Annotated in this window: 94 protein-coding genes and 1 pseudogene (1 of these 95 only partly in view); 39 read left to right on the top strand and 56 right to left on the bottom strand. The window is 73.2% G+C overall.

Annotation, left to right across the window (positions count from 1 at the left end; genetic code table 11):
• The 5 genes and pseudogenes from OHL10_RS14135 to OHL10_RS14115 all read right to left on the bottom strand — a co-directional run.
• Positions 1–127 (bottom strand): annotated as a pseudogene (locus tag OHL10_RS14135) (superoxide dismutase); the annotation flags it as partial.
• Between the two features lie 91 nt (positions 128–218).
• Positions 219–833, bottom strand: a complete 615-nt coding sequence (locus tag OHL10_RS14130) for a putative glycolipid-binding domain-containing protein (RefSeq protein ID WP_265522869.1) — start codon at positions 831–833, stop codon at positions 219–221.
• Between the two features lie 138 nt (positions 834–971).
• Positions 972–1,697, bottom strand: a complete 726-nt coding sequence (locus OHL10_RS14125) for a glycosyltransferase family 2 protein (protein ID WP_265522868.1) — start codon at positions 1,695–1,697, stop codon at positions 972–974.
• Positions 1,694–3,133, bottom strand: coding sequence for a PIG-L family deacetylase (locus tag OHL10_RS14120; protein ID WP_265522867.1), 1,440 nt, complete (start codon positions 3,131–3,133; stop codon positions 1,694–1,696). The genes OHL10_RS14125 and OHL10_RS14120 overlap by 4 nt, the downstream gene beginning before the upstream one ends.
• Entirely contained in the window at positions 3,130–4,227 is a 1,098-nt protein-coding gene (locus tag OHL10_RS14115) for an acyl-CoA dehydrogenase family protein (RefSeq protein WP_265522866.1), read from the bottom strand. Before OHL10_RS14115 ends, OHL10_RS14120 begins: the two co-directional genes overlap by 4 nt.
• 140 nt (positions 4,228–4,367) lie before the next feature.
• On the opposite strand from OHL10_RS14115, the gene OHL10_RS14110 reads away from it, so the two are divergent.
• Entirely contained in the window at positions 4,368–4,934 is a 567-nt protein-coding gene (locus OHL10_RS14110) for a DUF4870 domain-containing protein (RefSeq protein WP_265522865.1), read from the top strand.
• A gap of 113 nt (positions 4,935–5,047) precedes the next feature.
• A complete protein-coding gene (locus tag OHL10_RS14105; RefSeq protein WP_265522864.1) occupies positions 5,048–5,815 on the top strand; it encodes a DUF4097 family beta strand repeat-containing protein in 768 nt (255 codons plus the stop codon).
• A gap of 97 nt (positions 5,816–5,912) precedes the next feature.
• On the opposite strand, the gene OHL10_RS14100 is transcribed toward OHL10_RS14105, so the two are convergent.
• Both OHL10_RS14100 and OHL10_RS14095 read right to left on the bottom strand, forming a co-directional pair.
• Positions 5,913–6,641 carry a hypothetical protein gene (locus OHL10_RS14100; protein ID WP_265522863.1) on the bottom strand — a complete coding sequence of 243 codons (729 nt, stop codon included), beginning with the start codon at positions 6,639–6,641 and terminating at the stop codon, positions 5,913–5,915.
• A complete protein-coding gene (locus OHL10_RS14095; RefSeq protein ID WP_265522862.1) occupies positions 6,638–7,234 on the bottom strand; it encodes a SigE family RNA polymerase sigma factor in 597 nt (198 codons plus the stop codon). The genes OHL10_RS14100 and OHL10_RS14095 overlap by 4 nt, the downstream gene beginning before the upstream one ends.
• A gap of 222 nt (positions 7,235–7,456) precedes the next feature.
• On the opposite strand from OHL10_RS14095, the gene OHL10_RS14090 reads away from it, so the two are divergent.
• The 5 genes from OHL10_RS14090 (at position 7,457) to OHL10_RS14070 (ending at position 10,990) form a co-directional block, all read left to right on the top strand.
• Complete coding sequence (locus tag OHL10_RS14090; RefSeq protein WP_265522861.1) at positions 7,457–8,101, top strand: SRPBCC family protein; 645 nt, start codon at positions 7,457–7,459, stop codon at positions 8,099–8,101.
• Positions 8,102–8,139: 38 nt separating this feature from the next.
• Positions 8,140–8,571 carry a hypothetical protein gene (locus tag OHL10_RS14085; RefSeq protein WP_265522860.1) on the top strand — a complete coding sequence of 144 codons (432 nt, stop codon included), beginning with the start codon at positions 8,140–8,142 and terminating at the stop codon, positions 8,569–8,571.
• 151 nt (positions 8,572–8,722) lie between these two features.
• Positions 8,723–9,544 carry an alpha/beta fold hydrolase gene (locus OHL10_RS14080; RefSeq protein ID WP_265522859.1) on the top strand — a complete coding sequence of 274 codons (822 nt, stop codon included), beginning with the start codon at positions 8,723–8,725 and terminating at the stop codon, positions 9,542–9,544.
• 38 nt (positions 9,545–9,582) lie between these two features.
• Entirely contained in the window at positions 9,583–10,560 is a 978-nt protein-coding gene (locus OHL10_RS14075) for a threonine/serine dehydratase (protein WP_265522858.1), read from the top strand.
• A 19-nt stretch (positions 10,561–10,579) separates the two neighbouring features.
• A complete protein-coding gene (locus tag OHL10_RS14070; protein WP_265522857.1) occupies positions 10,580–10,990 on the top strand; it encodes a DUF6228 family protein in 411 nt (136 codons plus the stop codon).
• A 30-nt stretch (positions 10,991–11,020) separates the two neighbouring features.
• Here OHL10_RS14070 and OHL10_RS14065 read toward each other — a convergent pair whose 3' ends face one another.
• On the bottom strand, positions 11,021–11,833 hold the full coding sequence (locus OHL10_RS14065) for a hypothetical protein (protein ID WP_265522856.1): 813 nt from the start codon (positions 11,831–11,833) through the stop codon (positions 11,021–11,023).
• 43 nt (positions 11,834–11,876) lie between these two features.
• Here OHL10_RS14065 and OHL10_RS14060 point away from each other — a divergent pair, with 43 nt between their 5' ends.
• Positions 11,877–12,335 carry a methyltransferase family protein gene (locus OHL10_RS14060; RefSeq protein ID WP_265522855.1) on the top strand — a complete coding sequence of 153 codons (459 nt, stop codon included), beginning with the start codon at positions 11,877–11,879 and terminating at the stop codon, positions 12,333–12,335.
• A gap of 24 nt (positions 12,336–12,359) precedes the next feature.
• On the opposite strand, the gene OHL10_RS14055 is transcribed toward OHL10_RS14060, so the two are convergent.
• Complete coding sequence (locus OHL10_RS14055) at positions 12,360–13,262, bottom strand: LysR family transcriptional regulator ArgP (protein WP_322645564.1); 903 nt, start codon at positions 13,260–13,262, stop codon at positions 12,360–12,362.
• A 70-nt stretch (positions 13,263–13,332) separates the two neighbouring features.
• On the opposite strand from OHL10_RS14055, the gene OHL10_RS14050 reads away from it, so the two are divergent.
• Positions 13,333–13,941: a LysE/ArgO family amino acid transporter gene (locus OHL10_RS14050; protein WP_265522854.1), complete on the top strand. Its 609-nt coding sequence runs from the start codon at positions 13,333–13,335 to the stop codon at positions 13,939–13,941.
• Here OHL10_RS14050 and OHL10_RS14045 read toward each other — a convergent pair whose 3' ends face one another.
• A complete protein-coding gene (locus OHL10_RS14045; RefSeq protein WP_265522853.1) occupies positions 13,942–15,558 on the bottom strand; it encodes a SpoIIE family protein phosphatase in 1,617 nt (538 codons plus the stop codon).
• 97 nt (positions 15,559–15,655) lie between these two features.
• Here OHL10_RS14045 and OHL10_RS14040 point away from each other — a divergent pair, with 97 nt between their 5' ends.
• The 4 genes from OHL10_RS14040 (at position 15,656) to OHL10_RS14025 (ending at position 20,214) form a co-directional block, all read left to right on the top strand.
• Positions 15,656–16,219 (top strand): TetR/AcrR family transcriptional regulator, encoded by a 564-nt coding sequence (locus OHL10_RS14040; RefSeq protein WP_265522852.1) that lies wholly within the window; start codon positions 15,656–15,658, stop codon positions 16,217–16,219.
• Positions 16,216–16,962: an ABC transporter ATP-binding protein gene (locus OHL10_RS14035; protein ID WP_265522851.1), complete on the top strand. Its 747-nt coding sequence runs from the start codon at positions 16,216–16,218 to the stop codon at positions 16,960–16,962. Before OHL10_RS14040 ends, OHL10_RS14035 begins: the two co-directional genes overlap by 4 nt.
• Positions 16,959–17,729, top strand: a complete 771-nt coding sequence (locus tag OHL10_RS14030; protein ID WP_265522850.1) for an ABC transporter permease — start codon at positions 16,959–16,961, stop codon at positions 17,727–17,729. The genes OHL10_RS14035 and OHL10_RS14030 overlap by 4 nt, the downstream gene beginning before the upstream one ends.
• A gap of 163 nt (positions 17,730–17,892) precedes the next feature.
• Entirely contained in the window at positions 17,893–20,214 is a 2,322-nt protein-coding gene (locus OHL10_RS14025) for a SpoIIE family protein phosphatase (protein WP_265522849.1), read from the top strand.
• 61 nt (positions 20,215–20,275) lie between these two features.
• Here OHL10_RS14025 and OHL10_RS14020 read toward each other — a convergent pair whose 3' ends face one another.
• Together OHL10_RS14020 and OHL10_RS14015 are read right to left on the bottom strand one after the other, a co-directional pair.
• The gene (locus OHL10_RS14020) at positions 20,276–20,740 is read right to left on the bottom strand and encodes an ATP-binding protein (RefSeq protein WP_265522848.1); all 465 of its coding nucleotides are present in this window, start codon (positions 20,738–20,740) and stop codon (positions 20,276–20,278) included.
• Positions 20,737–21,093, bottom strand: coding sequence for an STAS domain-containing protein (locus OHL10_RS14015; RefSeq protein WP_265522847.1), 357 nt, complete (start codon positions 21,091–21,093; stop codon positions 20,737–20,739). The genes OHL10_RS14020 and OHL10_RS14015 overlap by 4 nt, the downstream gene beginning before the upstream one ends.
• A gap of 273 nt (positions 21,094–21,366) precedes the next feature.
• Here OHL10_RS14015 and OHL10_RS14010 point away from each other — a divergent pair, with 273 nt between their 5' ends.
• The 3 genes from OHL10_RS14010 to OHL10_RS14000 all read left to right on the top strand — a co-directional run bounded on the left by OHL10_RS14010 (position 21,367) and on the right by OHL10_RS14000 (position 25,317).
• Entirely contained in the window at positions 21,367–24,204 is a 2,838-nt protein-coding gene (locus OHL10_RS14010) for an eCIS core domain-containing protein (protein WP_265522846.1), read from the top strand.
• A 66-nt stretch (positions 24,205–24,270) separates the two neighbouring features.
• Positions 24,271–24,858 carry a DinB family protein gene (locus OHL10_RS14005; protein ID WP_265522845.1) on the top strand — a complete coding sequence of 196 codons (588 nt, stop codon included), beginning with the start codon at positions 24,271–24,273 and terminating at the stop codon, positions 24,856–24,858.
• Positions 24,859–24,882: 24 nt separating this feature from the next.
• Positions 24,883–25,317, top strand: a complete 435-nt coding sequence (locus OHL10_RS14000) for a VOC family protein (RefSeq protein ID WP_265522844.1) — start codon at positions 24,883–24,885, stop codon at positions 25,315–25,317.
• A 13-nt stretch (positions 25,318–25,330) separates the two neighbouring features.
• Here OHL10_RS14000 and OHL10_RS13995 read toward each other — a convergent pair whose 3' ends face one another.
• From OHL10_RS13995 to OHL10_RS13985, 3 genes are read right to left on the bottom strand one after another with little or no spacing between them, the layout of a single operon-like run.
• Entirely contained in the window at positions 25,331–26,344 is a 1,014-nt protein-coding gene (locus OHL10_RS13995) for an NAD(P)/FAD-dependent oxidoreductase (protein WP_265522843.1), read from the bottom strand.
• Positions 26,341–26,895, bottom strand: coding sequence for an isoprenylcysteine carboxyl methyltransferase family protein (locus OHL10_RS13990; protein WP_265522842.1), 555 nt, complete (start codon positions 26,893–26,895; stop codon positions 26,341–26,343). The genes OHL10_RS13995 and OHL10_RS13990 overlap by 4 nt, the downstream gene beginning before the upstream one ends.
• Positions 26,895–28,004 (bottom strand): type III polyketide synthase, encoded by a 1,110-nt coding sequence (locus OHL10_RS13985; RefSeq protein ID WP_265522841.1) that lies wholly within the window; start codon positions 28,002–28,004, stop codon positions 26,895–26,897. The genes OHL10_RS13990 and OHL10_RS13985 overlap by 1 nt, the downstream gene beginning before the upstream one ends.
• A 124-nt stretch (positions 28,005–28,128) precedes the next feature.
• On the opposite strand from OHL10_RS13985, the gene OHL10_RS13980 reads away from it, so the two are divergent.
• A complete protein-coding gene (locus OHL10_RS13980; protein ID WP_265522840.1) occupies positions 28,129–28,305 on the top strand; it encodes a hypothetical protein in 177 nt (58 codons plus the stop codon).
• A 66-nt stretch (positions 28,306–28,371) separates the two neighbouring features.
• On the opposite strand, the gene OHL10_RS13975 is transcribed toward OHL10_RS13980, so the two are convergent.
• Positions 28,372–28,830 carry a hypothetical protein gene (locus OHL10_RS13975; protein ID WP_265522839.1) on the bottom strand — a complete coding sequence of 153 codons (459 nt, stop codon included), beginning with the start codon at positions 28,828–28,830 and terminating at the stop codon, positions 28,372–28,374.
• A 107-nt stretch (positions 28,831–28,937) separates the two neighbouring features.
• Between OHL10_RS13975 and OHL10_RS13970 the strand changes: the two genes are divergently transcribed.
• Entirely contained in the window at positions 28,938–30,020 is a 1,083-nt protein-coding gene (locus OHL10_RS13970; RefSeq protein ID WP_265522838.1) for a PDDEXK nuclease domain-containing protein, read from the top strand.
• Between the two features lie 21 nt (positions 30,021–30,041).
• On the opposite strand, the gene OHL10_RS13965 is transcribed toward OHL10_RS13970, so the two are convergent.
• Positions 30,042–30,575 (bottom strand): CGNR zinc finger domain-containing protein, encoded by a 534-nt coding sequence (locus OHL10_RS13965; RefSeq protein ID WP_265522837.1) that lies wholly within the window; start codon positions 30,573–30,575, stop codon positions 30,042–30,044.
• A gap of 92 nt (positions 30,576–30,667) precedes the next feature.
• Here OHL10_RS13965 and OHL10_RS13960 point away from each other — a divergent pair, with 92 nt between their 5' ends.
• Both OHL10_RS13960 and OHL10_RS13955 read left to right on the top strand, forming a co-directional pair.
• Positions 30,668–31,570 carry an alpha/beta fold hydrolase gene (locus OHL10_RS13960; protein ID WP_265522836.1) on the top strand — a complete coding sequence of 301 codons (903 nt, stop codon included), beginning with the start codon at positions 30,668–30,670 and terminating at the stop codon, positions 31,568–31,570.
• A gap of 9 nt (positions 31,571–31,579) precedes the next feature.
• Entirely contained in the window at positions 31,580–32,461 is an 882-nt protein-coding gene (locus OHL10_RS13955; RefSeq protein WP_265522835.1) for a UbiA family prenyltransferase, read from the top strand.
• Between the two features lie 25 nt (positions 32,462–32,486).
• On the opposite strand, the gene OHL10_RS13950 is transcribed toward OHL10_RS13955, so the two are convergent.
• The 3 genes from OHL10_RS13950 to OHL10_RS13940 all read right to left on the bottom strand — a co-directional run bounded on the left by OHL10_RS13950 (position 32,487) and on the right by OHL10_RS13940 (position 35,774).
• Entirely contained in the window at positions 32,487–33,131 is a 645-nt protein-coding gene (locus tag OHL10_RS13950; RefSeq protein WP_265522834.1) for a response regulator transcription factor, read from the bottom strand.
• Positions 33,128–34,411: a sensor histidine kinase gene (locus OHL10_RS13945; RefSeq protein ID WP_265522833.1), complete on the bottom strand. Its 1,284-nt coding sequence runs from the start codon at positions 34,409–34,411 to the stop codon at positions 33,128–33,130. The genes OHL10_RS13950 and OHL10_RS13945 overlap by 4 nt, the downstream gene beginning before the upstream one ends.
• A 94-nt stretch (positions 34,412–34,505) precedes the next feature.
• Positions 34,506–35,774, bottom strand: a complete 1,269-nt coding sequence (locus OHL10_RS13940) for an NAD(P)/FAD-dependent oxidoreductase (protein WP_322645563.1) — start codon at positions 35,772–35,774, stop codon at positions 34,506–34,508.
• A 140-nt stretch (positions 35,775–35,914) separates the two neighbouring features.
• Between OHL10_RS13940 and OHL10_RS13935 the strand changes: the two genes are divergently transcribed.
• Positions 35,915–36,376, top strand: coding sequence for an Lrp/AsnC family transcriptional regulator (locus tag OHL10_RS13935; RefSeq protein WP_265522832.1), 462 nt, complete (start codon positions 35,915–35,917; stop codon positions 36,374–36,376).
• A 19-nt stretch (positions 36,377–36,395) separates the two neighbouring features.
• On the opposite strand, the gene OHL10_RS13930 is transcribed toward OHL10_RS13935, so the two are convergent.
• Positions 36,396–37,271, bottom strand: coding sequence for an NAD-dependent epimerase/dehydratase family protein (locus OHL10_RS13930; RefSeq protein WP_265522831.1), 876 nt, complete (start codon positions 37,269–37,271; stop codon positions 36,396–36,398).
• Between the two features lie 176 nt (positions 37,272–37,447).
• Between OHL10_RS13930 and thiD the strand changes: the two genes are divergently transcribed.
• A complete protein-coding gene (gene thiD / locus OHL10_RS13925; RefSeq protein WP_265522830.1) occupies positions 37,448–38,248 on the top strand; it encodes a bifunctional hydroxymethylpyrimidine kinase/phosphomethylpyrimidine kinase in 801 nt (266 codons plus the stop codon).
• A gap of 35 nt (positions 38,249–38,283) precedes the next feature.
• Positions 38,284–38,670, top strand: a complete 387-nt coding sequence (locus OHL10_RS13920) for an ACT domain-containing protein (protein ID WP_265522829.1) — start codon at positions 38,284–38,286, stop codon at positions 38,668–38,670.
• A 4-nt stretch (positions 38,671–38,674) separates the two neighbouring features.
• On the opposite strand, the gene OHL10_RS13915 is transcribed toward OHL10_RS13920, so the two are convergent.
• The 3 genes from OHL10_RS13915 to OHL10_RS13905 form a co-directional block, all read right to left on the bottom strand.
• Entirely contained in the window at positions 38,675–39,457 is a 783-nt protein-coding gene (locus OHL10_RS13915) for a deoxyribonuclease IV (RefSeq protein WP_265522828.1), read from the bottom strand.
• Positions 39,458–39,489: 32 nt separating this feature from the next.
• Complete coding sequence (locus tag OHL10_RS13910) at positions 39,490–39,777, bottom strand: hypothetical protein (RefSeq protein ID WP_265522827.1); 288 nt, start codon at positions 39,775–39,777, stop codon at positions 39,490–39,492.
• A gap of 87 nt (positions 39,778–39,864) precedes the next feature.
• Positions 39,865–40,842, bottom strand: coding sequence for an alpha/beta hydrolase family protein (locus tag OHL10_RS13905; protein WP_265522826.1), 978 nt, complete (start codon positions 40,840–40,842; stop codon positions 39,865–39,867).
• A gap of 120 nt (positions 40,843–40,962) precedes the next feature.
• On the opposite strand from OHL10_RS13905, the gene OHL10_RS13900 reads away from it, so the two are divergent.
• A complete protein-coding gene (locus OHL10_RS13900; protein WP_265522825.1) occupies positions 40,963–41,523 on the top strand; it encodes a TetR/AcrR family transcriptional regulator in 561 nt (186 codons plus the stop codon).
• Here OHL10_RS13900 and OHL10_RS13895 read toward each other — a convergent pair.
• The gene (locus tag OHL10_RS13895; protein ID WP_265522824.1) at positions 41,483–42,592 is read right to left on the bottom strand and encodes an RDD family protein; all 1,110 of its coding nucleotides are present in this window, start codon (positions 42,590–42,592) and stop codon (positions 41,483–41,485) included. The genes OHL10_RS13900 and OHL10_RS13895 overlap by 41 nt on opposite strands.
• Before the next feature lie 61 nt (positions 42,593–42,653).
• On the opposite strand from OHL10_RS13895, the gene OHL10_RS13890 reads away from it, so the two are divergent.
• From OHL10_RS13890 to OHL10_RS13875, 4 genes are all read left to right on the top strand, one after another.
• Positions 42,654–42,998, top strand: coding sequence for a hypothetical protein (locus OHL10_RS13890; RefSeq protein WP_265522823.1), 345 nt, complete (start codon positions 42,654–42,656; stop codon positions 42,996–42,998).
• Complete coding sequence (locus OHL10_RS13885; RefSeq protein WP_265522822.1) at positions 42,958–43,560, top strand: DNA alkylation repair protein; 603 nt, start codon at positions 42,958–42,960, stop codon at positions 43,558–43,560. The genes OHL10_RS13890 and OHL10_RS13885 overlap by 41 nt, the downstream gene beginning before the upstream one ends.
• Positions 43,561–43,655: 95 nt before the next feature.
• A complete protein-coding gene (locus tag OHL10_RS13880) occupies positions 43,656–44,132 on the top strand; it encodes a DUF2975 domain-containing protein (protein WP_265522821.1) in 477 nt (158 codons plus the stop codon).
• Positions 44,132–44,344: a helix-turn-helix domain-containing protein gene (locus OHL10_RS13875; protein WP_265522820.1), complete on the top strand. Its 213-nt coding sequence runs from the start codon at positions 44,132–44,134 to the stop codon at positions 44,342–44,344. Before OHL10_RS13880 ends, OHL10_RS13875 begins: the two co-directional genes overlap by 1 nt.
• Positions 44,345–44,388: 44 nt before the next feature.
• Here OHL10_RS13875 and OHL10_RS13870 read toward each other — a convergent pair whose 3' ends face one another.
• Together OHL10_RS13870 and OHL10_RS13865 are read right to left on the bottom strand one after the other, a co-directional pair.
• Complete coding sequence (locus tag OHL10_RS13870; RefSeq protein ID WP_265522819.1) at positions 44,389–45,474, bottom strand: ATP-binding protein; 1,086 nt, start codon at positions 45,472–45,474, stop codon at positions 44,389–44,391.
• 5 nt (positions 45,475–45,479) lie between these two features.
• Positions 45,480–46,481, bottom strand: a complete 1,002-nt coding sequence (locus OHL10_RS13865) for a 5'-3' exonuclease (protein ID WP_265522818.1) — start codon at positions 46,479–46,481, stop codon at positions 45,480–45,482.
• 149 nt (positions 46,482–46,630) lie between these two features.
• Between OHL10_RS13865 and OHL10_RS13860 the strand changes: the two genes are divergently transcribed.
• Positions 46,631–47,002: a VOC family protein gene (locus OHL10_RS13860; protein ID WP_265522817.1), complete on the top strand. Its 372-nt coding sequence runs from the start codon at positions 46,631–46,633 to the stop codon at positions 47,000–47,002.
• A 6-nt stretch (positions 47,003–47,008) separates the two neighbouring features.
• On the opposite strand, the gene OHL10_RS13855 is transcribed toward OHL10_RS13860, so the two are convergent.
• From OHL10_RS13855 to OHL10_RS13830, 6 genes are all read right to left on the bottom strand, one after another.
• Positions 47,009–47,665 (bottom strand): response regulator, encoded by a 657-nt coding sequence (locus OHL10_RS13855; RefSeq protein WP_265522816.1) that lies wholly within the window; start codon positions 47,663–47,665, stop codon positions 47,009–47,011.
• On the bottom strand, positions 47,662–49,728 hold the full coding sequence (locus OHL10_RS13850) for a sensor histidine kinase (protein ID WP_265522815.1): 2,067 nt from the start codon (positions 49,726–49,728) through the stop codon (positions 47,662–47,664). Before OHL10_RS13850 ends, OHL10_RS13855 begins: the two co-directional genes overlap by 4 nt.
• 74 nt (positions 49,729–49,802) lie before the next feature.
• Positions 49,803–50,534: a hypothetical protein gene (locus tag OHL10_RS13845; RefSeq protein ID WP_265522814.1), complete on the bottom strand. Its 732-nt coding sequence runs from the start codon at positions 50,532–50,534 to the stop codon at positions 49,803–49,805.
• 163 nt (positions 50,535–50,697) lie between these two features.
• Positions 50,698–51,096, bottom strand: coding sequence for a fluoride efflux transporter FluC (locus OHL10_RS13840; RefSeq protein ID WP_265522813.1), 399 nt, complete (start codon positions 51,094–51,096; stop codon positions 50,698–50,700).
• Complete coding sequence (locus tag OHL10_RS13835) at positions 51,093–51,551, bottom strand: fluoride efflux transporter FluC (protein ID WP_265522812.1); 459 nt, start codon at positions 51,549–51,551, stop codon at positions 51,093–51,095. The genes OHL10_RS13840 and OHL10_RS13835 overlap by 4 nt, the downstream gene beginning before the upstream one ends.
• The gene (locus tag OHL10_RS13830; protein ID WP_265522811.1) at positions 51,548–52,036 is read right to left on the bottom strand and encodes a universal stress protein; all 489 of its coding nucleotides are present in this window, start codon (positions 52,034–52,036) and stop codon (positions 51,548–51,550) included. Before OHL10_RS13830 ends, OHL10_RS13835 begins: the two co-directional genes overlap by 4 nt.
• A 163-nt stretch (positions 52,037–52,199) precedes the next feature.
• On the opposite strand from OHL10_RS13830, the gene OHL10_RS13825 reads away from it, so the two are divergent.
• Complete coding sequence (locus OHL10_RS13825; protein ID WP_265522810.1) at positions 52,200–52,991, top strand: tetratricopeptide repeat protein; 792 nt, start codon at positions 52,200–52,202, stop codon at positions 52,989–52,991.
• Positions 52,992–52,998: 7 nt separating this feature from the next.
• Here the strand turns inward: OHL10_RS13825 and OHL10_RS13820 are convergent, their stop codons facing one another.
• The 3 genes from OHL10_RS13820 to OHL10_RS13810 all read right to left on the bottom strand — a co-directional run bounded on the left by OHL10_RS13820 (position 52,999) and on the right by OHL10_RS13810 (position 55,710).
• The gene (locus tag OHL10_RS13820) at positions 52,999–53,601 is read right to left on the bottom strand and encodes a TetR/AcrR family transcriptional regulator (RefSeq protein ID WP_265522809.1); all 603 of its coding nucleotides are present in this window, start codon (positions 53,599–53,601) and stop codon (positions 52,999–53,001) included.
• A gap of 194 nt (positions 53,602–53,795) precedes the next feature.
• Positions 53,796–54,662: an alpha/beta fold hydrolase gene (locus OHL10_RS13815; RefSeq protein ID WP_265522808.1), complete on the bottom strand. Its 867-nt coding sequence runs from the start codon at positions 54,660–54,662 to the stop codon at positions 53,796–53,798.
• A 43-nt stretch (positions 54,663–54,705) separates the two neighbouring features.
• The gene (locus OHL10_RS13810; RefSeq protein ID WP_265522807.1) at positions 54,706–55,710 is read right to left on the bottom strand and encodes an NADP-dependent oxidoreductase; all 1,005 of its coding nucleotides are present in this window, start codon (positions 55,708–55,710) and stop codon (positions 54,706–54,708) included.
• A gap of 444 nt (positions 55,711–56,154) precedes the next feature.
• Here OHL10_RS13810 and OHL10_RS13805 point away from each other — a divergent pair, with 444 nt between their 5' ends.
• Positions 56,155–56,868 carry an SDR family oxidoreductase gene (locus OHL10_RS13805; protein WP_265522806.1) on the top strand — a complete coding sequence of 238 codons (714 nt, stop codon included), beginning with the start codon at positions 56,155–56,157 and terminating at the stop codon, positions 56,866–56,868.
• A 217-nt stretch (positions 56,869–57,085) separates the two neighbouring features.
• On the opposite strand, the gene OHL10_RS13800 is transcribed toward OHL10_RS13805, so the two are convergent.
• From OHL10_RS13800 to OHL10_RS13765, 8 genes are all read right to left on the bottom strand, one after another.
• Complete coding sequence (locus OHL10_RS13800; RefSeq protein ID WP_265522805.1) at positions 57,086–57,709, bottom strand: HEAT repeat domain-containing protein; 624 nt, start codon at positions 57,707–57,709, stop codon at positions 57,086–57,088.
• 50 nt (positions 57,710–57,759) lie between these two features.
• A complete protein-coding gene (locus OHL10_RS13795; protein ID WP_265522804.1) occupies positions 57,760–58,974 on the bottom strand; it encodes an epoxide hydrolase family protein in 1,215 nt (404 codons plus the stop codon).
• A gap of 40 nt (positions 58,975–59,014) precedes the next feature.
• Positions 59,015–60,223, bottom strand: coding sequence for an AI-2E family transporter (locus OHL10_RS13790; protein WP_265522803.1), 1,209 nt, complete (start codon positions 60,221–60,223; stop codon positions 59,015–59,017).
• A 26-nt stretch (positions 60,224–60,249) separates the two neighbouring features.
• Positions 60,250–61,461 carry a cation:proton antiporter gene (locus OHL10_RS13785; protein WP_265522802.1) on the bottom strand — a complete coding sequence of 404 codons (1,212 nt, stop codon included), beginning with the start codon at positions 61,459–61,461 and terminating at the stop codon, positions 60,250–60,252.
• Positions 61,462–61,501: 40 nt separating this feature from the next.
• On the bottom strand, positions 61,502–62,620 hold the full coding sequence (locus tag OHL10_RS13780) for a sigma-70 family RNA polymerase sigma factor (RefSeq protein ID WP_265522801.1): 1,119 nt from the start codon (positions 62,618–62,620) through the stop codon (positions 61,502–61,504).
• Between the two features lie 29 nt (positions 62,621–62,649).
• Entirely contained in the window at positions 62,650–64,920 is a 2,271-nt protein-coding gene (locus OHL10_RS13775) for a SpoIIE family protein phosphatase (protein WP_265522800.1), read from the bottom strand.
• A gap of 105 nt (positions 64,921–65,025) precedes the next feature.
• Positions 65,026–66,777 carry an AMP-binding protein gene (locus OHL10_RS13770; protein ID WP_265522799.1) on the bottom strand — a complete coding sequence of 584 codons (1,752 nt, stop codon included), beginning with the start codon at positions 66,775–66,777 and terminating at the stop codon, positions 65,026–65,028.
• 42 nt (positions 66,778–66,819) lie between these two features.
• The gene (locus tag OHL10_RS13765) at positions 66,820–67,605 is read right to left on the bottom strand and encodes a 2,3-bisphosphoglycerate-dependent phosphoglycerate mutase (RefSeq protein ID WP_265522798.1); all 786 of its coding nucleotides are present in this window, start codon (positions 67,603–67,605) and stop codon (positions 66,820–66,822) included.
• 222 nt (positions 67,606–67,827) lie between these two features.
• Here OHL10_RS13765 and OHL10_RS13760 point away from each other — a divergent pair, with 222 nt between their 5' ends.
• Positions 67,828–68,874, top strand: coding sequence for a LacI family DNA-binding transcriptional regulator (locus OHL10_RS13760; RefSeq protein WP_265522797.1), 1,047 nt, complete (start codon positions 67,828–67,830; stop codon positions 68,872–68,874).
• On the opposite strand, the gene OHL10_RS13755 is transcribed toward OHL10_RS13760, so the two are convergent.
• From OHL10_RS13755 to OHL10_RS13735, 5 genes are read right to left on the bottom strand one after another with little or no spacing between them, the layout of a single operon-like run.
• Complete coding sequence (locus tag OHL10_RS13755) at positions 68,820–69,524, bottom strand: DUF624 domain-containing protein (RefSeq protein WP_265522796.1); 705 nt, start codon at positions 69,522–69,524, stop codon at positions 68,820–68,822. The two genes, OHL10_RS13760 and OHL10_RS13755, sit on opposite strands and share 55 nt — an antisense overlap.
• Positions 69,521–70,879, bottom strand: coding sequence for an arabinan endo-1,5-alpha-L-arabinosidase (locus OHL10_RS13750; protein WP_265522795.1), 1,359 nt, complete (start codon positions 70,877–70,879; stop codon positions 69,521–69,523). Before OHL10_RS13750 ends, OHL10_RS13755 begins: the two co-directional genes overlap by 4 nt.
• Before the next feature lies 1 nt (position 70,880).
• Positions 70,881–71,849, bottom strand: a complete 969-nt coding sequence (locus OHL10_RS13745) for a carbohydrate ABC transporter permease (RefSeq protein ID WP_265522794.1) — start codon at positions 71,847–71,849, stop codon at positions 70,881–70,883.
• A gap of 16 nt (positions 71,850–71,865) precedes the next feature.
• The gene (locus OHL10_RS13740; protein WP_265522793.1) at positions 71,866–72,840 is read right to left on the bottom strand and encodes a carbohydrate ABC transporter permease; all 975 of its coding nucleotides are present in this window, start codon (positions 72,838–72,840) and stop codon (positions 71,866–71,868) included.
• Positions 72,841–72,854: 14 nt separating this feature from the next.
• On the bottom strand, positions 72,855–74,198 hold the full coding sequence (locus OHL10_RS13735) for an ABC transporter substrate-binding protein (protein WP_265522792.1): 1,344 nt from the start codon (positions 74,196–74,198) through the stop codon (positions 72,855–72,857).
• Positions 74,199–74,531: 333 nt separating this feature from the next.
• On the opposite strand from OHL10_RS13735, the gene OHL10_RS13730 reads away from it, so the two are divergent.
• The 3 genes from OHL10_RS13730 (at position 74,532) to OHL10_RS13720 (ending at position 78,534) form a co-directional block, all read left to right on the top strand.
• On the top strand, positions 74,532–75,872 hold the full coding sequence (locus OHL10_RS13730) for a glycoside hydrolase family 27 protein (RefSeq protein WP_265522791.1): 1,341 nt from the start codon (positions 74,532–74,534) through the stop codon (positions 75,870–75,872).
• 95 nt (positions 75,873–75,967) lie between these two features.
• Complete coding sequence (gene arfA / locus OHL10_RS13725) at positions 75,968–77,476, top strand: arabinosylfuranosidase ArfA (RefSeq protein WP_265522790.1); 1,509 nt, start codon at positions 75,968–75,970, stop codon at positions 77,474–77,476.
• Positions 77,473–78,534: an arabinan endo-1,5-alpha-L-arabinosidase gene (locus OHL10_RS13720; RefSeq protein ID WP_265522789.1), complete on the top strand. Its 1,062-nt coding sequence runs from the start codon at positions 77,473–77,475 to the stop codon at positions 78,532–78,534. The genes arfA and OHL10_RS13720 overlap by 4 nt, the downstream gene beginning before the upstream one ends.
• Positions 78,535–78,571: 37 nt before the next feature.
• On the opposite strand, the gene OHL10_RS13715 is transcribed toward OHL10_RS13720, so the two are convergent.
• Together OHL10_RS13715 and bla are read right to left on the bottom strand one after the other, a co-directional pair.
• On the bottom strand, positions 78,572–79,045 hold the full coding sequence (locus OHL10_RS13715; RefSeq protein WP_265522788.1) for a GNAT family N-acetyltransferase: 474 nt from the start codon (positions 79,043–79,045) through the stop codon (positions 78,572–78,574).
• Between the two features lie 68 nt (positions 79,046–79,113).
• Complete coding sequence (gene bla / locus OHL10_RS13710) at positions 79,114–80,082, bottom strand: class A beta-lactamase (protein WP_265522787.1); 969 nt, start codon at positions 80,080–80,082, stop codon at positions 79,114–79,116.
• A gap of 95 nt (positions 80,083–80,177) precedes the next feature.
• Here bla and OHL10_RS13705 point away from each other — a divergent pair, with 95 nt between their 5' ends.
• Complete coding sequence (locus OHL10_RS13705) at positions 80,178–80,717, top strand: AAA family ATPase (protein ID WP_265522786.1); 540 nt, start codon at positions 80,178–80,180, stop codon at positions 80,715–80,717.
• A gap of 32 nt (positions 80,718–80,749) precedes the next feature.
• Here the strand turns inward: OHL10_RS13705 and OHL10_RS13700 are convergent, their stop codons facing one another.
• The 4 genes from OHL10_RS13700 to OHL10_RS13685 form a co-directional block, all read right to left on the bottom strand.
• The gene (locus tag OHL10_RS13700) at positions 80,750–82,030 is read right to left on the bottom strand and encodes an MFS transporter (RefSeq protein ID WP_265522785.1); all 1,281 of its coding nucleotides are present in this window, start codon (positions 82,028–82,030) and stop codon (positions 80,750–80,752) included.
• On the bottom strand, positions 82,027–83,010 hold the full coding sequence (locus OHL10_RS13695; protein ID WP_265522784.1) for a helix-turn-helix domain-containing protein: 984 nt from the start codon (positions 83,008–83,010) through the stop codon (positions 82,027–82,029). Before OHL10_RS13695 ends, OHL10_RS13700 begins: the two co-directional genes overlap by 4 nt.
• A 73-nt stretch (positions 83,011–83,083) precedes the next feature.
• A complete protein-coding gene (locus OHL10_RS13690) occupies positions 83,084–85,996 on the bottom strand; it encodes a helix-turn-helix transcriptional regulator (protein ID WP_265522783.1) in 2,913 nt (970 codons plus the stop codon).
• A 68-nt stretch (positions 85,997–86,064) separates the two neighbouring features.
• Positions 86,065–86,217: a hypothetical protein gene (locus tag OHL10_RS13685; RefSeq protein WP_265522782.1), complete on the bottom strand. Its 153-nt coding sequence runs from the start codon at positions 86,215–86,217 to the stop codon at positions 86,065–86,067.
• A 299-nt stretch (positions 86,218–86,516) separates the two neighbouring features.
• On the opposite strand from OHL10_RS13685, the gene OHL10_RS13680 reads away from it, so the two are divergent.
• From OHL10_RS13680 to OHL10_RS13670, 3 genes are read left to right on the top strand one after another with little or no spacing between them, the layout of a single operon-like run.
• A complete protein-coding gene (locus OHL10_RS13680; protein WP_265522781.1) occupies positions 86,517–87,197 on the top strand; it encodes a hypothetical protein in 681 nt (226 codons plus the stop codon).
• Positions 87,198–87,202: 5 nt separating this feature from the next.
• Entirely contained in the window at positions 87,203–87,553 is a 351-nt protein-coding gene (locus OHL10_RS13675) for a UBP-type zinc finger domain-containing protein (RefSeq protein ID WP_265522780.1), read from the top strand.
• 56 nt (positions 87,554–87,609) lie between these two features.
• Positions 87,610–88,788 carry a serine hydrolase domain-containing protein gene (locus tag OHL10_RS13670; protein WP_265522779.1) on the top strand — a complete coding sequence of 393 codons (1,179 nt, stop codon included), beginning with the start codon at positions 87,610–87,612 and terminating at the stop codon, positions 88,786–88,788.
• Positions 88,789–88,821: 33 nt separating this feature from the next.
• On the opposite strand, the gene OHL10_RS13665 is transcribed toward OHL10_RS13670, so the two are convergent.
• Positions 88,822–88,831, bottom strand: partial view of a hypothetical protein gene (locus OHL10_RS13665; RefSeq protein ID WP_265522778.1) — the end only. It continues 746 nt past the right edge of the window; the window shows 10 of its 756 coding nt (coding positions 747–756); the start codon falls outside the window, past its right edge; it ends in the stop codon at positions 88,822–88,824.

The raw sequence follows: 88,831 nt of genomic DNA, 5'->3' as shown, positions 1-88,831 counted from the left end.
CGGTGTTCGCGCCGGTGACGTAGGCCTGGTGGTGCTTGGAGTGGTGCAGCTCCATGATGCGCCCGGAGATGTGGGGCTCGAGTGCTCCGTAGTCGAACGTCAGGTCGGGAAGCGAGTAGACAGCCATGCGTGGTGGTCCTTCCATCGGGTGTCTGACCACGCTACGACCTCAACGGTGGTTGAGGTCAAGCCGCGGTCGAGGTCGAGTCGCGGGTGGGTCAGTTGCGGCGGGCCAGGCCGGGGTAGTCCACGACGAGCCCGTCGGCGTCGACAGTGAGGTCGGCGATGAAGTCGCGGCTCGCGCTGGAGTACCGCACCACGCCGAGGCCGGTGGCGGGGTCGACCGGCGCGCGCGCGGCGTAGCGCTGGTCGCTGCGCAGGACGCGCAGCGACGGGACCTCGACCCACGCCATGACCAGGGAGTGCTCGCCGCCCTCGGCGTCCCCGGGCAGACCGAGGCGCAGCATCGGCATCGTGTTGGTCACGGGGCACAGGCCGAGATCGCAGTCGACGGCGTCGACGAGCGACGCGGCGTCCTCGATGCCGGCGGGCGGGAGGTCGGCGGAACCTGCGGCCCAGGTCGTGGCGCGCCACCCGTCGTCGGGGTCGCGCAGGAGCGCCAGGCCGCGGGACCAGCCGAACCCGTAGGCGGTCACCTCGAGCCGTTGGGTGCGCCAGCCGGTGTCGGTGACCAGCGACCACGAGGTGGTGTAGTCCGCGGAGCGGGACGTGCCGACCGCGCGGAGCCGGTCGGGTTCGAGCAGGACGGAGGCGGCGTCGATCCGGGCAGGGTCGTCCTCGCCGACCCACTGCACCGTCCGCGTCGTCGTCATCGTGCCTCCTCGTCTCTCCCCGACGGTCTCACGCGCGACGGGGCGGACGGCGCTGCCACGCCTGGAGTCATCCCATCACCGAGGCGATCACCGCCCGCGCAGCTGCGACCGCCACCTGCGACCGGTACCCGCGACCGCTCAGGACGCGCGCTCCTCGACGAGGTCCTCGCGCAGGTGGCGGGCGTACCCGCCGGGTGTGCGCCCGATGCTGCGGCCCGAGGTGAGGACCCAGCAGCCGTCCGTCGCGACGAGCCGGGCGCCGCGGCGTCGGGTGGCGGCGACGAGCTCGACGTCCTCGTGCTCGGGCACCGGCGGGTACCCGCCGGCGTCGAGGTAGACGTCGGCGCGCATCCCCAGGTTGGCGCCGTGCACGTGCCCGTTCGCGACGCCGAGGGTGTGGGTCGCCGCCCAGGCCGCGCGCTGGCGGGGCGTGAGGTCGGCGGGGTCGGGCCGCACGGTGCCGACGACGACGTCCGCGCCCTCGCGCGCCAGGTCGAGCTGGTGGGTGAGCCAGTGGGGCGGCACGGCGGAGTCGGCGTCGGTGCTCGCGACCCACACGCCGCCGGGCTCGACGCCCCGGGCGGCGAGCCGGGCGAGGGCGGCGCGCACTCCCGTGGCGCGTGCGACACCGACGGTGCGGGCGTCGACGGTGACGGGCAGCGTCGCGAACCCGGCGTCCGAGACGATCTGCGCCGACCTGTCGGTGCAGGCGTCGAGGACGAGGACGACCTCGACCACCAGGCCGGGGTCCGCGGCGCGTGCGGTGCGCACGGCGACGTCGAGCGCGGTGAGGCACCGGGGGAGCAGCTCCTCCTCGTCGTGCACCGGGACGACGACGCCGACGGCCCGCGCGACGGCGCTCACACGAGCCCCGTCGCGCGGGCCACGGAGACCGCGGGTGGTCGCACGAGCACGTCGAGGAGGAAGTCCTCCTCCTCGTGCCGGGCGAGGGTGGTGAGGCCGGGGTGGGCCCGCAGCGTGGTGTGCACGTCGTCGCCGCCCGCCGGGTACTGCGCGACGGGGTGCCGCCAGTGGCAGGCGACCACGACGCCGTCGGGCTCGAGGCACCGGAGCACCCGGGCGAGCGTCGCCTCGAGGTCGGCCGGGCCGTAGTAGTAGCCGACCTCGGAGAGCACCACGAGGTCGAAGCGGCCCGGGGGCCACTCGCCCGGGGTCGTGAGCTGCAGGAGCTCGACGGCGCCCCCGTCGGACGCGTCGAGCCGGCGCCGGGCGGCCTCGAGCGGCGCGGCGGCGATGTCCACGCCGACGAGCCGGTCGCAGCGTCGCGCGAGCTCGGCGGTGAGCACACCCGTCGAGCACCCGACCTCCAGGGCGGACCGGAAGCGCGGTCGGGGCAGCGCCGCGAGCGTGAGGGCGCGCTTGCGCTCCTCGTACCACCGGGTCTCGAAGCCCCACGGGTCGTCGCGGCCGGTGTAGAAGTCGTCGAAGAAGTCCCGCGCGAGGCTGTCGGCGCGTGTGTCGGGCGGAGTGCCGGACGCGTCGTCCGGGACGACGAACAGCTCGGCGTCGCGCTCGAAGTGCCGCAGCATCTCGCGGCCGACGACCGGTTCGTCGCCCGGCGCGGGGGACAACGGCTCGTGCTGCGAGCGGTGCGCGGCGACGGCCCGGGCCTTGGCGGCGCGCTCGTCGGCGCCGAGGTCGAGGCGGCGCAGGCGGCTCCACGGGACGTCGTCGCCCGTGGGGTCGCCCCAGTGCCACAGCCACACGGGGTACTCGACGAGGCGTGCACCGCGCCGGTCGGCGACGTCGGCGAGCACCTCGCCCGCGATGCGGTGGTCCCGGTGGCCGTCGCCGCGCCACGGCCCGCACAGGAGCGTCGTGGCCGGGGCGGAGGCCGTGCCGACGGCGGCGGAGACGGCGTCGTGCAGCGCCTCGCGGTGCTCGCGCAGGCCGCCGTCGGGCAGGCCGAGGAACGTCACGGACGCCCGGGGCGCGAGGTGCGCGACGGCGGTCACCAGCTCCGCGCGCCGCACGGCCGCGAGCTGGTCGGGCGAGCGCGTGGCGGAGTGCGGGTGCGAGCCTTCGCCGTCGGTCGCGACGACGACCGTGACCGGCACACCACGGCCCGCCAGGCGGGCGACGAGACCGCCCGCGCCGAGCGTCTCGTCGTCGGGGTGCGCGGCGAGGACCACGAGCCGAGCGACGTCGTCGAGGTCGAGCGACCCCGCCCCGTCGAGCCGTCCCGACTCCTGCCACGCCTCCTCAGGGGTCCCGGCGTCGCGGTGGTCGAACTCCCGGTGCCCGACGGCGTCCCGTGCGTCGGCCCTGTCCGCGCTCACCACGGGCGCTCCCCGCGGGCGAGGAGGTCGCGGCCGAGCGAGGCGTCGTCCCGCTCGGCGTGGTGCTGGCGCACGTAGAGCCCGAGGTCGGCGACGCGTCGGGCGAAGGCCTCGTCCGTGGTGAGGGGCCCGGGTCCGAGCGCGTGCGCGCTGCGCGTGAGCGTCTCCTCGACGGCCTGTGCGACGACGCCGCGCACCCGGCGGGCGAGGATCCCCGGGGGGTCGGGGAGCTCGGTGCGCGACCGGCCGGACGCGGCGTCGACGAGGCGGGCGGCCTCGGCGAGCGCCGTCCGTGCGCCGGTCAGGTGGCGGTCCACCGCGCCGAGGTGCGCGAGGGCGAGCTGGTCGGGCTCACGCCCGGAGGTGTCGAGCGCGCGGTCGACCATCGCGCGCGCCACGCCCACGGCGCCGCCGTACCAGCAGGCCGCGACGCCGATGCCGCCCCACGCGAAGCCCGGCCGGTCCAGGTACCAGCCGGCGCGGCCCACCGGCACCGCCACGGCGCCGTCGAACCGCACGGGCGCGCTGACGACCGAGGTGAGACCGCGCGCGACCCACGGGCCGTCGTCGGGCTGCACACCCGCCGAGCGGAGGTCGACGGCGAAGAGGCGCCGACCGTCGTCGGTCCACGCCGTGACGAGCGCGTGGGACAGGTGCGCGGCGAGCGAGCACCACGGTTTGACGCCCGTGAGGGTCCAGCGCCCGGCATCTTCGGAGGCCTCCAGGCGCAGGCCCGGACCCTCGGCGGCGAACACTCCCCAGGAGCGGTCGTTCGCGGAACCGGTGACGCCGACGGGTTTGAGGTCAGGGGTGGGATCTGCCTGGGCGAGCACGGCCAGGGCGTCCAGGTGCGGCTCGAGCGTGCGGGCGAGCGCGACGTCGTGCGCCGCGGTGGACGCCAGGAGCTCCCAGAGCGCGAGGGTGCGGCCGCTGCCCGGGTGCGGAGCCGACCGTCCGACGTCGACCACCCAGGCGAGCGCGGCGGGCAGGTCGTCGGGAGCCGCGTCGACGGGAGGGCCTGCCGGAGGGACGACGCGCTCCGTGCTCGCGCCGGAGTCGATCCGCACGGGCTGCACGTCGAGCTGCTCCACCATCCGACCTCCGACCCTGCCGCGTCTCCTGGGTGCTGACCGCCTGGCGGGACGTCCGGCCCGGCGTCCCGGGAGCGTATGCGAGCCCTCGGGCGCTCGCACGCGAACCGTCCGCGCCCCTCGCACCGGCTAGCGTGTGCGGCATGACCGGTGAGACGTACGGCCCGCCGCCCGCTGCCGCCTGGCACCTGAGCCCTGCCGAGCGGGCGATGCGCGACCGGCTCCTCGCCGAGGGCTACACGCTCGAGGAGGCCGACGACGCGATCCTCGCCTCGCGCCCGGCGCACGCACTGCACCCGGCCATGACGGCACCGCCCGTCCCGCTGGGGATGCCGTCGGGAGCGCTCGCCTACGGGCTGGGCTTCCTCGCCTACCTGCCGATCCCGTTCTTCAGCCTCGTCATCGCCGGGGTCACCATGGCGGCGGTCTACCCGAGCCAGCGGCGCAAGAGCCCGCTGGCCGCCGAGAACGCACGGCAGGCCGCGAACTGGGGTCTGACGCTCGTCGCCGCCACCGTGGCGATGCTCGTGCTGGTCTTGCTCCTCGTCGTCACCCGACCCGAGGGCAGCACCGGACCCGGCCCGGCCGTCCCGCTGCTGCTGATCTTCCCGCTCGGCGTCGCGCACCTCGTGGTGGTGATCGTCGGCCTCGTGCGGGCGAACCAGGGCACCGTGTTCCGCAACCCCCTCGCGATCCCGTTCCTCCGCTGAGCCGACGCCGCGTGGTCCCCGGCGCGGGCAAGGGTCGGGTCAGGGTGTTCCCTGCCACGGATCCGGGTCCTACCCCATAGGCGGCGTCCACCGCGGTCGGTAGCGTCGAGAGCGTGCCGAGAACAGGTCTCGGCGCACGACAGGACGGGGTGACGATGCGTCGGCAGCTACGCGCGATCGGGGCGGTCGCGGTGGTCGGGGTCATCGCCGGGGGAGCCGGTGCCTGCGGGCTCGCGCCCCGCATGACCTTCACGGACGACGAGGTCCTCACGGGCGAGGTGCGCTCCGTGCAGATCGACAGCGAGAGCGGCGGCGTGACGCTGCGCGGCGGCGACGGCACCACGGACGTGACGGTGGAGCGCAAGGTCGAGCACCGCGGCGACCGACCGGGCGACACGTACCGCCTCGAGGACGGGGTGCTCGTGCTGGAGGGCTGCGGCCGGTACTGCTCGGTGACCTACGTTGTCGACATCCCCGCCGACGTCCCCGTGAGCGGGTCCGTCGATGCCGGTGCGCTGCGGCTGACTCGAGTCGGCGAGGTCGACGTGCGCACGTCGTCGGGCGTCATCGAGGTCGACGGCGTCGCCGGGCGGCTCACCGCGGAGACGAGCAACGGGCGGATCAGCGGTCGTGGGCTCGGCGGGCGGGTGGACGCCGAGTCGTCGAACGGCTCGATCGACCTGGTCCTCGACACCCCGCAGGACGTGCGCGCCCGCACCTCCAACGGCGCGATCCGTGTGACCGTGGCTGACGCGCCCTACCGGGTGTCCGCGAGCACGAGCAACGGCCGCGTCTCGTCAGGTGTTCCCGACGACCCGACCGCCGACCACGAGCTGGACCTCACCACGTCCAACGGCTCCATCACCGTCGAGACCTCCTGACCCACCCACCCCGCGAAGTAGAACCCCAGTCGCCGAGATAGAACCCCAGTCGCGTACTGGGGTTCTATCTCGGCACGAGGTGTGGGGGTGGGTGCGCTCACCAGTTGGGGTCGATGGCGATCTCCTCCAAGACCTCCCCGGTGTCCGTGTCGAGGATGACCACCGTCTCGGGCGGGAGGTGGTCCAGGGCGGGCGGCTCGTAGTCGGGGGTGTACGTGCAGTCGATGCGGTCGTACTGATCGATGACCAGACGTTCCCGGACATAGACCTGGACGGTCCGCGGGTGCTTGCGGACCTCCGCAGGGAACTCCTCGGGTCTCTTCTCCGTCGAGTCCTCGTTCGCCGGTGTGCTGTTCCACCACCCCTCGTAGCCGCCGACCAGGCGCGTCGACCCGTCGTCGTCCGTGATCTCCACCGCGTTCTCCGCCCACGGGTCCTCGCCGCGCATCATGCATGACGGGTAGCGGATACCGCCGTCGTCGACGGGCTCCGACGCGACCGGGGTGGACGCCTCGAGCCCGCCGGCGTTGTCGCCGAGCCCCCGGCCCAGGGGCGACACGTCGTCGTCGGGCAGGATCGCGGAGTTGAACGGCGCGGGTTGCGGCGCCTGGGAGAGCGCGGTCGGCATCACGAGGAGTCCGACGGCGGTGACCGCGCCCGCGGCTCCCGCCCCGATGACCGCGCGTCGCGTGCGCTGCGCCCGGTGCGCCCGGGTCACGACCGCCGTCGGGTCGAGCGGCGACGTGGTGGGTGCGGCGTCGACGCGGTCGCGCAGCAGGGCGGCGAAGGCGTCGAGGTCGTCGGGGTCGGTGTGCGGGTGGCTCATCGGTCCGCTCCCTGCGTGGTGAGGATGTCTCTGAGTCGCGCGAGGCCGCGCGACGAGCTGGCCTTGACGGTCCCGAGGCTCACGCCGAGCTCGTCGGCGACCTGGGCCTCGGGCAGGTCGAGCAGGTGGCGCAGCACGACGACGCGCCGCTGCTTGACCGGCAGGAGCAGCAGCGCGCGCACGACGGCATCGCGCTCCTGCACGCGCCGGGCGTGGTCGTCCACGGACCGCGTCCTGGAGGGGTCGGGGTCGTCGCGCCCGGTGTGGGTGTCGACGTCGTCGGTGAGGATCTCGCGCTGGTGGCGGCGCCACGTGTCGATCCGCAGGTTCGCGAGCACCCGCCGGGCGTAGGCGAGCGGGTCCCCGGCCCGCGCCGCGTCCCAGGACCGCCACACCCGCTCGAACGTGTGCTGCGTCAGCTCCTCCGCCCGGTGCGCGTCGCCGCACAGCAGGTACGCCATCCGGTGCAGCGGGTCCTTCGTGGTCCGCACGAACGCGGTGAACTGCGCCTCGCGCGAGCCGCCCACGACGGCCACGAACGCCACCTCGCTGCCTGGCGCGTCGCGCACCTCGACGTCGTCCTCGATCGCCACGTCTTCCCGTCCCCCGCCGCCGACCTCTGCCCCCACCCCCGCACCCCGGTGGGCCACGAGCCGCACGGCCCATACCTGGTACACGCACGAGCGGCCCGGAAGGTTGAGAGCAGTGTCCGCCATTCTGCTACGACGGCCGGGGCCGGGACCTTCGCCCCTGGACCGTGCCTGACGGCGCTGCGAGGCTCGACGTGACGGCCCACCTTCCGCGAGAGGCACCCCATGCCCAGAGCCATCCGGATCGCCGGACGAGCAGCGCTCGTCGTCGGCCTGCTCCTCGCCGCCCGCCGGCTCGGCGCGACGTGGGGCGCTCGCGGCGACGAGCCCGTCGCGCCGTTGCCGGGTGACGTCCTGGTTCCTGCGCCGGAGGTCGTCGCGACCCGCGCCGTGAGCATCGCCGCCCCGCCCGAGGCGGTGTGGCCGTGGGTCGTCCAGCTGGGGCAGGGGCGTGGCGGCTTCTACAGCTACACGGCCCTCGAGAACCTCGTGGGCTGCGACATCCACAACGCGGCCCGCATCGAGCCCCGGTGGCAGACGCTCGACGTCGGCGACGAGGTGCGGCTGCACCCCGAGGTCGCGCTCCGCGTCGCGCGCGTCGACCCGGGCGCGGCCCTCGTCCTGCAGGGTGCGGTGCCGGTCGGGGAGAAGCCCGCGCCCTACGACTTCACGTGGGCGTTCGTCCTGCGCCCGACGGCGGACGGCGGCACCCGCCTCGTCGTGCGCGAACGCTACGGGTACGCCCGCCGGTGGGCAGCGCTCGTCGTCCAGCCCGTCCAGCTCGTGAGCCTGGTCATGTCGGTGCGGATGCTCCGCGGGATCAAGGACCGCGCCGAGCGCGGGGTGGGCGCCGTGCCAGACGGCGCGTAGCCGGGCTGCCGAGCCGGCGCAGACCCTAGGCTCTGGTCGTGCTCCGACTTCCCGTGGACCTCCTCCTGCCGCGCACGACGATCGAGATCGTCGGACGGCGAGCCGGCGACCGACCGCGCGCCCCGGAGGTCCGGATCCGCGTGCGCGGGACCGAGCTGCTCGCGCGGCGATGGGTGCAGGGCCACTTCGCGACCGGGCACAGCGTCCTGCGCGCGCGGCTCGAGGAGGTGCCCGACGGCGTCCGGGTCCGTGGCGCCGTCGCGCCGAGCGGGCTCGACCTCACGCTCGTCGGGACATGGTTCGTGGCGGCGCTCGGCATCGGGGCGATGGGCGTCGCGCACGCCAACGGGGTGGCGCTGCTGGTCGCGCTCCTGCCCCTCGCGTTCGGCATCTTCTTCGCGGCGGGCTTGCCGCGAGACCTCCGCTCGGGACGCGAGGTCCTGGAGCGAACGCTTCGCGCCGACCTCTAGCTGCAGCGGGCGGGGACGACTGCGCGCGGCGTCCGTCGACGCCGAGCACGATCCACGTCCCCAGGTCGGCGGTGGTTCGGCCGGTCACCGGTCGGGCGCGGACGTGGCAGCTCGACAGGACGCCGACCGCCGTGTCTGCCAGCATCAGGTCATGGACCCCGTGGTCTGGGACGTGCGGGAGATCGACGTCGACGGACGCCGAGTCGTCGTCCGTGTCAGCCCGACGGTCGACGGGTCGGTCCCGATCGTGCACGTCCACGGCTTCGCTGCCTCCGGCACCTACCTGTTGCCGACGGCTTCCCTCCTCGCGCACCGTGCCACGACGGTGGTCCCCGATCTGCCCGGCTACGGCCTCAGCCACGGTCCGGGGCCAGCACTCGGGATCCCTGAGCTGGCCCGGGCGCTCCTCGGGGTCCTCGACCGGCTCGGTCTCGATCGGGTGGTGCTGCTCGGGAACTCGATGGGCGGCCCGGTGAGCCTCGAGGTCGCCCACGTGGTGCCCGATCGTGTCGCAGGCGTCGTCCTCGCTTCTCCGGCCGGTGGTGTGCACAACCAGCCGTTCTCCCGAGCGCTCGTCCAGCTCGCTCGCGACTCTCTCCGGGAGCGACCCGCCATGGCGCGCATCGCCGTACCGGACTACGTCCGGTTCGGTCCTGTCTCGGCGCTCCATCTCTTCAGCGAGCTCGTCCGCTTTCCGTCCTTGGAGCGGATGCTTCGCACCCCGGTCCCGACGCTCGCGGTGCTCGGCACGCGCGACCCGCTCATGCCGTCGCCGCGGCGCGTACGCGAGCTGGCGCGTCTCGCACCCGAGCACCTCACGGTCGTGGTGATCGAGGGGGCCGCGCACGCGATGAACTTCAGCCACCCCGATGAGCTCGCCCACGTCGTCTCGTGCTGGCTCGACGGCTGCGAGGTCATCGACGGCCCGGCCACTCCCGACGCGGCGCGAGTCTTCCAACTACGCGTGCGATAGGCCCGTGCGGTGGCACGGTGCGCCGCTAGGTTGGGGCCATGCACGATCCCACCCTGACCCGCGACGATGTCCTTGCCGCAGCACGTCGCATCGCGGGTGACGTCCGGCCCGTGACTCTCGCCCCGTTCGACATCGGCACTAGCGGCACCGACGGCAGCACGGGTAGCCCCGTGGAGGGCTGGCTCGCGCTGGAGCACCTGCAGCACACGGGCTCGTTCAAGGCGCGGGGGGCGATGAACTTCGTGCGGGCGCTCCTGGAGTCCGGCACGATGCCCGACGCCGGGGTCGTCATCGCGTCCGGTGGCAACGCGGGGTTGGCGTGCGCGTGGGCGGCGGGTCGCCACGGGGTGCGGGCGACGGTGTTCGTGCCCCGGACGGCGCCGGCGGTGAAGGTCGCGCGGCTGCGGACGCTCGGCGCGGACGTCCGCCTCGTCGGCTCCCAGTACGCGGAGGCGCTCGAGGCGTCCCAGGAGCACGTGGCCGCGACGGGCGCGCTCGCCTCCCACGCCTACGACCACCCCCTCGTCGCCGCCGGGGCGGGCACCCTCCTGGAGGAGATCGTCACCGCGGTGCCCGACGTCGGCACGGTCGTCGTGGCCGTCGGCGGCGGTGGGCTCTTCGCGGGGGTGGCGGCGTCGGCCCGTGCGCACGGTGTGCGGGTCGTGGCCGTCGAGCCCGAGGGGTCGAGCGCGCTGCACGCCGCGATCGCCGCGGGCGAGGTGGTCGACGTGCCGGTCGACTCCGTGGCCGCCGACTCGCTCGGTGCCCGCCGGGCGTCGCGCACTGCCCTGGACCTGGCCCGCCACGAGACGGTCACGTCCGTGCTCGTGACGGACGACGCGATCGTCGCGGCGCGCCAGGGATTGTGGGACGACCGCAAGCTCGCCGTCGAGCACGGCGCGGCCACGGCGCTCGCGGCGCTCACCTCCGCCGCGTACGTCCCGGCGCATGGCGAACGTGTCGTCGTGGTCCTCTGCGGGGCGAACACCGACCCCGGTGACCTCGTCGTGCGCTGACGTCTCGTAGGGTCCTGTCATGACGCGCATCGGCACGGAGCACGAGCACCTCGAGCTCGTGCAGGACGAGTCAGGGTCGCTTCGTGCGACGCTCGTGGGAGACGGTGTCTGGGCGCGTCACCGCCTCGACACGGTCGACGAGCTCCGAGACATCGCCGCGTTCTTCGTGGATCTGGAGAGCGACTGGCGTGGGTGGGATGGTGACCGCACCTGGGAGTCGCTCGAGGGCGACATGTCCTTGTCGGGACGTCACACAGGAAGCCGTGTTCGGCTGGAGGTCACGCTCAGGAGCGGCCTCTCCCAGAGCGCCGCGGAATGGTCGGCCACTCTTGTCCTGACCCTCGACGCGGGCGAGGAGCTGTCGCGGGCTGCCGCGGATGTCGCGCTCGCGGTCGTTGACCAGCAGACGCACCGACAGCCCGGCCGCTGAGGAGCGTACGGACGACGAGCGCGCCGTCAGCTACCGGTTCGCCCGCGGGTCCGGGACGGTGAACGTCTCGCGCGGTGCAAGGGTCCTGGCCAGCGCCGCGAGGGGGAGTTCGCGCGCTGTGCGGGCGGTGTCGGCGGTGATGAGGGTGCGCTGCTCCAGCACGGCGATCGCGCGGCGCAGGTCGGCGAGGATCTCCAGCCGTTCGTGCGGGTCGAGTGCCTCGACCGCTCGGTGCAGTCGCCGGAGGTTCACGCGCCCGGTGGTGGCTGCGGCGCCGCCGGGCGCCCGGTAGAAGCGGAGTGCGGCGATGCCCACGGCCAGGTCCCCGACCAGACCGACGACGCCGATCGCGCCGTCCGCCTCGCCCTGCGAGATCGCCAGGAAGGCGATCGGCGTGGCGACGGCGGAGGGCACGACGTGGAGCAGCCCGAGAGCGAGCGCACCGTCGCCGGTCCTGCCGTCCGGCGTCCGTGCGGCGCGGCTCATGCCGAACAGGAGCCACGCGCCGGCGAGCCCCGCGAAGATGCCGGCCCTCCCGACCGGCGCCGTCGGCACGGACTGGAACAGCCAGGTAATCATCTCCCTGGCGGCGAGGAGGGGAAGCACGAGCGTGGCGATGTGGGCGGGGACCATCAGCCAGCCCTTCGCCTTCCGCCCGAGCCGCCCGTTCGTCGTCGGCTCGCTGCGCGCGAGCGCCTTCCAGGCCTTCGGTGGCGCGAAGAACGCGAGAGCGAAGGTGAGATCGGGGTGGCGGGCGACGGCGCGCGCCTCGAGGAGCCACCAGTCGAGGTCGGTCCACACCGTCGCGGCGCGCGCGTACTCGGCTGCGGGGGTCGGGCTCACGGCGTTCATGCTAGCCACCGACCGGCGTGGGAGCCTGGACGGTATGGATCGCCATGATCTCCTCGTCGTCGCGCAGGGCGCGGCTGCTGCGGGTGTGCTCTGGCCGGGACGTGACCGGTGGGACGTGCCGTCGGTCGTGACGGGTGCGGCGCGGGGTCTCGTCGTCGCAGGTCTGGCGCTCGTGGCTGCTGGTGCGGCGCCGCACGGGACGTCCCTCACGCCGCGGGTCGCGCCGCCGCGGTCCGCGCACCTCCTGACGGATGGTGTGTACGCCCGCACCCGGCACCCGATCTACACCGGGCTCGTGGCCGCGGCGCTCGGTACGGCGGTGCTGCGCCGTCGGGCACGACCGCTGGTCGCCGCCGCGGGGCTGGTCGCCGTCCTGGACGCCAAGGTCCGCGCGGAGGAGGGCGCACTCGCCGAGCGGTTCGGCGACGAGTACCGCGACTACGCGGCGCGCACGCCGCGGTGGTTGCCGCGGGTCCGCGCCGCGCGTCCCTGAGCGGCCGCGAAGGTCAGCGACGGGTCAACGCAGGTCCGACGCCGCGGCGTCGCGCACCGCGGTGGCGATGCGGTCGAGCGTGGGGGAGTGCAGACGCCACTGCTGCCAGTACTGCGGGACGTCGAGGTGCCCGGTGCCGTCGAACGCGACGAGCCGACCGGTGCGCTCGCCGTCCGCGCTCTGCAGGTCGGGCAGCATGCCCCACCCCATGCCGAGCTCGACCGCGCGCAGGAACTCGTGCGAGGCGGGCACGTGGTGGCGCGGCGGCGCGGTCCCCTCACGTGCGCGGTGGGCGAGGTACCGGTCCTGCAGGTCGTCCTTGCGGTCGAAGACGAGGACGGGCGCGGCGGCGAGCGCGGCCGGCGTCGGCCCGTCGGGGAACCAGCGCGCCGCGAAGGCGGGGCTCGCCATGGGCCGGTAGCGCATACGACCGAGCGGCGTGGCGCGGCAGCCGGGGACGGGGTCGGCGACGGAGGTGATCGCGGCGACGGCGGTGCCGTCGCGCAGGAGCGCGATCGAGTGGTCCTGGTCCTCCCGCAGGATCTCGAGCTGCGCCGTGCCGGCCGCCTCGGCGAGGACTGGGAGCGCCCACGTGGTGAGCGCGTCCGCGGTGATGACGAGCGTGAGCTCGGGACCGACAGCGCCGTCGGTGCCGTCGTCACCGTCGCCCGGCAGCCCCAGGTCGGCAAGCACCTCGGCCTGCTGCAGGACGATCCGTCGGGCGTGCCCGACGAGGACCTGACCCGGTGGTGTGAGGGTCGCGGGGCGGCCGCGGCGGACGAGGACCTGCCCGACGGCGGACTCGAGCGCCCGCATGCGCTGGGAGATCGCGGAGGGCGTCACGCCGAGCGTGCGGGCGGCGGCGTCGAACGTCCCGGTGTCCGCAACGGCCACCAGGGCGCGGAGCTGGTCGGGCTGCAGATCCATCAGCAGATCTTACGATCCCCCAGAATCTTTCGCTGTACTACAGGTTGCCGGCGGCCCTAGCGTGGCGGACATGAGCCCCTTCCTCACCCTCGTCACCGGTCTCGGCACCGGCCTGGCGCTGATCGTCGCGATCGGCGCGCAGAACGCGTTCGTCCTGCGCCAGGGGCTACGACGCGAGCACGTCGGTGCGGTCGTCGCGGTGTGCGCGGCGTCGGACGTGGTGCTCGTCCTCGCGGGGACCGCGGGGCTGGGTGCCCTCGTCACGCGGGTGCCCGCGCTGCTCGACGCCGTGCGCTGGGGCGGCGCCGCGTTCCTCCTCGTGCTGGCCGTCATGGCGGCGCGGCGGGTGCTGCGGCCCGCCGCCCTCGACCCGGCGGGCGACGCGACCGCGTCGCTGGCTACCGCCGCCGGGACGGCGCTCGCCCTCACCTGGCTCAACCCGCACGTCTACCTCGACACCGTGCTGCTGCTGGGATCGGTCGCGGCGGGGCACGGTGACGCGCGGTGGTGGTTCGCGACCGGTGCGGTCGTCGCGAGCATCGGCTGGTTCACCGCGCTCGGGTACGGTGCCCGCGCGCTCGCCCCGGTCTTCGCGCGGCCCGTCGCGTGGCGGGTGCTCGACGGCGTCATCGCCGTCGTGATGGCGGCGCTCGCCGTGTCGTTGGTGGCGACCGCCTGACTACTCCTGGCCGGGGTGCCGGTAGATGACGAGCGCGACGTCGTCCCGCACGCCACCCGGGAGCAGGCCCCGCAGGAGGGTGTCGGCGATCTCGGTCGGCGCGCACTCGTCGGGCATGGCCTCGACGGTGGAGCCCAGCCGCGCCAGTCCCGCGCGGATCGACTCGCCCGGGCGCTCGACGAGGCCGTCGGTGTAGAGGATCACGGTGTCCCCGCGCTCCAGACCCTGGACGTCCTCGGCCCGGTCGGGCGGGCCGAGCGTGAGCGGCATGCCGCGGCCGCCGTCGAGCCAGGTGACCGCGCCGTCGCGTACGACCACCCCGGGCGGGTGGCCGGCGGACGAGTAGGTGATCGTCCCGGCCGCGGTGTCGACGACGCTGCAGGAGACGGTCGCGTAGCGGGCCTCGGGCACGGTCCGGGCGAACCGGTCGAGCGCGGCGAGCGTCTCGGCGGGCCTGTGGTTCTCGAGGAGCAGGGCGCGACCGGCGCTGCGGAGCTGGCCCATGCACGCGGCCGCCTCGAGCCCGTGCCCGACGCAGTCGCCCACGATCAGCCCCCACCGTCCGGGGCCGAGCTCGACGACGTCGTACCAGTCGCCGCCGACCGAGAGGCTGTCGTCGGCCGGCTGGTAGCGCGTGTGCCAGTCCGGCGACGTCGCGCTCGCCGGGAGGATGGCGCGCTGCAGCGCGTCGCTCACCTCTTGAAGGTCGTCGACCTCGCGCAGGTGGGCGACGGTGCTGCTCAGGGCGGTGCCGACGGTCGAGGCGAGCAGCAGGAGGAACGAACGGTAGGCGTCGTCGAGCGGGCGGGTGGCCGTGGCCTCCAGCACGATCGCCCCGGCGGAGACGGTGTCTCTGGTCCCGGCGAGCGGCGCGACGACCACCGGGCCGACGACGGCGTAGGCGTTGCGCTCCGCCACGGCCGCGACGGCGGCGTCGGGGACTCCGGGGTTCGTGCCGCCCGTCGGCGCGGAGGCAAGAAGGAGCAGACCCTCGGGGGTGCTGAGGTAGAGGTCGGTACGGGCGACGTCGACGCTGTCGGACAGGACGTCGATCGTCGCGCGCGCGAGGTCGAGGATGTCGCCCTGCTGCGCGTGCAGCGTCGTGGACAGCCTGCCGAGGGTGTGCAGCCGTCGGCTGTCGACGACCTGGTCGGTCGTCTCGGTCGCGATGTCGAGGACACCGCGCACGGCGCCCTCGTCGTCGCGCAGCGCGCTGTAGGAGAACGTGAACGCGGTCTCCTCGCGGTAGCCGGAGCGCTCCATGAACAACGTCTGGTCGACCGCCCAGGTCGGCTCGCCGGTCCTCAGCACGTCGTCGAAGAGCGGGCCGACGTCGTCCCAGATCTCGTGCCAGACCTCGCGTGCGGGCGCTCCCATCGCGCCGTGGTGCTTCTCGGAACCCAGCATGGGCCGGTACCCGTCGTTGTAGATCATCCGCAGCTCCGGCCCCCAGACCAGCATCACGGGGAACCGGGTGGCGAAGCACATCTGCACGGCGACCTGCAGCGTCCGCGGCCAGGTCGACGGGTCGCCGAGGCTCGTGGCAGCCCAGTCGACGCCACGCGCGAGCTCGCCGCTCTCGGTGCCGTGCGTCGCCGCCGCGAACCAGTCCTCCATAGGGCGGAAGAGTACGGGCAGATCCTGGCGCTCGCCGGGGGAGGCGTCGCGCCGAGGCTTCTGGACACCGGCGGATGTTAGTCACTAACATGGGTGGATGGCAGGGATACAGCGGCCGACGAGCGAGCGACTGCGCCGCTGCGCTCTCGACCTGTTCGCCGCCCGGGGGTACGACGACGTCACGGTCGAGGAGATCGCGCGCGCCGCGGGTGTGTCGCACATGACGTTCTTCCGGCACTTCCCGAGCAAGGCCGACGTCGTCCTCGACGACCCGTACGACCCCGCGATGGCCGCCGCCGTCGCCGCCCAGCCGCCGGGGCTGCCCGCCCTCGTCCGTGTCGTCCGGGGGCTGCGGGTGGTCTGGGACCAGATCGAGGTCCCGGCCGGGACCGACCTGCGGCTGCGCCTCGCGCTCGCCGGCGGGCACCCCGCGCTGCGCGCCGAGGCGCTGCGGAGCAACGACCGCACCGCGGACGCGATCGCGGACGCCCTCGAGCGCACGGGCACCGGACGCCTCGCGGCACGCACTGCCGCCGCCGCGGTCCTCGCCGCACTGACGGTCGCGCTCTTCGAGTGGGCGCAGGACGGGCCGCCGGCCGACGGGCCCGGAGCGACGATCCGCGGAGCGCTGGACGTCCTGGACCCGGAGGTGCGGTCGTGAACGGCACGCGACCGGCGACCCTGCGGGCCGTGGGTCTGTCCCGCGGGTACGCGGGCGAGCGCGCCGTGGACGGCGTGGACCTCCAGGTCGACGCCGGGCAGGTGCACGCGCTCGTCGGGCTCAACGGCGCCGGCAAGACGACGCTCCTACGCCTGCTCGTCGGCCTCCTGCGACCCGGGGACGGCCGGGCCGAGATCCTCGGCGTCCCCGCGTGGCGCGCACCGGTCGACGTCCGGTCCCGCGTCGGCCACGTCGGGACCGGCGCGGCCTACGGCGAGCTCACCGTCCGGCAGAACGTCGTCGCCGCAGCCCGCCTGCACGGCCTGCCTCGCGCCGAGGCGGACCGCCGTGCCCGTGCCTGCCTGGACGAGCTCGCGCTCGCGGACTGGGCCGACCGCCCGGCCCGCGTCCTGTCCGACGGCAACCGGCGGCGCGTCGCGCTCGCCGCGGCGCTCGTGCACGCACCGGACGTGCTCGTCCTCGACGAGCCGACGAGCACCCTCGACCCCCGGGGCGTCCTCGAGCTGCGCCGCACGCTCCTCGAGCGCTCGGCCGCCGGCGCCGCGGTCCTCGTCTCCAGCCACCACCTCGACGAGATGGCGCGGGTCGCGGACGTCATCACGGTGCTGCACCGCGGCCGCGTCGTCGGGACCCTCGACCCCGGCGGGGTGGACCTCGAGCGCCAGTTCTTCACGATGGTCCACGACGCCGAGGACCTGCGGGCCGCCGAGGCGCAGCGATGAGCGCGAGCCTGGCCACCGAGGCCCTCAAGCTCGTGCGGGCGCGCGTCACGTGGGTCGCGACCGCCGTGGTCGTCGTCGGGGTCCCGCTGCTCGCGCTCGGGTTCGCGCTCGCTGCGGACGGCGGCGGATCGAGCCAGCTCGCCCTCAAGACGCGCGCCATGCTGCCCGGCGAGGGGTGGGTCGGGCTGCTGGGCGGGACGGGGCAGATCCTGTCGGTCGCGATGCTCCTCGCGACGGCGTTCGTCGCGAGCTGGACGTTCGGGCGCGAGTTCGCCGACGGCACGCTCGAGCCGCTGCTGCTCGCCCGCGCGAGCCCCGGCCGGACGGCCTCGGCCAAGCTCGCCGTCGTGACGGCATGGGCGGTCGTGGTGTGCGCGGCGGCGGTCGTGGTGGCCGTGCTCGCGGGTCTGGTCGCGGGGGTAGGGGCCGACGGCAGCCCGGGAGACCTCGTCGCGCCTGCGGCCCGGGCGTTGGTCGGCGGTGTGCTCGTCGCCGTGCTGGCGCTGCCGGTCGCGTTCGCCGCGAGCGCCGGTCGCAGCGCGCTGGCCGGTGTCGGGACGGTGCTGGGGATCGTGGTGGTCACGCAGGTGGTGACGGTGACGGGCGCCGGGGCCTGGTTCCCGTACGCGGCGCCGGGTCTGTGGCTCGGTATGGGGGGCCCGGACGTCGCGGTGAGCGCGGTGCAGCTCCTCCTCGCGCTGCCGGTCGCGGCGGCGGGCTGGGTCGCGACGGTGGTGTGGTGGGAGCGTGCCGAGATCGTGGCCTGACGGTGCCGAGGCCCGGCTGGAGGCGGCGGCACTGTAGTCTCGTGTGTTCACTCGTTAGCCGAGGCAACGAATTGCCGTGGGGCGAGTGGTGCACGGGTCCTCAAGCAGCGGGGTCTCGTCAGGCGTACTCGTCCGGGTGAGCTCTGCCCGGGAAGGAGACTGCATGACGCAGGCTCAGTCCGGCTCGACCTTCCTCACTCCCGGCGCACCGGTGGACCTCGACAACTGCGCGCGGGAGCCGATCCACGTCCCCGGCCGCATCCAGCCACGCGGCGCGCTGCTGGTCGTCCGCGAGTCGGACGGTGTCCTCCTGCAGTGCTCGGAGAACCTCGGTGAGCTCGCCGGGCGGCCGACCGGGTCGCTGCTCGGCCGTCCCCTGGCCGACGCCGTCGGCCGCGCCGCCGCGTCCGCGGTGCTGCACCACGTCGCGACGACGCCCGACCTCGCCGCGCACAACCCCGTGCTGCTCGCCGTCGAGCCGCCCGGGGGCGGGCCGGCGGTCCCTCTCGACGCGGTCGTGCACCGCCCGCCCCTGCCCGCGGACGCCGCCGGCGTCCTCGTGGTGGAGCTCGAGCCCGTCGCGGGCCTGCGCCCGCTCACCTTCCCCACGACGTACCAGTCCGTGCGCGGCGCCCTCGGCGACCTCGAGCGCGCAGCGTCCCTGCAGGAGCTGTACGACGGCGCGGCGCACCACGTGCGTGAGCTCACCGGCTTCGACCGGGTGATGATCTACCGCTTCGACGACGACTACAACGGCGAGGTGGCCGCCGAGGCGCGCCGCGCCGACCTCAACTCCTTCCTGGGGCTGCACTATCCGGCGTCGGACATCCCGCCGCAGGCCCGGGCGCTGTACGAGAAGAACTGGATCCGCCTCATCGCGGACGTCGACTACGTGCCGTGCGAGATCGTGCCCGTGGACCTGCCGGTCACCGGGCAGCCGCTCGACCTCACGTACTCCACGCTGCGCAGCGTGTCCCCGATCCATCTCGAGTACCTGCGGAACATGGGGGTGCGGGCGTCGATGTCGATCTCGCTCCTGCAGGACGGGAAGCTGTGGGGGCTCATCGCGTGCCACCACTACGACGGGCCGCACGCGCCGGCGTACGAGGTGCGGACCGCCGCGGAGTTCCTCGGTTCGATCCTCTCGGTGCGGCTCGTCGCGCAGGCGGACGACGAGCGGGAGGTCGCGGCGCGTCGTGGCGCGCGCGTGCTCGCCGGCCTGGTCGCGGACAGCCGGGACGACGACGTCCCGCTCGCCGAGGCCCTCACCCGGGACACCCGGGTGCTCGACATGGTCCGGGCCGATGCCGCGTTCGTGGTGGCCGAGGGGGTCGAGGCGTGGACGGGGACGGTCGAGCCCGAGGGTGCTGCGGCGATCGCCCGGTGGGTGAGCGACCACGACGAGGAGGTCGTCGTCACCGAGTCGTTGGCCCGTGTGGCGCCGGACGTCGCGCGCGCCGCGCCCGGTGTCGCGGGGGTCCTGGCCGTCGCCCTGCCCGACGGGCAGGTGCTGGTGTGGCTGCGTGACGAGGTCGTGCGGTCGGTCGACTGGGGCGGCGACCCGCACAACAAGGCACTCGCGCTCGGCGAGGACGCGTCCGTCCGGCTGAGCCCGCGCCTGTCGTTCGACCGCTGGCGCGAGGTCGTCCGCGGCCACAGCACGCCCTGGGCCGAGCACGAGGTCGACAGTGCGACGACGCTGCGCAGCCACCTCGTCGAGGCGCTGTACCTGCGCGGTCGCCGGGAGGTGCGAGGCGCCGAGGCGCTCCAGCGCAGCCTGCTCCCCGAGGTGTTGCCCCAGGTCGACGGCTGGGCGCTGGACGCCCGCTACGAGCCCTCGGGCGGGTCGTTCGTCGGCGGGGACTGGTACGACGCGTTCACGCTGCCGGGCGGGCGGATCGCGCTCGTGGTGGGCGACGTGACGGGGCACGGCCTCGCGGCGGCGGCGTCGATGGGTCAGCTCCGGAACGCGCTGCGCGCTCTGCTGCTCCCGTCGCGCTCCGCGGCGGACTCCGTGCGCCTGCTCGACGAGCACGTGCGGTGGATGATGCCGGACCAGGTCGCGACCCTCGTGGTCGTGGTGCTCGATCCGGCGACGGGCGAGGTCGAGCACGTGTCGGCCGGGCACCCGCCGATGCTCCTGCTGGACGGGCAGGGCGGGTCACGCTGGGCCGCGACGGCACGCCTCCCGCCCCTCGGGCTCGTGGCCCGCGCCTCGGCGCCGGCGTCGCGGTACGACGACGCCGTGGGCCGGGACCGGGTCGAGCCCGGCGGAGCGCTCGTGCTCTACAGCGACGGTCTGGTCGAGCGACGGACCGAATCGCTGCGGGTCGGTCTGGACCGGCTCGCGGAGTCGTTCGCCGAGTGTGCGGCTGCCGCGACGGGTGTGACGGGTCCGGACCGGATCGATCAGGTCGTGCGGCGCACCCGCGACACCACCTCGACGGACGACGCGACGCTGCTCGTGGTGCACCGCCTGCTGTAAGGGCTGCGGACGAGCGGTCCGCGACGCCGTGGGGTGAGGCGGGGTGAGGTGGTCACCCCGCCTATCCGGTCGGTTCCAACGACCCCCAGGCGGCAGGTTCCGTCTCCCGGAACCGCGCCCACACGTGCTTGGCGTCCCCCTCGATGTACCAGCCGACGTCGAGCGAGATGCGCTGTGCGACCGCGAGGCCGAACCCGCCCGCTCCCGGCTCCCGCGGCTCCGCGACGACGGGCGCTGCGCTCGCTTCGTGGTCCTTGACGTCGATGATGAACTCGTCGCCGTCGGTGAGGAGCTGGACGACCGTCGGCGGTCGCGCGTGCAGCAGCGCGTTCGTCGCGAGCTCGCTCGCCACGAGGACCGCCTTCTCCGGCGTGGCCGCGAGGCTGCCGCCGGGCGGCAGCGCGGTGCCCGTCAGGGCCTCGTGCAGCGACGTGCGCAGCGTGGCGAGCTCCTCGACCGTGTCGAGGACCCAGGTCTCGACGACGTGGAAGTGCTCCGGTGGACGCGCGGAGCGGATGGCGCTCATGCGCCGGCCTTCTCGGTCGCGTCGGAGCCGTCGGTCGTGCCGGCCTCGTCGACGAAGGTGAAGAGCGCGGCGACGCCGCTGATCTCGAGCAGGTCGCGGATCCGTGCGGGGACGTCGACGAGGACGGGGTTTCCCGCGGTGGGGTGGACGGCGCGGTAGAGCAGCCGCAGGCCGCCGGAGTCCATGAACGTGACGTCGGAGAGGTCGACCGTGACGGGACCGCTCACGTCGCCCAGGGCGCTGACCACCCGGTCCTCGTACCTGGCCTGGACGGCGGCGTCGACCTCGCCCCACAGGACCCATCGCGCTCCGTCGTCCTCGATCCGGACACCGCCGTGCTCGTCGTTCGGCACGTTGCCGCCTCCTGTCTCGTCGTCACGCTCGCTCGTGCCCCGACCGCTGCCGGGAGCACCGCGGCCATCCACGCTACGGAATCCTGAGGACTTCTGCGCGGTAGGGCTGGCCTCGGTCATGCGACGCTCACGTGCAGGTCGGTGCATCAGGCGGGAACGACATGCCTCTCTCTCAGTGCAGAGTGTCGAACGTCACACTCGGGGCAAATCCTCGAGCGGGCGTCGACCGCCGCCGCGGACCGTCCGCGGCGACCGAAGCAGGGGGACAGACGCATGGCACCAGCACGCCACCACACACGTCATCACACCGACGACGGATCGCCGCTCGACGCGGGGGTCTGTCGCCTGCTCGAGCCGGGCCTGGGGGCGGACCTCTCCCGCGTCCGGGTCCGGCAGGGAGCCCTGGCCGACCGGGTCCTGACCCGGCTCGGCGCACCCGCCGCGACGAGCGGGCACCACATCTACCTCGCCGGGCACCTCGACCGGGGCTCCGACCACTGGGTGGAGGTGCTCGCGCACGAGGCGGCGCACACCGTCCAGCAGGCCAACGGCGTCGGCCGCGCCGCCGGGGCGTCCCGTCTCGGCCCGCGCACCTCCCGCTGGGAGTCGTTGGCCGACGACGCCGCGCGCCGCGTCCTCGACGGCCGGTCCGCTCCCGACGAGGCCCGGGTCGCGCCCGGGTCGCGCCCGCTCGTCGGGGCAGGGGCGCCCGTCGGCGCGCTCGTCCAGCGCTTCAACTCGTGGGAGCACCTGCTGCTCGGTGACCTCAGCCCGCGCGACCTCACGGAGATCGCGGTCGGGGGAGTGCTCCGCGGCGAGATCCTCGACCGCTGGATCGGCTACCTCGGCCTGTGGCAGCACGGCATCACGGGCGTGAGCGAGCAGACGATCCGGGCGCACCTGCCCGGCGTCACGCTCCTGCGCCTGCGGGGCCCGCAGGGGGAGCTGCTGGCCACGAGCGGCGAGGTCAACGCCATCAGCGGCGACTACGCGGGCGAGCCGGGCTGGATGCTCGCCGACCCGCCCGACGCGGGTCGCACGCGCGTCCTCGTCGGGTTCCTGCAGCAGGTGCGCCAAGAGGCGTACAACCGGCTGCGCGCGCTGGCGCACCCCGGCTCGCCCACGGTGAACTTCGCCGGTGCGATGACGGTGTACTACAGCGGCGAGGGGACGCTCGACGCTCTGCACGAGCTCAACGGCATCGAGGCGTACACCGCGGGGCTGGGTGTCGACCACTACAAGGGTCTGCTCGCCCGCAACGCGTGCCATTTCGCACCGTTCGGCTGGCACCGCTGGCGCGACTTCCACCAGCAGGCTCGCACGCTCGCCCGCGACTCCTGGACGTCGAACGACCCGCAGCGCAAGTGGGACCTCGCCAACCGGGCGCGCGTCGTCCAAGGGTACGCCGACCACTTCCTGCAGGACGCGTTCGCGGCCGGGCACCTGCTCAACAAGACGCAGATCATGCAGTGGTTCGTGACCTGGGCGGCGTCGAAGTGGTTCCTGCCCGTGCCGGACTGGGAGGCCGTCCGGCTGATCACCGCGGACCGCCAGCCCGGGCTGCGCGGCGCCGACCTGTACGACCTCACGCGCGCCATCACGTCGAACGACCCGCAGACCGCCGAGGAGCAGCCGACCTACCAGGGCCGGGTCGCCGCGACGCACATCCAGGCGGACGGTTCCTCGGCCGGGGTGTCGTACCACAACTACCTCAGCTTCCTCGGTGCCACGGTCACCCAGCTCGCGTCCAACCAGGCGCACAACCACTTCAACGAGACGTCGCTGCGCGTGCAGGACGCCCGTGGTGACGCGTTCACCGTCTACGGCGACGAGACGATGCTCAAGGCGAAGGGTGACGTGGTCTACCCGAGCACGACCCTCGAGATGTCGCGCACCGCGGTCGCCGACATCCTCGCGACGGGGTCCACCTCGGTGACCGTCGACGAGATCCTCGCCCGCGTCCCGAGCACCGTCGTGACACCGTCCGGGCCGACCAGCCTCCAGCGGTGGCACGACGGGTCCCTGGAGTCGATGCTCGGCAACGACGTGTTCGGCGGCGTGCGCGCCTACCTCACGCTGTTCGACGACACCCTCGGCCTCGTGTCGGTGGACCAGAAGACGACAGGGTTCGCCACCCGCTGGCAGACGAGCCTGCCCGACTGCGGCTACGACGTCGTCTCCACGACGTTCGACGGCCGGCGCTGCGTCGCCGCGTCCAACGGGCACGCCTACCTCCTCGACCCGGTGAGCGGGAAGGTGCTGCACCACAACTCCCTGCCGGGGCGCGGGCGCAACGAGATCCGCATCGCCACCGACCCGCAGCACGCGTACCTCGGCACGAACGGCTACGTGGTGGCGACCGGCATCGACGACCTCGCGACCCGGTGGCAGTGCAGCCTGCCCGGCTCGGGCTGGGCGGTCGTCGACGTGCTGTCCACCCGCGCGGGCCTCTACGCGGCGAGCAACGGCCACGTCTACCGCCTCGACCCGGCCACCGGGAAGGTCTTGGCCCGCAACGACCTGTCGGGGCGGGGCAACGAGGAGGTGCGCCTGACCCTGGCGGGCGAGACGCTGTGCGCGGGGACCAACGGGTACGTCGTCGGGCTCGACCCGCACACGCTCGGCACGCGCTGGCAGTGCAGCCTGCCCGGCGCCCGCTGGGACCTGGTGAGCGTCGCCGCGGCAGGTGACAAGGTCGTCGTCGGCTCGCACGGCTACGCGTACGTCCTGCGCTCGTCAGACGGGGCGATCCTCGACTCGAACGGCCTCTCGGGCCTGGGCTACGAGCGGGTGGAGGTCGCCACGGACGGCACGACGGCGTACGTCGGCACCGCGGGGCACCTCCTCGCGTTCTCGGTCGACGGGTTCCACCAGCGGTGGAAGCAGTCCCTGCACGCCGGTGGTGTCGTGACGATCCTCGTGGACGGGCCGCGGCTGTTCGCGGCGGCGTCCGGGTACGTCCAGCAGCTCGACCCCGCCTCGGGTGCGCCGCAGTACCTCAACTCGTTGTCGGGTCGTGGCCTGCACGAGGTCCGGATGGCCTCCAGCGGGTCCGTGCTCTACTGCGGGATCAGCGGCTACCTCGTCGGGGTCGGGCTCGACCCGTCCTGAGGCAGCGAGCATCATGGCGTGGCCGCCAGGCTTGCCCACCGGCAGCCGGGCGGCCACGCTGGGCCCATGGACGACGCGAAGGCCACGCTGCACCACTACCTCCAGGCCGCGCGCGACGCGCTGCTGTGGAAGCTGGAGGGGCTCGACGAGCGCGCCGCCCGCTGGCCCCGCACGCCCACCGGCACCAACCTCCTGGGCCTCGTCAAGCACGCCGCGAGCATCGAGATCGGCTACTTCGGCGACGTCTTCGGCCGGTCGTGGCCGACCCCGGAGGAGGTGCCGTGGATCGCGGAGGACGCCGACGACAACGCCGACATGTGGGCGACCGCCGACGAACCGACGGCGTGGGTCGTGGACCTGTACCGCCGCGTCTGGACGTTCGCGGACGCCGCGATCACCGAGCTCGACCTGGACGCGGTCGGGCGGGTCCCCTGGTGGCCCACGGACCGCAACGAGGTCACCCTCCTGCGCGTCGTCACGCACGTCACGAGCGACCTCACGCGGCACGCGGGGCACGCCGACATCCTGCGCGAGCTCATCGACGGGCACGCGGGCCTGCGCCCCGACAGCACGAACCTGCCGGACATGACGGCCGAGGCGCAGGCCGCCTACGTGCAGCGGCTCCAGGACGTCGCCGACGCCGCGGGGTCCTGATCGCGTCTCCCCTAGGGTGGAGCGATGGCGCTTCTCAGGCAGGTCCAGGTCACGTTCGACTGCGCGAACCCCGAGCGCCTCGCCCGGTTCTGGTGCGAGGTGCTGGGGTACGTCGTGCCGCCCCCGCCGGAGGGCTTCGCCTCGTGGGGTGAGTTCGACCGCTCGCTGCCGCCCGAGCACCAGGGGTCGGTGTTCGCCTGCGTCGATCCCTCAGGCGTCGGGCCGCGGCTGTTCTTCCAGCGCGTCCCCGAGGGCAAGGTCGTCAAGAACCGGTTGCACCTCGACGTGCGGGTCGGCACCGGGCTCGTGGGTGACGAGCGCCTCGCCACGCTCGAGGCCGAGTCCGCACGGCTCGTCGCGCTCGGAGCCATCGAGGTGCGCCTCCTGCCGGCCGACGGCGTCGACGAGTCGTGCATCGTGATGCAAGACATCGAGGGCAACGAGTTCTGCCTCGACTGAGGGCCGGTACGTCTCAGCGTGCGAGCCGCTCCACGACGGTGCCGTAGAGGCGGGGGGATCGCGCCGCGAGCGCCACGATGCCGCCGCGGGCGGGGGAGACGGCGGCGGCGACGAGCCCGGTGGTGAGGACGCGGTAGTCGCGGGTGGCGCGGGTCCAGGCGCGCTCGTAGGCGGCCGGGTCGTCGAGGTGCTCGACGGCGGCGGCGGCCTGTGCGAGCCCGACGCGCAGGCCTTCTCCGGTGAGGGCGTCGACGTACCCGGACGCGTCGCCGACGAGCCGGACGCGCCCGGCGGTGCGCGCGGTGGTGCGTTGCCGCAGGGGGCCGGCCCCGCGGACGGGGCCGAGGGGCTCGGTGTCGCGCAGCCGGTCGGCGAGGGGCCCGAACGTCGCGAGCGTCGCCTCGTAGTCCACCCCGGGTGGTCCGAGGAGCGCGATGCCGACGACGTCGGGCGCGACGGGCGTCACGTACGCCTCGACGTCAGGTCCCCAGTGCACCTCGACGAGATCCGTCCAGGCGGTGACGGCGTAGTGGCGGCGCAGGCCGAACCGGCGGCGCCCGCCGCGCTGCCGCTCGAGGCCGGTGAGCCGCCGCACGGTCGAGTGCAGCCCGTCGCACGCCAGGACCCACCGTGCCCGGACGCCTGCTGCTGCGACGCCGTCGGGCAGCTCGTCGATCCGGTCGACGCGCGCGTCGACGAGCTCGACCCCGAGGGCGGTCGCGCGGTCGTGGAGCGCGGTGTGCAGGGTGGTGCGCCGGACGCCGCGGCCGGGGCCGGTGGCGAACAGGTGGTCCGCGCGGCGCGTGCGGTCCTGGTAGCTGATGCCGGTGAGGCGGTGCCCGTCGGGGTCGACCCCGAGGCGTTGCAGCGCGGCGAGCGCACCGGGCATCAGGCCTTCGCCGCACGCCTTGTCCACCGGCGCGGTGCGGGGCTCGACGACGACGACGTCGTACCCGGCGGTCCGCGCCTCGATCGCGGCCGCCAGGCCGACGGGCCCGCCCCCGACGACGAGGACGTCGGTCCTCATGCGGGTGCGGCGCCCGTGGCGTCCCGAGCGGGGGCGGCGGTCGCCGCGGCGAGGGCCCGTTCCTCCGCGGGGATGCGGAAGCGCGCGAGGAGGACCGCGTTGAGGACGGTGAAGACGAGGGCGGTGACCCAGCAGGAGTGCACCAGGGGGAGAGCGATGCCCTCGACGACGACCGCGACGTAGTTCGGGTGACGGAGCCACCGGTAGGGGCCGCGGGCGACGAGCGGCATGCCGGGCACGACGATGACGCGGGTGTTCCACCGGTGCCCGAGCGTGCCGATGCACCACCAGCGCAGGGCCTGGCTCGCGACGACGAGCGCGATCGCGGGCCAGCCGAGCCACGGCAGGAACGGTCGGTCGGCGACCTGGACCTCGACGAGGCACGCGACGAGGAGCCCGGTGTGCAGGGCGACCATCGCGGGGAAGTGTCCGCGCCCCGACTCGATGCCGCCGCGCGCGAACGCCCACCGCGCGTTGCGGGCCGACACGACGAGCTCGAGCAGCCGCTCGAGCGCGGTCGCGGCGACGATCAGCTGGAAGACGAGCAGCATCAGGACCCTTCCTCGGTCGTGGGCAGGTGCAGCAGGACGAGCTCGGCGCTCACCCCGGGGCCGAACGCCATGAGCACACCGTGCTCCCCGCCGGGCGGGAGCGGGCCGGTGCTCCCGGTCCGCCCGCGGAGCGTGTCCGCGAGGACGTGCAGCACGGAGGCGGAGGACAGGTTCCCGACGGCGGCGAGCGAGGCCCGGCTCACGGCCAGGTCCGCGTCGGTGAGGCCGAGCGCGTCGCGGACCGCGGAGAGGACCCGCGGGCCGCCGGCGTGCACGACCCACGTGCCGACGTCGGCCACCTCGAGATCGTGGTCGGCGAGCAGGCCCTTGAGGTCGCCCGCGAGGTGCGCGCCGATGATGTCGGGCAGGCCGGCCGACAGGACGATGCCGAACCCGCCGTCACCGACCGTCCAGCCGAGGTGGTCGGCCGTGTCGGGGTACAGGCGGCTGCGGGTGTCGACGACCGCGGGCTGCGCGGCCGTCGGGGAGGCGGCGGCCGGGTGCTCGTCGCCGACCACGACGACCGCGGCCGCGCCGTCGCCGAACAGGCCGCTGGAGACGAGGTTCGCCATGGAGTCGTCGCCGTGCTGGATCGTCAGCGAGCACAGCTCGACCGAGACGAGCAGCGCCACCTCGCGCGGATGGCCCTCGAGGTAGTCGTGGACGCGCGCGAGCCCCGCGGCGCCCGCGACGCAGCCCAGGCCGAACGACGGCAGCCGCTTGACGTCCGTGCGCATCCCGAGCCGGCCCACGAGCAGCGAGTCGATCGACGGCGCCGAGATCCCGGTGACGGACGTGAAGAGCAGGAAGTCCACGTCCTGGGGGTCGAGACCTGTGGCGTCGAGCGCCCGGTGGCACGCCTGCTCCGCGAGGTCCGTGCCGACGGCGATGAACTGGTCGTTCGCGCGACCGAAGCTCGTCAGCGCCGCGTACTCCTCGAGCGGCAGCGCGAGATGGCGGGTGGTGACCCCGCTCGCCGCGTGCAGCCGTTCGAGGCGGTCCTGGCGGCCCCGGTCCGCGGTGAGGAGCGGGCCGATCACCCGTGTGATCTCACGCTGCGGGTACACGTGGCGGGGTAACGCAGGCCCGACGGCGAGGACACGCGACATCTGGGCATCGTGTCACGGGGGCGTACGCGCCGCGCGTTGCCGGATGGTGCACGCACCCGGACCCGGCTACTTTCGGCGTGTGGCGCACTCCGCGCCGCGGACGTGCACGCCTCCAGGAGGAATCATGAGCGAGTCGACCCAGGGCAACGACGGCCTCGGCGGGATGCTGGGCAAGGCCAAGGACTTCCTCACCGACGACCGCATCGACGACATCGCCGAGAAGATCAAGAGCGTCGCACCCGACTCCGTCGACGAGCACGTCGACACTCTCGCCGAGAAGGCGAAGGAGCACAACGACTGACCACACCGGTCCCGGGCCGGGCACCGTCGGCGCATGCCGAGGGTGCCCGCTCGACCGTGTGAGCCGCTAGTCCCGGACGGGGCTGCCGTACTCGTCGATCCTGAACGAGTCGGCGAGTTCGAGAGTGTTGGCGTCGAGGACGACGACCGCGTCCTGCGGCCAGCTCTCGTCGATCGGCAGGTGGTCCTGCTCCCCGCGGATGATCGCCCCCGCGTTGATGATGGCGCCCGTGCTGCTGTCGACGAGGACGACGTTCGGGTACTCGTCCAGCAGCGCCCGCCCCTCGTCGTCCATCGCGGCCATGCTCCACCAGCCCTCGTACCCGACGACGGTGTGCTGGCTGACGTCGGCCGGCTCGCCCGGGTCCGGAGTGCCGGTCGCCTCCGCGCTCGGCGAGGCGTCCGGCGACGGCTGCGGCGGCGGACTGCTCGTCCGGCTCTCGGTGGTGGCCCGAGGCTCTGTCGGCGTGCTCTCCGCAGCCGTCGAGCACGCTGCGGACATACCTGCCAACAGCCCTACCGTCATCAGCGCAACGCTGCGTCGCATCGCGCCCCCTGCGGTGTCGCGATCGCGTCGAGCGTGACCCTACCTCGTCGCCGAGCCGCGTGAGACCCCCGCGGCAGGATGCGTCCATGACGTCGTCGAGTCCTGAGATCGCGCCCGATGGGTACGCAGAGCTGCTGGCCGAGCTGAAGGCGCGCGTCCGGTCGACGCGGTTCCGGGCGGCCCGAGCAGCGAACTCTGAGGTGCTGCGGCTCTACTGGTCGGTCGGGCGGGACATCCTCGAGCGTCAGCGCACCGCGGGGTGGGGGAGCAAGGTCGTGACGTCCCTGGCCGCGGACCTGCGCAGCGAGTTCCCCGACCAGCGCGGCTGGTCACGGTCGAACCTGCTGTACATGCGTCGGGCCGCGGAGACCTGGCCCACAGAAGACGAGTTCGTCCAACAACCCGTTGGACGATTGCCGTGGGGACACGTGACGGTCCTGCTCGACCGGCTCGAGACCCGGGCAGAGCGCGACTGGTACGCCGAGCGCGCCGCGGAGAACGGCTGGACGCGCGGCGTCCTGGAGCACCAGATCAAGGTCGGTCTGCGCACCGCGTTGGGTGCGGCACCGACGAACTTCACGACGGCGCTGGAGTCGCCGGACTCCGAGCTCGCGCAGCAGCTGGTCAAGGACCCGTACGTGTTCGAGCACCTCGCGCTCGTCGAGCGCGTCGCCGAACGAGACGTCGAGCAGGCGTTGACGGACCGGTTGCAGGACACGATGCTCGAGCTCGGCCGTGGGATGGCGTTCGTCGGCCGCCAGGTGCGCCTGACGGTGCCGGACGATGCGAGTGACCGGGTGGACGAGTTCTCCGTCGACCTGCTGTTCTTCCACGTCGAGCAGCTGCGATACGTCGTGGTCGAGCTCAAGATCGGATCGTTCGAGCCCGCGCACGTGGGCCAGCTCGGGACGTACGTCGCGATCGTCGACGACCAGCTCCGCCGGCCCACGATCCACGCACCGACGATCGGGATCCTGCTGTGCACCGGGAAGTCGGGGCCGACCGTGCGGTACGCGCTGGCCAGCACCAGCGCCCCGGTCGCCGTCGCGGACTATCAGGGCCTGCCGGCGGACGCTCGCGGCGTGCTGCCGAGCGCAGCCGAGCTGGCGGCCGTCATCGAGGACGAGCTCGACCAGCCGGACTCGAGCAGGTCGTCTGCACCGGCCTGACGCGACGCAGCCTGACGACGACTACCGGCGTCCGGGAGCAGACCCGCCCGCGGCCTGGCGCTTGCGCTCGTAGTGCCGTCGGGCCTTCATGCGGTTGCCGCACAGGGCCATGGAGCACCACTGGGCGCGGTTGGCGTGGCTGCGGTCGATGAGGAACCGGTGGCACTCGGGGTTGCCGCACGACCGGAGCCGGCCGGGGTGGTCCCGCTCGAGCGCGCCCCACGCGAGCACGACCCGCACGGCGAGCGTGTCGTCGGGCGCTGCCCGGAGCCTCCACCCCACCCCGCCGGAGGTGACGGTCGGGATCATCGCCGCGTCGCGCAGGAACGTGTCCAGGGCGGCGGGCTGCTCCTCTCCACGGACGACGGACTGGAGGGCGTCACGGACCTGCCGGACGGTCGTGACCTCTTGCAGGGTGCCTGCTCCGCCGCGCTCCGTCGCCCACGCGACCGCCTCGGCGTCGTCACGTAGCGCGTCGGTCGGCACACCGCCCTCGACGGGGGAGGTGTTCAGCAGCTCGAGGAGGAGGGCCTCGTCGTCGGGAAGATCGATCATGGTCCAAGCCTAACCTATATCCCAAGGGTTGACAGGTTAGACGACGCCTCCTATGGTGCTCTAACCAGATAACCGCGATGAAGGAGTTAGACATGGCTACGGTTCACCATCGGACCCGCACCGTCCACGGGTACGAGATCTTCTACCGCGAGGCCGGGGACCCGGCTGCGCCCACGATCGTCCTGCTCCACGGCTACCCGACGAGCTCGTTCATGTTCCGCCACCTCATCCCGTTGCTGGCGGACCGGTTCCACGTCGTCGCCCCCGACCACCTCGGCTTCGGCCTCTCGGCGGCGCCCCGAGCGGACGAGTTCGACTACTCGTTCGACGCCCTCGCGGACATCACCGAGGCGCTCCTGGCGGACATCGGCGTCGACCGCTACGCGATCTACGTCCAGGACTACGGCGCACCCATCGGCTGGCGCCTCGCCACCCGTCGGCCGGACGCGATCACCGCGATCATCACCCAGAACGGCAACGCGTACGAGGACGGCTTCGTCGAGAGCTTCTGGGCACCGGTGTGGGCCTACCAGCAGGAGCAGAACGCGACGACCGAGACCGCGATCCGTGAGGCGCTCGGCATCGACGCGATCCGTTGGCAGTACCTCCACGGCGTCGAGGACCCCACTGTCGTCGACCCGGACACGTGGCACCACGACCACGCGCTCGTCTCGCGGCCCGGCAACGACGAGGTCCAGCTGACGCTGTTCCGCGACTACGCCACGAACGTCGCGATGTACCCGCGGCTGCACGAGTACTTCCGGACCAGCCAGGTGCCGCTCCTCGCGGTCTGGGGCGAGCGCGACGAGATCTTCGGGCCCGACGGCGCACGCGCCTTCACGCGGGACCTCCCCGACGCGCAGATCCACCTCCTGCCCGCCGGGCACTTCCTCCTCGAGAGCGACCTCGACCAGGTCGCGGACCTCATCCGGGACTTCCTCTCGACACTGCCGGCGGACGTCCCGGCGGGTGTGGGGCGGCCGGACGCCGGGTAGCGTGCGGGCATGAGCAGCAGGGTCGCCGCCACGGGTGGCGGTGCGTCGCAGTCGTCTCGCGTGCGGGGCACGGTGCGCGGCCTGGCCGTCGCGTGCCACACCGGCCCGACCGTGATGGTCACGCTCCTCGCGGCGGCCTTCGCGCTCGGTGTCGGTGCGTCCGGCCCGACGACGGCGCTCGTCGCCGCCGCGGTCCTCGCCGGCCAGCTGTCCGTGGGGTGGTCGAACGACTGGCTCGACGCCGCCCGGGACCTGGCCGTCGGACGCACCGGCAAGCCCGTGGTCGACGGCCTCGTCACCGCCGCGCAGCTGCGCGCAGCCGCCCTGGTCGCGCTCGGTGCGTGCGTCGTGCTGTCCGTCGCGACGGGCTGGCTTCCCGGTGCGGTCCACCTCGTCGCGGTCGCGAGCGCCTGGGCGTACAACCTGCGGCTCAAGTCGACCGTCTGGTCCCCGCTCCCGTACGCCGTGTCCTTCGGCCTGCTCCTGCTCTTCGTCGTCCTCGCCGTGACCGGCACCGCCGCGGCACCCTGGGCGATCGCGGCGACCGCCCTGCTCGGTGTCGGCGCGCACGTCGCCAACACCCTGCCGGACCTCGAGGACGACGCCGCGACCGGCGTCACCGGCCTGCCGCACCGCCTCGGACGGCGCCTGGCGAGCGTCGTCGCCCCCCTGGTCCTCGTCGGTGCGACGGCCGTCGCCCTCCTGGGCCCGGCCACCCCACCCGGGCCGGTCCGGTGGGCCGCGGCCGGGGTCGCCGCGGCGCTCGCGGTCGTCGCGGGCGTGATCGGGTGGACCCGACCGGCGTCGCGCGCACCCTTCACCCTGAGCATGGCCGTGGCCGCCGTGTGCGTGGTGCTGCTCGTGACGGCCGGGTCCGACGTCGCCCTGTAGTCCGGGGTCGGCACCGGCCCGACGGTCAGAGCATCAGGCCCGACTCGTACGCGGCGATCACGAGCTGCACGCGGTCACGGCGCTCGAGCTTGCGCAGCACCTCCGACACGTGGGACTTGACGGTCTGCTCGGTGATGAACAGCTCGGCGCCGACCTCAGCGTTCGACAGTCCGCGCGCCACGGCGAGCAGCACCTCGTGCTCCCGTGCGGTGAGGGTGTCGAGGCCGGGGACGGGCGCGGGTGCGCTCGCCCGCGCGGAGAAGTCCCCGACGAGGCGCCGGGTGACGTTCGGCCCGAGGAGCATGGAGCCCTCGGCGACCATCCGCACCCCCTCGACGAGCCGCGCGGCGGGGATGTCCTTGAGGAGGAACCCGCTCGCCCCGGCCTGCAGGGCGTCGTAGACGTACTCGTCGAGGTCGAACGTCGTGAGGATGAGGACCTTCGTCGCGGGGTGACGCGCGCAGATGCGGGCGGTCGCCGCGATGCCGTCCAGGTGGGGCATCCGGACGTCGACGACCGCGACGTCGGGCGCCTGGTCTGCGACCAGAGCGAGCAGCTCCAGCCCGTCCGCCGCGGAGCCGACGACCGTGAGGTCGGGTGCGGCGTCGATCATCGCGGCGAAGCCCAGGCGCACGACGGGCTGGTCGTCCGCGACCACGACGCGCGTCACGCGGCGTCACCCAGCGGCAGCGTCGCGACGACGACGAACGCGCGGCCGTCGTCCGACACCTGGGCCGTCAGCGACCCGCCGAGCGCCTCGACGCGCTCCCGCATCCCGATGAGGCCACGCCCGGGGAGGTGGCCGGGTGCTGCGCCGTCGGTCTGGTCGAGCGGGTTCGTCACCCGCAGCTCGGCGGCGTCGCCGGTGGCGGTCACCGTCATCGAGACGGCCTGCCCGGGCGCGTGCCGGCGCGCGTTCGTCAACGCCTCCTGCGCGGCCCGGTACAGGACGTAGCCCTGGGTGGCCGGGAGGCTCGGGAGCGCGGCGGTCAGCTCGACGTCCTGACCCGCGCCGCGGGCCGCCTCGACGAGAGCGGCGATGTCGTCCGCCCCGGGCTGCGGTGCGCGCTCGGGGCCGGGCCCGCCGCCGTCGTCATCGCTGTCGGCTGTGCTGTCGGTGGTGTCGTCGATCGTGCCGTCCGTCCGCTGCAGGACGGTGAGGACCTGACGCAGCTCGTCGAGCGCGCCGCGCGCGTCCTGCGCGATCTCCGCGAGGACCGGCTTGGCTCCCTCTCCCACGGGGTGCAGGTACGGCGCGGACTCGGCGCGGACGGCGACGAGCGAGATGTGGTGCGCGACGACGTCGTGCAGGTCGCGCGCGACCCGCGCCCGCTCCGCGGCGAGGGTCTGGACCTCGAGCGCGCGGTGCGCGGTCTCCTCGGCCTGGCGACTGCGGCGACGAGACCGGGACGTGAGCCCGATCGCCGCGCTCAGGGCGACGACGGCGACGGTCGCCACGGCGTAGAGCGCGAAGGACAGCGCCGGGTCGCCGCCACCGCCCGGCGAGACCGCGAAGACGATGCCGATCGGCAGGAGCGCGGGGATCGCGATCCAGCAGTACGCCGCCGCGACGAGCAGGGCGACGGAGGTCGGCAGGATCGCGCGCCGCCAGCCGTCGAGCGCCGCGACGACCGCGATGGCGAGCATCCCCAGCCACCACCCCCACACGAAGACGCCCAGCAGCACGATCGAGACGAACGGCCAGGCCGCGACGGCCACCGCCCAGCCGGGCCAGCGACGGGAGATCACCACACCCGCGACCACGCTGAGGTTGGCGATCATCACGAGCGGCAGCCCTTCGAGCATCGCGGGCTGAGGACCCCACAGCCCGCTGCCGACGAGCCAGATCGGTGTGATGAGCAGGAAGACGCCGACGATCGCGGCGAGGAAGATCGGCAGCGCCCAGTCCCGGGCGGACCGGGAGCGAACGCGCGGGGCGAGGGTCGTCATGCCTCGATCCTGCGGGAGCGGCACACCGCGCCGCCACCTCCCTACGAGGGAGCGGCGCTCGTCCCGAGGAGCGGTCTCACCTCGCGCGCCGGTTTCAGCGCAGGGGGTCGAACGGGCGGACCTCCGCAGGGACGTCGCCGGTGACGATCTGCTCGGCGAGCAGCCTGCCGGTCGCCGGGCCGAGCACCATGCCCCACATGCCGTGGCCTCCGGCGACGTAGACGCCCGGGGCGCGGGTCGCGCCGACGAGCGGCAGGCCGTCGGGTGTGACGGGCCGGGCACCGACCCACTCGTCGTGCCGGTCGTCGAGGTCGACGCCGGTGAACAGGTCGCGCACCCCCGCGAGGATCGCGTCGATGCGGCCGCGCTGGAGCGGCTCGTCGGCGCCGCGGAACTCCATGGTCCCGGCGACGCGGAGCCGGCCGCGGTACGGAGTGCACGCGACGCGCCGGGCCGGCAGGTAGATCGGCTGCTCGACCGGGACGTCGGTCGCGACGGTGAACGAGTAGCCGCGCCCCGCCTGGACGCGGGTGCGGACCCCGAGCGGACGGGCGAGGGCGGGCAGCCACGCGCCGGTCGCGAGCACGACGGCGTCGGCGGTGTGCACGTCGTGGTCCGCGGCCTCGACACGGACACCGGTGGCGCCCCGTCCCACGGCCGTGACGTGCGCGTCGGTGACGATCTTCGCCCCGCGAGACCGGACGGCGTCGGCCAGGGACTCGACGAACGGGCCCGGCTCGCAGAACCGCTGACCCTCCAGCGTCCACACCGACCCGACCCGGTCGGAGAGCTGGGGGACGGGCGCGTCGCCGCGGCGGCGCAGCGGGACCTCCTGGCCGGCGGCCGCGACCTGCTCGAGCTCGTGGCGGAACCCGCGGGCCTGCCGCTCGTGCTCGAACCCGACGACGAACGGTCCGGTCCGGGTGGGCGCGGTCACCCCGCCGGCCGCGAGCTCGTCGAACGCGTCGAGGGCCATCCGGTCGATCGGGGTGAGCGCCGCCATGGCGCGGCGCCAGGCCCGCGGCGTCGCGTGGGCGGCGAAGCGCACGAGGAACGACCACAGGCGCGGGTCCAGCCGGGCGGGCACGTGCACGGGCGCTCCCCGGTCGAGCAGCGCCTTCGGCGCGTACGTCCACAGGCTGGGGTCCGCGAGCGGCATCGCCATCCCGGGCGTCAACCAGCCCGCGTTGCCCCAGGAGGAGCCGGCGGCCACCCCCTGGCGGTCGAGCACGGTCACCTCCACGCCCCGCTCCTGCAGGTGCCACGCGGTCGCCAGTCCCACCATGCCCGCCCCGACGACGACGGCGGTGCGCGGGGTCCGGCGCGCGGCGGCGTGCACGGGTGCGGGTGCGGGGACGACCACGGACGGCTCCTTCGGCGGTGCTGGCGAGATGCGCCTATCGTGGTGAGTCCTTCGGCAGCGCACAATGGGATCGTCACAAGATTCTGCGGAGCCATCTCTTCGTCGAAGGATCAACAGATCTCTGCGTGAGGAGACCACCCGTGCCGAACGTCGTTCGACCCGCCGTCCTGGACGAGACCGACCGCCGCATCCTCGCGATCCTGGCCGACGACGCGCGCGCGACCAACAAGGCCGTGGCCGACGCCGTGGGCATCGCACCGTCGACCTGTCTGACCCGGATCCGCTCGCTCCAGGAGCGTGGTGTCATCCGGGGCTTCCGGACCGAGGTGGACCCCGCCGCCGTCGGGCGCAGCCTCCAGGCGCTCATCTCGATCCGCCTGCACTCCCACGCGCGCGCCGACCTCACCGGTTTCCGCGACTACCTCGCGGGCCTGCCGCACGTCGAGGGCATCTTCTTCGTCACCGGCGACCGCGACTTCCTGCTGCACGTGGCCGTCGCGGACTCCGACGCGCTGCGGGACGTCGTCGCGCGCACCCTCAGTGTCCGGCCCGAGGTCGCCGGGACGAGCACCACGGTGATCTTCGAGCACCTGCGGCCGTAGCCGCCGTCACCCGGTCCGGTCAGGGCGTCCCGGTGGTCGCCGGGAGCCGGTCGCGCCAGCGGTACTCGGGCGCGTAGCCCAGCATCCGCCGCGCCTTGCCGATGCCGAGCAGCGTGTCCCGACCCTCGACGTCGCGCACCTCGACGTCCGGGTACGTGCGCGCCATGAGGTCGCGCGAGGGCGCGTCCATGACGGTGTCGGCGGCCGCGATGATGAACGTCTCGAACCCGGTGAGGTCGCTCTCGAGCGCCAGGCGCACCGCCTGTGCGCCGTCGCGGGCGTCGATGTAGCCCCACAGGTTCCAGCGCCGCAGCGACTCGTCCTCCTGGAAGCCGGGGAACGCCAGGTAGTCCTCGTCCTCCATGACGTTGGAGAACCGCAGGCCGACGAGCTTGAGCGCCGGGTCCCAGCGGGTCAGGTGCCGGGCCATCTCCTCCTCGACGGCCTTGCCGAGGGAGTACGTGCTCTCGGGGCGGGCGGCGTACTCCTCGTCGACCGGCGCGTACGGCGGCGGGACGTCGAAGGGCAGCCCGAGCACGGTCTCGCTCGACGCCCACACCACGTTGCGGACTCCGGCGACCCGGGCGGCCTGGAACACGTTGTACGTGCTCGTCACGTTGTTGTGGAACGTCGCGCCGTTCGGCGCCATCCCCGGGGCCGGGATCGCGGCGAGGTGCACGACGCCGTCGATGCCCGCGTACCGGTCGTCGATCGCCGTGAAGAGCTCGATGACCTGCCCGAGGTCGGTGAGGTCGGCGCGGGTGAAGGACCCGGGCTGTCCGTCCGATGGTGGCACCCGGTCCACGGTGACGACGTCGTAACCGTGCGCGGCGAGGTCGGTGACGACGGCGCGGCCGAGCTTGCCGCTGCTCCCGGTGACGACGATGCGAGGCATGGTGCTCCTGACGGGTGGTTCGACGGTCGGACCGCCGGGCTGGGCTGCCGGGCGGGACCAGCATGCCACCTCGGGGTGCGGCGCGGCGAGGGCCGGGGCGTAGGCTCGTGGGCCGGGCGACGGCTCCCGCACGGACCGTCGCGCCAGCGCATCGCACCCTCACGAAGGACACGGACATGGTCAACCTCGCGTACGTCATCGCCGGATCGGAAGCCACGGGCGGTGCCGGGATCCAGGCCGACCTCAAGACGTTCCAGCAGCTCGGCGTCTACGGGGTGGGGACGCTCACGTGCATCGTGTCGTTCGACCCGAAGGCCGACTGGGGCCACCGGTTCGTGCCCGTCGCGCCCGAGGTCATCGCGGACCAGTTCGAGGCCGCGACCAGCACGTACGACCTCGACGTCGTGAAGATCGGCATGCTCGGCACCCCGGACACCATCGACGTGGTCGCGCGCTCGGTCGACAGCCGCCCGTGGCACCACGTCGTGCTCGACCCGGTGCTCATCTGCAAGGGCCAGGAGCCGGGCGCGGCGCTCGACACCGACACGGCCCTGCGCGAGAAGGTGCTGCCGCTCGCGACCGTCGTCACGCCCAACGTGTTCGAGGCGCGCACGCTCGCCGGCATGGACGCCATCGAGTCGGTCGACGACCTCGTCGAGGCCGCGGAGCGCATCCACGCGCTCGGCCCGGAGTTCGTCGTGGTCAAGGGCGGCGTCGAGGTGCCCGGCCCGGACGCGGTCGACGTCCTGTTCGACGGCCAGGAGATCACCGTCTACTCGACCGAGAAGATCGGTCAGGAGCGGGTCAGCGGCGCGGGGTGCACGTTCGCCGCCGCGATCACGGCCGAGCTCGCGAAGGGCACCGACGTGCCGCGCGCCGTCGCGGTCGCCAAGCAGCTCGTCACCGAGGCCATCGGCGCGCGGGTCGCGTCGAACGCCCCGTTCGACGCCGTGTGGCAGGGCGCGTACACCGGCTGACGGACCGTGTCCCCGGCGGACCCTACGCTCTGGGCATGCCCGCCGACCTGACCCCGCCGCCCGCCCAACGCCTCCAGCTGCTCACCGCCCGGTTCGTCCTCGAGCACCAGCCCGCGGCGACGTTCCCCGAGGACGACGAGTGGGTCGCGCTCGTGCGCGCACCGGAGGGGCTGACGGTGCTGCGCGAGGCCTCGCCGTTCGGTCGTGACGGCGAGCGGTGGGCCGGCTTCTACGGCGACCCGCACGGGCTGGACGTGACCGGCATGCTGGCGGCCGTCGTCGGGCCGCTCGCCGGCGCGCAGATCCCCGTGTTCGTCGCGTCGACGTTCCACGCCGACCTCGTGCTCGTCCCCGAGACGGCGGTCGAGGACGCGACCGCCGCGCTGCGGGACGCGGGCCACCGCGTCACCGGCGCGGCCTGACCGGTCAGGAGACCTGCGCGCGCAACCACGCGACGTCGGGCCCGATGTCGGCGTGCGTCTCGCAGATGACCGGCGCGTCCGCGGCGCGCACCAGGTCGGCGAGCACGGCGGGGTCGATCGTGCCCGCCGTGAGGCCCGCGTGCCGGTCCGCACCCGACCCGGCGGTGTCGCGGCTGTTGTTCGCGTGCACCAGGTCGATGCGCCCGGTGATCGCCCGGACGTCCGCGACGGCCGTCGCGAGGTCGATGCCGCCCGCCCACGCGTGGCACGTGTCGAGGCAGAAGCCCACCTCGCTGCCGCCGTCGGCCGCGGACACCGCCGCCCACAGGCGTTCGATGCGCTCGAGCCGCCGCGCCATCGAGCTCTCGCCGCCCGCGGTGTTCTCGATGAGCACCGGGACGTCCGTCTCGAGGGCGTCGATCGCCTTGCGCCAGTTGTCGAAGCCGACCGCGGGGTCGTCGTTCGCCGTGACGTGCCCGCCGTGCACGATCACGCCCTTCGCGCCGACCTGCCCCGCGCCGTCGACGATCTTCTGCAGCAGCTTGCGGCTGGGGATCCGGACGCGGTTGTTCGTGCTGGCCACGTTGATGACGTACGGCGCGTGCACGTACAGGTCGAGGTCGGCCGCCGCGGCGTCCGCCTTGAGCTGCTCGGGGCCGCCCGGGTAGTCGAACGTCGCCCCCTTCCAGCTCTGGGGGTCGCCGAGGAAGATCTGCGCCTGGTCGGCGCCGATGGCCGCCGCCTGGTCGATGACGTCCGCCTGGCCGAGGTGAGCTCCGATCCGCATGGCACCAACCTACGGGTGCGCACGCCGTCCGGTCACCAGGAGCTCATGTCCCGCAGGTCCTTCGTGAGGTCGTCGAGCGCGGAGCGGGCCCGCCGGGCCCGGTCGACCGGGTCGACCGTGAGCTCGTCGCCGGGGTTCGCGCGGCGCCCCGCCTCGTCCGGCGGCGCGGCCTCCCGACGGCGGAGCGCACCCGTCCGACGGCGTGTCTCGCCCGGGCGGCGCGGGTCGCGGTACGGGCCGTCGTGGCGCTGCGTGGCCGGGGGCGCGAGCACCGCACCGGCGTCAGGTGATGAGAAGAGGGGGAGGCGTGCCGGGTCCATCGCCCCATCGTCGTATGCCTACTTTTCGGACATGTTGCGTCGGTGGTTCGGTCGTGTGACAGGTGTCGCGACGGGGGAGCGGTCCCGTCACCGCGTGGCGAGAGGGTCCGCCGCTGCGGGCTGCTTGCTGTCGACGTGGCCGATCAGGTCGGCGCCGTCGCGGAACGCGGCGCGGGCGGAGGGCCAGCTGCTCTCGTCGACGTGCAGGGCGGTCCGGAGGTAGGCGGTGGTCAGCCGCTGGATGACGGCGACCCGCTCCGGGTTCTCGTCGGTGGTCTCGGCGACCTCGTACCCGACGATCCCGCCGAGCGCGTGCTCGGCACCGTGGAGGGTCAGGAGGTCCGTCGCGCCCGGGCTGTACGTGTAGGCGTCGGTGAACCAGTCGGGCCCGCGGCTCGACATCCTGGACTGGTCGCGGTCGCCTGCGACGACGAGCGTCGGTGTGGTCAGCTCCTGGAACGAGGGGTGCATGAACGGGAAGTTCGCCTGCGCGAACGGGTGCAGGTCCTCGCCGCCGACACCGGTCGCGGCGAACAGGATGCCCGCGGTGACGCGGCTGTCGGACATGTCCTCGCCGACCTGGCCCGTCTCGTCGAGGATCCGCGCGCCGAGGAGCGTCTGAGCGGTCTGCCCGCCCCATGAGTGGCCGGTGACGGCGACGCGGCCGCGGTCGACCCGGCCGGCGAGTCCGGGGACGGCAGCCTCGACGGTGTCAAGCTGGTCGAGGACGCGGGTGAGGTCGGCGATCCGCTCGGTCCAGATCGTCGGGAACACCGCGTGGTCGAACCCGAAGCCGTTCCGGCGCGAGTCCAGGTGCGTGGGCTGGACCACCACGAACCCGCGCGACGCCCAGAACGCCGTGAGCGGCGCGTACCCGTCGAGGTTCCATCCGTTGCCGTGGGAGAACACCACGACGGGGAGATTCGTACCGGTCGCCGGGGCGGACACCCGCACCTCCAGCGGGACCGGTCGACCGGGTGCGGCCAGCTCGACGGGAGCGACCGAGACGACGGGAGCGCCGGCGCCGATGATGCTGTCCAGGGTGTCGACGACCGATGACGTCATGCGAGGTCCTTCCTCGAGGCGGGGCTCTGCGATACTCGATATCGGAGCGATGTTCCACAACATTACGGAACGACGTTCCGTAATACAAGGGCGCGCCGTCGAGCGAGCGGGGAGTGGAACATGGTCGGGCGTCCGCGTCGGAGCCAGCAGGGCTTGCTCGATGCCGCGGCAGCGGTCTTCGTGACGTCCGGGGTCGACGCTCCGGTCCGGGAGATCGCGGCGAGGGCTGGCGTCGGCATCGGGACGATCTACCGGCATTTCCCGACGCGTCCAGAGCTCGTCGTCGCCGTGTATCGGCACCAGGTCGAGGCGTGCGCGGAGGCCGGCCCGCGGCTGCTCGCGCAGAGCGCGACGCCCGAGGCCGCCCTGAGGGCGTGGGTGGCAGTGTTCGTGGAGCTCCTGGTCACCAAGCACGGCCTGGCCGGCGCGTTGCAAGGAGACAGCGCCGGGTCCGACGCTCTGCACACCTCCTTCGTCGACCGCCTCGTCCCGGTCTGCGGCGCGCTCCTCGAGGCGGCGTGCGAGTCCGTCGACGCGACGCCGCCGGTCGACGCGTACAACGTCCTCAAGGGCATCGGGAACCTCTGCATCGGTGCATCGGCCGACGCTCGCTACGACGCCGAGACTCTCGTGCAGCTGTTCATCTCGGGTGTACTGGCCCGCCCGCGCACGTCGCCGTGAGATCGCCGTCGGTGCGGACGTTCACCATCCACGTCCAGCCCGCGCCCAGCGCGCCCAGCTCAGGCTCCTGCACCCGGATCGTCCAGGGGTCCGGTGTGGTGGTGCCGGGCAGGGTGCCGGTGCCCGACATGTCGTAGGCATGCCCCTCCTCGTCGTCCGTCGCGATCGGCAGCACGGCGGAGCGGACGAGGGCGGGTCGGCCGTCGGCGGGCTCGACGACGAGCTCGACCTCGGTCCCCGGCGCCGGGTCGGTGGTGGTCCAGCGCGAGGTCACCTCGATGGCGGCCGGCGTCTCGCTCGACTGTTCGCGGGTGATGCCCCACCGCGTCAGCTCCTCGGTCCCGGGCTCGTGCCCGAGGCTCGCGCCGAGCAGCGTCGGTTGTCCTGCCGTGCTGCCGGGGACCACGGTGCACTCGTCCCAGACGCTCCGCGAGCTCCACGACGTCGGGCCGACGGCGAACGCCACCGCGACGCTGCACAGCAGCGTGGCCGCCCCGGTGACCACCCGCGCACCGGTCGCCGCGTCGGGACGGCCGTCGGTGCGAGCGCGGACGCGTGCGCGGACCGCGGCGAGCGCCGGGTGCGGTGCCGGGCACGGGGCGTGCAGCACGACGGTGGACAGCAGGGTGTCGGCGAACGTCTGCCTCTTGTGGTGCCACAGCGGGCGGAGGAACCCGACGAACAGCACCATGTCGATCACGTGCGCGAGCCACCGCAGGACGGTCGTGAGCAGGCCTGCGGGTCGGCCGGTGGTCTCGTCGACCACGGCGATACCCATGGTGCGCTTGCCCGGCGTCGACCCGGTGTACGCCTGCAGCAGTGCGAGCGTCACGCCGGTGGCGACGAGCCACCCGCTGTCCGTCCAGGACGGTCCGGGTGAGCTGCCGACGCCGAGGAGAAGGTGTGGTGAGCCGGTGGCGCCGAGCGCGAGGAACGCGACGCTCGCGACGATGGCCGCGTCCAGCAGGTAGGCGACCACACGACGTGTCCACCCCGCGTAGGGCGCCTCGGGGACCGTGACCTCCAGCGTCGACGCGGGAAGCTGCTCGGAGGTGACCGTGGCGCTCATCGCCACATCGTGGCACAAGCGAACGAAGCCCTCCGGGCGATACGGCGATACGCTGCGCGCCATGGACGAGACGCGCGCCGAGCAGGTGGTTGTCGCCCGTCTGCTCGGACCCCGGTCCGTGCCCCTACGGCTTCACCAGCGCGATTTCGTCGACGAGGCGGAGGTCGCGGAGCTTGTCGAGGCGCTGGCTTTCCTCGTGCAGGCGTACAAGGGGCGCTCGACCGTCCCCAAGCCGATCGCGCTCGCCCTCGTGGACATCTCCGCCCGGTTCGACAACCGGTACTACAGCCAGGAGCAGCAGGAACGCCTCGAGGACATCGCCCACGAGCTGCAGCGGCTCGCGGAGGACCTCTTCGACCCAGGTGATGGTGACTCACCGTCGGCCCAGCGCGGGTCGGCGAGCTGACAGGAGGTGCGAGCGTGGAGCTGACGGCCGGAACGTTCGTCGCGGAGCTGATGACGCACCGATCGGAGCAGGAGCAGCGCAAGATCGCCCGCTACGTCGCAGGAGGCGACGGCACCGAGATCATCGGCGTCCGGATGAAGGAGATCTTCGACCTCAGCTCTACCTTCGACGCCACGACCGGATCAACGTCTGGGATCTCGTCGATCGTGCGGCACCACGGGTGGTCGGGTGGTACCTGCTGGACAAGCCTCGCGACCCTCTGTTCGAGCTCGCCGGGTCGGACGACGTGTGGCGCCGGCGCACGGCGATCACCGCGACGTTCTGGTTCGTCCGGAACGGTGACGTCGAGGGTGCGCTGGAGATCGCCGAGGTCCTCCTGCACGACGAGGAGGACCTGATCAACAAGCCCGTCGGCACCGCGCTGCGCGAGGTCGGCAAGGTCGATGAACCGCGGCTCCTGACCTTCCTCGACGAGCACGTCGCGACCATGCCTCGCGTGACGCTCCGCTACGCCGTCGAGAAGCTGTCGCCGGGACGCCGGGACGAGCTCATGAGCAGATAGCGGTCCCGGGCAACGTGGACCGTCATCGCCGGCACACTGCCCCCTGGCAGCTTCGAGCGATTGACAATCGATAGATTGCTATCGATACTCGATGCATGAATCGCACACTGGTCGCGCCGCTGCGGGCGCTGTTGGTCCTCGTCGCCCTCGGAGCGGTCGTGACGCAGGTGCTTGCACCGCTCCTCGCCACCGAGGTCGCCACGACGTATCCCGAGGTGCGGCCGATCGTCCTCCCGTACTCGGTTCTCGCCGTCCTGGCGGTCCTGCTCGTCGAGGTGGCGCTGGTCGCCGTCTGGCACCTCCTGACCCTGGTCTCGCGGGACACGGTCTTCGACCGTCGCGCCGTCAGGTGGGTCGACGTGATCGTCGCGTGTGCCGCTGGTGTCACGGCGCTCTCGGCGGGGGTATTCGGACACCTCGTCTTCGGCGCTCAGATCGGCGGGCCGCTGGTGTTCTTCGGGTTCGTCGGCTCGCTGGTCGGAGGGGCAGCGCTCACTCTGCTGCTGGCCGTGATGCGTGGGCTGCTCGTCAGTGCTGCGGTGAACCGTCGCGAGCTCGAGGAGGTGATCTAGTGCCGATCTCGGTCGACATCGACGTGCTGCTCGCCAAGAAGAAGATGTCCGTGGGTGAGTTCGCGGACGCGGTGGGCATCACCCCGGCGAACATCGCCGTCCTCAAGAACGGACGGGCCAAGGCCATCAGGTTCTCCACCCTCGACGCGATCTGCCGAACGCTCGACTGCCAGCCCGGCGACATCCTGCGATGGTCACCGGAGGGCGACTGAGGTCGGCGGCGAGGTTCGTCAGGGACGAGGTGGGACCCGCCGGCTCACAGCGGCACGTGGACGTCGCTGCCGCCCTCGTGCGTGAGTCGGCTCCCGACCTGGACGAGCGACGCGTCGGGCACGAACCCGCCGGCGAAGAGCGCTTCACCCTGCCTGAACCGTGCGGCGTGGGCCAGGAGGTCGGCGGGTGCGTACCCGAAGTGGTCGGCGAGGTCGGCGAGGTCCCGAGGGGAGCTCATCTTCATGAGGCCCAGGTTGTCGCACTGCGAGAGCGCGTTCGGGTGGATCTTCGACGGTCGCTGGGTCGACAGCAGCAGCCACAGCCCGTACTTGCGGCCCTCGGCGGCGATCTGGACGATCCGTTCGGTGAGGGCGACCTCGACCGGCGTCACCGGGGTGGGGGAGCACAGGTTGTGCGCCTCGTCGATGACGATGAGGACCGGTCGGCGCTCGTGCCGGGTGGCCCACAGATGATCGAGCACGGCGAGCGCCGCGACGTGCGGCTCGGCCGGGTTCTTGAAGCCGCCGAGGTCGAGGACGGTCGCGCGCGGGCGTTCGTCGATCACGTCCTCCACGGAGCGCCCGCCCCAGGCCCACAGGTCCCAGTCGAGGACGCCGAGGTTCTCGAGCCGGCGGAGCAGCGTGCGATGACCGGGCTCGGGCGAGTCGTGCAGGAACGCGGCGAGCTGACGCTGGTCGTTCGTGCCGAAGACCTCCTCCAGGTGGAGCAGCACGTTGTACTCCTCGGCGTCGAGGAGCGGGTCGAGGCGCAGCACGGCCGCCTTGGACCGCACGTCGAGGTCGACGAAGCGCACGGCCAGCCGGTCGTCGCCCTCCGCGGCCGGGCGCAGCACCCGCACGTCGAGCTGCTCCCACGAGGCCGCGACGTCGGGCTCGACGTCGTCGCGCGTCTCCCCGAGCCGCACGAAGTCCGCGTTGGGGTCGAGGATCAGCAGGGGGAGCCGGGTGTGGAGCAGGAGCTGCTCGAGCACCACACCGAGCGCGTACGTCTTGCCGGACCCGCTCTGCCCGCACCAGAACGTGTGCCGGTTGAAGCGGTGCGCCGCGACGAGCGCCTCCTGCCCCGGTACGTCTCCCCGCAGTGTCCCGACCCGCAGCTCCGTCGTCATGGTGGTCAGCGTAGGCCGCTGAGCGCGGTGAGCAACCGGTCGACGCTCGAGCGCAGTCCCCAGCGCTCCGCGAGGGCGTCGAGGGCGACCGGGTCTGTCGGGACGGACGGGACGACGTCGGCCACCTCGCCGAGCGGTGCGTCGCGCACCACGTGCACGACGGTGGGCGCCACGTCGAGGTAGTCCGACGCCTCGGTGAGGCGGGTGCGCTGGGTGGCGGTCAGGCCGCGGTCGCCGGAGTCGCGGGCGGCGAGCACCCCGGCGAGGTCGCCGTAGCGGTCGAGCAGCGCCACCGCCGTCTTCTCCCCGATGCCCCGCACGCCGGGCAGGCCGTCGCTCGGGTCGCCGCGCAGCACCGCCATGTCCGCGTACGCCTGGCCGGTGGGCACGCCGTACTTCTCGGCGAGCCGCGCCTGGTCGATCACGTCGAGGTCCTTGACGCCCTTGGTCGGGTACAGCACGCGGACGTGCGCGGCGTCGTCGACGAGCTGGAACAGGTCCCGGTCGCCCGTGACGATCTCGACCGGCGCCGTCCCGGCCGCGACCTCGCGGGCGGCGAGCGTGCCGATGACGTCGTCGGCCTCGTAGCCGGGGCAGCCGACGCGCGCGATCCCGACGGCGGCGAGCACCTCGACGATGACGGGCACCTGGGCGAGGAGCTTCTCCGGGACCTCCTCGCGGCCCGTCGTGCCGGGCACCTCCTCGGCGACCCGGTGTGCCTTGTACGACCCGATCGCCTCGACGCGGAACGCCGGACGCCAGTCGTCGTCCCAGCACGCGACGAGCCGGGCCGGTCGGCGGTCCGCGACGAGGGTCGCGATCATGTCGACGAGCCCGCGGACTGCGTTGACGGGCGTCCCGTCGGGCGCCTTGACCGAGTCCGGCACCCCGAAGAAGGCCCGGAAGTACAGGGAGGCCGTGTCGAGCAGCAGGAGAGGTGCAGCGCCCGACGGCGGTGCGGCACCCGCCGTGCTCGCCGAGGCTGGGTCCGTGCTGGCGTCGCTCATGGTCGTCTCCTGTCGTGGTGGCGCCACCCAACGTAGCGGCATCCTCGGACAGGCGGCGCGCCGGGCGGACCGATGAGTTCGGCCGCCCCGGCCGGTCGGTAGAGGAGCCGCTGCCGGCGCCGGGCCGGCGGTCCAGCCAGGAGGTCATCATGCTCGAGAAGCTGTTCAGCGGGTTCTCCGTGGACGACGTCGAGGCCGCCCGCACCTTCTACCGCGACGTGCTCGGCCTGCCGGTCTCCGGCGACGACATGCTGTGGATCGAGGTGCCCGGCGACTCCGGCGTCCTGCTGTACCCCAAGGGGGACGCGCACCAACCGGCGACCTTCACCGTCCTGAACTTCCCGGTGGACGACGTGCCCGGCACCGTGGCCGCCCTGCGCGAGCGCGGCGTGACGTTCGAGACGTACGAGGGCACACCCATGGCGACCGACGCGGACGGCGTGTTCCGCGGCGGCGGGCCGCTCATCGCGTGGTTCACCGACCCCGCCGGCAACGTGCTCTCCGTCGTCCAGGCCGACTGACCCTGCTCAGGCGGGCGCGTCGGCGCCGCCCAGGCCCTGCTCGCGCGCCCGGACGATCGCCGCCGACCGGTCCGGGACCGCGAGCTTCGCCAGGACGTTCGCGACGTGGTTGCGCACCGTCTTCGGGCTCAGCACGAGCCGCCGCGAGATCACCTGGTTGTCGTACCCGCGCGCCACGAGGTCCAGCACCTCGCGCTCGCGGTCCGTGAGCTCCGGGAACGGCACCCGCGTCGTCGACCGCCCGCCGAGCACGTAGTTCATCGCACGATCGGCGACGGCCGGGGAGAGGATCATCGCGCCGTCGGCCACCGCCCGCACCGCGCGCTCGACCTCCTGCGGGGGCGCCGACTTCACGAGGTACCCGCGGGCACCCGCCCGCACCGACGCCACCACGGCGTCGTCGTCCTCGTGCATCGTCACCACCAGGACCTTCGCGTCCGACCGCGCACGGATCAGGTCCCGCGTCACCTCCACGCCCGACCCGTCCCCCAGGTCGAGGTCCATGAGCACGACGTCGACCTCCCCGGCGTCCGCGAGCACGGCGCGGGCCTCGGCGGCGCTCGCGGCCTGCGCCACGACCTCGATACCGTCGAGCGAGCTGAGCAGCGCGGCCATCCCGATCCGGAAGACGGGGTGGTCGTCGACGAGCAGCACCGAGATCATGCGACGTCCTCCGTGAGCGTCCGGCCGTCCGGAGTCAGGTCGTCCGGGGTGTGGTCGGCCGCGCGGTCGGTCTCGACCGCGCGGCGCAGGGGCAGCGTGGCGCGCACGCGTGTGCCGGGCTCGAGCGGCGAGATCTCGAGCGTGCCGCCGAGCTCGTGCGCACGCTCGCGCATGGACCGCGTCCCGACGCCGGTGGTCGCGCCCGGGTCGATGCCCGACCCCGCGTCGTCGCACGTCACGACGAGCCACCCGGTGCCCGCGCGCGGTGCCCCCGGGTCCGGGGACCGGGCCTCGACCGTCACGCGGCAGGTGTCGGTCCCGGCGTGCCGGACGGCGTTGAGCGCGGCCTCGCTCGCGATCGCGTAGGCGGCCGCCGCGACGCGGGCGTCGAGACCGGGGCACGGGGCGCAGCGCACGTCGAGCGTGAAGCCGCTCTGCGCGTGCCGGTCCGCGAGCTCCCGCAGCGCCGCGTCGAGCCCGAGCTCGTCGAGGACGGGCGGCAGGAGCGAGCGGGACAGCGCCCGGACGTCCTCGACCCGTTGCTCGACCTCGCCCTGCAGGGCGGTGAGCACCTCGGCCGCGGCCCGGGGGTCCGTCGTCAGGGTCGTGCGCGCGGCGTGCAGCCCGAGCCGCAGGCCGCTGAGCCAGGGGCCCATCCCGTCGTGCAGCTCGCGCCGGATGACCTGCCGCTCGGCGAGCCGTGCCCGCGTCGTGGCCTCGCGCGCGAGCTCCAGGTCACGCGCACCCTGCGCGAGCGCGAGGCCGACGGCCACGACGGGCCCGAGCTGTTCGAGCGCGTCGCGCGAGCGTCGGTCGAGCCGCTCGCCCGCACGCGGCGTCACGGTCACGCGGCCGACCGCGACGCCGGCGTGCGTGACCGGCAGCGTCAGGGACCGGTCGCCCGACGGCGCCCAGCCGGTCCCGGCGACCGGTTCACCCGGGCCCGCGTGCCCGACCCCGGCGGGAGCGGACTCCAGCAGCACCGACTCGAGGCGCAGCGCCTCGCGGATCGCGGCGGACAGGCCGGTGAGCAGCTCGCGGGAGGTCGAGGCGGTGGACAGGTGCTGGCCGAGCCGCAGGGCGACGTGTCCGGCGTCGTGCGCGTCGCCGTGGACCAGGGTGCGGACCCGGCCCTGCAGCCACGAGCGCAACGGGTGCACGGCGAGCGCGACGCCGATCGCGGCCACGACCTGCGCGGCGGGCCGGTTGCCGACGAGGGCCGTCGCCGCCGCGACGAGCGCGGCGTACACGACGACCAGGCCGAGCGTCAGCATGGCCGCGATCGTGGCGCGCGAGAGGGCGAGGTCGATGCCCCAGAGCCGGTTGCGGAGCACCGAGACGAGGATCGCGGTGGGGTAGAGCGCCTGGCACGCGAGGTGCACGAGCGGCAGGACGACGACGGCGTCCGGCGCCGCCCACGTCGCGAGCAGCGGCAGGAACGACAGCGCCATGATCGCCGTACCGGCGGCGAGCAGGCCGAGCCCGCGCCGCTCGTCGGGCGGGCCGTGCTGGTGGCGCCACCACGTCGCCGCCGCCGTGACCAGACCCATGACCGTGACGCCCACGATCGCGGCGCGCGGGTCGTCGGGCCGGGCGAAGAGGAAGGCCGCGATCGCCACCACGCCGCCGGCGACGCCGCACCACGCCCAGGGGGTCAGCGGGGTGTCGCGCACGAACCAGGGCACCAGCACGAACAGGCCGACCGTGCCCGGGATCCACGCGACCCCGTAGGCGGCCTGGAGCGTCGCGAGCTCCGGGAGCCCGGGGTAGGCGCCGACGAGGCTGCGCCACGCGCCGCCGAGCGCGGCGAGACCCGCGCCGATGCCGGCGAGCGCGGTGAGCCACCCGACGACGTGGGGCCGTCGGCGCAGGATCACGGCCGCGACCGTGGAGTACACGGCGGCGACCACGGCGTCGACGACGATGAAGAGCAGGTCGCCCAGCCACACCGGTACGCCGGACACCGCCTGCAGGACCAGCGCCGTGACGGCGAGCGTCCACCCGGCGGCGGCCACCGCCGTCGCCGTCCGTGGGAGCCCACCCCGGGCCGATGACCACGTCACGAGGTCACGGTAGGGCTCGGTGCCGCCCCCGGGCCAGGGGGCGGCACGAACCTCACCCGCGACCAGGCGCCCGCTCAGCGTCGGTCGCCGAGCGCGAAGCCCAGCGCGGTGATCGCGAGCCAGACCGGCCCGGTGAAGCCTGCGAGGTACTGCAGGGGCGACAGCCCGGCGACGAGGGTGATGCCGCCGACGACGACGCTCACGACCCCGATCCAGCGCGGTGCGGCGGCGTGCCGCAGCGCGGCGACGGCCAGGGCGGCCGCGCTCACGCCCGCACCGAGCCACAACCAGGGGATCGTCGCGACCCACTCGGAGTAGAACGCCCCGGACTCCGGGACGATGAACTCGGGGTCGGCGAAGGCGAACATGAACTGGGTGTCGAGCCCGGAGCCGAGCAGGCCCGCGACGGAGACGAGCACCAGTCCCCAGCCGGCGACGGTCGGCAGCAACGACCCGGCGGGCGCCTGCACGCCGAGCCGGCGGCTCAGGCCCGCGCCGTAGACCAGCACGAGGACGGCCGCGGCCGCGGTGGCCGTGTGGAAGATCAGGAGCGTGCCGAGCCGGGTGCCGAGGTCGGCGACGATCGCGTCGGGGTCGCCCGCCGTCGCCTCCCAGTTCATGCCGAGCATCATCGACGACAGCACGGACACGAGCCCGAGCACACCACCGGCGACGCCGGTCCAGGCCCAGGCGCGACGGGTCCGCGGCGCGGTTGCTGATGTGCTGGTCGTGGGGCGCGCGGCGGGGCGCTGCGCGCGGGACGGGGTGTCGGTGGCGGCGCCGTCGGGCGCGAGGTCGTTCGTCATGACATGTCCTTCGGTCGGGGCGCCCGAGCGGGCGCGTGGAGCTGACCGACGAAGAGTCGTGCGGGGCCGCGCCCGGGCTCCAGGGGCAGGCGTCCCGACCTCCCGGGCGGTCTCACCGGGACGCTGGGGGGTGCGCTGCGGCTCCCGGAGGTCTCGCAGTGGCTCAGGCGACGAGCGCGACCAGGCCGATCCCGGCCGCGACGGCCGCGACGGTGAGGACCAGCGTGCCGAGCGCGTTGGCGACCGCGAGCCGAACCCGGTCGGACTCGGCGAGGCGCACCGTCTCGACCATCGCCGTGGAGAAGGTCGTGTACCCGCCGCAGAACCCGGTCGCCAGCACCAGCCGCCACGTCTCGACGCCCGATCCCGGGCCGCCGCCCGGGCCGTCCCCCAGCAGCAGGAAGGCCCCGGTGACGATGCCGATCAGCAGCGACCCCGTGATGTTGACGAGCACGGTGCCGAACGGGAACGCGGTCCGGCGCCGCGCGCGCACGAGGCCGTCGACCACGAAGCGGGCGGCGGCACCGAGACCTCCGGCGAGGGCCACGAGGAGGAACGTCACGTCGTCGGCTCCCGTGTCCCTGCGGTGCGCGCCACGATCCGCAGACCGACCCGCCGGGCGAGCAGGATGCCGCCCAGGCAGGCGGCGAGCCCGAGGACGAGCGAACCGACCGCGTACCCGAGGCTGAGCAGCACCTGGGAACCGGCGAGGAGGCGTTCGGCCTCCAGGGCGAGGCTGCTGAACGTCGTGAAGCCGCCGAGTACACCCGTCCCGAGCCCGAGGCGGACGCGCCGCGCCCGCGGCGTCTCCGCGCCGCGCCGCGCGAGCGTCTCGAGCAGCGCACCGAGCAGGAACGCCCCGGCGACGTTCGCGGTGAGCGTCGCGACCGGCAGTCCGCCGACCGGCGCCCACACCTCGGTGAGACCGAACCGCGCGGCCGAGCCCAGCGCCCCGCCGAGCGCCACGAGCGCGACCAGCGAGAGGTCCAGGTGCGCGGGGCGGTTCCGCGCCGTCACGCCCCCTCCGGCGCGGACGCGGCGTCCTGCGGGACGACGACGACCGGCCTCGCCTGGTCGTGGGCGAGGTGACCGGCGACCGTGCCCCCGACGAGGTGGTGCATCCACCCCGTCATGCCGGTCCGGCGCGCCCCGATGACCACGAGCCGTGCGTCCGCCTCCTCCGCCACGCGGGCGAGCTCCGCGGCGGGGGCGCCTGCACCGACCACCGTGCTGACCGTGACACCCGCGGCGGCGCCCCGGGCCGCGGCGTCGGCGAGGACGGCGGGAGCGGTGGTGCCGGGGTCGCCCGCGTCCGGGTCGACGGGCACGGTGACGACCACTCCCTGTGCGTCGGGCGGGAGCCGCACGCGGCCCTCGTCGACCCAGACGGCGACGAGCGAGGTCCGCAGGTCCGCAGCGAGGTCCAGGGCCGCGCCCAGCACCGACTCGGCCTGCGCGCCCGTGAGCCCGACGACGACCGGGCGGGCCGCGTGCCTAGCCATCTGTGACGCCTCCCGCTCAGCCGCTGTGGTCCTCCTCATCGTAGGACGTGGCATCGGGGCGGCAGGTCGCGCAGTCCTTGCCGCCGGAGATTTGTCAGCGCTAGATTCCCGCTGCGACCCGTTGGCCGCCGGTGTACGGGACCGCACGAGGAGAGGCAACGTGATGGCCGAAGGCCGCCCGGACGCGACGCAGTCCGCACTCCGTGAGGACCTTGACGCGCTCGTCTCCATCGATCCCGATCTCTGCTTCGACCTCGCGAACGACCTGACCGCCCTCGGGCACACGGCCGCCGCGATCCCGTTCTACGAAGCGGCGATCCGTGCCGGTGTCGCGGAGGCGCCGTACAACCTGGGCCTCTTGCACCTCGACACGGGCGCGACGGAGAGCGCACTGCGGTGCTTTCGTCAGGCCGCGGAGGTGGGCGATCCGAAGGGAGCTCTGATGCTCGCCCAGGCACTCGAGGATTCCGGAGAGCTCGCGGAGGCACGAGAGTTCCACTCCCGGGCCAAGAGCCTCCCTGGTGCGAGCATGCGACTGGCGCGAGTGCTTCGCGAGCTCGGCGACGACGAGGGCGCGTTGTCCGAGCTTCGTGGCTCTGCGGGGGAGAGCTGGGAGTCCGCTGTCGACTACGCGCTGAGCGGCGAGCTCGACGACGACGCCGCGATCCAGCTGCTCGAGGGGTTCATCGCCCGGGGGGAGCACGGCGTCGCGGTGACGCTGGCAAACTTCTATGACGAGGCGGGGAGGACCGACGACGCCGTCCGAGTCCTCGGACCGGCCGCTCGCGAGGGTGATCTGCACGCCCTCACCTACCTGGGCACGATCCTGCACGCCCGGGGTGATGCCGTCGCCGCGCAGGAGCACTGGCGCTCGGCGAAGGAGCGAGGAGACGAGCTGGCAGCACGCTTGCTCGAGCGGCACGTCGGCACTCCGTCCCCACGCCGCACCCCGTGACGTGGCGTCACTCGGGGAGGAGTACCTGCACCTGGTCCCGGATCTCCCGGACGACGTCGTCGACCGGGTGGGCGGCGTTGATGGTCGCGGCCATGCTGATGAACATGATGGCGGAGACGATGTGTGCCCGGACCGCGGCGTCCTTCGGGCTGGTGCGCTCGTCGCGCAGCAGGACGGCGGCGATCGCTTCCTCGGTCTGCACGGTGAGGGCGAGGGCGTCGCGGTGATGGGGTTCGGCAGGGTCGCCGAAGACGATCTCCCGCAGGTAGGTCCGCCCGTTGTCGACCTGCTTGCGGTTGCACTCCACGACCGGGCGGACGATCGCCATCACCGCGTCGAGCGTGTCGGTGAAGCCCTCGGCCGCTGACCAGCCCTGCTCGAGCGCTTCGGCGTAGAAGGAGTTCTGGACGAGCAGCAGGAGCTCGCCCTTCGTCCTGGCGTACAGGAACAGCGTGCCCGCACCGATGTCGGCCTTCTCGGCGATCTCCTGGGTGGTGACCTCGTCGACGCCGCGCTCGGCGAACAGCTCGCTCGCGGCGGCCACGATCCGTTCCAGCTTGGCCTGCTTGTTCCGCTCGCGCCGTCCGACCGGCTGGGAGGTGAGTGGCATGGCTGCCCTCCTTCGTTGCTGAGCGGGCTCGGATGTGCCGGCGCTCATTCTTCCACGGCGACCAGGGGCGTCCCGGAGAGGCGCCGGTGCGGACCGCGTTCCGTCGCCGGAGGCAGCACTGTCGAAGAGGCGAACGCCTTCTTCGTCGGGTGCCGTGTCGCAGCCATGCCCCAGCCTCCGGTCGGTCGGTGCGGTCAGCGGCCGAGGAACTCGGCGGCGACGGGGGCGAACTTCTGGTGGAACTGGAAGATGCCGCCGTGCCCGGAGTCGGGGTAGATGACCAGCTCGGAGCCCTTGATGCGCCGGTGCAGGTCCTCGGAGAGGACCGTGGGCACCATCCGGTCGTTGTCGCCGTTGGCGATCAGGGTGGGTTGCGTGAGCGTCGACAGGTCGGACGGGGCCGAGCGCCCGTACCTCTGGATCGCCTTGAGCTGGGTCCGGAACCCCTTCATCGAGATGTCCTTGTCGCGGTCGACCGTGCGCTCCTTGAGGCGGTCGATGAACGCGCGGGCGGCGGGCTTGCCGGTGGCGTTCCGGTGGAAGAACAGGAGCTCCTTCGGGTCCTTCCGGGTCAGGGTCGCGCGCAGGACGTCGTAGTAGGTGGTGGCGACGATCTTGTCGATGTCCTTGCCGCCCCGGGGTCCGGTGCCGGTCAGGACGAGCTTGCGGACCAGGTCGGGGTGCTTGACCACGAGGTCTTGCGCGATCATGCCGCCCAGGGAGAAGGAGAAGATGTCGATCGTGTCGAAGCCGAGGGCCTTGATGAACGTGTAGGCGTCGTCGGCCATGGCCTCGACGTCGTCGGGGACGCTGCCGGTGGAGGCGCCGACGCCTCGGTTGTCGAAGGTGATGACGTGGCGGTTCTGCGCGATGGGGTCCACGATCCGGGGGTCCCAGTTGTCCAGCGTCGCGGCGAGGTGCACGAAGAACACTACGGGGATCCCACCCTTCGGGCCGAGCTCCCTGTAGGCGTAGGTGACGCCGCCGGCGGTGATGGTGCGGGTCGGGGCGTGCGCGTACGAGGTGACGACGGGTTGGTTCGACGTGCTGGCGGTGCTCATGATGTCTCCTGCTTCCTGGTCGTTCGACGGGTGAGGAGGGCCTTCAGGCCCCGGTGATGACGGACTTGCCGCGGACGCCGCCCTTGCCGAGCGACTGCACGGCCTGCACCGTCTCGTCGAAGGCGAAGACCCGCCCGACGACGGGGCGCAGCACGCCCTCGTCCACGAGGGCCGTGATCTGGCGGAGCTGCTCGCCGCTGGCGTGCACAAAGAGAAACTCGTAGGTCACCCCGAGCCTCCTCGCCTGCCGGCGGATCTTTCCGCTGAGCGCAGCCATGGCGAGGCGCATCACCGGGTTCAGGCCCTTCTCCCGGGCGAATGCGGGGTCGGGCGGCCCGACGATCCCGATCACCTTGCCGCCGGGACGCAGCACCCGGAGGGACTTCTCGAGGGTCTCCCCGCCGACGCTGTCCAGCACCAGGTCGTACCCGTCCAGGAGCTGCTCGAAGTCCTGGTTGCGGTAGTCGATGACGCTGTCGGCACCCAGCTCCCGGACGAAGTCGGCGTTGCCGGCGCTGGCCGTGGTGGCGACCGTGGCGCCGAGGTGCTTGGCGAGCTGGATCGCGATGGTCCCGACGCCACCGGCGCCGGCGTGGATCAGGACCCGCTGCCCCGGCTGCACGTTGCCCCTCTCGACGAGCGCCTGCCACGCGGTCAGGGCCACAAGCGGCAGAGAGCCCGCCTCTTCCAGGCTGATCGACGCGGGCTTGAGGGCCACCTCGGCCTCGGGTACGGCGATGCGCTCGGCGAAGGTTCCGATGCGGTCGATGCGGTCGAGGCGGGGCTGGGCGTACACCTGGTCGCCGAGGGCGAGCTCCCGCACCTTCGCACCGACGCCGATCACCGTTCCGGCGACGTCGCTGCCCATGACCTGCGGCAGCTCGTACCGGAGCAACGTCTTGTACGACCCCTGCCGGATCTTCTCGTCCACGACGTTGAGCCCGGCGGCCTGGACCTGGACGAGCACGTCGTGCTCTCCGACCACTGGCTCGGGGACGTCCGCCTCCTGCAGCGGCTCCTTGTACTTGCTGACGACAAACGCTCGCATGATGACTCCTTCTTCGTGGTCTGGTGGTGTTCGGCCCGGGCTTGTGCTGAGGACGGATGGTGCCGCGGCGTGCGTTGGCGGCGGAGAAAGTCCCGCGCGGCGACGGCCTGGTCTCGTCCGATCCCATTGAGCCGAGCAGGCTCAATCATGAGGCTACTCAGAAATAAAGTCAAGAGGCGAGCGTGTGGGGCGTCGATGCCACGTGACCGCGCGCCAGGAGCGAGCGAAGCAGGACGGGCGCGATCGGATCTTGGCTGCCGCCACCTGTGTGTGCGTCCGTCGGTGCCGCAGCCGCGGCACTGCACGGGTCGCTGCGATCACCCACGCCGGCGTCCTCCTCGCGGCCTGGAATAGATTATGACGGCGATCAGTTATGAGCACAGTCACTAGCGCGGCGCACGTTTCGCCCTGACACCCCACCGCACACGAAAGCAGGAACCCCTCATGCCGTCACTCGACGGAGCAGTCGTCCTCGTCACCGGAGCCAACGGCGGGATCGGCACCACGTTCGTGCACGCCGCGCTCGCCCGTGGCGCGGCGAAGGTCTACGCCACGGCCCGCAACCCTCGCACCTGGGACGACCCGCGCGTCGTCCCCCTGGCCCTCGACGTCACCGACCCCGTCTCGATCCAGGCGGCCGTCGAGGCGGCGCCGGACGTGACCGTCCTCATCAACAACGCCGGCGTGTCGGCCTCCAGCCCCGGGATCCTCACGCACACCGACGAGGAGATCCGCCAGAGCGTCGAGACGAACTTTGTCGGACCGCTCCTCCTGGCTCGTGCGTTCGCACCGATCCTGTCGGCGAAGGACGGGGCAGCCATCATCGACATCCACTCGGCCCTGAGCTGGTACGCGGTCGCCGGCATCTACAGCGCGACCAAGGCGGCCCTGTGGTCCGCGACCAACTCCCTGCGCCTCGAGCTCGCCCCGGCGGGGGTGCACGTCGTCGGCGTGCACGTCGGGTGGGTCGACACCCCGATGGCCGCGGGAACCACCGATCCCAAGGTCGACCCTGCCGACCTCGTGCGCAGCGTGCTCGACGCCACCGAGGCGGGGGAGCACGAGGTCCTCGCTGATGAGACGTCCGTCCGGGCCAAGGCCGGACTCAGCGCTCCTCTGGAAGCCGTCTACCCGGAACTGGCCGCCGCCAAGGCCTAGCCTGCTCGCCGGTGGCGCCGTGGTCGCGACCTGTCACGACTGCGGTGCCACCGCCTGCCTCCACCGACACCCCTACCGGTGTCCCGAGACCGACGCCTCGTGCGTCAGCGCGAGCGCCGCTCCGTCACAGAGTTTCTCGACGACGAGGACGCGATCTACCTGCTCGAGGGGGTGCATCGCCCGGGCGAGAATGGTGTCGCGTGACGCGGGGAACGGCTCACGCGAGCGCAGACAACGCCCGTTGCGCCTTCTTGCGCACCCACGCACGATCGTCACCCAGCATCCGTTCAAGACCCGCGCGAGCCGCGGGGACCTTGATCCGTCTGAAGAGCCCGCTCAGAGCACTGACCGCGTGGCCGTCGACCGTAGGGTCGTCCAGAAGATGAACCAGGACGGCACCCACCTCAGGACGCTTGGACTTCGCCAAGCCGAGGACCAGCATCTCGCGAGCCCTGCCGAAGCGCTGATCACGCGCCAGCGACACCAGGTCGTCGAAGAAGGAGTCGTCCCAGAGGACCTCAAGAGCGTTGCCGATCGTCCACCGCAAGCCCAACCCGCTCTCGTCCTCGACCTGCCGGAACCGTGCAATGAGCGGACCGGTCGCGGCCGGCCTCGCCCACGGCACGCTCAGCGCCCTCACGATCTCTTCCATGTCCTTGTGGCTGGTCGCTACCTCGAGACCGGAGAGGAGCGCAGGAATCGCCTCTCGATAGCGAAGCCCTGACCGCCGGAGATCAGCCAGTGAGTTGAACTCGTAGCCAACCTCAGCCAGATCTTGTAGGACTCTTCCCCCGACGGGCTCGGTGCAGTCCTGACAGGACTCGTTCGCGGCATCGTTCACGGACGGCAGCGTATGCGCCGAGCGGCGGCTCCTCGTCGGGCGACTCGCGGTCAGCGCAGGTCGGCGAAGAACTCGCGGACGTCTGCGGTGAGTGCCTCGGGCTCTTCCATCGCCGCGAAATGGCCGCCGCGCTCGGGGATGTCGGTCCAGCGCGTGATGTGGTGCTCACCCTCGGCGTAGCGGCGGATGCCGACGTCGTGCGCGAACGTGATGACCGCCGTCGGGACGTCCGTCGGGGTCTTCTCCTCACCCCACGCCGACTCCTGGGCGTAGCCGACGTACGCCGACGACGCACCGGTGTTGCTCAGCCAGTAGACCATCGCGTTCGTCAGGAGCCGGTCGGTGCCGAGGACCTCGTGGGGCAGTGCCTCGCGGGGGTGCGTCCACTCGCGCAGCTTGTCGACGATCCAGGTGAGCTGGCCGACGGGGGAGTCGGCGAGCGCCGCCCCGAGCGTCCCGGGCCGGGTCGACTGGATGGAGATGTAGCCGAACTCCTCGGTGACGAAGCGGCCGATGCGGTCGACCCTGTCGCGCTCGAGGTCGGTGAGCGACGCGCGCTCGTCGTCGTCGAGCTCGTGGAACGGGGTGCCGACGTTGCCGTTGAGGTGGACGCCGACGACGTCGCCGGTGCCGTCGTCCGTCCGGGTCACCCGCGCGACCTCCGGTGACACCGCCGCACCGATGTCACCGCCCTGGACGCCGTACCGGTCGTAGCCGAGGCGCCGCATGAGCTCCGCCCAGGCCGCCGCGGTCCGGGTGGTGTCCCACCCGGCGTTGTGCACGGGACCGGAGAAGCCGAAGCCGGGCAGGCTGGGGATGACGACGTGGAACGCGTCGGCGGCGTCGCCGCCGTGCGCGACGGGATCGGTGAGCGGGCCGATCAGGTCGAGGAGCTCGACGAACGATCCCGGCCATCCGTGGGTGAGCAGCAGCGGGAGTGCGCCGGCGTGCCGCGAGCGGACGTGGACGGCGTGGACCTGCAGGCCGTCGATCTCCGTGGTGATCTGGGGGTACGTGTTGATCGCGGCTTCCTGGGCGCGCCAGTCGTACTCCTCGAGCCAGTAGGTGACGAGCTCGCGCTGGTACGCGACCGGGACGCCGGTCTCCCAGCCGTCGCCGGGCAGCGGCGGGGCGAACCGTGTGCGGGCGAGGCGGTCGTGCAGGTCGTCGAGAGCCGCCTGGGGGATCTCGAGCCGGAAGGGCCGGACGGCGGTCGTCGGGACGAGGGAGGCCGCGGCGGCGGAGGCGCTGGTCGTGGTGTCCATGTCTCCGACACTAGGGACAGTAGAGGTCAGATTCGGTCCTCTACTCGACCCCGTCGGCGTGGCGCTCGTCGACGGTGCGCGCGGCCTCTCGAGCGGCTCTCCGGTTCGACCGTCGACGAGGGTCGTCGTTGTCGTTCTCCGGATCGTGGAGCATGTGCGACTCGACGAGCTCGTGCCGTTGGAAATAGGTGTTGGCGATCGCCTGGATGGTCGCCGCGATCGGCAGTGCGAGGAACGCTCCCAACGCGCCGAACACCGCGCCGAAGGCGAGGACCACCACGAAGGAGACCGCCGGGTTCATCTCGAGCGCACGGGCGGAGATCTTCGGCGAGAAGTACAGGTTCTCCAGCTGCTGGTAGGCGACGATGAAGATGAGGACGGCCAGCCCCTGCGGGAGGCCCTGCGACGTCAGGGCGACGACGATCGGCAGCGCACCGCCGATGTACGTCCCGATGGTGGGGACGAACTGGGACACGACCCCGGTGAAGAGCGCGAGCGGCAGGGCGTAGGGCGTCTGCAGGATCAGCAGGAACACGAAGGTGAAAACGCTCGAGAGCGCGGCGAGCACGATGCGTGAGTTGATGAAGTCCGAGACCTTCACCTGCGTGATCTCCCACATCCGCAGCACCTCGGACTGCCGGTTCGGCGTCAGCCGGGCGCAGATCGCGGCACGGAACCGTGGCCCTGCGGCGAGGAGGTAGTAGGCCACGAGCATGATCGTGAGGAAGGCGAAGATCCCGCCCAGGAGCGTGGTGCCGACGATCAGCGCGCCGGACGCGACGTCCTCGCCGAACTCGGTCAGGCCCTGCCGCAGCAGGTCGTCGGAATCGGGGATCTCGATGTCGAACCGGGTCGCGATACCAGTCTGGATCGACTCGTAGAGCGTCGGGATGGTCCGCATGAGCGCGATGAGCTGCTGCACGAACAGGTTGCCGAAGAGCGCGAACATGGCGATCACGGCCACGACGCCGCCGATGAGGGAGATGCCTGCCGCCGCGCCCCGGCGCCAGCCGTGCCGGACGAGCCACACGACGATCGGCTCGAGCGCGAGAGCGATGAAGAACGCGATGAGGATGTTCACCGCCAGCCCCCGGAGGGTGCCCATCGCGTACCAGGCGAAGATCCCGACGAACACCGCGACGACGACCATGACGAGCCCGCGGGCGAACCACCGAGGCGGCCTCGCCGAGCCGTGCGCGAGCGGGCGCGTGCTGTCGGCGGCCGGCGTCCCCGGGCTCGTGCTCGTCATAGACGCAAGGTAGCGGACTGCGCCGCCTACCTGGTGACCGGCACTCCGTCGGGGTCGAGGACCTCCGGTGCCGGCGAGCGCACACCGAGCAGACGTGCGACGAGCGGCCCCGTCAGCCCGTAGACGACGGCGGTGAGCAGGACCACGCCGAAGACCACGGGTACCAGGGCCTCGAACGGTTCGCCGGCGTCCTCGAACCGCAGCGCGAACACCGACGCCGTCGACGCCGCGACGATCCCGCGCGGCGCCATCCAGCCCACCATGGCGCGCTCGCGCAGCGTCAGCACGCTCCCGGCCGTCGCTGCGGCCGCGACGAGCGGGCGCAGCACGAGGACGAGCAGCGCCACGATCACCAGCGTGGGCAGCGCGTACGCGGCGAGCGCGCCGAGCTCGATGCGGGCGGCGAGCAGGATGAACAGGGAACCGATGAGCAGCAGGCCGATGTGGCTGCCGAACTCGTGCAGCGGCTCGATGTCCGCCCAGCGCTGGTTCGCCAGCACCAGCCCGAGCACCGTCGTCGCGAACAGCCCGCCCTCCTCGTGGATCGACTCCGCGACCGCGTACGTGCCGAGGGCGGTCGCGAACGCGAGGGCGACCTCGGTGGCGCGCGGGACGGGCGTCCACCTGATCAGGGCGACGTACGCGGCCGCCGCCACCGTCCCGGTGAGCACACCGCTGATCATCGTCGATCCGAGGTGCGCGCTCTCGGCGTGCAGCGCGACGTTCGCGACCGTGAGCGCGACGGCCGCCCCGATCGGGTCGATGAAGATCCCCTCGAACGCCAGCACCGACTCGAGCGGCTGCTTCGGGCGGATGACCTGCAGCAGCGGTCCGACGACGGTCGGCCCGGACACGATGAGGATCGCCCCGATCACCCCCGCGTGGGACAGCGGGAGGTCGAGCACCAGCCAGGCGATCGCCGTCGCGCCGAGGCCCGTGAGGACTGCGCCGAGCGTGACCAGCAGGGCGACGGGCCGCCGGGCGCCGCCCCGCAGGCGGGCCCGGTCGAGCTTGAGCGACTCCTCGAAGAGCAGCAGCCCGACCGCGAGCGAGACGAGCGGGAACAGGGCGTCCCCCAGCAGCTCGTCAGGGTCGACGAGTCCGAGCACGGGCCCGGCGAGGAGGCCGAGCGCGAGCAGCACGAGGACCGACGGCACCCTCAGCGCACGTGCGACGACCTGCCCGGCCACGCCGAGCGCCACGACGACCGCGAGCCCGGGCACGAGGGTGCTCTCCATGACGACATGGTGGTGCCCAGGTGCCCGGGCCGCCAGCGGGTCAGGTGTCGAGGCGCTCCGGGAGCCCGAAGCGGGGGAACCACGTCCCGGTGTCGAGGAACGCGTTGATGCCCGTCACCCGACTGCCCTCGGTCTCGATGACCTGCAACGCCCAGGGCTCGTGCCCGCCGTCGGCGCTGCGCCGGTACTGGCCGAACGCGATGGAGCCGTTCGCGCGCACGGGGACCATCCGGGAGCCCTCGCACTCGTGGCCCGGGCCGACCATCCACCGCACGATCTCGGTGGGTCCCTGCAGCCACAGGGCGTAGGGCGGCATCGACAGCGTCGCGTCCTCCCGGAGCAGGGCGACGAGCGCGTCCATGTCGTAGCGCTCGAACGCGTCCATGTATCGCTCGAGCAGAGCCTGCTCGGCGGCGGCCAGGTGCTGCTCCTCGTCGGCCGGTGAGGCGTCGTCCGACGCCCCGCCGTCCGCGGTGTCGCTCGACCAGCGGGCGCGTGCCGTCATCGTCGCCCGAGCACGCTGCAGGGCGCTGTTGACCGAGGGGACCGACGTCTCCAGGAGGGTCGCGACCTCCGATGCCTGCCAGCGCAGGACCTCCCGCAGGATCAGCACGGCCCGCTGCTTGGGCGGCAGGTGCTGCAGCGCTGCGACGAACGCCAGGCGGATGCTCTCGCGGCCGACCGCGACGTCCGCCGGGTCTCCCTCGCGGGGGAGGACCTGGTCGTCGGCGACGGGCTGGACCCATGTCTCCTCGGGCAGCTCGAGGCCGAGGTTCGACAGCTCGGCGGTCTGCGCCGCGCCCAGGCCCATCGGTCGTTCGCGTCGTCCGCGACCCGACAGGGCGTCGAAGCAGACGTTCGTGGCGATCCGGTAGAGCCAGGACCGCAGCGACGAGCGGCCCTCGAAGCGCTCGTAGGCCCGCCAGGCGCGGACCATGGTGTCCTGGACCGCGTCGTCGGCCTCGAACGAGGACCCGAGCATCCGGTAGCAGTAGCCCGTGAGCTCGGCGCGGTACGTCTCGAGGAGGGCTCCGAGCTCCTCCTCGGAGGCGACGACCGGACGGTCCCCCGGCGCGCGCGCCCCGTCCTTCGTCGTGGTGCCCTGGGTGGTGGCGAGATCCGTCATGGTGTCCCTCTCGGCGTCCGTGAGCCAGACCACACACGCTACTCCTGCGGTCCGACACGACCTCAGGTCGGGGTGCGGGACCGATCCATCTCGAACCAGACCGTCTTGGCCGGACCGGGCCGCGGCTCCGACGCGTGGTGCGGCGCGGTGACCGGGTGCCGTTCGACCCCCCAGCGGCTCGCGTAGCGCTCGAGGAACTGCACCCCGCGCCCGCCGGGCTCGTGCGGCTGCGGGTACTTCACGGTCGGTTCCCGCGGCGAGCTGTCCTGCACACCGACCCGGACGCGCTGGTGGTCCGACTCCACGACCACCTCGAGCGGCGGCTCGCCGTGCTCGAACGCGTTGGTGAGGATCTCGCTCGTGAGCAGCATCGCCGTGCGCCGGGCGTCGCGGGACATCTCGCAGCTCTCCAGGACGTCGTCCACCCACCGGCGGGCCGGGGCGATGGCGGCCGAGGAGTACGGGACCGGGCGGGCGACGAGGGCAGGTTCGCCGCCGACGGGCCCCGGGACCCCGATCCCGTGCCGCACCCGGACCGCGAGCACCGCGATGTCGTCCCGCTGGCGCTCGCCGACCAGCCGACGCACCAGGGCGGACGGCAGCGTGCTCGTCGACCCCCCGTGGTGCTCGCCGAGCGCGGCAGCGAGCCGTTCGATCCGGCTGCCGATCGACGTGCCGCGCCGCTCGACGAGACCGTCGGTGTACAGCAGGAGCGTGTCCCCGGGGTGCAGGACGGTCGAGTGGTCCCGGCGGGACGTGCCCGGCACGAACCCGAGCATGAGGTCGGGGTCGCCGTCGAGCACGTCGACCCGGCCGTCGTCGCGCAGGACGAGGGGCGGCAGGTGGCCCGCGTTCGACCACGTGAGGTCGTAGGACACGCCGCGCACGACCTCCGGCTCGGGCTCGGCCGCGTGCGTGCCGCGGCGGCGTGAGCGTCGCTGCGGCGCCCGGGGGACGTGCCGGTCCATGCGGGCGACGACCGCCGTGCCGCTCGCCTGCAGCGCGAGCCCGCTGTTCGCCTTGTCGAGCATCCGCAGCAGCGTCGCCGGCGCCTCGTCCTGGCTCCACGCGAAGGTGCGGAGCATGGAGCGCAGCTGGCCCATCTCGGCGGCCGCCCGCATGTCGTGGCCCGTGACGTCGCCGATCATGAGGACCGCCGCGTCGTCGTCGAGCACGACGGCGTCGTACCAGTCGCCCCCGACCTGGTCCGTGCGCGTCGCGGGCGAGTAGGTCGAGGCGAGCTCGAGGTTGCGCACCTGGGGTAGTGCGGTGAGCATCGCGGCCTGCAGGGTCTTGGCCGCCTCGCGGCGCTCGTCGAGGAGCCGCACGCGCTCGAGCGCGTGCGCGGTGTAGGTCGCGAGAGCGAGCTTGACCGACATCGACTCCTTGTCGAAGTCCTTCTCGGCGTCCCACGCGAGGGCGAGGACACCGAGCAGCCGAGGACCGGACAGCACCGGGATGAACGCCCGCGCCCCGACGGACGTGTCCACGAAGTCCCGGGTGGCCGGGAAGCTCGCCACGAGCTCGTCGGTGCTGCGGAAGCAGACGGTCTCCTGCGTGCGCGCGGCGTACGCGCTCGGCCGCGGGTCGTCGAGCCGCACCCGGCGGTAGGACCGGGAGAGGCGCGGCTCGAGGTGGTCGAGCGTCGTGTAGGTCATGCTCTTGCGCCCAGGGTCGAGGAGCGCGAGACCCGCGTAGCGCGCGCCGATCCCGCCGGCGCCGACGATCGCGAGGGTCTCCACGACGTCCTCGACGGACTGGGCGTCCCCGAAGGCCTCGCTCAGCTCGAGCAGGAGCCGGTTGCGGCGGGTGGCCTGCAGCGCGACGTGCTGCATCCGCCGCGCGCGCTCCCGCTCGACCCGCAGGCGCAGCTCCGACGTGCACGCCGCGGCGAGGTCGGTCAGCGTGGCGAGCTGCGTCTCGGTCCACTCGTGGGGGACGGCGTCGATCGCGCACAACGAGCCGACGGCGCGGCCGCGCTGGTCGAAGATCGGGAAGCCCGCGTACGCCACGACACCGAGCGCGTCGATGGCGGGGTTGTCCCGCAGGGCGGGCACCGCACGGGCGTCCTGGACGACGAGCGGCTGCCGGGTGTCGACGACGAAGCGGCAGAACGAGTGGGTCAGCGGGATGCGCCGCTCGGTCTGCACGGGCTCCGGCAGCCCGAGCGCCCCGGGCAGGACCTGCTCGTCCTCGAGCACGAGCGCGACGAGCGCGGTGGGGACCCCGAGCTGGCGGCGCACGAGGCGCGCGAAGCGGTCGAAGGACTCGTCGGCGACCGGCTCGCCGAGGCCGGCCTCGACGAGATCGCGGACCGCCTGGACCTCCGTCACCGGGCCAGTATTGCCCGCTACGCGGTGTCGGCGCACGATGTGTCGCGGATTGCCCCGAACGGAACGCCCGGTGCGGGCGGACTTCACCCGCTGCGTCCGGTTCCCTCAGCGCCCGCGCAGGAGGTCCTCGCGCACGACGCGCCGCAGGACCTTGCCGATCTGCGAGCGCGGCAGCTCGTCGACGGCCACGACCTCCTGGGGGAGCGCGTACCGGGCGAGCCGGGACTCGCCCCAGGCCCGCACCGCGGCGAGGGTCGGGGCGGACGTCCCCGGCTCGGCGACGATCGCGGCGACGACCTGCTCGCCGGACCGGTCGTCGGGCAGCCCGACGACGGCGACGTCCGTCACGCCCGGCATCTCGCGCAGGTGGTCCTCGACCTGGGAGGGATAGACGTTGAAGCCGCCGGTGATGATGAGCTCCTTGATGCGGTCGACGAGGGTGACGACGCCGTCCGTGTCGACGGTGACGACGTCGCCCGTGCGCAACCAGCCGCCGTCGAGCAGCTGGGACGCCGTCTCCTCCGGTCGGTCCCAGTACCCCGAGAACACCTGCGGCCCGCGGACCAGGAGCTCGCCGCGCACGGTGCCGCCCTCGTCGGGGACGGCGTCGGTCACGCCACTGCTCTCGGCGCTTCCGCCGCTCTCCGTGTCCTGTGTGACGACGCGGATGTCCGTGCTGGGGAACGGCAGACCGAGCGTCCCCGGCCGGCGGTCCGCGGAGCACGGGTTGCCGAGCGAGACGGGCGACGACTCCGTCATGCCGTAGCCCTCGATGAGCAGGCCGCCCGTCGCGCGCTCCCACCGCTCGGCCGTTCCCGGGGTGATGGGCATGGCGCCGGCGAACGCGAGCTCGATGGAGCGGAGCCCGACGCCGGCGCGCTCGGCCGCGTCGACGATCCGGCCGAACATCGGGGCCACGCCCGGCAGGAACGTCGCGGGCCGACGCCGCTGGGCGGCGACGACGGCCTCCGGGTCGAACTTCGGGAAGGCGACGAGCGTCGCTCCGATGCGGGCCGGAAGGGTGAGGCAGAACGTCAGGCCGAACGCGTGGAAGAACGGCAGGATCCCGTAGACGACGTCCTGCCCGCCGTGGAACTGCGCCCACGCCTCGCCCTGCACGACGTTCGCGACGAGGTTGCGGTGCGTGAGGACCGCTCCCTTGGGCACGCCCGTGGTGCCGCCGGTGTACTGCAGGAGCGCGACGTCGTCGCCGGTGGGCGCGGGCCGGTCCGCCGACGGTTCGAGCGGGACGGCGGCATCGACGAGCCGGTCCCAGCGGGGGACGTCGTCGGGTACCGGCCCGGTCATCGCGGCCCGCAGCGCACGGGCCTTCCGCACGGGCAGACGCAGCGCGAGGCGCGAGCGCAGGGGCAGGTCGCCGGTCAGGTCGACCGCGACGACCGCGCGGACGGGGTCCTGTGCGCCGAGGGACGTGCGGGCCGCAAGCACGGCGGGCACGGCCACGCGCCACACCAGGGCGACGCTCGCGCCCGAGTCCGTGAGCTGGTGCGCCAGCTCCTCGGCGGTGTAGGTGGGGTTGTGCTCGACGGCGATCGCACCCAGGCGCAGGACGGCGTAGAACGCGACGACGTGGGACGTGCAGTTGGGCAGCACGAGCGCGACGCGGTCGCCGGGACGGACGCCGAGCGTGTGCAGCGCCGCGGCGGCGCGGTCGACCTCGGCGTCGAGCTGCGCGTAGGTCGTCGCCTGCCCCATGAAGTCGACGGCGACGCGGTCGGGCCATCGCTCGGCGGCGCGGCCGAGCGCCGCGGTGACGGGTTCGTCGGGCACGTCGACGGTCGCAGGGACACCGGGGGAGTAGCGGTCGAGCCACGGCCGCGTCGCCAAGGAGTTCACGTACCACACGGTAACTTACGGATGCGTAGGTTGTGTGCGGCCCTACGTCCCGCCACGCGCGTCGAGAACCTCGAGGGCGACCTCGGCGCCCCGCGCGTCCAGGTAGGTCCCGCCCCGGGGGACCGGGCGGAGCCCGCCGTCCGGCGTCTGCTCGACGTGGTGCACCAGGGGGTGTCCGGTCGGGATGTTGAGGTCCTGCACCTCCTCGGGCGTGAGCCGGTCCACCAGCAGCGACAGCGCGCGCAGGCTGTTGCCGTGCCCGACGACGAGGACGCTGCGGCCCGCGGCCAGGTCCCCCTGGAGCTCGGCCCAGAACGGGGCGAGCCGGGCGACGACGTCGGCGAGCGACTCGGTGCCACGGCGCAGGGCCGCGCGGGCGGCGTCGGGCAGGCGCAGCAGCACGTCGTCGACGAGCGTGTGCGCGCGGGTGCCGGGCTCGAGGGGTGGTGGCCGGTGGTCGAGCGAGCGGCGGTACTCCCAGTAGGCCGCCTCGCCGTGCTCGGTGCGCACGGTCTCGCGCAGCTCGGCGGTGAACGCACCGTAGTGGCGTTCGACGAGCCGCCAGTCGACGTCGAGCGGGGGCGGTCCGGGCAGCGTGGCGGCGACGATCGAGGCGGTGGCCGACGCGCGCACGAGCGGGGAGGTCACGACGCGGGCCGGCGTCAGTGCGGGGTCGCGACGGACCGCCTCGGCGAGGTGCGCCCCGGCCGTGGCCGCCTCGTCGGCGCCGCGGGCGGACAGCGGCACGTCGAGCATGCCGGTGAAGCGGTTCTCGGCGTTGTACGTGCTCTGGCCGTGGCGGAGGAGGACGAGGGAGCCGAGGGTCATGCTGCCAGCGAACCAGCCCGGGTCGATCCGCTCAACCCCGGCCGGGCCACAGCGTTCTACAACGTTGTAGGATCGTCCTTCCCCGCGGCGGGTCGACCGTGACACACTCGCGGACGTGGGACCCGGTGACGACGTCGTGGCCGGGACGTGGTGGCACGGGAGGCTGACGCGGTGAACGGGGCGAGGAAGAACGGCACGACGCCTGGGCGCGGTGCGGTGACGATGAACGACGTCGCCACGCGGGCGGGCGTGTCGATCAAGACCGTGTCCAACGTCGTCAACGGCTACCCCCACATCCGGCCCGGCACGCGGGCACGCGTCGAGGAGGCCATCGAGGCCCTCGGCTACCGCGTCAACATCTCGGCGCGCAACCTGCGCCAGGGCCGCACCGGCATCGTCGGACTCGCCCTGCCCGAGCTCTCCCTGCCGTACTTCGCCGAGCTCGCCGACTCCGTCATCCGTGCCGCCGAGCAGCGGGGCGTGATCGTCCTCATCGAGCAGACGGGTGCCGTGCGCGAGCGGGAGCTCGAGGTCCTCACGAGCGAACGGCGCCAGCTCACCGACGGCCTCATCTACTCCCCGCTCGCGCTCGGCCCCGAGGACGGGGCTGCGCTCGACGTCCCGTACCCCGTCGTGCTCCTCGGCGAGCGCATCTTCGGCGGGCCTGCCGACCACGTGACGATGAACAACGTGGAGGCTGCGCGTGCCGTCACCGAGCACCTCCTCGGGATCGGCCGTCGTCGTATCGCGGTGGTCGGTGCGCACGAGGGGGAGGCCGTCGGCTCGGCCGCGCTGCGAGTGCGCGGCTACCGCGAGGCGCTCGAGGCGGCAGGCGTGGCGTACGACCCCGCCCTCGTCGCCGAGGCCGGGCTGTGGCACCGGTCGACGGGTGCCGAGGCGATGGCGCGGCTCCTCGACGCCGGCGTCGAGATCGACGCGGTCTTCGGGCTCAACGACGCCCTAGCGCTCGGCGCGCTGCACGCCCTCCACGACCGCCGCGTCGACGTGCCCGGCGAGATCGCCGTCGTCGGGTTCGACGACATCGAGGACGCCGCCTACGCGTCGCCGACGCTGACGACCGTCTCGCCGGGGCGCGAGCAGATCGCGCGCACGGCGATCGACCTGCTCCTGGCGCGGATCCAGGACAGCAGCGAGCGCCCCTACGAGCGGGTGATCGCCGACTTCGAGATCGTCGAGCGCGAGTCCACCGCGGGTCAGAGCGCGAGCGTGCCCGTCGCGGCGGTCCCGGGGCGCTCGATCCTCGCCTGAGCGGGTGACGTGGCGGCCGCGCGGTCGATCACGTCGAGCCAACGGTCCACCAGCAGCCCACCGAGCAGCAGGGGAAGGCTGAGGGCCACGAGCGGCGCGAGGACCGACACCGCCGTGCAGGCCATCACCACGACGACGGTCGTGACCGCCACGGCGAGCGCCGTCAGCGGGGACAGCAGCGGGGCGAGCGCCACGAACCGCAGGGTGCGGCCGACGGGCTCGTCGTAGCGGCGCAGCGTCGGCGGGACGTAGGCGAGCGCGACGAGCAGGTACACGGCGAGCAGCACGACGCCGCCGAGCAGGAGGGCTGCCACCGGTCCGCCGTCCAGGGGTGCGACGGCGCGCAGCACCAGGAGGTCGGCGGCGACGAACGCACCGGCGCACCAGAACGGCACCCCGACGAGGACCGACCGCCGCCACCCGCGGGCGAAGGCGGACCAGAAGTCGCGCCACAGCCGGTCGGACGGGTCGCCGGCCGCCAGCCGCGCGAGCAGCCGGCCTCCGGCGTCGAGCGCGGGGAAGAGCCCGCCGACACCCAGCCCGACGAGCGTGCCCAGCCCCACGAGCAGGTTCACCGCGACGAGGTGCGCGGCCACGCGCAGGAACACCATGACGCGGCCCGCCCAGCCGCCGGGCTCGCCGTCGATCATGATCCGACCCGCGTGCCGACCGTGACGACGCCCCGGGCGTCGAGGGCCGTGAACGACAGCGCCCGCTGCCCGCGCACCGCGTCCCACGACGGGAGGACGACGACGTCCCACGGCCCAGCGTCGGCCGTCGCCCAGGCGGGGGGCGCGGCCAGGGTGAAGCGCCCGCGGCCGTGCGCCTCGGCGTCCGGGAGGCCGGTACCGGTCTCGGTGACCTCGCGGGACAGCGTGACCTGGTCGGTCGGGCCGTCGAACGTCACGACCTCCCACGTGCCGAGGAGAGCCGCGGCGTCGTCGGGCCACGCGTCCTGGTCGTCCTCTTCGCGGTCGCCCGCCCACGGCTGCGGCGACACGAGCGGCCAGCCGCCGTGCGTCCACACGAGCCGCCGGGACTGGACCTCGTGCTCGGTCGGTGCGTCGCCGTCGCGCACGTGGTGCACGAACACCTGGTGGTCCGGGGTGGTGACGACCGAGCCGTGCCCCGGGGCGAGCCAGCGGCGGCCACCGGTGAGCCGGTGGCTCGCCAGGACCGTGGTGCCCACCCGCGTCGGGTCGGTCTCCAGGTCCGTCAGGGCGTGCCCCCGGGCGTCGCGCCACGGACCGGTGACGTCCGGCGCCACGGCGGCGCGCACGTGGTAGGTCGAGGAGAGGGAGTCGTAGGACACCAGCATCGCCCAGCCGCCTCCCGGGCGCGGCAGGACGAACGCGCCCTCGACGGCCCCGTCGACGGCGGCGGGCCGGCGGGCCAGGAGCACGCCCGGCGAGGAGGCGGGCGCCCCGGGCCGCCGCGCGTCGAGCGCGAACCCGGTCGCGGGATCGAGCTCAAGGGCGTGGATACCGCCGAAGAACGATCCGTAGACGAGGTGGTGCGCGCCCTCGGGCGTCACGACGAGGTTGGCGTCGATCGCGTTGGGGCCCGGGGTGTCGTGCCGGCTGACGACGACGAGGCCCTCGTCGGTCCACGGCCCGCCGGGGTGCGCGGCGGTCGCGAGACCGATCGCCGATGTCCGGGACCCGAAGGTCGACGCCGAGTAGTACATCCGCCAGACCGCGCGACCGGGGCCGGGTGTGACCCGGACGACGTCGGGCGCCCACAGGCCCTCCGCGCCGGACCACCGGCGCGCGGGTTCGGGGACGCCGTCGAGCGCCCAGCCGTGGAACTCCCACGTGACGAGGTCGCGCGAGCGGCGCACCTGCACGCCGCCGCGCACCGGCCCGGTCGAGCAGGCGTCGGTGGAGAACAGCCAGTAGGTGCCGTCGTCGTCCGTCACGGCCGTGGGGTCGTGGGCGTGCCGCCCGCCCCACGCAGACGTGTCCGGATCGGGCAGCGAGGTATCGACCAGGGCGGTGGAGGTCATGTCAGCCCTTCGTCCCGGTGAGGGCGACCGACTCGATGATCTGCCGCTGGAAGATGAGGAACACGATGACGATCGGCAGCAGCGCGACGAACGACGCGGCCATGATGAGCGGGTAGTCGCGCTGGGTGGCGAACTCGACGTTGAGGTTGGCGATGACCACCTGCAGCGTCTGCTTCTCCTCCGAGTTCAGGTAGAGGATCGGCGCGAGGTAGTCGTTCCACACCGTCATGAACCACAGGATGAACTGCGCCGCGATCGCCGGTCGGATGATCGGCAGGATCATCACGCGGAAGATCTGGAAGTACGACGCGCCGTCGATCTTGGCGGCCTCGACGACCGAGTTCGGCACCGACTCCAGGTACTGGCGCAGGAAGAACACCATGATGATGTTCCCGAACACGGCGGGGACGATCAGCGGCAGCAGGGTGTCGACCCAGCCGATCTTCGAGAACATGACGAACTGCGGGATCATCAGCGTCGGGAACGGGATCATGATCCCCGACAGCAGCGCCAGGAAGATGACGTTCTTGTGCGGCAGCCGCATCTTCGCGAGCGCGAACGCCGCGAGGGCCGACGTGAAGGACCCGAGGACGGTCACCGTCGTCGCGACGATGAAGCTGTTCCGGAAACCGGAGAGGATCGGCGCCTCGGTCCACATGCGCACGAACGTGTCCCACTGCGGCTCGGACGGCCACAGGACGGGAGGCAGCGCGAAGACCTCCTGCGTGGTCTTCACCGCCGTGGTGAACATCCACAGCAGCGGCGCGATCATCACGACCGCGCCGAGGGCGAGGACGACGAACAGGATCGCGTTGACGACCCGGTTCTCGGAGGTGGCGGAGCCCTGTCGGGAGGGCATGGACGCCCCGATGGTGCGGGGCGCGCCGTCGGGGTCGGTGCCCGTCGGGTCGGCGCCGGCGAGGACGGCAGGAGCGGTGGCCGGGACGGGGCCCGGGTCGATGCTGGTCACGTGGTGTCTCCTGCCCTCAGTCGATGCTGAAGCTGTTGCGTCGGTTGAGCCGGAACTGGATGACCGTGACGATCATGACCAGCAGGCCGAGGACGATCGCCATCGCGGTCGCGTAGCCCATCTGCTGGTACTGGAAGGCCTTGCGGACGATGTACCAGACGACGGACGCGGAGCTGAACTCCGGCCCGCCCGTGGGCGTCATGATGTTGATCTCCGTGAAGATCTGCGCGCCGGCGATGATGTTCGTGATGACGAGGAAGAACGTCACCGGCCGCACCATCGGGACGGTGATGGTCCGGAACTTCTGGAACGCGTTCGCGCCGTCGAGCGACGCGGCCTCGTAGAGCGACTGCGGCACCGACTGCACCGCCGCCAGGTACAGCAGCATCGAGAACCCGAGCCCCTTCCACACCGCCAGGATGATGAGGGCCGGCTTGACGGTCGCGGTGTTCTGCAGCCAGTCCGGGCCGTCGATGCCGAACCATGCCAGCACCTGGTTCACCAGGCCGAAGTCGCCGTTGTAGGCGAACTGCCAGACGATCGCGATCGCGGCGAGCGACGAGATCACGGGCACGTAGTAGATCGTGCGGAACGCCGTGCGCCCGACGATCCGGCGGTTCAGCGCGAGCGCGAGCAGCAGGGAGAGGACGAGCCCGATCGGGATGCCGATCATGTAGAACAGCGTGTTGAACAGGCTCTGGTGGAAGTACTCGTCCTGCAGGAGCGCCGCGTAGTTGTCGAGCCCGATGAAGCGCATCGGACCGAGCCCGTTCCAGCTCGTGAACGACGCGTAGAGCGCGAACAGGATCGGGTAGAGCGTGAAGGTCAGGAAGCCCACCACCGGTGCCGCGACGAACAGCAACGCCCAGCGGTGCTCGGTGCGGTGCAGGCGGTTGGAGTCCTTCGCGCTGCGTGTCCGCCGCGCCGGCGGGGTGGAGCTGCCCGCCGGCGCGGGGCCGTCATCGGTGACGGTGTCCGTGGTCTGCGACATCTGGATGTCCTCGGTCAGGAGCCGGCGCGAGCCTGCTCGGCGTCCTGGTGGGACTTGTCGAGGAGCGCCTGCATCTTGGGCTGCACCTCGGCGAGGTAGTCGGCGGCGGTCTGCTTCCCGTCGATGACCGGCTGGATGTTGATCCAGAGCTCGTCGTACCACTCGGCGCCGTAGGTGAAGGCGGCCGGCATCGCGCGGCCGTAGTCCTGGGCGATGTCGAGGAACTCGCGTCGGTTGGCGGGCTGTGCACCCTCCTCGGAGGCCCACTCCTCGGCGACGTCCACGAGGTTCGGAATCTGGATGTTCGCGTCGACGAGCGTCTGCTGCGCCTCGGGGTCGGTCGAGAGGTACGTCGCGAGCTCCACCGCGGCGTCGGGGTTGTTCGTCGTCGCCGAGACACCGATGCCGAGGGACCCGATCCACGTGGCCGACTCGTCGCCACCCAGCGACGGCCAAGGGATGAGGTCGTAGTCGAAGTCGAGCTCGTTGTACGTGCTGACGTCCCACGGACCGACGGGGAAGAACCCGATCTCGCCGGCCATCCAGCGCTGGTAGGTGTCGAGGGTCGCCGCGTCGGAGGCGGACGGGGTCACGTCGTGGACGTTGGTGAGGTCGGCGAAGGCCTGGAGCGCCTCGGTGAACTCCGGGGTGTCGACCGTGACCTGGGTGCGGTCCTCGTTCGTCCAGTCGCCGCCGTTGCTCCAGACCATCGACTGCAGGTTCCACTGGACGTTCAGCCCGGTGCCCCACTGGTCGACCGTGCCGTCGCCGTCTGTGTCGGTCGTGAGCTCGGAGGAGATGTCGACGAACTCGTCCCAGGTGAGCGGGACGTCGGGGTCCGGCAGGTCGATCCCGGCCTCCTCGAGCATGGTCTTGTTGTACCCGAAGGAGAACGGGCCGATGTCCTTGGGCAGGCCGTAGAGGGCGCCGTCGGGCGTGCCCTGGAGCTCGCCGTCGAACCGGTAGGAGTTGACGCCGTACTCCCAGATGTTGTCGAGGTCGACACCCTGCTCCGCGACGGCGTCGGTGATGTCCATGAGGACGCCGGACGCGACGTAGGACTGCAGGTTCGCCTGCTCGATGTAGAAGACGTCCGGGACCTTGTTCCCGGCCACGGCCGCCTGGAGCTTGGTCGCGTACTGGTCGGCGTCGGTCACGGTCATCTTCACCGTGACGCCGGTCTCCTCGGTGAACCGGTCGATCGCCGCCTGGTAGGCAGCCTTCTCGTCCGCGCCTCCGCGGAACATGAACGTCAGCTCGTCCGAGCTGCCGGCGGCACTCTGGCCGCACGCGCTCAGGAGCAGTGCGCTCACGGCGGCGCCGCTCACGGCGGCGATGGTCAGGCGTGACTTCCTCATCACGAGTCCTCTCGATTCCCAGGGGGATGCTCCGAGATGCGATGGCGTCGTCAGCGGGGAGGGAGCCGCTGCGTCCCCGGTACGGAACCGGAAAGGTGCGGTGCGGCTGCCCTGCTCGATCGGATCGTCGTCGACCTCGATTTACATCGTTGGAGAGAAAGGTTGCACATCCCGGCGGCAGGGTCAAGCCTCGGTGCCGAGCGCGGCTTGACGGGCCGAGGCGATCCGTGCAGACTCCATCTACAACGATGTAGAAGATGTGGTGCTGGCGATCCCGGTCGCCGCCCGCGTCGTGCACAGCCGCCGACGCGCCGATCACCTCCTGGAGCCCCGATGCCCTCCCGAGCCGCCGCGTACCCCCCGATGGGGTGGAACTCGTGGGACTGCTTCGGCACCACCGTCACCGAGGCGGAGGTGCTCGCCAACGCCGACGTGCTGGCCGCGCGGCTGTCGCCCACCGGGTGGGACACCGTCGTCGTCGACATCCAGTGGTACGAACCGACGGCGCGGGCCGGCGGCTACAACGTCGACGCGCCGCTGCTGCTCGACGGCCACGGGTTCCCCCGACCCGACCCGGCCCGGTTCCCGTCCGCGGGCGGCGGGGACGGCTTCGCCCCGCTCGCCGCGCAGGTGCACGCGCGGGGCCTGCGGTTCGGCCTGCACCTCATGCGCGGCATCCCTCGACGCGCGGTCGAGGCGGACCTGCCGGTCCCCGGCACCACCTACCGCGCGTCCGACATCGCCGACCGGAGCAGCACCTGCCCCTGGAACGGCGACAACTACGGGCTCGACCACACCCACCCCGGCGCGCAGGCGTGGCTCGACGCGCTGATGCACCAGATCATCGGCTGGGGCGTCGACCTGCTGAAGGTCGACGACATGCTGGCGCCCTACCAGGCCGCCGCCGTCGAGGCCTACGCCTTGGCCGTGCGACGCGCCGAACGGGCGCACGGGCGCGACGTCGTGCTCTCCCTCTCCCCGGGCACCGACCTCTCCCTGGCGCATCTCGACCACCTGCGGGCGCACGCCGACATGTGGCGCGTGTGCGACGACCTGTGGGACCGGTGGGGGGACGTCGAGGCGCAGCTCGCGCGACTCGCCCGGTGGGCACCGCACCAGGGGCCGGACGGCTGGGCCGACGGCGACATGCTCCCCCTCGGCCGTATCGGCACCCGGGCGGAACGCGGCCAGGACCGGGACAGCGCGCTGACCCGGGACGAGCGCCGGACCCTGCTCACCGCGTGGTCCCTCGCCCGCTCACCCCTGATGGTCGGCGGCGACCTCACCCGGACCGACGACGAGACCCTGGCCGACCTCGCGAACGCGGAGGTGCTCGAGCTGCTCCGGCACTCGACCGGAGGGGCCGAGCTCCTGCGCGAGGACGACGTCGTCGTCTGGGGCGCCGCCGGGACCGGGCCGCGCGCGGGCTCGCGGTGGGCCGCGGTCATCTCGACGGCGGCCGAGCCGCGGACCGTGACCCTCCCCGCGGCGTCGGTCGGCTTCACCGGCCTCCGCACGTCGTCGAGCCCGCTGGTCGCCCGCGACCTGTGGAGCGGGGAGCCCGTGACCCTCGTCCCGCCCACCGCCGCGCACGGCGGCGACCACGCGCTCACGCTCGACGTCCCCGCCCACGGCACCCGCCTCCTGCGCCTGGACCCCGGGCCGGCGTCGTGACCGATCACCCGGCCCCGAGCCCGGCCGACCCCTCGACCGACCTGCTGACAGACCCGACGACCTCACCACAGACCGCTCCCTCGGAAGGACCCCGCATGCTGCCCGTCTCCCTCACCGTCGACCCCGCCTACCGGGTCGGCCCCGTCCGGCGCCGGACCTTCGGCTCCTTCGTCGAGCACCTCGGCCGGTGCGTGTACACCGGCATCCACGACCCCGAGCACCCCACGGCCGACGAGGACGGCTTCCGCAAGGACGTCATCGAGCTCACCCGCGACCTCGGCATCTCGAGCGTGCGCTACCCCGGCGGCAACTTCGTCTCCGGCTACCGCTGGGAGGACGCCATCGGCCCGGTCGCCGAGCGCCCGAGCCGCCTCGACCTCGCCTGGCACTCGACGGAGCCCAACCACGTCGGCGTCGACGAGTTCATGCGTTGGACCGAGCGGTCGGGCACCGAGCCGATGATGGCCGTCAACCTCGGCACGCGCGGCGTGCAGGAGGCGCTCGACCTCCTCGAGTACTGCAACGTCGAGTCCGGGACGTACTGGTCCGACCTGCGTCGCGCGCACGGCACCGACAAGCCGCACGACATCCGCATGTGGTGCCTGGGCAACGAGATGGACGGGCCGTGGCAGATCGGCCACAAGACCGCCCACGAGTACGGGCGGCTCGCCGCCGAGGCAGCGCGTGCCATGCGGATGGTCGACCCGGACCTCGAGCTCGTCGTGTGCGGCTCGTCCGCGTCCTCCATGCCGACGTTCGGCGAGTGGGAGCGCACCGTCCTCACCGAGACGTACGAGCACGTCGACTACATCTCTGCCCACGCCTACTACTGGGAGGAGGACGGAGACCTCGCGTCCTTCCTCGCGTCCGCGGTGGACATGGACCACTTCATCGAGTCGGTCGTCGCGACCGCCGACGCGGTGCGGGCCGCGAAGAAGCTCAGCAAGCGCATCCATATCTCGTTCGACGAGTGGAACGTCTGGTACCAGCACCGGGCCGAGTCCAAGCCGCCGTCGGGCACCGACTGGCCCGTCGCGCCCGTGCTGCTCGAGGACCGCTACAACGTGGCCGACGCCGTCGTCGTCGGGAACCTGCTCATCTCCCTGCTCCGGCACACCGACCGCGTGCACGCCGCGTCCCTCGCCCAGCTCGTCAACGTCATCGCCCCGATCATGACCGAGCCCGGTGGTCGCTCGTGGCGCCAGACGACGTTCCACCCGTTCCAGCAGGCGTCCACCCTCGCGGTGGGCGACGTCCTCCAGGTCGTCATCGACGCGCCCACCTACGGCACGGCGAAGTTCGGCGACGTGCCGGTGCTCGACGCCGTCGCCACGCGTGACCCCGAGACGGGCGAGACGGTGCTGTTCGTCGTGAACCGCTCGACCACCGACGACGTCGCCCTCGACGTCGACCTGCGGGCGCTGCCCGGCCTGCGCGTCCTCGACGCGACCAGCCTGTCGAACCCCGACCACACGTGGAGCGCGACGGCCGACGACGACCACTCGGTCGCGCCGCGGGAGAACGCCACCGCCGAGGTGCGGGACGGCCGCCTCGTCGCGCAGCTGCCGCCCGTCTCGTGGAACGTCGTGCGGCTGGGCTCGTGAGCACGGGGACCCCGCGGCGGCGGCGCACCGTCGGTGTGATCGCCGCCGGGGTCGCGCTGGTGGTGGCGCTCGCCACCGCGGCGGCCGTCTGGTCGGTGCGCGGGTCGGAGCCGGTCGCGACCGAGCTCGCGCTGACCGGCGACCTGCGCACGCACGACCCCGCGCTCGTCGCCGGCGACCCCGACGGCGACCCGAGCTGGTACGTCTTCTCGACCGGTGACGTGCGCGTGGGCCTCGGCTCCATCCAGATCCGTCGCTCCGACGACGGCCTGCACTGGGAGGACGCCGGCACGGTCTGGGACGCGGGCACCCGGCCGGAGTGGGTCTACGACGTCGTGCCCGGCGTGGAGAACTTCTGGGCGCCCGAGCTCTACCAGCACGACGGCACCTGGTACCTGTACTACGCGGCGTCGACGTTCGGGTCGAACCGGTCGGTCATCGGGCTGATGACCTCGCCCACGCTCGACCCCGACGACCCGGCCTACGGCTGGGAGGACCAGGGCGAGGTGTGGCGCTCCGTCCCGGGCGAGACCGACTACAACGCGATCGACCCCGGCATCGTCGAGGACGAGGACGGGACGCCGTGGATGGCGTTCGGCTCGTTCTGGGGCGGCATCCAGCTCGTCGAGCTCGAGTGGCCCAGCGGCAAGCCCGCTGACCCGCAGGCGGAGCCGATCACGATCGCCGACCGGGTGGCGCCGCCGAACGCCGTCGAGGCGCCCTACCTGGTGCACCGCGACGGCTGGTACTACCTGTTCGTCTCGCGGGACAGCTGCTGCCAGGGCACCGACTCGACGTACAACATGGCGGTGGGCCGGTCGCGCGACGTCACCGGCCCGTACGTGGACCGTGCCGGCACCCCGATGACCGAGGACGGCGGCGAGACGCTGCTCGAGACGCACGGCGACCAGATCGGCCCGGGCGGGCAGTCCGTCTCGGGCGGGTACCTCGCCTACCACTACTACGCCGAGAGCCTCGGCGGGGACTTCCAGCTCTCCCTGCGCGAGCTGGCGTGGGACGACGACGGGTGGCCCGTCGCGACGACGTCGAGCGACTGAGCGAGGACGTCGCCACGTGGTTGCCGCCCGTCCTCGGTCACGACGTCAGGCGGTAGATCTGCTCGACCACCTCGGCGCCCACGCCGGGCGCGTAGGAGGACTCGCGCCCGGCCTCCACGAACCCGGCCCGGACCACGACCTTCGCGGAGCCCACGTTGTGGGCGGCGACGCGCGCCACCAGCGGTCGTTCGTGCTCGACGGACAGGAACGCCTCGAGCGCGGACGAGGCGATGCCGCGCCCCCAGCGCGACGGGTCGATCCAGTAGGTGACCTCCCGCTCCCCGTCCATGGTGAAGCTCCCGATCGTTCCGACGAGCACGCCCGTGTCCTCGACGGCGAGCAGGGTGCACGTCGGATCGCTGCGGATGCGCTCGTAGTGCACGTCGAACGCGGCGCGGTCGGAAGGGACGGCCCGCGTGAACGCCGCCAGCGCGACGGCGGCGGGATCGCTCTCCCACACGAAGAGCTGATCGAGGTCGTCGTCAGCGAGACCGCGGAGTCTGATCGCCATGCGTCGAACTGTATTCCCAGCCCGGGAGGCTCCGCCGACGCCCTGGCGCAACCGGCCCCGGTCCCGCGTCAGGTGCCGGCGAGCTGGTCGAGCACGACCGCGGCGGCCTCGGCGAGCAGGGCGTCGTCACGGGTCGCGTCCGCGGTGTCGCGGCTCGTCATGATGGCGATCACGAGCGGGTCGCCGTCCGGCGGCCACACGATGGCCACGTCGTTGCGCGTGCCGTAGCCGCCGCTGCCCGTCTTGTCGCCGACGGTCCAGCCCTCGGGGACGACGGCCCGGACGAGGTCGTCGCCGGTGGTGTTTCCCTGCAACCACCCGACGAGCAGCTCCTGCTTCTCCGGCGGGAGACCGTCGCCGAGGGCGAAGGTCTCCAGCGTCGTGGCGAGCGCGCGCGGTGTGGTCGTGTCCCGCGGGTCGCCCGGGGTGGCCTCGTTGAGGTCCGGTTCGGTGCGGTCGACCTGCGTGACGTCGTCGCCCGCCGCCCGCAGCGCCTCGCCGAGCCCGCTCGTGCCGCCGACGCGGTCGAGGAGCAGGTTCGCCGCTCCGTTGTCGCTCTGCTGCACCGCCGCGGCGGCCAGCTCACCCACGCTCAGCCCGGTCCCGACGTGCTCCTCGGTGACGGGGGAGTAGGTGACGAGGTCCGCCTCCGTGTACTCGACGACCCCGTCCAGCTCGCCGATGGTGTGCTGGTCGAGGACGACAGCAGCGAGCGGCGCCTTGATGGTCGACGCGTAGGCGAACCGCTCGTCGGCGCGGTGCTCCAGGACCGTCCCGGTGCCCGTGTCGAGGGCGAAGACACCCAGCCGCGCGTCGAACGTCTCCTCGAGAGCAGCCATCTCGTCGTCGGCGCGCAGCACGACGGGCGAGGGGTCCGACGTCGGGCTCGGTCCGTCGGACGGGGTGCTGGACGGTGATGCCGACGGGGTCGCGCTGGGTGGAGCGGGGTCCGGGTCGGCCGTCGTGCCGCCGCAGGCGGTGACGAGGAGTGCGGTGGCGAGGATCGCGCCGGCCGTCCGTGTGAGGTGTCGTGCCACCCGCCCAGTATCCCCGGCGGGCGGGACCGTGATCGCGGTAGCGCTGTTCGGAGACGATCGGTGGTGGTGAACCGAGCGTGCGTAGGCTGGACGGTATGTCCGGCACGGTCATCATCCTCACGGGACCGCCCGGAGCGGGTAAGTCGACGACGGCAGCGAGCCTCGCTGCCACGTACCCGCGGGCGGTGCACCTGCGCACCGACGACTTCTGGGACCACATCGTCTCCGGGGGCATCCCGCCGTACCTCCCGGAGTCCGACGCCCAGAACCACACCGTCGTCGAGGTCGTCGCCGGCGCGTCCGCCGCCTACGCGGCGGGCGGCTTCACCGTCGTGGTCGACGGGGTCGTCGGGCCGTGGATGCTCGGTCACTTCCGCCACGCCCTCTGCCTGCGACCCGGCCTCGACCTCCACTACGTCGCGCTGCGTCCGGATCGGGCGGAGACCCTCGCGCGCGCGCAACGCCGGACGGCTCCCGATGCACTCGTCGACGACGCCCCGATCCACTCGCTGTGGGACCAGTTCGCCGAGCTGGGCGAGCTCGAGGCGCACGCGATCGACACGACGCACCACAGTGCCGCCGAGACAGCCCGAGCGGTCGCGGAGGCGATCACGAGCGGCCGCTACCGGCTCTGACGAAGCGTCAGCCGTCCCACGGCGACCGCCTCTCACGCGGCCGCGGCGGCCTCCTGTCGTGGCGGCGCCGCAGGGAGCGTGGCGTTGCTCAGTGTGGTCGAGGTGGCCGCGACGACGGCAGTGAGGACGAGCATCGAACCGGTGGCGATGAGCACGGGGGCGGGGCCGACGGCGTGCGCGGCGGCGCCGATCCCGAGGTTGGCGGCGATGAGCGGCAGGCTCTGCGCCAGGGCGGCGAGGGCCTGGACGCGCGCGACGAGCGCCCGCGGTGCCGAGCCCAGGACGAGCGGTGCCATGTGGGTCGCGAAGAGGCCGGTGCCGAGCCCGAGGACTGCGCATCCGCCGATCGCGCCGACGGCATGACCGGAGGTCGCGCCCAGGGTCGCTGCGCCGAGCCCGGCGAGCGCGAGGCCGACGGCGGCGGCGATCCCCGGGCGTCGAGCGGCACCACGCGACAGGACGACGATCGCGACGAGCCCGGTGGCCGCGCCGACCGTCCCGGCGGCCAGCCCGGTGAACTGCGGGCCCCAACCGGCGTCTCGACCGAGGAGGGGGAGGAGGAGCGGGGTCAGGGGGAGGACGAAGGCGGCGCCCGCGGCGACGAGCAGCAGCGCGGCGCGCAGCAGCGGGTCCGTGGTGACGACGACGATCCCCTCACGCAGGTCCGCCCAGGGTGACGTGCCGACGTCGGGCGCTGCGGGTTCCGGGTGGCGCCGACGGAGGTGCAGCAGGAGGGCGAGCAGGACGGCGAACGTGGCCGCGTTCAGCAGCGCCGCGCCGGGTAGCCCCGCGGCGCCGTAGATCGCTCCGGCGAGAGGGCCGGCGAGAGTCGCGGCGAGCTGCTGACCGGTCTGGCGCAGTGCCAGGCCGCGCGCGAGGTGGTCCGGGCGAAGCAGGAGGCGTGGCAGCGCCCCGGCGGCAGGGAGGTAGAACGCGTCGATCGTGCCGATCACGAGCGCGGTCGCGAGGAGCAGGGCCGGGGGAGCCCCCCAGCGCAGCGCGAGCAGCGCGAGGACGAGAGACGCCAGCAGCATCGCGCCGTTCCCCGCGAGGAGGATGCGCCAGACGCCCGAGCGGTCGGCCATTGTCCCGCCGACCAGGAGGAGCAGCGTGCGAGGCACGACCGAGGCGGTCAGGACGAGGCCGGCCAGGAGCGGCCCGTGCCCGGTGGCGGCCCAGCCCATCGCGAACCCGACGACCTGCACACCGAGCACGGAGAGCGAGGCGGTCCCGGCCCACGCCCAGAACCGGCCGGGCAGACCGTGCGCAGATCGGCTCGCAGGAGCGGGTCGCTCGCCGTCACGACGCCTCACTCGTCGTCCAGGCGGATCGGCATGACGGCGAGCTCGGCACTCCTGGACAGCGGCAGCACCCAGAGCGGTCCGTGTCCGGACCCGAGCAGGACGCACGTCGTGCCGCGCGGAAGGGTCCACAACGCCTCGCTGAGGAGCCGTGCGCTGAACACCCGGCCCGGCCCGGTGCGTCCGATCGTCGGGAACGCCCCGGGCGGCGCGTCGAGCCAGATCCTGTCTGCGCCCTTGTGCTTGCTGATGCCGTCGAGCAGCTCGCCGACCTGGACCGGTGCCGAGGCAGGAAGGCTCCGGTCGGGGCGTAGGCCCTCGGTCGCCGCGGGGAACTCGGACGCTGCGAGCGTCCGGCTGTGCGACGAGTCCGTCAGCGTCAGTGCGTGGGCCCCGATGGTGAGGCGGACCTCGCCGCTCATCGCGGCGATCGCACCGAGGGCCTGCTGTCCGTCGATCGCGACGGCACGGGCGCCGCTGACGTGCGCTCGCAGGCGTCGACGCATCAGCCGGTGGCGGTCGGTGGTCTCCAGGATCACGCCCGCCCCGTCCACCGCGACCCGCATGCCGTGGGTCGACGGGTGCAGAGGGTCGCGCCCCATGGTCGCCGTGACGGCCGTCAGCCCGTCCCGGAGGTCCGCGGCGCTGAGGGACGCCGTCGTGCCCCGTCCCTCCGTAGGTGCGGCCGGCTCGACCGCGCGCTGGAGCGCCAGGGCGTGTCTCTCCAGCTCCCGCACGTACTCGACCACGACGCTGGCTCCCGCCCCACCGGGCTCCACGGCGGCGCGGATGACGTCGAGCGGAGCGCGTGCCTGACGCAGTGCGGCCACGACCCGAGCCGCCGCGACCCGGTCGGCGGTGTACCACCGCCGCCCGGCGTCGTCGACGTGGTCCGGGCGGAGGACGCCCTTGGCGTCGTAGAACCGCAGAGCAGACGGGGTGAGGCCGCTCGCCTCGGCGAGCGCACCGACCCCCAGCATTCCCTGTCGCATGGCTCCAGCCTCGGCCCTCGACCAGGTCGAGGTCGGCGGCCGGTCCCCGGCGCGCGGCAGGTCAGACCTCGGTTCAGACCTCGATGAGGCCCCGCTGGTGGGCGAGGGAGACGGCCTCGGCGCGGCCGGAGGCGCCGAGCTTGGCGAGGACGTTCGAGACGTGGACGCTCACGGTCTTGGTGCTGATGAAGAGGCGCGCGCCGATCTGCCGGTTGGTCAGGCCCTGCGCGACGAGGAGCAGGACCTCGGCCTCGCGGTCGGTGAGGACGGTGGTGGAGCCCCGACGCAGCCCCGGGAGGTCGAGCCGGCCCCGCCGGGCGAGGCTCCGCACGGCCTCGGCCAACGGTGCGGCGCCCATGTCCTCGGCCTCCTCGAGAGCCTGCGCGGCCTCGATCTCCGCCGCGGCCCGCTCCCCGGCACCGAGGAGCGCCTGCGCCCACCGCCAGCGCGAGCGGGCGAGCTCGTAGCGGTAGCCGTAGTCGAACGCCCGGGTTGAGGCCTCCCAGAGCGCGGGGTCGTTCTCGCCGGTCAGGCGCGAGTGCTCCGCGTGGGCGCGGGCGAGCCAGGCGATCCCCTCAGGCCCGAGCTGGCCGCCGCGAGGGCGGCCGCGCTCGGCGGTCGTGGTCGCGGCCTCCAGCAGCTCGTGCCCACGTGCAACGCGTTCGCCGACGTCCACGCCGACCACTCGCTCGGCCTCGGCAGCGTCCGCGAGCGCCGCGAGGGCGAGGGCCGAGAGCCAGATGCGGCCGAGGAAGACGTCGCTCCACGTGCGGCCCAGGTAGCGCACGAGGTCGACGGCGGCATCGGCGGCCTCGTCGTAGCGTCCCGCCCAGGTGAGGGCGTCGACGGTGCACCCGCCGGAGATGAGGGCGATCTGACCGTCGCGGTGCCAGTCGCGGCGCAGCTGCTCCCCGCGTGCGGGGACGTCGGCGTCGCCGCGCGCGGCCGCGGCGTACAGCCCCACCGAGGTGAGGGTCGCGACCGACGGCGCGGGGACGGTCTCGTCCGTCGGCTCCGGTGGGGTGAGGTCGCCCGTGCTGTAGCGCACGAGCTCGACGAACAGTCGGATCTCGAGGCCGTAGACGCTCCAGCCGAGGCCTGCGGTCCGTGCGTGCGCGAGCCCGTCGCGGGCGACGACGAGCGCCTCGTCGAGCCGACCGGCGTAGTAGCGGTTGGCCGCCAGGTTGAACCAGCACCGCAGCTCGGTCAGCACGTCACCGGCGTCGCGGGCGCGTTCGCGGGCGCTGTGCAGGAGCTCGGCGGCGCGGTCGGCGTCCGCGACCTCGAGCACGGCGAGCGTCGTCAGCGCGTCGGCCTCGATGTCCGGCGCACCGATCTGCCGTGCCTCCTCGACGGCCTGTCGGGCCTCCGTCGTGGCGATCTCGTCGAGATCGGCGTTGAGCGCTGCGCGGGCGTGCATCGCGAGGGTCCACGCGCGGTCCCGCGACGGCGGGTCGGCCGGCAGGATCTCCAAGGCCGCGGCGGTGTGCTCCAGCACCTCGTGAACTCTTTCGGTGCCGAGGAGGTACCGCGACAGCACGTGCCGCAGGGACGCCTGGCGCAGCGGGTCGTCCGCCGTCGCCTCGACGACCCGGCGGGCCAGCGCGACGGCCCGCTCCGGTTCGCCCGCCCGGCTCGCGGCACCTGCTGCGGCGAGCGCGACGGTGGCGCGGTCCTCCTCGAGGCGCTCCGCGGCGTCGGGCACCGCCTCCCAGAGCTGCAGGACCTGCTCGAGGTGCCGCAGCTCCTCGGCGGGCGCGAGGACGTCCGCCGCGCGGCGGGCCGCGTCGCGCGAGGCGACGAGCGCCGTCGGGAGGTCGTGGGCCTTGAGCGCGTGGTGGGCGCGCTGGGCGGGCGAGCCGAGGTCGTGGCCGGACGTCATGGCTTGCAGGTAGGCGCGGTGCACCGAGACCTGCTCGCCGGGCAGCAGGTCCGTGTAGACCGCCTCGGCGAGCAGCGCGTGGCGGAACGTGACCTTGTCGGTCTCGACGGCGAGGACGTGGTGGGCGACGGCCTCGCGCAGCGCGGCGTCGTACGACCCGGGTGCGGCGAAGGCGGGGTGGGCGCCGGTGACGGCCCGCAGCACGGGTTCGGCGACCTGGCGGCCCGACGCGGAGGCGAGCCGGGCGAGCTGCTGGACCGCGGGGTCGAGCTGCTCGAGCCGCGCGTGCAGCACGTCGGCGAGCGACCACGGCATGACGGACTCCGCCGCGCCGGCCTCGACGAGCTCCTCCGCGAAGTAGGCGTTGCCCTCCGAGCGGCGCATGACCTGGTCGAACGCGTCGTCGGGCAGGGGGGCTCCGGCGACCGCCGTCGTGAAGACGCGGAGCTCGTCGGGCGTGAAGGGCGGCAGGTCGACGTGCTCGACGCGCGGGTGGCGGCGGAGCTCGGCGAGGACGGGTCGCAACGGGTGGCGGCGGTGCAGGTCGTCGGTGCGGTAGCTCGCGACGATCAGCAGGTGCTCGGCGCGCATCCGGGCGATGAGGAACCGCAGGACGTCGCGGCTCGACGGGTCCGCCCAGTGCAGGTCCTCGATGACGAGGACGAGCGGCGCCTCCGTCGTGCCGCACGCGGTGAGGGCGGCGGCGATGCCGTCGAAGAGCTGGAGGCGGTCCGCCTGCTCGCGCTCGTCCCCGGGGCCGGATCCTGTCCCCGCGTCGAGGAGGCGTCCGAGCGCGGGGCGGGCGTCGATCGCGTGGTCGACCGCGTCGTGGTGCCTCCGGAGCTCGGCGAGCGCCTCGGTGAACGGGAGGTAGGGCAGGCCGACCTCCCCGAGATCCACGCAGTGGCTCACGACCACCGTCGCGCCCTGGGCCGCGGCGACCTCGGCGGCGTGGGTCAGCAGACGCGTCTTGCCGACGCCCGCGTCGGCACCGACGAGGAGCGCGCCGGGGTCGCCGTCGGCGGCACGGCGCAGGGCGGTGGTGAGCTGCTGCGTCTGGGCGTCGCGTGCCACGAACGACGCCCGGGACGAGGGGCGGGGCATGGGAACCATCCTGGCAGCGGGCTCCCACACCCCGCCATCGACTTCTCCGGTCGCGTCGGGCGCGCCGCTCACGCGCGGGGCGCGCGGGCAGCGGTCCGCCGGGTGCGGCGCGAACGCAGCCAGTGCAGCAGCACTGCCTCGTCGCGCGGGAACGACCGGCGGACCTGCTCCTGGCGGTAGCTCAACTCGGCCTCGAACGCGGGCCCGAACTGTGCGGTCATGATGTCCTCCGTCATGGTGGATCACCGGGGTGATCGTCGGCCGGCACCGTGCCTGCCTGACTGCCACGTTCGTCCTGAGGGGGGCGGCGGCGGATCGGTCGGTCGGGCAGGGTCACGGACCCACCCACCTCAGACGAGAGGGACCGGCGGGCCTGAGGCCGTCTGAGGTGCCTCAGACGAGCCCGAGAAGCATGTGGCCTGGGTCACTCGTTCCCGTTGCCAAGGTCCCGCGCCGGGAGCACACTGAAAGCCAGGACTCGGTTTGCCCGGGGGACGCCCTCGTGAGCGAGGAGATCGCAATGACCGTCGACATGCTGCCGATGCTGGGACGTGGCAAGCACCGCAACCCGAAGAGGGGAGCGTGCTTCATGGAGCTCGCGTCCTACCTCGCGGGGGAGCGGTGGAGCGACCATCCCCGCTGCACCCACCCGCTGCTGGCCATGCTGGCCCGCGCCGTCAACGACCTGACGGTCGACGCCGAGCGCCCGAAGCTCGCGCCGCTCGTGCCGTCGGTGATCGGGCTGAACAGCGCCGACCCGCGGTGGGACCTGCGGATCGCGCTGCGTGCCGCGGTCACCGCGCTTCCGATCGCCCCCTCGGACCGTCAGCAGACGCTCGCGGTCGCGATCATCGGGTGCGAGCGGATGCTCGACGTGCTCGACGAGCGGGAGCCCGGCACCCGGGACGCCGCGTCCGTCGCGGCGCTGGAGAGCGCGCCGCGCACCACCGAGTGGGCGGAGAAGTTCTGCAAGGGAGCTCGGATCCGACCGTCGCGGTTCGTGCGCGACGCGACCCCCAGCATCATCTCCGCCGCCGTGCAGGGCATCGCCGAGGCGTGCGTCTCCGACCCCGACGCGCAACTGCGTGACCTGCTCGGCGCGACGATCGACGACTGCCGTGCGTGGGCGGACGCGGAGCCCGCACCTGCCCTCGACCCGGAGAGCTGGTCGGACGTCGTCAGGCCCGCCCCCGTGCCCTGACGTCGATGGACCTGACGGACGCGATCGACGTCGGCGCGCGCCCGAGCGGCACCGGTTGCGCGGACTGCGAGATCAACGGCGGCTGGTGGGTGCACCTGCGCCGGTGCGCCGCGTGCGGCAACATCGGGTGCTGCAACTCCTCGCCCGGTCAGCATGCGACCGCGCACTTCGACCGGACGGGCCACCGGCTGATGCGCTCGTTCGAGCCCGGCGAGGACTGGTACTGGGACTTCGAGACCGACCAGGTGTTCGACGGTCCCGAGCTCGCGCCCCCCGGCTCGAGGCCGAGGACGCAGGGTAGCCCCGGGCCGCGCGAACGCCTCCCGGACAACTGGCGCGAACTGGTCCACCCCTGAGGCGGGGCGTCGAGAAATACCGCGACGAGCGCGGCGACGGTCGCTACGGTCGAGTCATGGCTCCCACCGACGAGATCCCTGAGGCCCTGAGGGCGTTCGACGACCACCTGCGGCGTGCCGCCGACGCGGACGAGTTCTCCGGCGTCGTGCACGTGGCGCGGGACGGCGAGGTCCTCTTCGAGGCGGCGTACGGGACGGCGTCGCGCCGGTGGGGCGTGCCGGTGCAGGTCTCGACACGGTTCGACGTGGCGTCGGTGACGAAGCTCTTCACGTCGGTCGCGGTGCTGCAGCAGGTCGGGGAGGGGCGGCTCGACCTCGACGCCTCGATCCACGACTACGTGGACCTCGCCGGGACGACCATCTCGCGCGGGGTGACCCTGCGGCACCTGCTGACGCACTCGTCGGGCATCGCGGACGACGCCGACGAGGAGGCCGGCGAGTCGTACGAGGCCCTGTGGGAGGACCGCCCGAACTACTCGGTGACCGAGACGGCCGACTTCCTGTCGGGGTTCGTCCACAAGGAGCCGAACTTCGCGCCGGGTGAGGGCTGCCGCTACTGCAACGTCGGGTTCATCCTGGCGGGCCTCGCGCTCGAGCGCGTCACGGGCAGCACCTACCGCGACTACGTCCGCGAGCACGTGTTCGCACGGGCCGGGATGGACCGGTCCGGGTTCTTCCGGATGGACGAGGCCGAGCCCGACGTCGCCGAGGGCTGGGAGCCCGTGCACGACGACGCCCCGGACGGCTCCGACGACGAGGGCCCGGTCGTCGGTTGGCGTCAGAACGTCTACTCCTACCCGCCGATCGGCTCGCCCGACGGCGGTGCGCACGTCACGGCGGCCGACCTCGCCCGGTTCCTCGCCGCGGTGCGTGACGGCGTCCTGCTCCCGCCCGACCTGACGCAGGCGTTCTGCACACCCCAGGTGAAGCACGACGACGGCGACACCGAGGAGACGGACGAGAAGGACGCTCCCGACCGCTCGGAGGAGGACCGCACGGCAGAGGTGCACTACGGGTTCGGCATCGAGTTCGAGCTCCGCGCCGACGGGAGCGTGCGCTCGGCGTACAAGGAGGGCATCAACGCCGGCTCGAGCGCGATCCTGCGGTACTACCCGGACCGGGAGAGCGGACAGCTGCTCGGCGGGTCCGGCATCACGGTCGTCGTCGTGGCGAACAGTGAAGCCGCCGCCTGGGAGCCGATCCGCCTGCTCGACGGCGCCGTCGTCTCGCTCTGACGCAGGCGCCGGGAGCGGCCGATCGATGCGGGGTCACGCCGTC

The sequence above is a fragment of the Oerskovia flava genome, from assembly GCF_026163685.1.
GTDB classification, from domain to species: Bacteria; Actinomycetota; Actinomycetes; order Actinomycetales; family Cellulomonadaceae; genus Oerskovia_A; species Oerskovia_A flava.
The sequence above is the reverse complement of the archived record's forward strand: the minus strand, read 5'-3'. Positions and strand labels throughout refer to the sequence as shown.

What these genes read in the sequence shown, in the direction of transcription:
- OHL10_RS14130 (WP_265522869.1), bottom strand. Translation starts at nt 833, where the DNA reads ATGACGACGACGCGGACGGTGCAGTGGGTCGGCGAGGACGACCCTGCC.
- OHL10_RS14115 (WP_265522866.1), bottom strand. Translation starts at nt 4,227, where the DNA reads ATGGTGGAGCAGCTCGACGTGCAGCCCGTGCGGATCGACTCCGGCGCG.
- OHL10_RS14110 (WP_265522865.1), top strand. Translation starts at nt 4,368, where the DNA reads ATGACCGGTGAGACGTACGGCCCGCCGCCCGCTGCCGCCTGGCACCTG.
- OHL10_RS14100 (WP_265522863.1), bottom strand. Translation starts at nt 6,641, where the DNA reads ATGAGCCACCCGCACACCGACCCCGACGACCTCGACGCCTTCGCCGCC.
- OHL10_RS14090 (WP_265522861.1), top strand. Translation starts at nt 7,457, where the DNA reads ATGCCCAGAGCCATCCGGATCGCCGGACGAGCAGCGCTCGTCGTCGGC.
- OHL10_RS14080 (WP_265522859.1), top strand. Translation starts at nt 8,723, where the DNA reads ATGGACCCCGTGGTCTGGGACGTGCGGGAGATCGACGTCGACGGACGC.
- OHL10_RS14075 (WP_265522858.1), top strand. Translation starts at nt 9,583, where the DNA reads ATGCACGATCCCACCCTGACCCGCGACGATGTCCTTGCCGCAGCACGT.
- OHL10_RS14070 (WP_265522857.1), top strand. Translation starts at nt 10,580, where the DNA reads ATGACGCGCATCGGCACGGAGCACGAGCACCTCGAGCTCGTGCAGGAC.
- OHL10_RS14060 (WP_265522855.1), top strand. Translation starts at nt 11,877, where the DNA reads ATGGATCGCCATGATCTCCTCGTCGTCGCGCAGGGCGCGGCTGCTGCG.
- OHL10_RS14055 (WP_322645564.1), bottom strand. Translation starts at nt 13,262, where the DNA reads ATGGATCTGCAGCCCGACCAGCTCCGCGCCCTGGTGGCCGTTGCGGAC.
- OHL10_RS14050 (WP_265522854.1), top strand. Translation starts at nt 13,333, where the DNA reads ATGAGCCCCTTCCTCACCCTCGTCACCGGTCTCGGCACCGGCCTGGCG.
- OHL10_RS14045 (WP_265522853.1), bottom strand. Translation starts at nt 15,558, where the DNA reads ATGGAGGACTGGTTCGCGGCGGCGACGCACGGCACCGAGAGCGGCGAG.
- OHL10_RS14040 (WP_265522852.1), top strand. Translation starts at nt 15,656, where the DNA reads ATGGCAGGGATACAGCGGCCGACGAGCGAGCGACTGCGCCGCTGCGCT.
- OHL10_RS14030 (WP_265522850.1), top strand. Translation starts at nt 16,959, where the DNA reads ATGAGCGCGAGCCTGGCCACCGAGGCCCTCAAGCTCGTGCGGGCGCGC.
- OHL10_RS14025 (WP_265522849.1), top strand. Translation starts at nt 17,893, where the DNA reads ATGACGCAGGCTCAGTCCGGCTCGACCTTCCTCACTCCCGGCGCACCG.
- OHL10_RS14020 (WP_265522848.1), bottom strand. Translation starts at nt 20,740, where the DNA reads ATGAGCGCCATCCGCTCCGCGCGTCCACCGGAGCACTTCCACGTCGTC.
- OHL10_RS14010 (WP_265522846.1), top strand. Translation starts at nt 21,367, where the DNA reads ATGGCACCAGCACGCCACCACACACGTCATCACACCGACGACGGATCG.
- OHL10_RS14005 (WP_265522845.1), top strand. Translation starts at nt 24,271, where the DNA reads ATGGACGACGCGAAGGCCACGCTGCACCACTACCTCCAGGCCGCGCGC.
- OHL10_RS14000 (WP_265522844.1), top strand. Translation starts at nt 24,883, where the DNA reads ATGGCGCTTCTCAGGCAGGTCCAGGTCACGTTCGACTGCGCGAACCCC.
- OHL10_RS13995 (WP_265522843.1), bottom strand. Translation starts at nt 26,344, where the DNA reads ATGAGGACCGACGTCCTCGTCGTCGGGGGCGGGCCCGTCGGCCTGGCG.
- OHL10_RS13990 (WP_265522842.1), bottom strand. Translation starts at nt 26,895, where the DNA reads ATGCTGCTCGTCTTCCAGCTGATCGTCGCCGCGACCGCGCTCGAGCGG.
- OHL10_RS13985 (WP_265522841.1), bottom strand. Translation starts at nt 28,004, where the DNA reads ATGTCGCGTGTCCTCGCCGTCGGGCCTGCGTTACCCCGCCACGTGTAC.
- OHL10_RS13980 (WP_265522840.1), top strand. Translation starts at nt 28,129, where the DNA reads ATGAGCGAGTCGACCCAGGGCAACGACGGCCTCGGCGGGATGCTGGGC.
- OHL10_RS13975 (WP_265522839.1), bottom strand. Translation starts at nt 28,830, where the DNA reads ATGACGGTAGGGCTGTTGGCAGGTATGTCCGCAGCGTGCTCGACGGCT.
- OHL10_RS13970 (WP_265522838.1), top strand. Translation starts at nt 28,938, where the DNA reads ATGACGTCGTCGAGTCCTGAGATCGCGCCCGATGGGTACGCAGAGCTG.
- OHL10_RS13965 (WP_265522837.1), bottom strand. Translation starts at nt 30,575, where the DNA reads ATGATCGATCTTCCCGACGACGAGGCCCTCCTCCTCGAGCTGCTGAAC.
- OHL10_RS13960 (WP_265522836.1), top strand. Translation starts at nt 30,668, where the DNA reads ATGGCTACGGTTCACCATCGGACCCGCACCGTCCACGGGTACGAGATC.
- OHL10_RS13955 (WP_265522835.1), top strand. Translation starts at nt 31,580, where the DNA reads ATGAGCAGCAGGGTCGCCGCCACGGGTGGCGGTGCGTCGCAGTCGTCT.
- OHL10_RS13945 (WP_265522833.1), bottom strand. Translation starts at nt 34,411, where the DNA reads ATGACGACCCTCGCCCCGCGCGTTCGCTCCCGGTCCGCCCGGGACTGG.
- OHL10_RS13930 (WP_265522831.1), bottom strand. Translation starts at nt 37,271, where the DNA reads ATGCCTCGCATCGTCGTCACCGGGAGCAGCGGCAAGCTCGGCCGCGCC.
- thiD (WP_265522830.1), top strand. Translation starts at nt 37,448, where the DNA reads ATGGTCAACCTCGCGTACGTCATCGCCGGATCGGAAGCCACGGGCGGT.
- OHL10_RS13920 (WP_265522829.1), top strand. Translation starts at nt 38,284, where the DNA reads ATGCCCGCCGACCTGACCCCGCCGCCCGCCCAACGCCTCCAGCTGCTC.
- OHL10_RS13915 (WP_265522828.1), bottom strand. Translation starts at nt 39,457, where the DNA reads ATGCGGATCGGAGCTCACCTCGGCCAGGCGGACGTCATCGACCAGGCG.
- OHL10_RS13910 (WP_265522827.1), bottom strand. Translation starts at nt 39,777, where the DNA reads ATGGACCCGGCACGCCTCCCCCTCTTCTCATCACCTGACGCCGGTGCG.
- OHL10_RS13905 (WP_265522826.1), bottom strand. Translation starts at nt 40,842, where the DNA reads ATGACGTCATCGGTCGTCGACACCCTGGACAGCATCATCGGCGCCGGC.
- OHL10_RS13900 (WP_265522825.1), top strand. Translation starts at nt 40,963, where the DNA reads ATGGTCGGGCGTCCGCGTCGGAGCCAGCAGGGCTTGCTCGATGCCGCG.
- OHL10_RS13895 (WP_265522824.1), bottom strand. Translation starts at nt 42,592, where the DNA reads ATGAGCGCCACGGTCACCTCCGAGCAGCTTCCCGCGTCGACGCTGGAG.
- OHL10_RS13890 (WP_265522823.1), top strand. Translation starts at nt 42,654, where the DNA reads ATGGACGAGACGCGCGCCGAGCAGGTGGTTGTCGCCCGTCTGCTCGGA.
- OHL10_RS13885 (WP_265522822.1), top strand. Translation starts at nt 42,958, where the DNA reads ATGGTGACTCACCGTCGGCCCAGCGCGGGTCGGCGAGCTGACAGGAGG.
- OHL10_RS13880 (WP_265522821.1), top strand. Translation starts at nt 43,656, where the DNA reads ATGAATCGCACACTGGTCGCGCCGCTGCGGGCGCTGTTGGTCCTCGTC.
- OHL10_RS13870 (WP_265522819.1), bottom strand. Translation starts at nt 45,474, where the DNA reads ATGACGACGGAGCTGCGGGTCGGGACACTGCGGGGAGACGTACCGGGG.
- OHL10_RS13865 (WP_265522818.1), bottom strand. Translation starts at nt 46,481, where the DNA reads ATGAGCGACGCCAGCACGGACCCAGCCTCGGCGAGCACGGCGGGTGCC.
- OHL10_RS13860 (WP_265522817.1), top strand. Translation starts at nt 46,631, where the DNA reads ATGCTCGAGAAGCTGTTCAGCGGGTTCTCCGTGGACGACGTCGAGGCC.
- OHL10_RS13855 (WP_265522816.1), bottom strand. Translation starts at nt 47,665, where the DNA reads ATGATCTCGGTGCTGCTCGTCGACGACCACCCCGTCTTCCGGATCGGG.
- OHL10_RS13845 (WP_265522814.1), bottom strand. Translation starts at nt 50,534, where the DNA reads ATGACGAACGACCTCGCGCCCGACGGCGCCGCCACCGACACCCCGTCC.
- OHL10_RS13830 (WP_265522811.1), bottom strand. Translation starts at nt 52,036, where the DNA reads ATGGCTAGGCACGCGGCCCGCCCGGTCGTCGTCGGGCTCACGGGCGCG.
- OHL10_RS13825 (WP_265522810.1), top strand. Translation starts at nt 52,200, where the DNA reads ATGGCCGAAGGCCGCCCGGACGCGACGCAGTCCGCACTCCGTGAGGAC.
- OHL10_RS13820 (WP_265522809.1), bottom strand. Translation starts at nt 53,601, where the DNA reads ATGCCACTCACCTCCCAGCCGGTCGGACGGCGCGAGCGGAACAAGCAG.
- OHL10_RS13815 (WP_265522808.1), bottom strand. Translation starts at nt 54,662, where the DNA reads ATGAGCACCGCCAGCACGTCGAACCAACCCGTCGTCACCTCGTACGCG.
- OHL10_RS13810 (WP_265522807.1), bottom strand. Translation starts at nt 55,710, where the DNA reads ATGCGAGCGTTTGTCGTCAGCAAGTACAAGGAGCCGCTGCAGGAGGCG.
- OHL10_RS13805 (WP_265522806.1), top strand. Translation starts at nt 56,155, where the DNA reads ATGCCGTCACTCGACGGAGCAGTCGTCCTCGTCACCGGAGCCAACGGC.
- OHL10_RS13795 (WP_265522804.1), bottom strand. Translation starts at nt 58,974, where the DNA reads ATGGACACCACGACCAGCGCCTCCGCCGCCGCGGCCTCCCTCGTCCCG.
- OHL10_RS13790 (WP_265522803.1), bottom strand. Translation starts at nt 60,223, where the DNA reads ATGACGAGCACGAGCCCGGGGACGCCGGCCGCCGACAGCACGCGCCCG.
- OHL10_RS13785 (WP_265522802.1), bottom strand. Translation starts at nt 61,461, where the DNA reads ATGGAGAGCACCCTCGTGCCCGGGCTCGCGGTCGTCGTGGCGCTCGGC.
- OHL10_RS13765 (WP_265522798.1), bottom strand. Translation starts at nt 67,605, where the DNA reads ATGACCCTCGGCTCCCTCGTCCTCCTCCGCCACGGCCAGAGCACGTAC.
- OHL10_RS13760 (WP_265522797.1), top strand. Translation starts at nt 67,828, where the DNA reads ATGAACGACGTCGCCACGCGGGCGGGCGTGTCGATCAAGACCGTGTCC.
- OHL10_RS13755 (WP_265522796.1), bottom strand. Translation starts at nt 69,524, where the DNA reads ATGATCGACGGCGAGCCCGGCGGCTGGGCGGGCCGCGTCATGGTGTTC.
- OHL10_RS13750 (WP_265522795.1), bottom strand. Translation starts at nt 70,879, where the DNA reads ATGACCTCCACCGCCCTGGTCGATACCTCGCTGCCCGATCCGGACACG.
- OHL10_RS13740 (WP_265522793.1), bottom strand. Translation starts at nt 72,840, where the DNA reads ATGTCGCAGACCACGGACACCGTCACCGATGACGGCCCCGCGCCGGCG.
- OHL10_RS13735 (WP_265522792.1), bottom strand. Translation starts at nt 74,198, where the DNA reads ATGAGGAAGTCACGCCTGACCATCGCCGCCGTGAGCGGCGCCGCCGTG.
- OHL10_RS13730 (WP_265522791.1), top strand. Translation starts at nt 74,532, where the DNA reads ATGCCCTCCCGAGCCGCCGCGTACCCCCCGATGGGGTGGAACTCGTGG.
- arfA (WP_265522790.1), top strand. Translation starts at nt 75,968, where the DNA reads ATGCTGCCCGTCTCCCTCACCGTCGACCCCGCCTACCGGGTCGGCCCC.
- OHL10_RS13715 (WP_265522788.1), bottom strand. Translation starts at nt 79,045, where the DNA reads ATGGCGATCAGACTCCGCGGTCTCGCTGACGACGACCTCGATCAGCTC.
- OHL10_RS13705 (WP_265522786.1), top strand. Translation starts at nt 80,178, where the DNA reads ATGTCCGGCACGGTCATCATCCTCACGGGACCGCCCGGAGCGGGTAAG.
- OHL10_RS13695 (WP_265522784.1), bottom strand. Translation starts at nt 83,010, where the DNA reads ATGCGACAGGGAATGCTGGGGGTCGGTGCGCTCGCCGAGGCGAGCGGC.
- OHL10_RS13690 (WP_265522783.1), bottom strand. Translation starts at nt 85,996, where the DNA reads ATGCCCCGCCCCTCGTCCCGGGCGTCGTTCGTGGCACGCGACGCCCAG.
- OHL10_RS13685 (WP_265522782.1), bottom strand. Translation starts at nt 86,217, where the DNA reads ATGACCGCACAGTTCGGGCCCGCGTTCGAGGCCGAGTTGAGCTACCGC.
- OHL10_RS13680 (WP_265522781.1), top strand. Translation starts at nt 86,517, where the DNA reads ATGACCGTCGACATGCTGCCGATGCTGGGACGTGGCAAGCACCGCAAC.
- OHL10_RS13675 (WP_265522780.1), top strand. Translation starts at nt 87,203, where the DNA reads ATGGACCTGACGGACGCGATCGACGTCGGCGCGCGCCCGAGCGGCACC.
- OHL10_RS13670 (WP_265522779.1), top strand. Translation starts at nt 87,610, where the DNA reads ATGGCTCCCACCGACGAGATCCCTGAGGCCCTGAGGGCGTTCGACGAC.